This is a genomic window from Stenotrophomonas sp. STEN054, from assembly GCF_056854535.1.
Genome location: NZ_JBXFWG010000004.1, coordinates 1 through 115,343, shown reverse-complemented (window position 1 = coordinate 115,343; position 115,343 = coordinate 1). Strand labels below are relative to the sequence as shown.

The window sequence follows — 115,343 nt, the reverse complement described above, 5'->3', positions numbered from 1 at the left end:
CCGGCCACTCTCTCGGCGGCGGCATGGCCTCCGCAGCTTCCGCCGTCACCGGCGCACGCGCCACCACGTTCAACGCCGCTGGCCTGCATCCGGCAACCCCGTCGCGGTACGCCAAGGACAACGGCCTGCCGACCTTCGATACGCAGCAGACGGTGCACACCTACCAGACCACCGGTGAAGTGCTGAACGATGTGCAGAACGGCATGCACCGGCTCAGCGAGCAGCAGCGCCGCGGCTACGGCTTGCTGGCCAACGAGCTGGGCATGGTGCTGAAGGACCCGGTCATGCAGAAGGTCGTCGGCGAGAAGCTGCGCGAGATGCTGCCGCCGGGCGCGCAGACCTCTGCAGCACAGTTCATCGAACAACTGGCGACCCAACCGGGTCAGCAGGCGCTGCGCGATGTTCCGCTTGCGGCTGGGCGCCTCGAGCTGCTGCTCGAGGCCAGGACGCGCGATGCGCAGGGCGCGCTGATCGATCGCCCGCACACGGCCGCACCCAGCCAGGTCGCAGAACTCGCCGGGCCCATCTCCACTGTGCTGCATTCCACAGCCGCCGGCATGCACATCGGCCGACGGGTAGGCGAGCAGGTCGAAAAAGCCGGCGCTGCCACTGCCCATGTGCTGGACAGAACCGGCGACGGCGCCGAGCGCGTGCTGAAGACCGAAGGCATGGCCATCGGTCAGGTAGTGAACATGGGTTCGGCCAGCCTGCAGGTAAGCACGCGCGCGGCCAGCACGGTGATCGCCTCGGGGCGCGAACTGACCGGCAGCATCGAAGCCACCGCACACCGGGTGCACTCGCAGGCCGGTGCCGGTGGCCTGTCCGCACTGTCTTGGGTGGCTGGCCACATCGGCATGGACAAGGTGGCCGACAAGCTGACCAGGCAGGCCGAGACCGTTCGCGACCAGGGTGAGCAACATGCCCAGGACGCGAAAACGCAGGCCCATGCCGACGCCGCGGGCGTCCGCGCGACGGGCGAGCGCGTGGCCGCCGCCATCAACCACGATGGGCAATGGGTGGCGGGCAAGCTGCAGAACGGGTTTGCCACGGCGGGCGCGCATGTGGATCGCGGCTATGACTTCATGGCGTCCCACGTGAAAGGCATCACGGCCACGGCGCCGGTTGCCCTGGCCACCGTGGGCGGTGCAACCGCGGGCCTCGGAACAGCGGCTGCCACGCACGTGCCGACCGGCAATCTGCCGCAGGACATCGTGAAGCTGCACAACCTGGACCAGTCCGCACGCGTGGTTCGCGGCATCGGCGCGGCTTTCAGCGAGGCGACGGCCCGCCATGGCATGGACCCGACCGTCATTCCCAGCCTGGACGCCGCGCTGATCAAGCAGGAAGCCGCCGCGCGCACGCTGATCGAGCAGCAGCCGAGCATCACGCCTGCCGCTGACGGCCGGCAGGCGGGCCGCACCACGGAGCCCCGGAAACCGGCGATCGGCATCGATCATCCTGCCCACGCCGGCAACCCCCTGTTCCTTGGCGCCCAGGCCGGCGTCCACGCTCTGGACCGCGTCCACAACCGGGTGCCCGACCTGCAGAGCGACCAGCTGGCCGGCGCGTTGGCGGCCCAGGCCAAGCGTGAAGGGCTGGAGACCATCTCCCACGTGGTCCTCAGCGACGACCGCGCACGCGCCTTTGCCGTCGATACCGCCGACCTCAACGCCCCGCAGCGCCGCCATGCCCATGTCGAGGTGGCCCAGGGCATGGCCCAGCCGCTGGCCGTGAGCACCGCCCAGGTCGACGCCCTCAACGCTGGCCGCGCTGCCGCCTTGGACGCCGGGCTGGCCCAGCAGCAGGTGCAGGAGTCGCAGGAGCAGGCGCGACGCATGGGGTAGTAGGGCGGGGTTTCCCTCCCGGCGAAGCTGCGTTACAGTCATCGGGTGTCCAGCCTGACGACCCCGCATACCCTTTCTTCCGCACGCCGTTGGTGGCGATGGTGGCCCGTTGCCGTCGTCCGCCCCCATAACGCTGTGTCCCGGAAGGAAAGTCGTCTTGAATTCGCTCGCTCAGTTTCAGCAGCAGGCCGCTGAAGGCCACACCCATATTCCCGTCGTCCGTGAAGTGCTGTCCGACCTGGACACGCCGCTTTCGGTCTATCTGAAGCTCGCCGACGGCCCCAATACCTACCTGTTTGAATCCGTCGAAGGCGGCGAGCGCTTTGGTCGTTACTCGATCATCGGCCTGCCGGCACGTCGCGTGTATGCCTTCCACGGCCATACCCTGACCGTGCGTGAAGACGGCCAGGTGGTGGAAACCCGCGAAGTGGCCGACCCGTTCGCCGAGGTCGAGGCGCTGCGCAGCGCCCACTCGGTGCCGAAGCTGGAAGGCCTGCCGGGCTTCACCGGTGGCCTGGTCGGCTGGTTCGGTTTCGAGTGCATCGGCTACATCGAGCCGCGCCTGGCCCCGCCGGCCGGCCGCGACGAGCTGGGCACGCCGGACATCCTGCTGCTGGATTCCAACGAACTGGCCGTGTTCGACAACCTCAAGGGCCGGCTGTACCTGATCGTGCATGCCGACCCGCGTGTCGAGGGGGCGTTCGACCAGGCCCAGGCCCGCCTGGATGCGCTGACCGCCAAGCTGCGTGCGCCGGGTGCGGGCTATCCTGCGCCGCTGACCAGCGACGTGCTGGACGAATCCGATTTCATTTCCGGCTTCACCCGCGAAGGCTTCGTCGATGCGGTCCAGCGCAGCAAGGAGTACATCCGCGCCGGCGACATCTTCCAGGTGGTGCTGAGCCAGCGCCTGAGCGTGCCGTTCAAGGCGCGCCCGGTGGATGTGTACCGCGCGCTGCGTGCGCTGAACCCGTCGCCGTACATGTATTTCCTCGATGTCGGCGACCTGCAGGTGGTCGGTTCCTCGCCGGAAATCCTGGTGCGTCTTCAGGACGGTGAAGTGACCGTGCGCCCGATCGCCGGCACCCGCCCGCGTGGCGCCACGCCGGAGCTGGACCAGGCACTGGAAGCCGAGCTGCTGGCCGATCCCAAGGAACGCGCCGAGCACCTGATGCTGATCGACCTCGGCCGCAACGATGCCGGCCGCGTGTCGAAGGCCGGCACCGTGGAAGTGGGCGAGCAGTTCGTGATCGAGCGCTACAGCCACGTCATGCACATCGTCAGCGAAGTGACCGGGCAGCTGCAGCCGGGCCTGAGCTACGCCGACGTGCTGCGCGCCACGTTCCCGGCCGGCACGGTCAGCGGCGCGCCGAAGATCCGCGCGCTGGAAGTCATCCGCGAGCTGGAGCCGATCAAGCGCAATGTCTACGCCGGCAGCATCGGCTACATCGGCTGGCACGGCGATGCCGATACCGCCATCGCCATCCGCACCGCCGTCATCAAGGATGGCCGCCTCTACGTGCAGGCCGGCGCCGGCATCGTGTACGACTCGGACCCGGACAAGGAATGGGACGAGACGATGAACAAGGGCCGCGCGCTGTTCCGCGCCGTCGCCCAGGCCGCCAAGGGCCTGTAAGCCTTCCCGTGCCGTGGCCTGCGCCGCAGCACCATCCGCTGTTCCCGTTCAAGACAAGGAGTACCGCATGAAGCTGCTGAGCGCATTGCTGTGGTCGTCGCTGCTGGCCACGATGGCCCCGTCTGCATGGGCGCAGGCCAACACCCTTCCCTCGCAGCCGCATCTGCTGGTGAAGGGGCAGGGCACCCGCACGGTGATGCCCGACCGGTTTGGCCTGCACTTGAGCCTTGAAGAGACCGACATGGATGCCGATGCCGCGCGCCGCCGCGTGCAGGACAATGTTGCCCGCGTGCTGGCGCTGTTCAAGCAGAACAAGGCGGTGGAGGGTAGCGTGCGTGCGGACAACCTGCGCATCGGTCCAGCAACGCGCTATGAGCAGGGCCGCCAGGTCTTCATCGGCACCCGCGTGTCGCGCCAGCTGCGTGCCAGCTTCGCCAGCGTGGAGGCGATGCAGGACGTGCTGGGCGCGCTGAAGGCCAACGAGAACGTACAGGTCAGCAGCATGGCCCCGACGTACTCGGGTGAAGTGGCGCTGCGCCGCGAGCTCAAGGGTGAGGCGGTGGCCCAGACCCGCGACTCCGCGCAGGGCCTGGCCAAGGCCTATGGAACCCAGGTGCGCGGCCTGTACAGCATCTCCGATGTGGCACCGAACTTTGCCTACGGCATTCAGGCCGGGCAGTGGCCGCAGTCCGGTGAGAGTGACGTGGTCGATGTTCCCGAACCGCGCGCGAACGATATCACCGTCACCGGCAGTGCCGCAGCGCCTGGTACGCGCGAATCCATCGAAGCCGGCCCCATCACCTACACCGAAAACGTGTACGCCATTTTCCTGATAAGCGACGGAACCTGACCATGTTGTGGATGATCGACAACTACGACAGCTTCACCTACAACCTCGTGCAGTACCTGCAGACGCTGGGCGCCGAGGTCAAGGTGGTGCGCAACGATGCGATGAGCGTGGACGAGATCGCCGCGCAGAAACCCGAGCGCATCGTCATCTCGCCCGGCCCGTGCACGCCCAACGAAGCGGGCGTGTCGCTGGAGCTGATCCAGCGCCTCGGCCCGACCACGCCCATCCTCGGCGTCTGCCTGGGCCACCAGGGCATCGGCCAGGTCTACGGCGGCACGGTCATCCGCGCCGGCAACATCATGCACGGCAAGACCTCGCCCATCCGCCATGAAGGCAAGGGCGTGTTCGCCGGCCTGCCGGACCGTTACCAGGCCACCCGCTACCACTCGCTGGTGGTGGACAAGCACAGCCTGCCCGACGCGCTGGAAGTGACCGCCTGGACCGAGAACGAGGACGGCTCGATCGAAGAGATCATGGGCCTGCGCCATCGCCAGTTCCCGGTGGAAGGCGTGCAGTTCCACCCCGAATCCATCCTCACCGAACACGGCCACGCGCTGCTGCGCAATTTCCTGCAGCGCCCGGCGGCCTGATCCAAGGAGCATTCCCATGAGCTTCTCCCCCCAGGAAGCCCTGCAACGCACCATCGAGCACCGCGAAATCTTCTTCGACGAAATGGTCGACCTGATGCGGCAGATCATGCGCGGCGACGTTTCGCCGATGATGACCGCCGCCATCCTCACCGGCCTGCGGGTGAAGAAGGAGACCATCGACGAGATCGCCGCGGCGGCCACGGTCATGCGCGAGTTCGCGCTGGCGGTCCCTGTGGCCGATACCACCCACCTGGTCGACATCGTCGGCACCGGTGGCGATGGCTCGCACACCTTCAACATCTCCACCTGCGCGATGTTCGTCGCCGCCGCCGCCGGTGCGCGCGTGGCCAAGCATGGCAACCGCAGCGTGTCGTCCAAGTCCGGCAGTGCCGATGCAGTGGAAGCGCTGGGCGCGGCCATCGAGCTGCAGCCGGCGCAGGTGGCCGCCGCGATCGAACAGACCGGCATCGGCTTCATGTTCGCGCCGATCCATCATCCGTCGATGAAGGTCGTCGCGCCGGTCCGCCGCGAGATGGGCGTGCGCACCATCTTCAACATCCTCGGCCCGCTGACCAACCCGGCCAGCGCACCGTCGGTGCTGATGGGCGTGTTCCATCCCGATCTGGTGGGCATCCAGGCGCGCGTGCTGCGCGAACTGGGCACCGAGCGCGCCATGGTGGTCTGGGGCCGCGACAACATGGATGAGATCTCGCTGGGTGCCGGCACCCTGGTGGGCGAGCTGCGCGACGGCAAGGTGCGCGAGTACGAGATCCACCCGGAAGACTTCGGCATCGCCATGTCGGCCAGCCGCAACCTGCGCGTGGACAGCCCGGAGCAGTCCATCCAGATGCTGCGCGCGGTGCTGGACAACACCCCGGGCCCGGCGCTGGACATCGTCGCCCTGAACGCCGGCGCGGCCCTGTACGTGGCCGGCGTGGCCAGCGACATCGGCGACGGCCTGGCCCGCGCCCGCGCCGCCATCGCCAACGGCAGCGCCCGCCAGCGCCTGCAGCAGTACGTTGATACCACCCGCGCGCTGGTTGCCTGAGCGCGCGGTTCAGCCTGACCCATCCGATGGCCGATAATGGCCGTCCTCACCGCCCCCGCATTGAACCGACGACGATGAGCGACATCCTGCAGACGATCCTGGCCCGCAAGGCCGAAGAAGTGGCCCAGCGCCGCGCCCAGCGCCCGCTGGAGGCGCTGCAGGCCGCCCTGGTCAGTGCCCCGCCGGTCCGTGGCTTCGTGCGCGCCCTGCAGGCGTCCGTGGCCAACGGCGACCCGGCGGTCATCGCCGAGGTGAAGAAGGCCAGCCCGTCCAAGGGCGTCATCCGCCCGGACTTCCGCCCGGCCGACATCGCCGTCAGCTACGAGTTCGGCGGCGCCAGCTGCCTGTCGGTGCTGACCGACGTCGATTTCTTCCAGGGCGCCGACGCCTACCTGCAGCAGGCCCGCGAGGCCTGCACGCTGCCGGTGCTGCGCAAGGACTTCGTGATCGACGCCTACCAGGTGTACGAGGCGCGCGTGCTGGGCGCTGACTGCATCCTGCTGATCGTCGCCGCGCTGGACGACACCCAGCTGGCCACCCTGTCCGAACTGGCCCTGTCGCTGGGCATGGACGTGCTGGTGGAAGTGCATGACATCGACGAACTGGAGCGCGCGCTGCAGGTGCCGGCGCCGATGATCGGCATCAACAACCGCAATCTGCGCACCTTCGAGGTCTCGCTGCAGACCACGCTGGACATGCAGAACGCCGTGCCGCGCGACCGCCTGCTGGTGACCGAAAGCGGCATCCTCGGCCCGCAGGACGTGGCCCTGATGCGCGACGCTGGCATCCATGCCTTCCTGGTCGGCGAGGCCTTCATGCGCGTGGAAGAGCCGGGCGAGGGCCTGCGTCAGCTATTCTTCGCGGCATGACAACGCACTATCCAACGCCGCGCGAGGATGCGCCGCTGGTGGTCTTCGACTTCGACCACACCCTCTACGACGGCGATTCGGGCACCCACCTGTTCGCCTCGCTGATCAAGCGCAATCCCCTGCGCATGCTGGCCGCGCTGCTGGTGACGCCGATTGCCGGGCCGATGGTGGCGATGCTGCCGACCCGGCGTGCCGGTATTTCGGTCTATGTGTGGATCGGCAGCTTCGGCCTGCACCGCGCGCGTGACTTCAACAAGGTCATCGATGCCTACGTGCTGCGCAACGAGGCGCAGATGCGCGCCAAGCTGCTGCCGCAGGCGCTGGAGGTGTTCGCCGCGCACCGGGCCAAGGGCGACCGCGTGGTGGTCGCCACCGGCGCACCGCCGGAGCTGGCGCGCGCCATCCTCGGCTTCGTGGCCCACCAGGACGTGCCGGTGATCGGCACCGAGGTCGGCCCGCGCCTGGGCGGGGTCGGTCCGACCCGTCACTGCCACAACGAAGAAAAGATGCGCATGCTGCGCGAGCGCGGCTATGGGCAGATCGACATCGCCTATTCCGACAGCACCGCCGACCTGCCGCTGCTGCTGGCGGCAAAGGCCCCGGTGGTGGTGAACCCGAAGCCGGGCAAGGTCGCGTTCTTCCGCAGCGTGCTGCCGGCCGGCACCCGCATCCTCAACTGGGGTTGCGTTGACCGCGGCGGCGAGAAGTCGTAGCACGGGGTCAGATCCCCGAAGGGGCTCTGACCCCATCGCACGATGACGGATCCGCCGGGCATGGCCCGGCGCTACCGATGCGGCGAGGGGTAGCGTCGGGCCATGCCCTGCGAACGTGAAACGCTCAGCGCGCCAGGTACCCGCTCAGCGCATGGCCGATCTGGAACAGGCTGATGGCCAGCACCAGCACGCCCACCGCCACCAGCACCCAGCGCTCCTTCAGCCGCTTCACCAGCAGCGCCGCCACCGGTGCGGCCATCATGCCGCCGATCAGCAGGCCAGCCACGATCTGCAGGTGATGCAGGCCCATCGACATCAGGAAGGTGGCTGATACCGTCAGCGTGACCACGAACTCGGACGCGTTCACCGTGCCGATGGTGGTGCGTGCCGGGCCGCCGCGGGCGAGCAGGGTGGAGGTCGCCACCGGGCCCCAGCCACCGCCGCCGCTGGCATCGAGGAAGCCGGCGACGAAGCCCAGCACGGGCACCCGCTTGACCTCGCCCTTGGGCATCAGCCGACCGGCGGCGCGGGCCAGGATGATGATGGCCAGCACCAGCAGGTAGAGATAGATGAGCGGGCGTATGACCTCGCCCGGCAGCTGGGTCAGCCCGTAGGCGCCCACCGCACCGCCCACCGCGCCGGGAATGGCGAGGCGGAAGAACAGGCGTTTATCGACATTGCCGGCGACCAGATGCGACACACCCGAGGCGCCGGTGGTGAACACTTCCGCGGTGTGGATGGCCGCACTCGCCTGCGCCGGCGGGATGCCCATCGCCAGCATCACCGACGATGACACCAGGCCGAAGGCCATGCCCAGCGCGCCGTCGACCAGCTGTGCGCCGAGGCCGATGAGGATGAACCACCAGAATTCGCTGCTCAGTTCCATGCACCGAGCCTAGCGGATGCGCGTGTGCGGGGCGTGCGATGGCAGGTCGCACGTCCGCGGAGCCGCCGGGCGATGCCGGCGGACACGCATCGATCAACGCGTGCCGTACAGCACCACGGTCTTGCCGCGGGCATGCAGCAGGCCGTCGGTCTGCAGCTTCTTCAGCACGCGGCCGGCCATTTCACGTGAGCAGCCGACCAGGCGTGCCAGTTCCTGGCGCGAGACGCGCAGCTGGCTGCCCTGCGGGTGGCTCATCGATTCCGGCTCCTGGGCCAGATCGTGCAGGGTGCGCACGATGCGGTCGGTCACGTCCAGGAACGCCAGGCGGCTGGCCTTGCGGCTGGTGTCGAGCAGGCGCTTGGAGATCTGCTGGCCCAACGCGTACAGCAGGCGCGGGGCGTCGGCCGAGAGCGGGCCCAGGAACAGCTGGTGCAGGCGCTCGTAGCTGATTTCGGCCAGTTCACAGGCGGTGCGCGTGCGCAGGATGACCTCGCGGCGGTCCGACTCCACGAACAGGCCCATCTCACCGACGAACTCGCCTGCGCCGAAATAGCCCAGCACCAGCTCACGGTCGTCATCTTCCTCGGCCATGATCGAAACCGAGCCGCTGATGACGTAATACAGGGTCCCCGCCGGGTCTCCAGGGCGGAAGACGTCAGTCCGGGTGGGGTACCGCCGCCTGTGGCTGTGAGCCAGGAAGCGGTCGATTGTGGCGATGTCCAAGGCCAATGGGCTGCTAGCTAGGCGCACGGTTGACACGATAGGGGCGCTCCCTCTGCGCATGAACGGATTCACAGGATCGATGGCGGAGCTTAACCAGCGCTCCTGTTAAGGGCAAATAGTGTGCCAGAGTCGTGAGCTCTTCACGTTCCCCCCGGGGACACTTTGCCCCATAATTCACTCTTTCCCTTCTTACACAGGAATCGACCGCCGTGGTCAAGCCGTTGCCTCGCCTGAGGCTGCAGGGTTTCAACAACCTCACCAAGGCGCTGAGCTTCAACATCTATGACGTGTGTTACGCGCGCACCGAAGAGGAGCGTCAGCGTTACATTGAATACATCGATGAAGAGTACAACGCCGACAGGCTGACTCAAATCTTGACCGATGTCGCCGAGATCATCGGTGCGAACATCCTGAACGTGGCCCGCCAGGACTACGATCCGCAGGGTGCCTCGGTGACGATCCTGATCTCCGAAGAGCCGGTGATCGACAAGAAGCAGGCCGGCAAGGAGCTGATCTCCGATGCCGTGGTCGCGCACATGGACAAGAGCCACATCACTGTCCACACCTACCCGGAGACCCATCCGCAGGAAGGTATCGCGACGTTCCGCGCTGACATCGACGTGGCCACCTGTGGCGTCATTTCGCCACTGAAGGCCCTGAACTACCTGATCGAGAGCCTGGAATCGGACATCGTGATCATGGACTACCGCGTCCGTGGCTTCACTCGCGATGTGAAGGGCAAGAAGCACTACATCGATCACAAGATCAACTCGATCCAGAACTTCCTGGCCAAGAACATCAAGTCGCGTTACGAGATGTTCGACGTCAACGTCTACCAGGAAAACATCTTCCACACGAAGATGCACCTGAAGGACTTCGACCTGGACCAGTACCTGTTCGAGGAAAAGGCCAAGAACCTGTCGTTCAAGGAACGCATGAAGATCGAAGCGCTGCTCAAGCGCGAGATCGAAGAGCTGTTCCACGGCCGCAACCTGTCCGAGTAAGACCCGTGTGCGATGCCCTCGGCATCGCCACCCAGGCGGGACGACCCGCCCCGTGGAACGCGCTTTTTGCGCAGTTTCCAGTTCCACGGTGATGTACCGACCCACGGCCCGGTGTGAAAACACCGGGCCGTTTTGTTTTTCTTCAACAAGGTGAGGAGCCCCCACTCATGCCCTGGATCTACCTGCTGCTGGCCGGCCTGTTCGAAATCGCCTTCGCGCTCGGAATGAAGTACTCCGAAGGCTTCAGCAAGCCGCTGCCCACCGTCGCCACCGTAGTGGCGGCGCTGATCAGCCTGTTCCTGATGAGCCAGGCGATGAAGTCCATCCCGGTCGGCACGGCCTACGCCATCTGGACCGGTATCGGCGCCATGGGCGTGGCGGTGCTGGGCATCTTCCTGTTCAACGACAGCGCCTCGCCGGCGCGCCTGGCCTGCGTGGCCCTGATCGTGGCAGGCGTGATCGGCCTGAAGCTGGTCTCGCCCAACTGATCAGTCGAGCAGGCTCGACTCTACCGTCTGGTAGCGCCGGGCCATGCCCGGCGGGCTTACAGCCGGTAAGCGATGTGCTTCATCACCTTCGACGCCAGCGCCATCGCGCCCGGGATCGGGAACGGCAGGCGGCGGGCGCCGGCCTGTTCGGCGTGCTCCGCGTGGCGGGCCTCGTCTTCCTTCATGACCCGGATGACCGCGCGGCTGCGCAGGTCGCCCGACGGCAGGTCGACCAGGTGCTCGTCCAGATGCGCTTCCACCTGGCGCTCGGTTTCGACCACGAAGCCCAGGTTCCAGCCGTCGCCGCGCAGACCGGCCAGGGTGCCGATGGTGTAGCTGCCGGCATACCAGAGCGGGTTGAACAGGCTGGGGCGGCTGTCCAGCTCGCCCAGCCGGGTGGCGCACCAGGCCAGGTGGTCGGTCTCCTCCTGGGCCGCTTCCAGCAGGTGCTCGCGGGTGGACGGGTCGCGGGCGACCGCGGCCTGGCCGAAGTACAGGCCCTGGGCGCAGACCTCGCCGACGTGGTTGATCCGCATCAGGCCGGCTGCGTGGCGGCGCTGCGCCGTGTCCATGCCCGGCTCATCGGTACCGGCGGCCGGGTAGGGGCGCGATGCCGGCGGATTGCCGAACACTGTGTCCAGGGCGCGCTGCGCCTCGGTCAGCAGGTGGTCCAGCGGGGTGGTCTGGCGGAGCACGGTCATGGCGGCATGGGTGGGGCGGGGGACCCCCGATTCTCGCCCGGCCCTGGCCCCCTGCCAACCCGGTACAGGGTCTGGCTTGCACCCGGCCTCCGGGGTGAGTACAATCCCGCCTCTTACGTTTCACCTTTTCACAACGCGCGGCAGAGTTCCGGCGAGCCTTTCGCCGCAATGAGCCCGACCTAACCTAGAGTTCTTCATGAGCACTTTCACTGCCAAGAACGAGACCGTCCAGCGCGACTGGTACCTCGTCGACGCCGAGGGCAAGACCCTGGGCCGTCTCGCCACCGAGCTGGCCCGCCGTCTGCGTGGCAAGCACAAGCCGGTCTACACCCCCCACGTTGATACTGGCGACTATCTGGTCGTCATCAATGCAGAAAAGATTGTCGTCACCGGCAAGAAGCTGCAGGACAAGATGTATCACCGTTTCACCGGTTACATCGGCAACCTGAAGACCGAGTCCCTGGCTCAGGCGCTGGAGCGTCACCCGGAGCGCGTCATTGAGACCGCCGTCAAGGGCATGCTGCCGAAGGGCCCGCTGGGTCGCCAGATGTACCGCAAGCTCAAGGTCTACGCCGGCACTGAGCATCCGCACGCCGCACAGCAGCCGCAGGTTCTGGATATCTAATCATGGCTATCACTCAAAACTACGGCACTGGCCGCCGCAAGTCCTCCACCGCTCGCGTGTTCCTGCGCAAGGGTTCGGGCAACATCACCGTCAATGGTCGTCCGCTGGACGAGTTCTTCGGTCGTGAGACCGCGCGCATGATCGTGCGCCAGCCGCTCGAGCTGACCAAGAACACCGAAAGCTTCGACATCCTGGTCACCGCCGCTGGCGGCGGCACCACCGGCCAGGCCGGTGCTATCCGTCTGGGCATCGCCCGTGCTCTGGTCGAGTACGACGAGACCCTGAAGTCCGAGCTGCGCAAGGCCGGCTTCATGACCCGTGACGCCCGTGAAGTCGAGCGTAAGAAGGTCGGTCTGCACAAGGCCCGCCGCGCCACCCAGTTCTCCAAGCGCTGATCCACTGCGCCCAGAACTACAAAAAGCCCGGCCTTTGGCCGGGCTTTTTGCGTTACGGGCTTGCGGACAGGCATTTCACCTTGTCCCCGCGCCGTTGGCGCGCCCCCTTCAACAAGAAGGGGGCTTTTCTCCAGAAGCGCAATGGTGGCCTGGAGGTCGGGTGCCAAGGGTGGAGTGCGTGACCAGGTTGCTGGCCAGCGGCCGGCACTACCCGTGGTGGTGGTCTTTCTGCAGAGGAGCCCCCTTGATGTTCAAGGGCGCGCGCCGACGGGCGCGGGGCCAAGGTGGAATGCGCGACCAAATTAAAAAAGAAAAGGCCCGATCTTTCGATCGGGCCTTTTCTTTTTTAATTTGGCTGCCCCTGATGGATTCGAACCACCGATGCCTGAGTCAGAGTCAGGTGCCTTACCGCTTGGCTAAGGGGCAATGTAACGTGGAACTATTTTCTCACTTTTCACGCTGAAAAACAACTTGATTTTCAGTGTGGTGGCTATGGGTGGACTCGAACCACCGACCCCAGCATTATGAGTGCTGTGCTCTAACCGGCTGAGCTACATAGCCTTGGTGAGCCCGCTATTCTGCTCATGTGTATCGGGCCTGTCAACACTTTTGTGCCGAGCTTGTGGGCCGACAGACGGCATGGGATAGTCCCGCACAGTAGATTTTCTTAGGAGTCCGCATCGTGATCGATCCGGACGGCTATCGACCGAACGTCGGCATCGTGCTGATGCGGCAGGACGGGCAGGTGTTCTGGGCACGACGCGTGCGCCGGGATGGCTGGCAGTTCCCGCAGGGTGGCATGAACACCGACGAGACTCCGGTCGAGGCCATGTATCGTGAATTGCAGGAAGAGACCGGCCTGCTGCCCGAGCACGTAGAAGTGCTGGGGGCGACACCGGGCTGGCTGCGTTACAAGCTGCCGGCCCGGGCCATCCGCCGTAACGAGCGGCAGGTCTGCATCGGCCAGAAGCAGGTCTGGTTCCTGCTGCGCCTCACCGGCGATGAATCGCATGTGCAGCTGGACCATACCGACTCGCCCGAGTTCGACAACTGGCGCTGGGTTGACTTCTGGTACCCGGTCGAGCATGTGGTGATGTTCAAGCGTGGGGTCTATGCGCGTGCGTTGCGCCACCTGGCGCCTCTGGCGCGCGGCGTGGCCGGGCAGGGCGTGACCGCCATGCCCAAGACCGCGGCCGAGGCCTGGATGCCGGGCAATACCGCAGGCCACGATCGCCCGCGGAAGCGTCCGCGGGCCAAGGGTTACTGGCCTCGCAAGGCGCAGGGTGACGGGCCATCGAGCTGAGCGGATGAACGGTGGTGAGAATGGTTCAGCTCTATGATTGACAACCATTCTCGTTTCCATTGGAATGAGCACCAGGCCGCTTCTGGCCTGTCAGCCCGGTTCCTGCCTGTGTACGTCTGCATCTGCAACGGAGTCACCGACCACCAGATCCGCGAGGCCGCCAGCCATGGCGTCACCACGGTGGGCGAGCTGACCATGCGTACCGGCTGCGGCGCCACCTGCGGTTCCTGCCTGGACATGGCTGGCGATCTGCTGGCCAAGGCGCTGGCCACCCACGACCTGCCACTGCCCGTTCTCGGCCTGCAGGCTGCCTGACCCGTACCCCGCGGCGCTTTCACGCCGCGCTGCTGACGTTCCGCCGCTGACGTTCCGCCGCTGGCGCACAGGCCAATGCGCACGATTCGCGTTCCTTCACGCGCGCCGTCAAAGCGATACAGTGCCTGCGTTTTCAGCGTGCAGGAGCATTCCCATGAAGGGCGACGCCAAGGTCATCGAATTCCTCAACAAGGTCCTCTTCAACGAGCTGACCGCGATCAACCAGTACTTCCTGCACGCCAAGATGTTCAAGAACTGGGGCATCAAGGAACTGGCCGAGTACGAGTACAAGGAATCGATCCATGCGATGAAGCGCGCCGACGCGCTGTCCGATCGCATCCTGTTCCTCGAAGGCCTGCCGAACTTCCAGGCGCTGGGCAAGCTGCGCATCGGCGAGAACCCGCCGGAGATGCTGCAGTGTGACCTCTCGCTGGAGCAGGACGCCGTGGCGGTGCTGCGCAACGCCGTGGCGCATGCCGACTCGGTGGGCGACTACGTGAGCCGTTCCTTGTTCACCAGCATCCTCGATGCCGAGGAAGAGCATATCGACTGGCTTGAAACCCAGCTGGATCTGGTCGAGCGCATCGGCGAGCCGAAGTACCTGCTGAGCAAGCTGGAAGACTGATCCAGCGACGCGGGTAGAGTCGAGCTTGCTCAACTGCCTTTCCCACAGCAGTCGAGCATGGCTCGACTCTACAAGAACGTAGTCGAGCAAGCTCGACGCTACCGCTCCTGGGCCAGGTAGCCGGTCAGCGCCACGCGTGCGCGGGCGAACTCGGCCACCAGCAGCGCCACCGCCACCGCGGGGCGCTGCAGGCTGCCCGCACGGGCTTCGTGCTCGATGCGCCGGGCCACGGCCGACAGTGACAGTGCGCCGACATTGGCGCTGGATGATTTGAGGGTGTGCGACAGCGCCTGCAGGCGCTCGATGTCGTTGGCCTGTGCTGCCTGCTGCAGGGCCTGCACGAGTGCTGGGGCATCCTCGAGGAACACGGCGACGATCTGCAGTGCGGCCGGGCCGATCACCTCCTGCAGTTCCTCGAGCACGCTGCGGTCTAGCACCGGCTGCGGCGGCGTGTCCGCGTCGGGCGCGGGAGGCGGCGTCGAGCCAGCTTCCAGTCGAGCATGGCTCGACTCCACAAGCGCAGGCGCTTGGCCCCAGCGCTGCAGCAGCGCATGCAGGGTTTCGCGGCTGATCGGCTTGGACAGGTAATCATCCATGCCGGCCTGCAGGCAGCGCTCGCGGTCGCCGGCCATGGCGTTGGCGGTCATGGCGATGATCGGCAGCCGCGCGCGGCCCTGAGCCGCTTCCTCGCTGCGCCACTGGCGGGTGGCGGCATAGCCATCCAGTACCGGCATCTGGCAATCCATCAGCACCACGTCGATGCCGCCCTGGCGCAGCGCCAGCAGGGCCTGCTCGCCGTCTGCGGCATTGCGCACGTCGCACTGGAAGACCCGCAGCAGCTGTTCGGCCACCATGCGGTTGACCGCGTTGTCCTCCACCAGCAGCACGCGCAGATCCAATGGCGGCAGCGTGGCCGGTGCCTGGTCGCACTCGGCGGTGGCCAGCAGGGCCGCCGGTCGCACGCGGGCGGTGGGCGCGGCCAGCACGGCATGCAGGTGCGCGTCGTTGAAACTGGCCGACAGCTGCTGCTGGCGGGCCTGTGCGGGGGCGGGCTCGTCCTGCAGCCACAGCACCTGCAGCGTGTCGTCCGCACCGCGCTCGGCCAGCGTACGCAGCAGCGTCGCTTCGCCGCCACGGCGCTGGCGGGCGTCCACCAGCAGCCACGCCGGGCTCGGCTGGCCCGGGCGTGCGGCAGCGCGCAGGCGCTCCAGCAGGACATCGCGCTCGGCCAGCACCTGCACCGGCAGGCCGTGGTGGGCGGCGATGCGCTCCACGCGCGCCTGCAGCGCCACATCGGCACTGTGCAGCAGCAGCGGCGACGGCGCGCGTGCCAGCGCCGGCAGGTCGCCGGGGATCTTCAGCAGTGGAATCTCGAACCAGAACGTGGCGCCCTGGCCGGGCCTGGACTGCACGCCGATCTGGCCGTGCATCAGGTCGATGATGCGCTTGCAGATGGCCAAGCCCAGGCCGGTGCCGCCGTAAAGGCGGGTGGTCGATGCATCGGCCTGGCTGAAGGACTGGAACAGCCGTGACTGCAGGGTGGCGTCAATGCCGATGCCGGTGTCGACCACTTCAAACCGCAGCTGGTGCTGGGCCGGGCCTTCGCCCAGGCGCTGCACGCGCAGCTGCACCTGGCCGCGCGCAGTGAACTTGATCGCATTGGCCAGCAGGTTGGTCAGTACCTGGCGCAGGCGCACCGGGTCGCCACGCACCGGCAGGCGCACGGCCGGGTCCAGCTGCAGGCCGATCACCAGGCCCTTCGATTCGGCGGCACGCTGCAGCAGCTGCACCACGCCGTCCAGCAGCTCGCGCAGGTTGAAGCTGGTGATCTCCAGTTCCAGGGCCTGCGCTTCCAGGCGCGAGTAATCGAGGATGTCATCGACGATGCGCAGCAGCTGCTGCGAGCTGACCGATGCGGTGGCCAGCATCTGCCGCTGGTCCTCGCCCAGCGGCCCGCGTGCGACCAGCTCCAGCATCGGCAGGATGCCGTTGAGCGGCGTGCGGATCTCGTGGCTCATGGTGGCCAGGAACTCGCCCTTGGCCAGCGCGGCCGCCTCGGCGGCCTGCTTGGCCTGCAGCAGCTGCTGTTCCAGCTGGCCCTGGCGCTCGGTGGTACGGCGCAGCTGGTCGCGCTCGCTGGTCAGCACGGTGCGTTCCCGCTGCAGGGCCGCCAGCGCCTGGCCGCGTTGGCGCAGGCGCAGGCCAAGCGCCAGCGCCACGCCGGTGGCCAGCACCAGAGCTGCCAGCAGCGCGACCGTCAGCGGCACTCAGAGCACCGCGTTGTGGAAGTCGAAGTTCAGGTCGCTGCCCGCCGACTGCACCATGTTGCCCTGGATGTAGTCCACGCCGCCGACCCACATCGCCGCCGCTGCCTGCGGATCCTCGATCTGCTGGCCGATGATCTGCAGGCCTGCGGCATGCGCGCGATCGATCGCCCGACGCAGTTCCTCGCGGGTGCCCGGATTGGAGTGGCTGCTGGAGAAGCGCGCGGCCATGCGCACGAACGACAGCGGCAGCTGGGTGAGCAGGGCATCGGCTTCGCTGCCCGGCTCGAACTGGCTCAGGCAGAAGCGCACGCCGGCACTGGTCATGCGCTGGCAGAACTGCTGCAGCGGCACGGTGTGGATGAGCGCGTCGGGCAGGCGCACGTCGATCACCAGTGCAGTGCCGGGCAGGTCGCGCTGCTGCAGCGATTCCAGCAGCCAGTCGGCGAACGCATCGCGCTGCAGCGTGCGCAGCGACTGCGACACGAACAGGTTCAGCGGCTGGGTCGCGTGGCGGTACAGATCGAGCAGGCCCATCGCGTGTTCCAGCACCTGCTGGTCCAGATCGGCGATGCGGCCCGCGGCTTCGGCGGCCGGAATGACCTGGCCGGCGGTGAGCACGGTGCCATCGGCCTGACGCAGGCGCAGCAGCAGCTGGTACTGTGCGGTATCGCCACCTGCCACGGCCACGATCGGCTGGTAGGCCAGTTCCAGCTGGCCTTCCAGCAGGGCCAGGTGTTCCTGCTCGGTCACCGCCTGGCGATGCACGTGGCCGGCGACGCCGGCGGTCAGCAGGCGGGCCTGCAGGGTGGTGCGTTCGATGGCTTCCAGCGCGCTGTTGGCATCCTCGAAGCCCGGCGACAGCGGTGCATAGCCGACCACGCCGCGCAGGTGCACCGATTCATCGTCGCGGATGACGAAGGCACGCGCGGACAGCTGCTCGCGCAGTGCGGCGGCGATGCCCTCCAGGCTTTCCTCGTCGGCACCGCGGGCCAGCAGCAGGAAGCTGTTGTCGTTCAGGCGTGCCAGCAGGTGCGGGTGGCCGGCTTCGGCCAGGCGCTGGCCGGCCTGCACCATCAGCCGCTCGAAGGCGGCATAGCCATAGCGCTCGCGCAGGCCCAGCGCACTGGAGATCTCCACGAAGAACACGCCGCCACGGTCGCGCTGCTCCAGCGCCGTACTGAGCTGCTGCAGCACGTGGTGGCGGGTCGGCAGGCCGGTTTCCGGGTTGCTGGTGGCCGGTGCGCCGCTGGCGCCGGGCAGGGTGGCGGCCTGCGCGCGGGCGCGGCGGATGCGGTTGGCCACGGCCGCGATCAGGTGGCGCGGGCGGATCGGCTTGCTCAGGTAATCATCGGCGCCGCTGTCGAGCACTTCGAACTGGCGCTCCGGGTCCGGGTCGCCGCTGAGGAAGACGATCGGCAGCAGCTGCATGCCCGGCTGCTGGCGGATCATCGCGGTCAGGCGCATGCCATCCAGGCCCGGCAGGTGCAGGTCCATCAGGATCAGGTCGGGGCGCAGTTCGCGCATGGCCTGCTGCACGCCATCGGCATCGGAGAGCACCTCGGCCTGCATGCCGGCACCGTGCAGCACGCTCTGCGCGAACAGGGCCTGGGCACGGTCGTCTTCGACGATCAGCACGCGGTACGGCGCGTCGGAGGCAGCGGGTGCATCGTTGCCGTTGCCTGCGTCCATCGGCGCGGAGGGCAGCGGCGGCGGCGTGCCCAGGCCGACCGCATCGGCCGGTGCGGAGGAGACCGCGACAAGCGTGGGCGCAGCGGCGGGCGAGGTGTCTGCCCAGCGCTGCCAATGATCGGCCGGTGGGGTTTCAGCGCGTCCGGGGCGTGCGCTCGCGGGGGATTCATTTGCGGACATCACAGCTCCTCGTGTTCGCCGCCATTATGCGCCAAGCCCGGCATTCAACCGGTGCGCGGCTGGCCTGGCGCGGCCGTACCGCCAGCGCGTGCAAGCCATCGCACGCCCTTCCACAAGGTGCGCCAGACGAGCCACACCATCAGGGCGCCGGCCAGGCTGCAGGCCAGCACCACGACCAGGGCGATCCAGGGATGGGCCAGTGCCAGCGCCAGGCCGCCAACCACCACGGTGTCCTCGGCGACCGAGGCGACCCAGTTGCTGGCCGGTTCCGGCGAGGTATTGAGCAGGGCGCGGGTGCCGGCCTTCAGGCCGTGGCTGGCCAGGGCGACGCCGGCGCCGGCCAGCAGGGTGCCGGTGCCCAGCTGGCCATCAGGCGAGAGCGTGGCGGCGGCCAGGAAGGCGCCGGCCGGTACCCGTGCCAGGGTATGGATGAGATCCCAGATGGAATCGACGCCGGGGATCTTGTCGGCGAAGAATTCGGCAATGGCCAGCGCGGCCGAGGTGCCCAGCACCCACCACGATTCGGTGGCCTGCAGGGCCGGGGGCAGGTCGACCCAGCCGAGCAGGCCGGCCAGGCCAACGCCGAACACGGTGAGGTAGACGCGGATGCCGGCCAGCCAGGCCAGCAGGATGCCGATCACGAACAGGTGGGCTTCGGTCATGGCGGGGGCTCCGGCGACGGAACTGTGCGGGGTGCCACACTATCGACGATGACGTGGCTGAACACCACCGGCCGCTGGCGGCCGGCACCGGGGAAAGCCCCCGTTCCTGTCATACACTAACCCGTCGTTTGCTACACGGGCCGTGCTGGTGTCGCCATTGCGAGTCCACGGAGACTACCCATGAACAACCGCCCCCCCATGCGCGTACAGGTCCGGCTGCCCGGTGCGAAGCCGCCGCCGCGCGACCGTCGCCGCCTGCTGGTCATCGGCGGCATCTGGCTGCTCAGCCTGGTGCTGGCGGTGCTGGGCGGCTGCTGGCTGGGCGCGCCGCGCGATGCCCAGGGGCAGCGCCTGCAGGCCGCTGAGAAGCGCGCCGATATCCTGCAGACGCAGTTGACCGAGCTGCGCCAGAAGCAGGCCACGCTGGAAGCCTCCGACCGCATCAGCCGCGCCGCCAACACCGAGGTGCAGTCCTCCCTGGCCGAGCGCGATGAAGAGATTGCCGGCCTGCGCGCCGACGTGGCCTTCTATGAGCGCTTGGTCGGCTCGACCAGCCAGCGCAAGGGCCTGAACACCCATTCGATCGAGTTCAGCGCCGAATCGGCCGGCACCTGGCAGTACGCCGTGGTGCTGACCCAGAACCTCAACCGCGGGGCCATCAGCCAAGGGCAGATGCGCTTCACCGTGGAAGGCGTGAAGAACGGCAAGCTGGCCACGATCAGCTGGGATGAGCTGCACCAGCGCAGCAAGGTGCCGGGACAGGATTACTCGTTCCGGTACTTCCAGCAGCTCACCGGCAGTGTGATGCTGCCGACGGACTTCACTCCGCAACGGGTGAGGGTGACACTGGGGAGTGGTGCAGGGGGCACCACGCAGGTATTCGACTGGAAACAGGCCGGCGCACCGGCCAGCAAAGGGGAGTAGGCAGATGTTCGGAAACAGCAAATCCAGCCGTGATGGCCAGTTGGTGGTGGATGCCCTGATCGGCAACCAGGTGGTGATCCGCGGTGATGTGGAATTCAGTGGTGGCCTGTATGTGGAAGGCCGCATCCATGGCAAGGTGATCGCCCAGGAAGGCGCCAGCGGCGCAACCCTGACCCTGGCCGAGCATGGCGTCATCGAGGGCGAGATCCGCGCCCATGTGGTGGTCATCAGCGGCCGTCTGGACGGTGACGTTCACGCCACCGAAAAGGTGGAGCTGTCCCCGAGCGCGCGGGTGAACGGCAACGTCCATTACCAGGTGGTGGAAATGAATGCGGGCGCCCAGCTGAATGGACGCCTGATCCACGCCAGCAGCCCGGTTGCGGCCCTGCCGGCGCCGGAAGGCAAGGGCGAAGCGGCTGAGGGCAAGGGCGGCACCGCCGCGCGCCGCAAGCTGGCCGAGGCGATGGCTTGAAAGCCGTCCCCGGCGCCCCCATGCTGAGGCCATGAGCACCCTAGTTTCCCTGCCCGGCGCCACGCCGGCCGCCGCTCCCGACTACCAGTCGCTGGAGCGGCCGCTGAATTTCACCGAATCGGCCGCAGCCAAGGTGAAGGAACTGATCCAGGACGAGGGCAACCCCGACCTGTCTTTGCGCGTGTACATCGAAGGCGGTGGCTGTTCCGGGTTCCAGTACGGGTTCGAGTTCGACGAGAACCGCGCCGAGGACGACCTGGCGGTGCAGACCAGCGGGGTCACCCTGCTGGTCGACCCGCTCAGCCTGCAGTACCTGATGGGCGCCGAGGTGGATTACACCGAGAGCCTGACCGGTGCGCAGTTCGTGATCCGCAACCCGAACGCGAAGACCACCTGCGGCTGCGGCAGCAGCTTCAGCATGTAATGCCGGGCGCGGGGCCGATGCCCTGCGCCACCGTTGTGCGCAACGCCGACTGATTGCGCACATCCTCGACCTTGCCACCTGCGACAATTGGCGGCAGGCTTGTCGGATGCCCAATACTCCTTCGCCGCTTTCCGGTTTCGCCTTCGTGGCAGAGCCGCTCGAGCGCGCCGATGCCCTGCGCGATGATGCCGATGCCCTGGCACGCCTGTGGCCGGATGCGCGCATTCTTGTCCTGGACCAGGACGGCACCGCCTTCACCGGTGAGGACGACCAGCCGGTCGCGCTGACCGGCGCCGACATCGGCGGTGGCCCCGGTTCGGCCATCTTCCTCGGCCTGCGCGCAGGCCAGGCCTGGTTCTCGGTCGAAGCAGCCAACGTCACCCAGAACGCACCGCGCCGGCTCGACCTGCGCCAGGCGGCACTGCTGTGGAGCGTGGCCGACGCCACCGCCTTCAGCTATGCCCGTGGCATGTCCTACTGGCATTCGCGCACCCGCTTCTGCGGCGTGTGCGGCGGCGCGGTGACCTTCGCGCGCGGCGGCTTCGTCGGCCGCTGCGCGCAGTGCGCCACCGAGCACTACCCGCGCGTCGACCCGGCGGTGATCGTGGCCGTGGAAAACCAGGGCCGCCTGCTGCTGGGCCGGCAGTCCAACTGGGCGCCGCGCCGCTATTCGGTGCTGGCCGGCTTCGTCGAACCCGGCGAGACCTTCGAGCAGACCGTCGCGCGCGAGGTGCATGAGGAGAGCAAGGTGCGGGTGAAGTCCTGCCAGTACCTGGGCTCGCAGCCGTGGCCGTTCCCCGGCGCGTTGATGGTGGGTTTCCGCGCGCAGGCGCAGGACGACGTGCCGACCGTCGATGGCGAGCTGGAAGATGCACGCTGGTTCACCGCCGAGGAGGTGGGGGCGGCGCTGGCGCGTGATGTCGAAGACGATGGTGAAGGCATCCGCCTGTCGCCGCCGATCTCGATCTCGCGCGGCCTGATCGAACACTGGTACCGGCAGCAGCAGGGCTGATTGCCAGGGCTGTACCGGGGCGCGCCGCTGGCAGCATTGCCGCCACCTGAACACGCGCCGGGTTACAGTCGGGTTCACCGCTGAACGCGCCGCTTCGACAGGTAAGGTAGCGGCGCAGAACGCTTGTTTGTCGGGAGACCTGCCATGTTCACCACCCTGGTCGCCGTGCTGGTGGCGCTGGCCCTGGGCCACGTTGCCCCGGCCGCTGCCGCCTCGCTGCGCCGTTTCGACGGCTTCCGGCGCTGGCTGGGCTGGTTGGACAAGCATGGCGGACGGGCATGGCAGGGAGCGGCCGGGGTGGCGCTGGCGATCGTGCCGCCGCTGCTGCTGATGGCCCTGCTGGCCTGGCTGCTGCGCGGGGTGTTGTTTGGCCTGCCCGCCCTGCTGCTGGGCGTGGCGGTACTGGCCTGGTGCTGGGGGCCGCGCGACCTGGACCGCGATATCGAAGCGATCATCGACGCCGATGATGCGGCCAGCCGCCAGGCCGCGGTGCGCCACCTGCAGGCCGCCGGTGGCAGCCTGCGCGAGGACGTGCCCTCGCTGGTCGAGGCGACCGTCCTCAACGCACTGCGGCGCTGGTTCGCGGTGCTGTTCTGGTTCCTGCTGCTGGGCCCGGTCGGTGCCCTCGGCTATCGCCTGCTGGCGCTGATGGCGGAGAGCCCGATGCGCGCGCGGGTACCGGTGGAGCCGCTGGCGCTGGCGCAGCGCCTGCTGGCGTGGATCGAATGGCCGGTGGCGCAGCTGATGGCGTTCTCGATGGCCCTGGTCGGCAACTTTGATACGGCGTGGAAGGCGTGGCGCCAGGCCCATGGCGAGCGCCTGGCCGCAGGCATCGGCTTTCTTGGCGCAGTGGCGCGGGCCAGCGTGAATGCCGAGCTGCGCGAAGAGGCGCATGACTACACCGACGCCGGCCTGCTGCCTGTGTGGCAGCGGCTGCCCGACCTGCGCGACGCGATGAGCCTGGTATGGCGGATGCTGCTGTTGTGGTTGGCAGTGCTTGCGCTGCTGGTGATTGCCGGCTGGGTGACGTAGATCCACGCCATGCGTGGATGCGTTTCGTGCATGACGTCAGTAGATCCACGCCATGCGTGGATGCCTTCTGCGTGGATGGGGTCAGAGCCCTTTGCTGCGCAGAGGGATCCGACCCCGGGTCTTCCGGCCGGTTCAACCGGCCAAGCGCAGGGCAGGCGACTGACAGTCGACTCCACCTACACCGGTGCCAGCGCGTTGAACGGCGCCCACGGCAGGTTGCGCAGCAACGCATACCCCGGCAGCAGCCACAGCCAGAATATTGGATTGGCCAGCACGCGCATGAGCGGGTCGAGCACCTTGGGGCGCACGCCGGCGATGTGCAGCAGCATCATGAACAGAAGGGGGAGTGCGATGACCAGCAGTGGGTTCATCGCCATCGCGCCGGGCAGGTCAAAGTGGACCAGCGAATACAGGCAGCGCGTGCTGCCGCAGCCGGGGCAGTAAAAGCCGGTCAGCGCGTACAGCGGACAGCTCGGCAACGGGTTGCCGGCGACGTACGGGTTGACGTGGCGCAGGACCACGGCAGCACCGGCAGCCAGTGCGGACGCGGCCAGCAGCGGCGCCCAGCGGGCCAGGCGTGATTGAACGGGGGCGATCGACATGCGGGGGCGGGATCCGGCATTGCGCCGGATCCCATGCGCTGCATCAGTAGCCGCTGTTGCTCATGGCGCCAATGCCGCCCATGACAACGAAGAACAGCACATACAGAACGACCATGATCAGCCAGGCAATGGCCGACCAGATCGCCCACTTCTTGGCCTTGTCCGACGATTCCTGGGCACCGGCGACGTCACCGGCGGCCAGCTTGCCGTTGACCTGTGCGGCGTAGACGATCGACACGATGCCGACCGGCAGGCAGCAGAGCAGGGTGGACAGGATGGCCCAGACCAGATTGTTCGGGATGTAGGGGGTGGTGGTATTCATGGTGCGAATGCCTCGTTGGGTGGTGGTGGTAGTGGTGAATCAATGTTCGGAAAGGGAGCCCAGCACGGCGAGACCGCCGAACAGCCCAAGCCACAACAGGAACAGGACCGGCAGGGCGACAGCCGAAGCCACCGCCCACCAGCCCGCCTTGCGCGATGCCGCGTAGGCCCCCGGCAGATCATCGGCGGCGCGCAGACCGTCGACCTGGGAGGCATACACGATCGACACCACGCCCAGCGGCAGGCAGCAGAACAGCGTCGTCAGAATCGCCCAGACCAGATGGTTGGGGATGTAGACCGGGCGGCTGAGTGATGGTGGTTGATTCAAAGCAAGACTCCATTCCTTGGCGGTTGGGCTGCAGTGTGCAGACCTGACCTCACCCCTTTGGCTGCGTAATCTACCGCAAGCGACGCCGTATGTATGCGTTTACATGCCCGCCGCGCCTGGGTTGGCGGCGCATGCCAGCCCGCCCGGTCGCCGTGCAGTTCAGCGCCGCCAGGCTCACGCGTGGTCGCCACGCAGGGCGCGCACCTGGCCTTCCAGGGTCGCGGCGTCGGTGCTGTGGCCGTCCACGGGCGAGGCGGCCACCACCTGCACCGTGGCGCGGAAACGCCGCGGCACACGCATGCGACCCAGGCGCGTGTCGCGCCGGCTCCACATGCTCGACCACATGCCACGCAGCGCCATCGGCACCACCGGCACCGGGCGCCGTTCCAGGATCTTCTCAACGCCGGATTTGAACGGCGCCATCGTGCCGTCCCTGGTCAGCGCACCTTCGGGGAAGATGCAGACCAGTTCGCCTTCGGCCAACGCTGCATCGATCTCATCGAACGCGCGCTGCATCAGCGCGGGATCTTCGCGCGCGCCGGCAATGGGAATGGCCTTGGCGGTGCGGAAGATCCAGCTCAGTACCGGGATGTTGAAGATCCTGTAGTACATGACGAAACGCACCGGGCGCGGGATCGTCGCCGACAGGATCAGTGCATCCATGTAGCTGACGTGGTTGCAGACCAGCAGCGCGGCGCCTTCGTCGGGCACGTTGGCTTCGATGCCGTGCGGGCGCAGGCGGTACAGCGTGCGCACCATCACCCAGCTGAGGAAGCGCATCAGGAATTCGGGGACGATGGTGAAGATGTAGATCGCCACGATGGCATTGGCGATGGCCAAGGCCAGGAACTGCTGCGGGATGGACCAGTGCAGCAACTGGTGCGCGGCCAGCGACAGCAGTGCTGCAGCGACGATGAAGCCGGAGTTCTGGATGTTCAGCGCGGCGAACACACGCGACATCTGTGCCTTCGGCGTGCGGCTCTGGATCAGCGCGAACAGCGGCACCACGAACACGCCGGTGAACAGGCCGATGCCGATCAGGTCAATAACGATGCGCACGCTGCCCGGCTGCTGCAGGAAGGCCAGCACGCCCAGGTTCTGCACGGTTGCCTCGCCGGTGCGGGCGAAGTACAGGTCCAGCAGGAAGGCGGTCATGCCGAAAGCGCCCAGCGGCACCAGGCCGATTTCCACCGTACGCGCCGACAGCTTCTCGCACAGCAGCGAGCCGACGCCGGTGCCGACGGAGAACAGCGCCAGCGCGAACAGGTACAGCTTGGGCTCGCCGCCGAGGTTGACCAGCGCGTAGTTGGGCAGCTGCGAGGTCAGCACGGTGCCGACGAACCAGAACCAGGACACGCCGAGGATGGCGTTGCGCACCGCCTTCTGCTGCCGCGCCATGCGCAGCACCACCAGCGACTCGGGCAGCGGGTTCCAGTTGATCTTCAGGTCCGGATCGCCGGCATCGACGCGCGGGATCATCCGCGCGGCGAGGTTGCCGCAGATCGCCAGCGCGATGACCGCCGTTGCCGCCACGACCGGGCCGTGGCTGCCAGCCAGCAGGAACACCGAACCGCCAATGATCATGCCGGACAGGATCGAGATCGAGGTGCCCATTTCGACCAGGCCGTTGCCGCCGGTCAGTTCCTCCGGCTTCAGCACCGAGGGCAGCACCGAGTACTTGACCGGCCCGAACAGGGTCGACTGCATGCCGGTACAGAACAGCGCCACCAGCAGGAAGGGCAGGTTCTCGGTGATGAAGCCGATGGCCGCCAGTGACATGATCACGATCTCCATGGTGGTGGTGATCACGATCAGGCGCGATTTTTCCAGTTTGTCGGCGATCTGCCCGGCCAGGGCCGAGAACAGGAAATACGGCAGGATGAAGATGGCCGGCGCCAGCGTGGTGTACAGCGAGCGCTGCTCGTCCGATACGCCCAGGTAGAACAACAGGCCGATGATGGCCTGCCGGTACACGTTGTCGTTGAAGGCGCCCAGCGCCTGCACGATGAAAAACGGCAGGAAGCGGCGCTGGCGGAGCAGGGCGAACTGGCTGTGACCGGACATGGAATCTCCTTGACCGGCGCAGCCTAGCATTCCTGCCTGTCAGGCAGGGATGCGGCCGGTGCGGACCGTTGCTCCGCACGCCCCATCAGGTCAACGTCGCCACCGCCTGGTTCGCCGCCGCACGCACCTTCGGCAGCAGCCGCAGCACCAGCGCCATCTGCGTGCGGATCAGCTGCAGCTTCGGCGGCATCGCTTCTTCAATCTGTTCCAGCTCGGCGGCCACCGCGCGGTCGGCATCGTTGTCTTCCTCGCTCACCGGCTGCCGCGCGGTCAGGGCGGTGGCCAACTGCTGCAGGGCCTTGCGCACGCGTTCACCGGCGGCCAGGGCCAGCGGGTCGCCCGCGTAGCTGTCCACCTGGTCGCGGTGCGCGCCCAGCGCCGACAGATGGCCAAGCAACGTGTTGGACAGGGCCAGGAAGTGGAAGCCGGCATCGAGGTTGCGGCGTACGTGGCCGGGCTCGCGCAGCATGTTCGACAGCGCCGTGGACAGCGCCGCGTCGGCGTTGTGCATGTCGCGGCGGGCGATGCGGTAAGCGAGGTCGTCGCGCATGCCGCTGCGGTACTGGCCCAGCACCGAATCGAGGTAGCGCGAGGCGGTATCCAGCACGCGGGCCAGCACCAGGTGCAGCTGCCGGCCCTGCCAGTCGGGCAGGATCAGGAACGCGGCGGCCGCGGCGATGGCACAGCCCAGTACCGTGTCGACCATGCGCGGCACGATCAGCACGAAGCCATCGCCGATCAGGTTGAAGCAGGTCAGCGCCATCACCGTGATCGCCGCCGAGGCCACCAGGTAGCGGTCGGTGCGGTTGTAGAAGAACAGCAGCGCCGACAGCAGGGCGATCAGCAGCTGCACGTGCAGGCGCGGGAACAGCTGCAGCAGCGCCCAGGTCAGCACCAGGCCGGCGAGGGTGCCGACCACGCGCTGGGCCAGGCGCTGGCGGGTGGCACCGAAGTTGGGCCGGCACACGAAAACGATGGTCAGCAGCACCCACGAGCCGTGCTGCGCGTCGAACAGGCGGATGGCGAGGAAGCCGGCGACCAGCGCCACCGCCATGCGCAGGCCGTGGCGGAACAGCACCGAGCCCGGCGTGAGCTGCTGGCGGATGCGCACGCCCATTTCGCGCAGGGTATGCGGGTTGCTGTCGCGCAGGCGGGTATCGACGTTGTCCAGGCTGGCCTCGGAACGCTCGGCATCGAGCAGGCGGCGCTCGATGCTGCGCAGGTTGTGCACCAGCAGGTCGAGCGAGCCGAGCAGGCGCTGCCACTGCGGGCGCTGCTGGTCGCGCAGGTAGGCCAGCGCATCGGCCAGGTCACGGCCGGCCTGCTGGTTGCTTTCGCCATACACGAACGGACGGCGCAGGCGGATCGCCTCGCCCAGGCGCGCGCATGCCTGGCCCTGCAGGTCGAGCAGGCGCTGGCAGCGGTACAGCACGTCGCTGTGGAAGAACGCATCGACCAGCGCGCCGTAGGGATAGTGCGAGGAGCTGGCGCGTTCGTGGAAATCCTGCGCCATGTAGTACAGGCGCAGGTACAGGCCGGAATTGACGCCCGGCCGGCCGGAGCGGCCGAAGCGGGCGAGGATCGCGGCCTTGGCTTCGTTCAACGCGCCGACCACGCGCCGGTTCTGTTCGGCCAGGTCCAGCTGGCGGCGCTGCAGGTCGGCTTCGCGCACCGGCTCGAACAGGGTGGCCTTCAGCTGCAGGTAGCGGCCCAGTTCCACATACAGGCGGGCCACCCGTTCGCGCACCGGGCGGTTGGCGAACAGTGCCGTCCACAGGATCGACAGCAGGCCGTACCAGACCGCGCCGATCAGCAGGTGGCTGGCCGCTTCCACGGCGCGGGTCAGGTCGCCGGCGCCGCCGTGCTGCTCCAGGCCGATCATGGTGTAAATGGCCAGGGTCACCGTGGCCTGGGCGATGGACGCGTAACGCTCGCCCAGCGCACCCAGCAGGGTCAGGCAGAACGTGGACAGTGCCAGTGCGCCGATGAACACCCACGGCAGCGGGAACAGCCAGATGACCGAGGCGGCGGCGATGCAGAAGCACAGCAGCGACAGCAGCACCGCCTTGGTCCGGCCCCACCAGTTGTCATCGGTCTCGGCGATGGCGCTGGCGATGATGCCGAGGAACACGCCGGGCAGCGCCGGCAGCGCGTCCAGGTGCCAGCACGCGCCCAGCGCGGTGGTCAGGGCGATGAAGACACGCAGGCCATAGCTGGCCTTTTCGTGGGCCCACAGGCGGCTGAAGCGGGATTCGCGGGTGGACATGCAGGCTCGGGGGGCGGGATGCCCCCCATTATTGCGGTGTGGGCGTGAAATGGGGGGCCGATGTGCGGACCCACGCAATCGGGTAGCGCCGCGCCATGCGCGGCGGAGAAGCAGAACCGCCGGGCATGGCCCGGCGCTACCGAAGCCGCCTCCGCATCACGCGCGCTGCGCGCGCTTCAGCAGTTTCGCTTCGCGCCTGCGTGCGCGGCGAGCCCGCCAGCGTTCGGCCAGGCACGAGAAGATCACGTACAGCGCCGGGGTGCTAAGCAGGGTCAGGCTCTGCGAGAACAGCAGGCCGCCGATCATCGCGATGCCCAGCGGACGGCGCAGCTCCGAGCCCTCGCCGAGGCCGATCGCCAGCGGCACCGCCGCCAGGATCGCCACCATCGTGGTCATCATGATCGGGCGGAAGCGCACGATGCTGGCCTCGCGCGCGGCCTCGCGCGGCGCCATGCCGTGCTCGCGCTGCGCCACCAGAGCGAAGTCGATCATCATGATCGCGTTCTTCTTGACGATGCCGATCAGCAGCACCAGCGCGATCATCGAGATGACCGACAGTTCGGTGTTGGTACCGAACAGCGCCAGCAGCGCGCCCACGCCGGCGGCCGGCAGGGTCGACAGGATCGTCACCGGGTGGATCAGGCTTTCGTACAGCATGCCCAGCACCAGGTACACGGTCAGGATCGCCGCCATCACCAGGATCAGCATGTCACTGGGGTCGGAACTGAAGCCGAAGCCCGCATCGTCGGCCAGGCGGATGTCGCCCGGCATGCGCATGCCTGCCACCGTCGAATCGATGATCGCCTTGGCCTCGCCGGCGCTGACGCCGGGAGCGAGGTTGTAGCTCAGGTCCATCGTCGTGTACTGGTTTTCATGGGTGATCTGCGACGGCGCCAGCCCCGGGGCCTGGCGGGCCACCGCGGTGATCGGCACCATTTCGCCGCTGCGTGCCTTCACGTACACCTCGTCCAGTGCCGCCGGCGTGGCGGTCTGCGACGGCAGCGCGTTGACCACCACGCTGTACTGGTTGATGTCCGAGTAGATCGTGGAGATCTGGCGCTGGCCGAAGGCCCCGTACAGCGCGCCGTCGATGGCACCCACGCTGATGCCCAGGCGCGCGGCCTTGGCGCGGTCGATCTCGATGTTCTGGCGCAGGCCGGCGTTGTCGACATCGGTGCCGACGTCACGCAGCTTCGGGTTCTTCTTCAGCGCGGCCTGCAGCTTGGGCAGCCATTCCTGCAGCGCGGCCAGGTCGTTGCCCTGCAGCGAGATGCGGTACTGCGCGCCCTGGCTGTTGCCGCCACCGTCGTTGCTGGGCAGGTCCTGGATGGCGCGCAGGCGCAGCTGCAGGTCGGGGTAGCGGTCGGCCTTGGCACTCAGGCGGGCCAGCGCATGCGCGGTGGTCTCGCGGCGGCCATCCTTGCGCGATTTCAGCTCTACGTTGAACTGCGCGCTGGAGCCCTGGCGGCCGCTGCCCAGGCGCACGCCAACGGTCTTCACCGCCGGGTCGGCCATCAGCATGTCGGTGATGCGGCGCTGGCGGGCCACCATGTCCTCGAAGGATACCGTGGCGCTGGAGTTGGCGCGGCCCCAGATCAGGCCGGTATCCTGCGGCGGGAACGCGCCCTTCTTCACCGCACCGAACAGGAAGACGGTGACGCCGATCAGGATCAGCGGGGTGAGCGAGAGCAGCAGCGCATGGCGCAGCGAGAAATCCAGGAACACCGTGTAGATGCGCAGCATGCGGTCATGCCCGGCATCGAGCCAGCGGCCGAAGCGCGACGGTGCGGCGGTGTGGTCATGCGCGCTGAGGAAGCGGCTGCACAGCGCCGGGGTCAGGGTCAGCGAGACGATCATCGAGACCACGATGGCCGCCACCAGGGTGACGGTGAACTCGCGGAAGAACGCGCCCATCATGCCGCTGGCGAACAACAGCGGAATGAACACCGCCACCAGCGAGGCGGTGATCGAGACGATGGTGAAGCCGATCTCGCGCGCACCGGTGAAGGCCGCCTGCATGCGCGGCATGCCTTCGTCGAGGTGGCGCATGATGTTCTCGATCACCACGATGGCATCGTCCACCACGAAACCAATCGCGATCACCAGCGCCAGCAGGCTCAGGTTGTTGAGGGTGAAGCCCAGCGCGTACATCACCAGCGCGGCGCCGGCCAGCGACAGCGGCACGGTCACCGCGGCGATAAGCGTAGGCGCCAGCCGGCGCAGGAACAGCGCCATCGTCAGCACCACCATCGCCAGGCTGATCAGCAGGGTGATCTGCACCTCATGCAGCGACGAACGGATGGTCGGCGTACGATCGAAGTACGGCGTCATCGTGGTGCCGGGCTGCAGGTAGTCGCGCAGGCCGGGAATCTGCGCCTTCACCCGGTCGACGGTCTCGACGATGTTGGCGCCGGCGCGGGTGAACACGTACATCACCACGGCCGGTTTGTGGTTGAACCACGCGGCCTGGTAGGCATCCTGCTGGCCGTCGTAGACGTTGGCGATGTCCTTCAGGCGGATCACCCGGCCATCGCCCTGGGTCTTGACCACCAGCTCGGCGAAATCGGCGGCGCGAGCCACCGAATCGTTGGCGATGATCGCCGTGGTGGTGTTGCCATCGCTGAGGAAGCCGGTGGGCGAGGTCACGTTGGCCGCGCGCACGGCATTGCGCAGGTCATCGGCAGTGAGGCCGAGGGCGTTCATCTGGCGCAGGTTGACGTCCACGCGCACGGCCGGCGTCGAGGCACCGGCGATGTCCACCGAGGCCACGCCGCTGATCTGGCGGATGCGCTGGGCAAGCAGCGAGTCGGCGACGTTGTACAGCTCGTCGGCGGACTGCGTCTGCGAGGTCAGGGCGATGGCGATGACCGGGTCGTCGTTCGGGTTCGCCTTCTGGTACATCGGCGAACCCAGCCCCGAGGGCAGGTCGGCCTGTGCCGAATTGATCGCGGTCTGCACGTCCAGCGCGGCCGAATCGATGTTGCGGTCGGACTGGAAGATCATGAACACCAGCGAGCTGCCTTCCGAGCTCGACGAGCGCATGCGGTCGATGCCCGGCAGCTGGCCGAGGTGGCGTTCCAGCGGTGCGGTCACCGTGGACGCCATGGTCGCCGCATCCGCGCCGGCCTGGTTGGCATGCACGAAGATCACCGGGATCTCGATGTTCGGCAGTGCCGACACGCCCAGCCGCAGATAGCAGATCACGCCGATCATGAACAGGCCGACGGCCAGCAGCGCGGTGCCGATCGGGCGGCGGATGAAGGGGCCGGACAGGTTCATCGTGCGGCCCCCCGCAGCAGCGGGGCGTGGATCATGCCTGCGGCTCCTGCAGCGTGCCGTCGCGCAGGGCGCGCTGCTCGCGGCGGCGGGCCATCCACTCCGAGAAGCGTTCCATGTACAAGTAGATCACCGGCGTGGTGTACAGCGTGACCAGCTGCGAGAGCAGCAGGCCGCCGACGATGGCGATGCCCAGCGGACGGCGCAGCTCCGAACCGATGCCGGTGCCCAGCGCCAGCGGCAGCGCGCCGAGCATGGCCGCGGCGGTGGTCATCATGATCGGGCGGAAGCGCAGCAGGCAGGCGCGGCGGATCGCTTCATGCGCGTTGGCACCGGCACGGCGCGCCTCGATGGCGAAGTCCACCATCATGATGCCGTTCTTCTTGACGATGCCGATGAGCAGCACGATGCCGACGATGCCGTCCACCGACAGGCTCAGGCCGCACACCATCAGCGCCAGCAGCGCACCGACACCGGCCGGCGGCAGGGTCGAGATGATGGTGATCGGGTGGATGTAGCTCTCGTACAGCACGCCCAGCACGATGTAGATGACCACCAGCGAGGCCAGCAGCAGCCACACCACGTCGGTCTGGCTGCCGGTGAATTCGGCCGCCTTGCCGATGAACTCGGCATGCAGGTGGGCCGGCATGTCCAGGCTGTCCTTGGTCTCTTCGATGGCCTTGACCGCATCGGACAGCGAATAGCCCGGGGCGATGTTGAAGGAAACCGTCACCGCCGGCAGCTGCTGCTGGTGGCTGACCACCAGCGGCGCGCTGGTGACCTTGCTGTCGGCCAGCGCCGACAGCGGGATGATGTTGCCTGCACCGACGGTGATGCCGGTGTTCTGCGCGCCGATGCCGGTGGCGGTGGACGAGTTGGACGAGGTGACCTGGCCGAAGCTGGTGGCGTTGGTGCCGGTCAGTGCGCCGGCACCGTTGGAGGCCACGGCCAGCTGTTCCATCAGCGCGGTGCTGGTGCGGAACTCCGGTGCCACTTCCAGCACCACGCGGTACTGGTTGAGCTCGGTGAAGATGGTCGAGATCTGGCGCTGGCCGAACGCATCGTAGAGCGTGTCATCGATGGTCTGCATCGGCACGCCCAGCACGCTGGCCTTGTCGCGGTCGATGTTCAGCTCCAGGGCGCGGCCCTGGTTGGACAGGTTGTTGTCGACGTCGGCCAGTTCCGGGCGTTTGCGCAGCGCCTCGGTCAGGCGCGTGGCCTGGGTGGCCACGGTGGCCGAATCCACGTCGGACAGCGAGTACTGGTACTCGGTGGCGGCCACGCGGGTATCCAGCGTCACGTCCTGCACCGGCTTCAGGTACAGCGCCACGCCGGGGATGCCGGCCACGGCCTTCTGCAGGCGCGGCAGGATCTCATCCAGGCCGTCACGCTCGCCGCGTTCCTTCAGCACGATCGACAGCTGGCCCTGGTTGAGCGTGGGGTTCATGCTGCCGGCGCCGATGAAGGCCGACACGCCGGTCACGTCCGGGTCCTGGCGCAGCGCTTCGGCCACCTGCCTGGTGCGCTGCTCCATCTGCGGGAAGGCGATGTTCTGGTCGGCCTGGACGACGCCGGTGATCAGGCCGGTGTCCTGTTCGGGCAGCAGGCCCTTGGGAATCAGCACGTACAGCAGCACGGTCAACACCAAGGCGCCGCCGGCCACGGCCAGGGTCAGGCGCTGGTGGTCCAGCACCCAGTCCAGGCTGCGCTCGTACAGGCCCACGGTGCGCGTCCACAGGTTCTGCCTGCCGGCCGCCGCTGCGCGCTCATGCGCGTCCTCGCCCTCGGGCAGGGCGTCGGGCTTGAGCAGGTAGGCGCACATCATCGGGGTCAGCGTCAGCGAGATCAGCATCGACAGCACGACCGCGATGCTCAGCACCCAGGCGAACTCATGGAACAGGCGGCCGGTGACGCCGGGCATCAGCAGCAGCGGCAGGAACACCGCCACCAGCGACACGGTCAGCGACAGCACGGTGAAGCCGATCTGGCGCGCACCGATCTCGGCCGCCTCCTTGCCACTCTTGCCCTGCTCGATGTAGCGGACGATGTTCTCGATCATCACGATTGCATCGTCGACCACGAAGCCGGTGGCCACCACCAGCGCCATCAGCGAGAGGTTGTCCAGCGACATGCCGGCGAAGGCCATCACCGCGAAGGTGCCAGCCAGTGACAGAGGCACCGCCACCGACGGAATGATGGTGGCCCAGAACCGCCGCAGGAACACGAAGATGACCGCCACCACCAGGCCGATGGTGAGGATCAGGGTGAACTGCACTTCATGCACCGAGGCGCGGATGGTCTCGGTGCGGTCGTTGAAGACTTCCAGGTGCACGTCGGCCGGCAGCACGCCCTGCAGCTGCGGCAGGATCGCGCGGATGCGCTCGACGGTCTGCACGATGTTGGCGCCCGGCTGGCGGCGCACTTCCAGCAGCACGGCCGGCTTGCCGTTGGCCCAGGCGGCAAGCTGGTCGTTCTCCACGCCATCGACCACGTCGGCCACGTCGGACAACCGCACCGGTCGGCCGTTCTTGTAGCTGATGATGGTGTCGCGGTATTCGGCGGCGCTGGCCAGCTGGTCGTTGGTACCGATGCTGTAGGACTGGGTCTTGCCGTTCAACGAACCCTTGGGCGCATTGACGTTGGCCTGGGTGAGCGCGCTGCGCAGCTCCTCCATGGTCAGGCCCATGTTCGACAGCTGCGCCGGGTTGACCTGGATGCGCACGGCCGGGCGCACGTTGCCGGCGATCGACACCAGGCCCACGCCCTGCACCTGCGACAGGCGCTGGGCGAGGATCGAGTCGGCGTAGTTGTTGACGTCACGCAGCGGACGCGTGTCCGAGGTCAGCTTCAGTGTGACGATGGCCGCGTCGGCCGGGTTCACCCGGTTGTAGACCGGCTGGTACGGCAGCGAGGAGGGCAGGGTGGCCTGGCGGATCGCCGCCTGCACGTCCTGCGCGGCGATGTCGATGTCGCGGTCCATCGAGAACTGCAGGATGATCGTCGACAACCCGGCCGAGGAATCGGAGGTCATCAGTTCCAGCCCGGAGATCTGCCCGAACTGGCGCTCCAGCGGCGTGGTCACCAGCGAAGCCATGGTGGTCGCGTTTGCACCCGGGTACTGGGTGGTGACCACCAGGCTGGGTGCATCGATTTCCGGCAGCGCCGACACCGGCAGCTTGCGGTAACCGAGGATGCCCAGCAGCAACAGACCCGCCATCAACAGCGAGGTAGCGATGGGACGGCGGATGAAGATCGTCGAAAAGCCCACGGACTGATCCTTGCTGGCGCTTCAATGGCAGCGCCGGCTGCGAGGCCGGCGCGAAAGGAAAGGGTGGCCTGCGCTCAGCGCGGGCCACCACCACGACGGCCACCGCCGCCACTCTTCTGTTCGGCGGCCTTCAGTTCGGCCTCGGTCGGCGCGGCCGGGGTCTCACCCGGCTTCAGCGCGGTCACCTTGCTGCCCGGCTTCAGGCGGAACTGGCCTTCGCTGACCACGCGCTCGCCGCCCTTCAGGCCTTCGGCGATCTGCACCTGGCTGTCGCCCACTTCCACGCCGCTGCGGACCGTCTGCATCTTCACCGTGTTGTCGGCCTGCACGAGATAGACGTACTCGCCGTCCGGGCCACGCAGCACCGCTTGGGTGGGGATGACCACGCCGCCGCCGATCGTGCGCAGCTGCATGCGCACGTTGACGAACTGGCCCGGCCACAGGCCGTTGTCGGTGTTGTCGAAGATCGCGCGGGCCTTGAAGGTGCCGCTGTCGGCGCTGATCAGGTTGTCGACCACGTCCAGCTTGCCGTCACCGGACAGCACGTGCGAGTCGGCGCGGTCCAGCGCTGCCACCGGCACGGCACCGGCGTTCTGCGCCTGGCGTACGTCGCCGAGCTGGCGCTCGGGCAGGTTGAACAGCACGTGGATCGGATGGATCTGGGTAAGGGTGACCAGCGCGGTACCGGCGCTGACCACGTTGCCGGCGTCGACCGCGCGGATGCCGGCGATGCCCGAGATCGGCGCGGTGATGCGGGTGTACTGCAGCTGTACCTGTGCGGCACGCGCGCTGGCTTCGTTGGCGGCCACCGCGCTTTCGTACTGTGCCACTTGATTTCGCTGTGTATCCAGATCGGTCTTGGCGACGAACTGGCGGTACTCCGGCGCGTTGGAGCGCTGGTAGTTGGAACGGGCGGTGGCCAGCAGCGCTTCGTTCTGGCGCTTGGCGGCCACGGCCTGGTCGTAGCTGGCCTGGGCGCTGCGCGGGTCGATCTGTGCCAGCAGGTCACCCTGCTTCACTTCCTGGCCCTCGCGAAAATTGATGCTCATCAGCTGGCCGCCGACCTGCGGGCTGACCGTGACGGTGTTCATCGCAGTGACCGTGCCCAGCGCGCTGGCATACACCGGCACGTCCTGGCGCGTCGCATCGACCACGGTCACCGGCACCGGGCCGGCATCGGGATCCTCACCGCCCTGGCGCGCGCCTGCGGCCTGGCCACCGGCCTTGTCCTTGCCGCCACCGAGGACGCGTACGCCCACCACCGCCAGCACCAGCACTGCCACGACCAGCAGCACGATCTTCCAAACACGTGACATTCAAGGACTCCAAGAGGGCTGGACGGGGCGGACCCCGGGTGGCAATGCGCAAAGCATACCTGCGGCCCGCTACGTTTCCTGCATGACGTATGGGACGGGCGCTAAGACCGGGCGCGGCGGAGGAGGTTCCCGTGGGGGCGGTGTTGGCCTACATTCAGGTGCAGACCCCTTCCGTGGAGACCCCCCGATGCGCCGTTCCCTGCTGCTGTCCGCCCTGCTGCTGGCCCTGCCGGCCCTTGCCCACGCCCAGCAGGGCGAGCGCCCGGAGGTGACCGCCGCCGCGCAGCGCCTGCAGGCCCAGGTCGTGGAGTGGCGGCGTGACTTCCACGCGCATCCGGAACTGTCCAACCGGGAGGAGCGTACCTCGGCCGAGGTCGCCAAGCGCCTGCGCGCGATGGGCCTGAAGCCGAAGACCGGCATTGCCCACCACGGCGTGGTGGCGATCATCGAAGGCGGCAAGCCGGGCCCGAAGATCGCCCTGCGCGCGGACATGGATGCGTTGCCGGTGACCGAGCAGACCGGCCTGCCGTTTGCGTCCAAGGCCACCGCGCAGTACCGCGGGCAGACCGTGGGCGTGATGCATGCCTGCGGCCACGATGCGCACACCGCCACCCTGCTCGGCGTGGCGCAGGCGCTGGTGGCGATGAAGAAGGACCTGCCGGGCCAGGTGATGCTGATCTTCCAGCCCTCCGAAGAGGGCGCACCGCCGCCGGAAGAGGGCGGTGCCGCGCTGATGCTGAAGGAAGGGCTGTTTGCCGACTTCAAGCCGGAGGCGGTGTTCGGCCTGCATGTGTTCTCCAGCGTTCAGGCGGGCCAGATCGCGGTGCGTGGCGGCCCGCTGATGGCGGCGTCGGATCGTTTCGGCATCAAGGTGACCGGCCGCCAGACCCATGGCTCGGCGCCGTGGAACGGCGTGGACCCGATCGTGGCCACCGCCGACCTGATCGGTACCGCACAGACCATCGTCAGTCGCCGCACCAACCTGTCCAAGCAGCCGGCGGTGCTGACTTTCGGCGCGATCAACGGTGGCATCCGCTACAACATCATCCCCGACGAAGTGGAGATGGTCGGCACCATCCGCACCTTCGACGAGGGCATGCGTCAGCAGATCTTCGCCGACCTGCGCAACGTAGCCGAGCACACCGCGGCCGCGCACGGGGCCAAGGCGGTGACCGACATCTACGAGTCGGAAGGCAACCCGGCGACGGTGAACGACCCGGCGCTGACCGCGAAGATGCTGCCGAGCCTGCAGGCGGTGGTGGGCAAGGACAACGTGTACGAGCCGCCGCTGCAGATGGGCGCGGAGGATTTCTCGCTGTACGCGAAGGAAGTGCCGGGCATGTTCTTCTTCGTCGGTTCGACCAGCGTGGGCATCGACCCGGCGACGGCGCCGGCGAATCATTCGCCGAAGTTCCTGCTGGATGAGAAGGCGCTGGATGTCGGGTTCCGGGCGTTGATGCAGGTGAGCCTGGATTACTTGAACGGCGCCGGCTGAGGTATTCCGGCAGGGCTTGCAGCCCTGCACCCGCAGAATCAACGGCAACGGCCGAAGCAACAGCAACAGCGGGCTATCCGTGGGATGGCGGGGTGGGTCCGGTTGAGGGGGACGCCGTAAACCCGTCCATGGGGGCTTGGTCGCGGCATCCATGCCGCTCACACCCCCTCAACCGGACCCACCCCGCCTTCGACAGACTTCCGCGATCTGTCGGAACGGCCTTCTGCTTTGGTGGGTGCCGACCGTTGGTCGGCACGGCAGGCGTCATGAACGTCTGAAGGATCGGCTTTTGATTTTGATTTTCCTGATCTTTCCCGGGGTGGCGCGGGAGACTGTCCGTGGCCCGGGGGGGGGGGGGTTGGGTGGGGGGGGGGGCCCGAGAGGCCCGGGCCCCCCCCCCAAAGACGCGCATGAACGCGCACACCCCCCCCCCACCCCACCCCCCCCCGGCCAATCCCGAGATCCTGCCCACCACCACCACGGAGGGGCTCCGCCGTTGGCCGACCCGGCCGAAGGCCCGCTTTTCGCGCGATACAATAAGCAGCATGAACACCCCCCAGGACTCCAGCCTCGGTCGCGAGGTCAGTTACCCGTCGCAGTACGATCCCGGCCTGCTGTTTCCCATCCCCCGCATCAGCGCCCGCGCCGAGATCGGCCTCGATGACGCCGCGCTGCCGTTCGTCGGCCACGACCGCTGGCACGCGTTCGAACTGAGCTGGCTCGACCCGCGCGGCAAGCCGCAGGTGGCCGTGGCCACCGTGCAGGTGCCGTGCACCTCGCCGCGGCTGATCGAATCGAAGTCGTTCAAGCTGTACCTGAACTCCCTCAACAGTGCCCGCATCGACAGCGCCGAGGCGCTGCGCGAGCGCCTGGTGGCCGATCTGTCGGCCTGCGCGGGTGCGCCGGTGCAGGTGCAGTTCGGCTTGCCGCCGCTGGTCGAGGCGCCGCTGGGCGAATCGATCGATGGCCTGGACGTGGGGATCGACTGCTACGGCCCGCCGCAGGCGGATTACCTCGCTGCCGATGCCGGCGAGGTGGTGGAGGAGACCCTGGTCTCGTCCCTGCTGAAATCCAACTGCCCGGTTACCGGCCAGCCGGACTGGGCCACCGTCAGCGTCCGCTACCGTGGCCCGAAGATCGACCGCGCCGGCCTGCTGCGCTATCTGGTCAGCTACCGCGAGCATGCCGAGTTCCACGAGCAGTGCGTGGAGCGCATCTTCAGCGAGGTGTCCGCGCGCTGCCAGCCGCTGTGGCTGGAAGTGGAGGCGCGCTACACCCGCCGCGGCGGCCTGGACATCAATCCCTGGCGCGCCAGCCACGGCATCGCCGGCCCGGCCGCGACCTTCCGCGAGCTGCGCCAGTGACCGCCGCAGGCGGTTAAGGGGAATGCCGGCCGCTGGCCGGCAAGCGCAGCGGGCACCCGCCACCCCGATTGTTCAGCCGCCCACCCGGGCGGCTTCACATCTGCACCATCCCCATTTAACAACCTCCATGTCACCGTGCCATCCACGTAGTCATGCAGACGGGAGTGTGTGGATGAGCACCGAGAAGAAAGCCGATTTTTCCGGCGTCACTTCCAGCGTCGACAGCACCGCCGAGCTGGTACCCAAGGCGGACTTCTCCGGCGTCACGTCATCGGTGGACAGCACCGCCGACGTGGTCAGCGTCGGCACGTACACCGTGCAGAAGGGCGATTCGCTGTCGAAGATCGCCAAACTTCACCTGGGCGATGCCAACGCCTGGAAGAAGATCTTCGAGGCCAACCGCGACGTCCTCGACGACCCGGACAAGATTTTCCCGGGCCAGACCCTGAAGCTGCCGCCGAAATAAGCCGGCCCGCGCCCACGGGCGCACCAAGGCCGTCCGATAATCCCTGGGAGGAATACCCGAATGATCAAGACCAGCCCGCTCCAGACCGCCCTCATCGCCGCCCTGCTGGGCAGCGTTGCCCTGGTCGGTTGCAAGAAGAAAGAAGAGTCCGCCGACAACAACGCCGCCCCGGCCGCGACCACCCCGGCTGAGCCGGCACCGGCGCCGATGACCGGCGCGCCGCCGCCGATGGCGGAAGCGGCTCCGGTCGCCGTATCGACCGTCACCGTGGGCAAGACCGCTGCCGCTGACAAGTCGGTGGCTCAGGCCGCGCTGTTCGCGCCGAAGGACGATGTGATTGTGTCGGTGCGCACCGATGCTGCTGCAAACAATGTCACCGTAGGTGCCAAGCTGACCTTCCAGGACGGCCAGGTGGCCGGCGAGCAGAACGCTACGCTGAATGCCTCGGGTGCCGAGACGACCAACATCACGTTCAAGAACGCCAATGGCTGGCCGGCGGGCAAGTACCGCGCAGAAGTCATGGTTGATGGCAAGGCGGCGGGAATGCCGCAGGAGTTCGAGGTCAAGTAAGTCCCGCCGACTCTCTCCCGGTTGGACTCACGATGGACGCAGCCGCGAGGCTGCGTCTTTTTTGTTTGTGGCTCCAGGAGAAGCTCCATCCACGCATGGCGTGGATCTACTGGCGCGCGTGGCCGACATGGTTGCATCCGACACCACGCGGCTCGATCACAGCGTTGCCGTGGTGCAGTACCGCAGCGTATGGCATGGCTTTGCCCCGCGCGGCTGAAAACGCGACAATGCAGGGGTTTCCCCATCGCGCGCCCACCCTCACGGCGGCGGGGAAAGTGACACGGTTGCACGTGGCACGGCGCCTGCGCCGGCCTTCCCCTGAGAACTGCTACAGAGTCCAAGTCCCCCATGTCCAAGATCCTCTACACGCTGACCGACGAAGCACCGTTCCTGGCTACCCAGTCGCTGCTGCCGATCGTCGACGCCTACACCGCCACCGCTGCCATCGTGGTGGAAACCCGTGACATCTCGCTGTCCGGCCGCATCCTGTCGCAGTTCCCGGAACTGCTCAGCGACGCGCAGAAGGTCAGCGACGACCTGGCCGAGCTGGGCCAGCTGGCGACGACCCCTGACGCCAACATCATCAAGCTGCCGAACATCTCCGCTTCGGTGCCGCAGCTGAAGGCCGCCATCAAGGAACTGCAGGACCAGGGCTACCCGCTGCCGGCTTACCCGGAAACCCCGGCCGACGACCAGCAGCGCGACTACAAGGCGCGCTATGACAAGGTCAAGGGCAGCGCAGTGAACCCGGTGCTGCGCGAAGGCAACTCCGACCGCCGTGCACCGCTGTCGGTGAAGAACTACGCGCGCAAGCATCCGCACCGCATGGGCGCCTGGGCGTCGGATTCGAAGTCGCACGTCGCGCACATGGCCGCCGGCGATTTCTACGGCAGCGAAAAGTCGGCCACCCTGGCCAATGCCGGTTCGCTGAAGATCACCTTCCATGGCAAGGACGGCAGCGCTGTCGTGCTGAAGGAAAAGACCGCGGTCAAGGCCGGCGAGATCGTCGATGCCGCGGTGATGAGCCGCAAGGCACTGGCGGCCTTCATCGGTGAGCAGATCGCCGATGCCAAGGCCCAGGGCGTGCTGTTCTCGCTGCACCTGAAGGCGACCATGATGAAGGTCTCCGACCCGATCATGTTCGGCGTGGCCGTCAACGAGTTCTACAAGGACGTGCTGGCCAAGCACGCCGACGTGCTGAAGCAGGCCGGTTTCGATGCCAACAACGGCATCGGTGACCTGGCCGCACGCCTGCCGTCGCTGCCGGAAGCCACCCGCGCCGCGATCGAAGCCGACCTGGCCGCCGAGTACGCACAGCGTCCGGGCGTGGCGATGGTCAACTCGGACAAGGGCATCACCAACCTGCACGTGCCGAGCGACGTCATCGTCGACGCCTCGATGCCGGCGATGATCCGCGACTCCGGCAAGATGTGGAATGCCGAAGGCAAGCTACAGGACACCAAGGCCGTCATCCCCGACCGCTGCTACGCCGGCGTGTACCAGGCCGTCATCGACGACTGCAAGGCCAACGGTGCCTTCAACCCGGCCACCATGGGCTCGGTGCCGAACGTCGGCCTGATGGCGCAGAAGGCTGAAGAGTACGGCTCGCACGACAAGACCTTCCAGATCGCCGCCGACGGCGTGGTCAAGGTCACCGACGAGGCCGGCACCGTGGTGTTCGAGCACGCCGTGGAAGCCGGTGACATCTGGCGCATGTGCCAGACCAAGGACGCGCCGATCCAGGACTGGGTCAAGCTGGCCGTCGAACGCGCCCGCCTGAGCAGCACCCCGGCCGTGTTCTGGCTGGATGCCGGCCGCGCCCACGACGCGCAGGTCATCGCCAAGGTCGAGCAGTACCTGAAGGACCACGACACCAACGGCCTGGACATCCGCATCCTGCCGCCGGTGGAGGCGACCGCCTTCTCGCTGGACCGCATCCGCAAGGGTGAGGACACCATCTCGGTGACCGGCAACGTGCTGCGCGACTACCTCACCGACCTGTTCCCGATCATGGAACTGGGCACCAGCGCCAAGATGCTGTCGATCGTGCCGCTGATGGCCGGTGGCGGCCTGTTCGAGACCGGCGCCGGTGGTTCGGCCCCGAAGCACGTGCAGCAGTTCGTCGAAGAGGATTACCTGCGCTGGGATTCGCTGGGTGAATTCCTGGCTCTGGCCGCGTCGCTGGAACACCTGGGCAACCGCTACGACAACGCCGCCGCCCGCGTGCTGGCCAAGGCGCTTGACGAAGCCAACGGCCAGTTCCTGGACAACGACAAGTCGCCCTCGCGCAAGCTGGGCGGTATCGACAACCGCGGCAGCCACTTCTACATCGCGCTGTACTGGGCCCAGGCCCTGGCCGCGCAGGATGAAGACGCCGCACTGAAGGCCCGCTTCGCTCCGCTGGCCAAGGCACTGACCGACAACGAGCAGACCATCGTTGACGAGCTGGCCGCAGTGCAGGGCAAGGCCGTGGACATCGGTGGCTACTATCGTCCGGACGTGGCCAAGGCCAGCAAGGCCATGCGCCCGAGCGCGACCTTCAACACCGCGCTGGAGCAGCTGCGCGGCTGATCGATCGCCCCCAGGAAGTGAAATCGAAACCCGCGCTACGGCGCGGGTTTCTTTTTGCCTGTGCGGGCTTGTGTAGAGCCGAGCCATGTTCGGCTGCCTCGACGCTAGGAAAGGGCGCAAGCAGAAGCAGCCGAGCATGGGCTCGGCTCTACACAAGCTCCCCCACGCCGGCGTATGGTGGATGCCCGTCTCCCTGCCGAGCCGTGCATGTCCCAGCCTGACATCGCCGTCGACCTGGCACCGCGCATCGCCGTGGCCATCCGCGATGGCTTCGAGGACTACCACGCGCGCTTCGCGGCGATCACCGGGCGGGCGCGGCGGCGCTTCGAGCAGCGCGACTGGGCCGCTGCACGGCAGGATGCGGTCGCGCGCATCGCCCTGTACGACCTGTGCATCGCCGAGCGGATGGATGCGCTGCGGCGCATGGCCGGCGATGCCATCGGCGTGCGCGCGCTGTGGCTGCAGGTGCACGCGCACTACAACGCGCTGCTGCAGGGTTCGATCGACGCCGAACTGTACAAGACCTTCTACAACACCCTGGCGCGGCGCCTGTTCGCCACCCGCGGGGTCGACCCGGCGCTGGAATTCATCGCCTTCGACATCGAACCCTCCGATGCGATCACCCACCCGGTGGCTCGCCACACCTACGCGGTATCGCCCACGCGCCCGGTGGAGGCCCTGCAGCGGGTGCTGGCCGACTGCCGCTTCGACGTGCCTTACGTTCACCAGCTGCGCTGCGCTGCGGCGATCGCCATCCGCCTGCAGGATGACCTCGCCCATTGGGGCGAGACGCCGGTGCGCAGCATCGAGCTGCTCGATACCGTCTTCTACCGCGAGCGCCGCGCCTACCTGGTCGGCCGCGTGTTCGGCGAACACCGCTTCTCGCCCTGCATCATCGCCCTGGTCAACGACGAGCATGGCCTGCGCGCCGATGCGGTGCTGACCCGGCGCCGCGATGTCGCCCACCTGTTCGGTGTCTCGCGCAGCTATTTCCAGGCCAACCTGGCCACCGTCGGCGATGCCGTGGTGTTCCTGCGCAGCCTGCTGCCGGGCAAGCCGATCGACGAGATCTACACCGTGCTCGGCCGCGCCAAGCAGGGCAAGACAGAGCGCTACCGCACCTTCTTCCGCCACTTCAACGAACACCCGCACGAACAGCTGGTGCATGCCGAGGGCACGCCGGGCATGGTCATGGCGGTGTTCACCCTGCCCAGCTATCCGCTGGTGTTCAAGCTGATCCGCGACCGCTTCGCCTGGCCCAAGGCGATGTCGCGCCAGCAGGTGGAAGAGAAGTACGCGCTGGTGTTCAACCTGGACCGCGTCGGCCGCCTGCTCGATGCCCAGCCCTACCGCCACCTGCGCTTCCCGCGCGCGCGCTTCGCCCCGGCGGTGCTGGACGAGCTGCTGCAGCAGTGTGCGCAGAGCGTGCGCGTGCAGGGCGACGAGATCGAGATCGCTCTGTGCTACGTGCAGCGTCGCTTCCGCCCATTGAACCTGTACCTGCGCGAGCAGGGCGCGCCGGCCGTGCGCGCGGCCGTGCTGGACTACGCGCAGGCGATCACCGACATGGCCCGCAACAACATCTTTCCCGGCGACATGCTGCCGAAGAACTTCGGTGTGTCGCGCCACGGTCGCGCCGTGTTCTACGACTACGACGAGCTGTGCCTGGTCAGTGATTGCGTATTCCGCGAGTGGCCGCAGCCGCGTACGCCGGAAGAGGCACTTGCCGACGAACCCTGGTTCCATGTGGGGCCGCGTGACGTTTTTCCCGAGCGCTTCGGTCCGTTCATGGGCCTGCCGGCGCAGGAGCTGGCGGCGGTGCGTGAACACTACCGACACCTGTTCGATCCCGCCTGGTGGCAGGGCCTGCAGGCCCGCTTTGCCAGCGCCGACTACCCTGACACGCCGCCGTATGCGGCCGGCCATCGGCTGGCGTGATCAGCCATGCCGTAACGCATCGCGCGGCGACCTGCGGTAGGCTTCGTACCTCGAACACAAGGAGTGAGTGTGATGCGATCTTCCCTTTTCCTGGCCCTGACCCTGGCCCTCGGTGGCGGCGCGGCCTGCATCGGCACCGCCGATGCGCAGAGCATGCGCGAGGTGCGCAAGCAGATGGAGGCCAGCATGACACTGAACGGTGTCATCAACATTGGCCGCGAAGGCCAGGTCGAAGACTTCCAGCTGGACCGCCGTGACAAGGTGTCTGCCGACGTGGCGGGCATGGTCGAGGGTTCGGTAAAGGGGTGGCGCTTCGAACCGGTGCTGGTCGATGGCCAGCCGGTGCGGGCTCGCACCGAAGTCCGCCTGCGCCTGCTGGCTGACAGTCTCACCGACGCCACGATGCAGATCCGCATCGCCGATGCGAACTTCGGTCCGGTCCAGGATGAGAACAAGCTGTCCAGCGACGATGTCACGGCACTGAAAATGCGCCCGCCGGCCTACCCCGAAAGGGCGTACGCGATCGGCGGCCAGGGTGAGGTGACGCTGCTGGTGAAGGTCGGGCGTGATGGCAAGGTGGCCGATGTGATCGCCGAGCGCACCAACCTGAGGGTGGTTGCACCCGAACGCCAGATGCAGATGCTCCGCGATGTGCTGGCCAAGGCCAGCGTCAGTACCGCTCGCAGCTGGACGTTCAATCCGCCAACCACTGGCGAGGACAAGGACAACCCGTTCTGGACGGTGCGGATACCCGTCAACTTTGCCCTCAGCCGCGGAGAAGAGCGCTATGGCCGCTGGACGGCTTACATTCCGGGCCCGCGCCAGCAGGCCCCTTGGAAGACCGGCGAAGACGAAAAGGCCACCGGTACCGACCTGCTGCCCGAAGGCGGCGTCTACATGGTCGGCCGCAACGACGGTCCGCGCCTGCTGACGCCGCTGGGCTGACCGGCGCGGCCACAGCGCCAGGCATCGCCTGGCGCGCCCGCGCACGGATCAATCCGCGTGCGGGTAGACCACCACGCGGTTGCGGCCCTGTTCCTTGGCCAGGTACAGGGCCTTGTCGGCCAGCCGCAGCGCCTGTTCCACGTCGGCATGGAACGTGGGGAAATGGGCCACGCCCAGCGACACGGTGATGCTGCCGACCGGCGCGAACGGCTGCCCGGCAATCGCCTGGCGCAGGCGCTCGGCGGTCTGCTGGGCCGCCACCACGCTGACGCCCGGCAGCAGCACCAGGAATTCCTCGCCACCGGCACGGCACAGCACGTCGGTCTCGCGCGAATGGCGGCGCATCTGCTCGGCGATGTGGGCGATGGCGGCATCGCCGACGTCATGGCCGTGCCCGTCGTTGATTGCCTTGAAGCGGTCGATGTCCAGTGCCACGATTGCGAACGGCACGCCCTGCGCCTGCAGCATCTCCAGCGCGTTCTGCAGGCCGCGGCGGTTCAGCAGCCCGGTCATCGGGTCGGTCCGGCTGGCGCGGTTGAGCGTGCCGATGCGGTCCTGCAGCGCGTTGAAGCTGTACAGCACCGCCTGCTTCAGCTGCGCCACTTCGAAGTACCACGCGCGGATGCCGGTGACATGGTCGATCGCGTTGCCGGTGTCTTCGCCTTCCTGCACGTTGCGCGCCAGCTGCCACAGCGGCATCGAGATGCGCCTGGCAGACCACCAGGTGATCAGCAGCGAGAGCACGCCCAGCGGGATCGCGTTCCAGATGACCGAGGTCATCAACCGCGACAGCGGCTGCAGGGTCGCTTCGGTCGGGCGCTGGGCGATGATGCCCCAGCCGGTGGCCGGCACCGGCGCATAGCCGGACAGCTGTGCGACGCCATGGTTGTTGACCAGCTGCTGGCTGCCGGAGTGCCCGCGCATCACCGCCTTCACCGCCGGGTTGTCCAGCGCGTAGGTGCCCACTTCCTTCGGATTGTTGTGGTAGATGATGCGGCCGTTGTGGTCGACCACGTACAGGTAGGAACCATCGCGGTAATAGTGCTTGCCCAGCAACGTATGCAGCGCGCTGCGCTGGCGCAGGTACAGGGTGCCGCTGACGTAGCCCAGGTAGGCGCCCTGGCGGTCGAAGATCGGGTGCGACAGCGAGATCAGCAGCTTGCCCGTCGCCGACTGGTAGGGATCGCTGACCAGCGGCTGGCGACGCGCCAGCGCCTGGTTGTTGCCGAAGCTCTTCAGCACTTCGCCCTGCAGCTGCAGGGTCTGCGGCGAGGTGGCGATGACCAGGCCGCTGGCATTGACCACCAGCGACGAGTTGAAGCTGCTGGACTGCAGCTGCAGGCGGCTGGCTTCGCCCTGGGCGTGGCCGGCATCCAGGCCGCTTTCGCCGAGCCGGGTGGCGGCGTAGGCCAGCTGCTGCTGCGCGGAGAGCAGGAAGGTCTGCGTCGTATCGGCCAGCTTGCTGGTGTAGACGCGGTTGGCTTCCAATGTGTTGCTCACCAGCTGGTCGCGCTGCACGCGGTAGCTGGCCAGCAGCGTGTTGCCGAGGGCGATGAGCGTACTCAGCAGGGCCAGACCAAGAATCAGCTTGCCCAGGTTGAGGCGGTTGGAGATCGGTGGCATGCGGCGACTGCGCCCACTGCTGCGGCAGCGCAGCCGGGCACGAACGGTGGGAGAACCGCCATTATGGACACATTCGCCTGCCCCGGGGAAAGTACGGTGACCCGGTGTCAGCGTTGCAGGCGTCGCCGCAGCGTATCGCGCACGCGCTCGGCGCCGGCTGCATCGAGCGGCGCCAGCACGCCCTGCGCATCCGGCGGCACGTGCGCGGCAGTGTGCGCACCGGCGTCGAAGACATAGTGGTCAAGCATCGTGCGCCAGTGCGCGCGCTGTTCCGGCGGCAGGTCGCGCAGGGCGAGGATGGCCAGCATCAGCGCGTTCATCGGTGAATCCATCCAGGCCGGCACCGGTCTCCACCAGCTGTTGACCAGCACGTTGAACGCTTCCAGGCCCTCCATGTGGTGCCACCACAGCGAGGGAATGAACACCGCGTCGCCGGGCTCCAGCTCCGCCACCTGGGCCTGTGCCCACGCCTGCGCGAAGCGCGGGAAGCGCTGGAGGTCCGGTGCATGGAAATCGACCAGGCTGATCGCCTGGCCAGCCGGGGTGAAGTCCAGCGGCCCGACGTACAGGTTGTCGATCTGTTCCGGGGCGAACAGGGTGACGCGGCGGCGGCCGGCCGCCACGCAGGCCAGGTTGTCCGGCACGTCCTGGTGGGCGGCGATGCGCGAGCGGTTGCCGATCCAGATGCTGGCCAGCGGATCGGCCACGCCGAGGCGCAGCGGATTGGCCTGGCTGAAACCCGGCAGGAAGCTGTCCAGCGTGGTCGAAGCCACATAGATGGACGGCGGCGCGGGATCGCTGGCGTACTTCAGCAGCGTGGCCAGCACCACCTTCAGCGGAATCTGCTCGCGGCGGAAATTGAAGCCGCTCATGTCTTCGTTGTAGAACAGCCGGCCCCGCGTGTCGGGTGCGGCGGTGGTCGCCGTCACCGGCATCTGCCCATGGTCGAAGCTGGCCAGGTGGGCCACCGCCTCGGCGGCGGATCGGCGCGCGGCCATCACCAGCGGCCAGTGCGCCACCAGCCCACGGATCACCTTCGGCGTGGTCCAGGTGGTCAGCTGCACAGGCAGCTGCGCCGGGTCCAGGCCGTGGATCTCTTCGATGGGGCAGGGCGGAGGCATGCGCGGGTGTCCAGGGCAGAGTGGAGCCGAGCGTGGGCTCGGCTCTACAGAATTGCACGGGCCGATGACTGCCCCGTAGAGCCGAGCCCATGCCCGGCCCCACGGTACTGCAGCCGGTCAGAACTTGTAACGCACGCCGAACATGTAGCGCGGGCCGGTCTGGGTGGCGTAGCGCAGCATGTTGGTGTGGCGAGCGTAGGTGCGCATGGTCTCGTCGGTCAGGTTGATCGCTTCCAGGCTCAGCGTCAGCTGCTCGCTCACCGCATAGCTGATGTTCAGATCGAGCTGGCCGTAGGCGGCGGTGTAGTTCGGGTTCGGGCCCTGGCCACCGATGCCGTTGAGGAACTTGTCACGCCAGTTGTAGGCCGCACGGATCTGCCACGAATTCTTGTCATAGAACGCGACCACGTTGGCCGAATCGCTCAGGCCGATCATCGGGTACTGGTCACCCAGGCTGAGGTTGTTGAAGGTCAGCCCCGACTTCACCTTGGTGTAGTTGGCGGCCAGGCCGAAACCGGATCGGCCGAACAGGTGCTGCACCGCCACTTCCCAGCCATCGAGGTGGTCCGAGCGCTGGTTGGCGGGCAGAGTGATGTCGAACCCGGCAATCGGGTCGCCCGGCTGGCCGACGATACTGCCGGTCTGCTGGCCGGCCGAGTTGACGCCCGTGGAGGTCACGCCCGGATCGCCAGCGTGGTTGGTGAAGATGTAGTTGCGGATGCATACCGTGTCGGTGGTCACGCAGCCTGATGCCAGCGCCTCGTTCCAGTAGGCGCCACCGACCGGCGTATGCAGGCTGCCGGCGTTCTCGCGCGCGATGGTGTTGCTGATGAAGTTCTTGATGTTCTTGCGGAAGAAGCCCACCGAAGCGTAGCTGGCCTCGCCGTAGTACCACTCCAGCGACAGGTCGAAATTGTCCGACAGCAACGGCTCCAGTGCCGGATTGCCGCGCGAGCCGGTGCCGCCCTGGGTGCGCACGATGTTATCCAGGCGCTGGCCACTTTCGATCTGCGTCCAGCCAGGCCGACCTAGGCTGCGGCTGTAGCTGCCGCGCAGGGCGAGCGACTCGCTGAAGTCGAGCTTCAGGTCGACGTTGGGCAGCAGATAGTCGTACTTGCCTTTGCCGCCGACGAATGCACCTTCGTCGGCATAGGTGATGTTGAATTCGTTGAGCGAGTTCCAGCTGATCGAGGTCGGCACCCTGACCAGCGCCAGCGATTCAACTTCAGTCTGCTCGTAGCGCACGCCGGCCGCGACGTGCAGCGGCATGTTCCAGTCGAACGTGGTGCGGTACTGCAGATAGGCGCTCTTGGAGGTCTCTTTCGTGCGGATATCCTCGGAGTACTCGGTAGGGGCCAGATAGCAGGTGGGGCAGGCTGGCTCCGCTCCGTTGGCGACCTGCGCGGCGCGGTCGCGCAGGCGGTCGAAGTCGAACACCAGGAACTGACCGGTCAGCCGGGGATCGTTGTGGCCGGAGAACGCCTTGAAGTACTTGCCCATGTCATCGGCGTACCAGATGCTGTCGTCGTAGTCTGCCGGTGTGCCCACGCCGCCCCAGCTGTCGCGCTGCTCGATGGCAGCCGCCGAGCGGTTGTCGACCTGGGTGTGGCCCACGCCGAAATCCAGTGCCGAGTAGTCGGCAAAACGGAACACGCCCTTGGCCTGGAACTGCTCCACCTCCGACTTGTTGTAACTGTTCTGGAACACCGAGCCGGTCACCAGGGCGTCCGATGCCTGCACGCCACCGGGCGGAAGGGCGATGTTGATGATGGGCAGCTCGCCGCTGTAATCCACGGTGGTCTTGCCGCGCACGTAGGCAGCTACGCCCAGCACACCGGCGGAGCCGTAAGGGCCATCCGGCTGGGATTCAGCACTGGCGCGGTGGTAGTCGAATGACAGATCCAGTGCGTCGTTGACCTCCCACTCCACATTGAAACCCACCGATTCCATGCTGTTCTTCGTGGCCAGCTTCATGCCGCCCATGGCGACATCGCCGTTGACCACGTCTTCGCTATAGACGATCGGCGCGGCCACGGGGCCGTTGGTCCAGGTGCTGTCACCCGGGCCGTAGTTGAACCACACCGAAAGCTCGCTGCGCTGTTGCTGCACCTTGTTTTCCACGTAGGTGTAATCGAGCGTGGTGGTCACGTTGTCCACCGGCTTCCATTGCAGGGTCGCCTGCCCGTTGGTGCGCTGGCGCTGCACAGCGTTGACGTTGTAGGCGGTGTTCTGCGGCCGGCCGTAGATATCGTTCGGACCGGGACGGTTGCTGATGCGGTCCGAGTAGCCTTGGCCCGGCTGGGGCAAGGCCCGCCAGTCGGAAGTGTCATTGCCGCGCAGGGTGGCCCAGCCTTCGGCCACAGTGGCTTGGTTGAACCCCGAGTCACGCTCCTGGTGGCTGCCACTGAGCGCTACACCGAAGCGCCCATCGGCATAGGTCTGGCTGAAGATGCCTGACAGCTCACCGGTGATGTTGGACCCCTGCATCGTGCGTGGCACATTGTCGTTGGAGGTATCGTGCACCGCCTTCATGCCCAGGCTGATGACCGGTGCCGCTTCCAGGGGGCGCATTGTCTTGATGTTGATCGTTGCGCCAATGCCGCCGGTCGGATTGTCTGCGCGGGTGGTCTTGTACACCTCCACCGCCGAGATCGATTCGGAGGCGATGTTGGCGAAGTCGAACGAGCGCGATCCGTTCAGGCCGCCACCGCCGTTGCCCAGGTTGGACGCCGGCATCTGCCGACCATTCAACAGCACCAGGTTGTAGTCGGGGCCGATGCCGCGCACGGTTACCTTCGAGCCTTCGCCGCTGGAGGTGCGGTCGATCGACACGCCGCTGATGCGCTGCAGCGACTCTGCCAGATTGGTATCGGGGAACTTGCCGATGTCCTCGGCGACGATGCCATCGACCACGCCCTGGCTGTCACGCTTGAGGTTCATCGACGACTGCAGGCTGCCGCGGATACCGGTGACCTGCACCGTATCGAGCGTGGCCGGGTCGGGTGTTTCGCCGGCAGGTGCGTCCTGCGCCCAGGCTGGTGCAGCAAGCGCTGCGAGCAGCGCGGAAGTGAGCATCGTCTTGCGAGGTACTGCCTTGTACGTCTTCATGGAAGCTCCCTCCCCAGGGAATTCGGTGGTGTCGTTGCGGCGTTGTCCCGATCGCGGGTTACTGCATGTGGCCGGATTGGAACGACGGTTGACAGCGTTGTCAACAAACTGCCATCAAGTGCACCTGATCGGCGCTGGGGTGGGTCGCCATGTAAACGTTGCCATGAATGCGCTCAGGCTGATGAATTCCCTTTGTCGGCGGTATTTGCAGCGGTTTTCCAGCAATGACAGCGCTGCCAATGGAGCGGCGGAATTGTGTTGTGCGGTGCAGAACAAAACTGCGCGGATGCTGTTGTGCACAGGCGGAACGCAGCAGCTGTTGTGTACTGACAGCGCTGGACAAATGGAGCACGCACCGGATGTCGTGCATGTCCGCTTGATGGCTTGAATCAATGACCGGGAGGACAGGTTCTGGACATGGCAACGAGCGCCCGCGGACAACGCGTGTACGGTGCTGGGCACGCACGGACATTTCATCGCGCACGGCGAAGCGGCGGCCGCCCGCGTGTGCCTGGATGCGAGGAAAACCGCAACGGACGCGTCGGTCCGCTGCGGCAGGGAGCGTCAGCGCCGGCGCGGTGCCGCGGTCGATTCGCGATCCAGCACCGCGTGCTCGACGGTGATCATGCGTCCGGCCGTCTCGGCGCGGATGTGCTCGATCAGCTGCTCGGTCGCCAGCCGGCCCATGTGCGCGGTCGGCTGGCGCACCGTGGTCAGCGCGGGATAGATGTGGCCGGCGATCGGCGTGTCGTCGAAGCCGCACACCGACAGGTCGCGCGGCACGCGCAGGCCACGTTCGCCCGCCACGCGGTACACCGCAGCGGCCATGTCGTCGTTGGCGGCGAAGATCGCCGTCGGCGGGTCATCCAGCTCGAGCAGGGTGTTGGCGGCGTCCACCCCGGACTCGAACGAGAACTGGCCGCTGACCACCAGTTCCGGGTCGTAGGCGATGCCCGCCTCGCGCAGCGCCTGGCGGTAACCGGCGTGGCGCCACTGGCAGGCGCCGTGCGCGCGCGGGCCCTTGATGTGGCCGATGCGGCGATGGCCCTGCGCGACGAGGTGGCCGATCAGTTCGACCACGGCGGTGGTTTCATCCATGCGCACGCCGATGCGGCCTTCCGGGTGGCGTGGCGCGATGCAGGCGAAGGGGATGTCCTGTTCTTCCAGGTACGACAGCACCACCTCGTCGTCGGTCAGCGGCGGGATCAGCACCACGCCATCCGGGCGCGAATTCTCGAACAGCGCGGCCAGGTCGGGCAGGGTGCGGCGGCCGGTGCCGACCGGGCCCAGGATCAGGTTGTAGTGCTGCGCATGGCAGGCTTCCAGCATGCCGCTCTGGATTTCCATCAGGTAGTTGCGTGACGGATTGTTGTAGACCAGCGCCAGTGCATACGAGCGCTGCCCGGCCAGGCTGCGCGCCGACAGGTTGGGCTTGTAGCCCAGCCGCGCCACCGCCGCCAGCACGCGTTCGCGGGTCTGCTCGCGCACGTTCGGCTCATGGTTGAGCACGCGCGACACGGTCTTGATCGAAACCCCTGCAACGGCGGCGACATCCTCGATTCGACTGCGCATGATGCGATGGTTCCTCCTGGAAGGCGGCGGGCACGCGGCGATGGTAGTGCGTGCTGGCCCGGTCGGTGTTGCCGAAGCAGGCGGATGTTGCCACGACATGAGGGGCGCTGGCACGTCCCGATTTCGTGTCGCGATGCAGCACCCACGCATTGCGCTGGCGTGTCGATGATGCGCCAGGCCCCGTGGTTGCGGGACGGCCGGCACGTTGCCCGCGAACAACGATTGACAGCAGCGGGATCGCCTTATATGACAGCGCTGTCAGGAGCGGTGCGCAAGCGCCCATGCCGGCGTGCGGTCGCAGACACGCGTGCCAGGAACTTCATCCACGGAGGTAGAGCCCAGTGAATCGCCCCACCCAGACCCTTCTTGCCAGCTGCCTGCTGGCCGCCCTTGCCGCGCCCGTCGGTGCCGCACCGGCCAGCGGTGAACGCCTGCAGGACTGGCCGCGCGTGCACAGCGCGATCACCACCGACGCGCAGATCGAAAGCCGCGTGCAGCAGATCCTTTCGCAGATGACGTTGGCGCAGAAGATCGGGCAGATGACCCAGGCCGAGATCAAGACGATCACGCCCGAGCAGGTGCGCCGCTACTACATCGGTTCGGTGCTCAACGGCGGTGGCTCGTGGCCGGGCATGGACAAGCACGCCAGCGTGCAGGACTGGCTGAAGCTGGCGGACGCCTACCACGCCGCCTCGCTGGCCACCGATGCGAAGACGCCGGTTCCGGTGATCTGGGGCACCGATGCGGTGCATGGCCACAACAACGTGCTGGGCGCGACCCTGTTCCCGCACAACATCGGCCTGGGCGCGGCCGGTGATCCGGAGTTGATCGAACGCATCGGCGAAGCCACCGCGCGATCGGTGCGCGCCACCGGCATCGGCTGGGTATTCGCGCCCACCCTGGCCGTCGCGCACGATCCGCGCTGGGGCCGCACCTACGAAAGTTATTCGTCCGATCCGGCGGTGATCCGCAGCTTCGCCCATGCCTACGTCAAGGGCGCGCAAGGCGCGTTCAAGGATGACGGCAACGTGGTCACCACCGCCAAGCACTACCTCGGCGACGGCGCCACCGACAGCGGCCGCGACCAGGGCGAGGCGCTGGTCGACAAGGCGACGATGGTCAACGTGCATGCGCAGGGCTACTACGGCGCGCTGGCCGAAGGCGCGCAGACGGTGATGGCCTCGTTCAACAGCTGGAACGATCGTGCCGCCGGCGTCGACTACGGCAAGATGCACGGCAGCAAGGCGCTGCTGACCGACGCGCTGAAGGACAAGATGGGCTTCGACGGCTTCGTCGTCTCCGACTGGAACGGCATCGCCCAGGTACCCGGCTGCCGCAACGACAGCTGTGCACAGGCAATCAACGCCGGCATCGACATGGTGATGGTGCCCGACGACTGGAAGGCCTTCATCGACAACACCACCGCGCAGGTGCAGAAGCGCGAGATCCCGATGGCGCGCATCGACGATGCGGTGACGCGCATCCTGCGGGTGAAGCTGCGCGCCGGCCTGTTCGAGCACAAGCCGTCGGACAGCCGCTACGCCGGCGATGCCACGGCCGTGCAGCACCGCGAACTGGCGCGCCGTGCGGTGCGCGAATCGCTGGTGCTGCTGAAGAACGACACCAAGATCCTGCCGCTGCGCCGCGACACGCGCGTGCTGGTGGTCGGCAAGGGCGCCGACAACATCGGTGACCAGTCCGGTGGCTGGTCGCTGACCTGGCAGGGCACCGAGAACAAGAATGCCGATTTCCCCAACGCCGATTCGGTGCTGGGCGCGCTGCGTGCTGAACTCGGCGCGGACAAGGTCAGCTTCAGTGCCGATGGCCAGGGCGTTGACCCGAAGGCGTTCGACGTGGTGCTGGCGGTGATCGGCGAGACGCCGTATGCGGAAACCAACGGTGACATCCTCGCCTCGGACACCGTGAGCCACAGCCGTGCCTACCCGCAGGACCTGGCCGCGCTGAAGGCCGCGGCTGCGACCGGCAAGCCTGTGGTGACGGTCTACATGTCCGGCCGCCCGATGTACACCAACGACCTGCTCAACCTGTCCAGCGCGTTCGTGGCCGCCTGGCTGCCGGGCACTGAAGGCAAGGGCGTGACCGACGTGCTGGTGGCCGGCAAGGGTGGCAAGCCCGCGCACGACTTCCGCGGCCGCCTCAGCTTCCCGTGGCCGGGCGCGCCGTGCCCGGCACCGATCGACCAGCCCGATGCGAAGAAGCCGTCGCTGTTCGCGCTGGGTTATGGCCTGAGCTACGCCAAGGGCGGCAAGGTCGCCAGGCTCGACGAGGCCGATCCGGACAGCTGCGGCGAAGTGACCGTGCTGCCGATCTTCAACCGCGCCGACACGCCGCCGTTCGCTTTGCACGTGGCGGCCGCGGGTGCGACCCAGCCGCTGGGCAGCGACCTCAACGCCACCCTGCGCTGGCCGACCGCCAAGCCGGTGGTGCAGGTGCGCACCGTGCAGGTGAATACCCAGCAGGACGCCAGGGAAGTGACCTGGCTGGCCCCGGCGCAGCTGATCGCGCGCAGCACCTCGCGCCGCAACCTGGGCGCCCTGGCGCGCAGCAATGGTGCGCTGCAGTTCGACGTGAAGCTGGTGAAGCGCCCGGCCTCGCCGGTGAAGGTGACCATGCAGTGCGGCAGTGGCTGCGAGGGCGGGGTGGACATCGCTCCGCTGCTGGGCAGGCTGTCGCCCGGGCAGAAGCAGACGGTGACCGTGCCGCTGGCGTGCTTCGCCAGGCAGGGTGTTGCCCTGGGCGCGGTGGAAGCGCCGTTCGTAGTGACCGCCGACACGCCGTTCGCGGCGGCCTTCACCCAGGTCAAGCTGACCGCCAACATGGCTGATGCCAAAGGCGCTGTGACCTGCCCATAAGCCCCGCGGTAGCGCCGGGCCATGCCCGGCGTTGCCCGTGATCGCGCGCGGGAATGCATTCCGCCGGGCAAGGCCCGGCGCTACCGGTGGGTCGATGCTGCCGGGCCATGCCCGGCGGACGCAGTAGATCCACGCCATGCGTGGATGAGCCATCCCGAAGGCAAAAAAAGCCCCGCAGTGCGGGGCTTTCTTCTTATCGCTTCATGGAACCGAAGAACTCGTCGTTGGACTTGGTGTTCTTCATCTTGTCCAGCAGGAATTCCATCGCGGCCATTTCATCCATCGGATGCAGCAGCTTGCGCAGGATCCAGATCTTCTGCAGCAGTTCCGGTTCGATCAGCAGGTCTTCGCGGCGGGTGCCCGAACGGTTGATGTCGATGGCCGGGAACACGCGCTTTTCAGCGATGCGACGGCTCAGGTGCACTTCGCTGTTGCCGGTGCCCTTGAACTCTTCGTAGATCACCTCGTCCATCTTCGAGCCGGTGTCGACCAGCGCGGTGGCGATGATGGTCAGGCTGCCGCCTTCTTCCACATTGCGCGCGGCACCGAAGAAGCGCTTCGGGCGGTGCAGGGCGTTGGCGTCCACACCACCGGTCAGCACCTTGCCCGAGCTCGGCACTACGTTGTTGTAGGCGCGGGCCAGGCGGGTGATGGAGTCCAGCAGGATCACCACGTCCTTCTTGTGCTCGACCAGGCGCTTGGCGCGCTCGATGACCATTTCGGCCACCTGCACGTGGCGCGCGGCCGGCTCGTCGAAGGTCGAGCTGATGACTTCGCCGCGCACGGTGCGCTGCATTTCGGTCACTTCTTCCGGGCGCTCGTCGATCAGCAGCACGATCAGGTGCACGTCCGGGTGGTTGGTGGTGATGGCCGTGGCCACCTGCTGCATCATCATCGTCTTGCCGGCCTTCGGCTGGGAAACGATGAGCGAGCGCTGGCCCTTGCCCTGCGGCGCCATCAGGTCGAGGATGCGGCCGGTGATGTCTTCCGACGAACCGTTGCCGCGCTCCAGGGTGAAGCGGCGGCGCGGGAACAGCGGGGTCAGGTTCTCGAACAGCACCTTGTTCTTCGACGCTTCGATCGGCTCACCGTTGATGGTGTCGACGATGTTCAGCGCGAAGTAGCGCTCGCCGTCCTTCGGGAAGCGGATGCGGCCGGAGATGTGGTCGCCGGTGCGCAGGTTGAAGCGGCGGATCTGGCTGGGCGAGATGTAGGTGTCGTCCGGGCCGGCCAGGTAGCTGGCCTCGGCCGCGCGCAGGAAGCCGAAGCCGTCGGGCAGGATTTCCAGCACGCCGTCGGCGGCGACACCGTCACCGTGGCGGGTCAGCACCTTCAGCAGGGCGAAGATGACGTCCTGCTTGCGGGCGCGGGCGACGCCTTCGGAGATCTGCAGCTGCTCGGCGATTTCCAGCAGCTTCTGCGCCGGCATGCGCTTGAGGTCGCTCAGCGAGTACACCGGGAAGCCTTCCGGCACGTTGGCGTGCGGGCGCGGCACGAACACCTGCTGCTCGCCGCCGTCCTGCGGCATGCCGTCATCGCGGCCACGGCCACCACGGTCGCGGTCGCGACGGTTGCGGAAGCGGTCGCGGCGGTTGCCCTGGCCCTGCTGGCCGTTCTGGCCACCCTGGTTGTAGGGGTTGTTGTTCTGGCCCTGGCCCTGGTTCTGGCCACCGCCCTGGTGGTTCTGCTGACGCTGGCCGGATTCGCGACCTTCGCCACCTTCACCGCCGCCGGGGGCAGGGGCTTCAGCGGCAGGCGCGCTCGGCGCGGGGGCGGCTGCGGCCGGTGCCGGCGCTTCGGGCGCGGCTGCCAGCGGCAGGGTCGGCTGCGCGGGGGCAGCGCTGGTTTCGGCGGCGGCCGGAGCGGCTGCCTTGCTCACGCGGGGCTTGCGCACGCGCTTTTCGGCGGGCGCATCGGCGCTGCCGGTTTCGGGAGTGTTATCGGACAAGAGCGTTATTCCTCGCTTGAAGGTGCGAGCGCCCGGCTGGGGCGGCGAACGTTGGGAATGGGTCTGGAAGAAACTGCGTCCAGAGGGTGCGGCACGCGAACGCGGCCGGATATGCCGACACTATCATCGGCCAGCGGCGCCGTGCAAGGGTCACCGGGAACGGCATTCATGTGGGCGCGGGGCGCCCAGCGGCAGCCGCGGTCAGCGGCTGCCGTGGAACAGCGGGATCAGGCCAGGGCCTTGTCCAGCAGGCCGGCCAGCTGGGCCTTGCCCACCGCACCGATCTGCTCGCCGACCTTTTCGCCGTCCTTGAAGACGACCAGGTACGGGATCGAACGCACGTGGTACTTGGCGGCCAGCGCACGGTTGTTGTCGACGTTGACCTTGGCGATCTTGGCGCGGCCCTGGTAGGCGTCGGCCAGTTCGTCCAGCGCGGGGGCGATCATCTTGCAGGGGCCACACCACTCGGCCCAGAAATCGACCAGCACCGGTTCCTTGGAATTCAGCACGGCGCTATCAAAGTCGGCATCGCCGACGTGTACAACCTTGTCGCTCATCTTGGTTTCTCGTCTTGGATTGCACCCGGCCAGGCCGGAGGTGGGTGAACTGGGCCATGCCCGGTGGCGCGACCCTCGTCGTTGCCTCGCGGCGGTCTGCCGCGGTGCGTTCGGCGGGATGCCTGGACGCTCACGGCCGGCAGTGTACCCCTATCGCGCGGCGGGGACAGTTGCTGGCTGGAACCCAGCGTATCGTGATCGGGTGCCAGCCCGGTATGTGTCGGATTTCACTGCCTTCGAGAACATGGGGGTGGCACAGGGGCAGGGCCAGTGGCCCTGGCGGGGCCGTTCAAGTGGCGTGTGGCTCGGTGAAGGGCGGGTAGGGGCCCGGCGTCTCCCGGTTCGGTGAGACAGGTGGTTCCGGTTTGCCGGCCGGAGTGCGTTAAACTGGGGCATTGTGCGGCGCGCGGACCAGGTGGTCCCAGCCTGCCAACCCGCCGCAGGGGACGCAGTTTGCGACGGTTCCCCTAGACGCTGAAGTGCCAGCCGCCCCGTGGGCCGGCGGCCATACCAAGACGGACACATGAGCGACAAACCGCTGACCGATTTGACCTTTTCCTCCTTCGATCTGCATCCGGCCCTGCAGGCTGGTCTTGAAGGAGCCGGATTCACCCGCTGCACCCCGATCCAGGCGCTGACCCTGCCGGTCGCGCTGCCCGGCGGTGACGTGGCCGGCCAGGCGCAGACCGGCACCGGCAAGACCCTGGCCTTCCTGGTCGCTGTCGTGAACCGCCTGCTGACGCGTCCGGCGCTGGCCGACCGCAAGCCGGAAGATCCACGCGCGCTGATCCTGGCCCCGACCCGCGAACTGGCCATCCAGATCCACAAGGATGCGGTCAAGTTCGGTTCCGACCTGGGCCTGCGTTTCGCCCTGGTCTACGGCGGCGTTGATTACGACAAGCAGCGCGAACTGCTGCAGCAGGGCGTGGACGTCATCATCGCCACCCCGGGCCGCCTGATCGACTACGTGAAGCAGCACAAGGTGGTCTCGCTGCACGCCTGCGAGATCTGCGTGCTGGACGAAGCCGACCGCATGTTCGACCTCGGCTTCATCAAGGACATCCGCTTCCTGCTGCGCCGCATGCCGGAGCGCACCACCCGCCAGACCCTGCTGTTCAGCGCCACCCTCAGCCACCGCGTGCTGGAGCTGGCCTACGAGCACATGAACGAGCCGCAGAAGCTGGTGGTCGAGGCCGAGACCATCACCGCCGCGCGCGTGCGCCAGCGCATCTACTTCCCGGCCGATGACGAGAAGATCCCGCTGCTGCTGGGCCTGCTGTCGCGCAGCGAAGGCGCGCGCACCATGGTCTTCGTCAACACCAAGGTGTTCGTCGAGCGCGTGGCGCGTTCGCTGGAAAAGGCCGGCTACCGCGTCGGCGTGCTCTCCGGCGACGTGCCGCAGAAGAAGCGCGAGAGCCTGCTCAACCGCTTCCAGAAGGGCCAGCTGGAAATCCTGGTGGCCACCGACGTGGCCGCCCGCGGCCTGCACATCGACGGCATCAAGTACGTCTACAACTACGACCTGCCGTTCGACGCCGAAGATTACGTGCACCGCATCGGCCGTACCGCGCGCCTGGGCGAAGAGGGTGATGCGATCAGCTTCGCCTGCGAGCGCTACGCGATGGGCCTGCCGGACATCGAGGCGTACATCGAGCAGAAGATTCCGTCCGAGCCGGTCACCAAGGAACTGATGACCCCGCTGCCGCGCCCGGAGCGCCCGGCCCCGGCCGAAGGCGAGGAAGGCGACGACAATGAAAGCGTCGGCCAGATCTTCCGCGAAGCGCGCGAGGCCCGCGCCGCCGAGGAAGAGCGTCGTGGCGGTGGCCGCAGTGGCGGCCGTTCCGGCAGCGGCAGTGGTGGCCGTGGGGGGCGCGACGGTGAGCGCAGCGGCGAACGCCGTCCGCGTGGCCCGCGCAAGCCGCGCGTGGAAGGCGAGCAGGCTGCTCCCGCGCCGGTCGCCGGTGCCGAAGGCGCCGCTGCCCAGGCCCCGCGTCCGCCGCGCCCGCCGCGTGCCGAAGGCGCGCCGGAAGGTGCCGCCGATGGCGAGCACAAGACGCGCAAGCGTCGTCGTCGTCGCCACGGCCGTCCGGTCGAAGGTGCCGAGGGCGCGCAGAACACCGCCGGCAATGGCACCGGCCCGGTCACCCCGGTGCAGGTGGTGGCCAAGCCGGTGCGTACGGCCGCCGACACCGGTGATTCGTTCCTGACCCGCATCGGCCGCAAGATCCGCCGGATGCTGTCGGGCAACTGATCGGCGCTGCCGATCAGCGGGTAGCACCCGACCGTTGGTCGGGTGACCTTGACCGGTGTGCCGACCAACGGTCGGCACCCACCAAAGCGACCGGTAGCGCCCGACCGTGGGTCGGGCGGCTTTGAGGGTGTGCGAAAAATCCACCGGGCATGGCCCGGCGCTACCGATCCGTCGCGCGGCTCCTGCATAATCGGGGCATGAGTGTCCTGCGCTTCGACAATGTCAGCAAACAGTACGCCGGTGGCCACGAAGCCCTGACCGATGTCAGCTTCGAAGTAGCCCCCGGCGAAATGCTGTTCGTCACCGGCCATTCCGGGGCGGGCAAAAGCACCCTGCTCAAGTTGATCCACCTGGACGAGCGGCCCAGCCGCGGCGCCGTGGTGTTCGACGAGCGAAACCTGCTGAAGGTGCGCGGCGGCGACATTCCGCGCCACCGGCGCGCGGTCGGTGCGGTCTACCAGGACCACCGCCTGCTGATGGACCGCTCCATCGCCGAGAACGTGGCCCTGCCGCTGATCCTGCGCGGCACCCGCCGCGGCGACATCGCCAAGCGCGTGCGCTCGGTGCTGGAACGCATGGGCCTGGGCCACCGTGAGAAGGCGCTGCCCTCGCAGCTGTCGGCCGGTGAGCAGCAGCGCGTGGGCATCGCCCGCGCGATCGTGGGCGAACCCAAGCTGCTGGTGGCCGACGAGCCGACCGGCAACCTCGACCCGACCCTGGCGGCGGAGATCATGGCCCTGTTCGCCGAGCTGCCCTCGCGCGGCACCAGCGTGCTGGTGGTCAGCCATGACCTGCCGCTGCTGCGCCGCATGCGCAAGCGCGTGCTGATCCTCGACCATGGCCGGCTGGCGGACGACATCTCGCCGCAGGACCTGGCGGAGTAACGCATGGGCAAGAACGAAAACAGCGAAGCCGCCGCACCGTCGCGCCTGGGCGTGTGGTTCCACCACCACGCGCACAGCGTGGTGTTCAGCCTGGGCCGCGCCTGCCGCAAGCCCTGGGCGACCCTGTTGACGGTGATGGTCATGGCGCTGGCGCTGGCCCTGCCGCTGGGCCTGTCCATTGCCCTGGACAACCTCAAGCAGTTCGCCGGCAGCGTGCAGCAGTCGCGCGATATCAATGTGTTCCTGAAGGCCAACGTCGATGGCCCGGGCGCGCTGCGCCTGGCCGGCGAGCTGCGCGACCGCCAGGACGTGGCCAACGTGACCGTGCGCACGCCCGAACAGGGCCTGCAGGAACTGCGTGATGCCGGCCTCGGCGAGGCCATCGACGCACTCAACGACAACCCGCTGCCGTCGCTGCTGGTGGTCACCCCCGGCCAGGGCCAGGATGACGCGCGCCTGGCGCGCTCGCTGGAAAGCCTGTCCGGTGCCGACCTGGTGCAGCACGATGCCCTGTGGCGGCAGCGCCTGGATGCCTGGCTGGCCTTCGGTGCGCGCCTGGTGCAGGTGCTGTCCGCGCTGCTCGGCGCCGGTGCCGCGCTGGTGGTGGGCAACACCGTGCGCCTGGACATCCAGGCCCGCCGCGAGGAAATCGGCGTGCTGCAGCTGCTGGGTGCCAGCGATGGCTTCATCCGCCGCCCGTTCCTGTATCTGGGCGCCTGGTACGGCCTGGGCGCCGGTGCGGTCGCGCTGGCCCTGATCGGCGTAGCCGGCACCGCCCTGCGCACGCCGCTGGCCGATCTGTCGCGCAGCTACGGCAGCCCGTTCGTGCTGCATGGCCTGGACCTGCTGCACGGCAGCCTGGTGCTGCTGGGCACGCTGCTGCTGGGCTGGCTGGGTGCCTGGCTGGTGACCGGCCACTTCCTCCGCCAGACCCGCCCCACCGACACCTGAGACCGGCATGCGACCGCAAGCGTTGAAGCACCTTGAAGGGCCCGCGACGCGGGTGATGGTGGTCGATGGTTCCAAGCTGGTGCGCAAGCTGATCGCCGACGTGCTGCAGCGTGACCTGCCGGGCGTTGAAGTCATTGGCTGCGACAGCATCGAGGAAGCACAGCAGGTGCTGGCACAGGGGCCGGTGGATCTGGTGACCACCTCGCTGACCCTGCGCGATGGCGACGGCCTGGCGCTGGCCAAGAGCGTGCGCGAAGCCGCCGGCCAGGCCTATGTGCCGGTCATCGTGGTCTCCGGCGATGCGCAGCAGCACCTGGAACAGCGCCGCTTCACCGAGTACGTCACCGATTATTTCGACAAGGCGCTGGGCCACGAGGCGCTGGCGACCTTCATCCGCGGCTACGTGCAGCCGCAGACCATTCCCGGCGCCACCATCCTGTATGTCGAGGACAGCCGGGTGGTGGCCGAAGCAACCAAGCGCATGCTCGAGCGTCAGCAGCTGAACGTGCTGCACGTGGTCAGCGCCGAGGAAGCCTTCACCCTGCTCACCGCCGAATCGCTGGGCCGCAGCCGCCACCGCATCGATCTTGTGCTGACCGACGTCACTCTGAAGGGTGAGTTGAGCGGCCGCGACGTGGTGCAGCGCGTGCGCGTGGATTTCGGCTACGGCAAGCGCCGCCTGCCGGTGCTGGTGATGACCGGCGATGGCAACCCGCACAACCAGACCGGGCTGCTGCAGGCCGGTGCCAACGATCTGGTGCTCAAGCCGATCGAGGAGCGCCTGCTGGTGACCAAGGTACTGTTTCAGCTGAGGCTGGCACGTTTGAACGATGGACCCCTGTTGCAATAGAAGTGGCGCGATGATGGATGACGTAGTGGAGACCCCGACGATCCAGCTGGAACCGAGCTGGAAGCAGCACGTCGGTGATTACCTGTTGCAGCCGCAGATGCGCGAGCTGTCCGCCTTCCTGCGCCAGCGCAAGGCCGCCGGTGCGGCGGTATTTCCGCCGGGCCCGCAGATCTTCGCCGCGTTCGATGCCACGCCGTTCGAGCAGGTGAAGGTGGTGATCCTCGGCCAGGATCCGTACCACGGCCGCGGCCAGGCCCATGGCCTGAGCTTCTCGGTGGCCCCGGGCGTGCCAGTACCGCCGTCGCTGCTGAATATCTACAAGGAAATCGAAGCCGACCTCGATATCGCCCGGCCCGACCACGGTTGCCTGGTGCCCTGGGCGCAGCGCGGCGTGCTGCTGCTCAACGCCGTGCTGACGGTGGAGGAAGGCCAGGCCGGCGCCCACCAGGGACGCGGATGGGAAGGATTCACCGATCACGTGGTGGACGTGCTCAACCGCGAGCGCGACGGCCTGGTGTTCATGCTCTGGGGCGCGTACGCGCAGAAGAAGGGCAAGGTGATCGACACCCGTCGCCATCGCGTGCTGAAGTCGCCGCACCCCTCGCCGTTGTCGGCGCACCGGGGCTTTCTCGGCTGCCGCCACTTTTCGATGGCCAACGAGTACCTGCAGCGCCAGGGCAAGGCGCCGATCGACTGGTCACTGCCGCCGCGCGCCGAACCCTGACGGCGCGCGGGCGAGGCCTTACTCGGTCAGCATTTCGATGATGGCGTGGGCGACCTGGCGCTTGCGCGGTGGCAACCGCCGCAGCAGGGTCAGGATCGCGTTTTCCTGCGGGCTGCGCGCCGCATCCACCACTGCGGTCTCCGGTGGACACAGTTCGCCATCGTCGGGACGACCGGGGCCACGACCGGTGGCCACCCACTCGAAGTGGACCTGCGTCACAACCGCGAGCTTCGAGAGATGTTGGACGCTGGGAACGGTGCCGCCCTCACGTTCCCACTGTGCCACGGCGCTGCGGCGGACCCCGCAATGCAACGCCAACTGCGTCTGAGAAAGGCCAGCCGTTAGTCGGGCCCGCCGGATTCTGTCGCACATCGACTGCATTTTTCACCCCCTCTCCATGTTCGGTAAGCGCTGCTTCCTTGACAGCAATACTTTTTCTGCGTGTACAGAATTGCTGTCCCTGTCTGCATTTCAAGAGGCCTGCGCGTCGTTCCTGTGCGCCAGCAAGCGCCTCTTCCCCCCGATTTCACGCCGTCTTGTTTGACGGCCTTTCGTTGCCTCGCATTAATCGCACCGAACCGGAAATGAACGCAGTCCCACGCGGGGAGCGACACCGGCGGAGCGATTACTCCAGGACGACGCGCTGATCACGTCGTCACGGCGTGCCTCTGCCAAAAATCGGCGGAGAACGATGCATGGTTAATGTGAAGGGCGTGAAAGCATCGTCGTTGCGCTGGCAGGCGCTGGTGATGCTGGTGGTCCTGGCAGTCCTCTCCTGCCTGGGCCGCGCACAGGCCCAGTCCGCCTGCACCGCCGGCGCCTGCGTCAGCGCCGGGCCGCGCCTGGTCTCGGTCGATTCCACCCAGAGCCCGCTCCTCAACCTGCTGTTCAGCGCGCTGCTGCCGGGCACCAGCCTCAATCTCAGCGTCGCCGACTGGAACAGCCTGGCGGGCGCCAACGTCAATCTGAATGCACTGCTGACCCAGCTCAATGGCGGTGTCACCGTCAGCGACCCCAGCCAGGTGCTCAACACCAACATCAGCCTGGGCCAGCTGCGTGCGGCGATGGTGCAGGTGCTACAGGCCGACGGCCAGACCGCTGCGGCCAACGTGCTGAACGCGCTGCCGCTGGGCGTGGCCGGAACCTCTGGCAGCATCCGCTTGGCCGACATCCTGCAGGTCGCGCTGCCGACCGGTTCGCTGGCTACGGTGCGCCTGAACGTGCTCGACCTGCTGACGGGCGGCGTGCAGCTCTACAACTTCCGCAACGTGCTGACCACGCCGACGCCGATCACGGTGAACACCGCGGCACTCGGTCTGAACGGCGTGGCCAACGTGCGCCTGTGGGCGCAGGTGATCGAGCCGCCGAGCTACAACTGCGGCACGGTGGGCGCGGCATTCCACAGCGCGGCCATCCGCATCAAGCTCGACCTGGACCTGGTGCAGGGCCTGAACACCGGCACCCTCACCGCCGCGTTGAACGGGCTCAACCTGCTGGGAGTCTCGCTGTCCAACACCAGCATCAGCGCCGACGTGCTGCACCTGCAGGTCTACGCCGATGTCGCACGCGCCGAAGGTTCGATCTCGGCGGTGAACCTGGTCGGCAACGCAGTGACCCTGCAGGCGCGCCCGGGCCTGGTCAACCTGTATGTCGGCCAGATCAGCGACGCTACCTTCTTCAACCGCAGTACGGTACTGACCGACACCGCCCTCACCGCCGCTACGCTGACCAATCTGAGCGTGAAGGTCCGGGTGAGCGCCACCGTGCTGGGTGCGCTCGTCCCGGTGGCCGACATCACCATTCCCATCGCGGTAAGCATCCGCGGTTACGCCACCGCGACACCGGGACTGCAGAGCGCCAGTTTCACCGGGCCCTATCCACAGACACGCACGCTCACCGCCGGCACGGTCAGCGCGGCCACGCTGGTCTCCACGCTGGTCAATTCGCTCAACATCCAGCTCACCAGCGGCAATCCGCAGGTGACCCTGCTGGGCTCGTTGCCGCTGCCGTTGCCGGTGGCCGACCTGGTCAACGGCATCGTCAACGCGCTGCTGACGCCGGTACGCACGCAGGTCAATGCAGTGGTGACACCCGTGCTGACCGCGGTGCTGGGCGGCGTGGTCGACAATCTTCTGGGCCTGCTCGGCATCCGTATCGGCCAGGCGGTATTCACCGTGGAAGGTGTAACCCAGGCCTGCGCCGCCACCCTGCAGCTGGTGAAGGACCTGCAGCCGACCAGCGATACCGGCCGCTTCAACCTGTCCATCACCTACAACGGCAACACGGTGGGCTCGGCCAGCAACGTCGGCAACAACGGTGCCACGGGGGCGATCATCACCGTACCCGGCGGCAGCTATGCACTGGCCGAAACGGCGGCAGCCGGCACCACGCTGACCCGCTATGCCAGCACCTGGCAGTGCATCGACCAGAACAACACCGTGGTCTCGTCCGGCAGCGGCGGCAGTTTCACCCTGCAGGCGCCGGCGATGACCGCCACCGCCACCACCCTGGTGTGCCGCATCACCAACCGGACGCGGCAGGCCGACCTGTCGATCACCAAGAGCGATGGCAGCGGCACCTATACGCCGGGTGGCACGGCGACCTACACGCTGCAGGTGGTCAACAACGGGCCCGATGCGGTGACCAATGCGACGGTCACCGACACCCTGCCCAACGGCACCACCCTGCGTGGCGCCTGGACCTGCAGCGCGACCAGCGGCAGCACCTGCGCGGCGGCCAGTGGCGGCGCGGTGGGCGGCGATGCAGTGAACGTGGGCGTGAACCTGGTCAACGGTGGCCAGGCAACGATCAGCGTGCCAGTGAGCTTCAGCAACAACCCGGGCGCCTACTAGCGCGCGGTGCAGTGCAGTGCGCGCGGGGAATGCCCTGCGCGTGGGAAGGACAGGACCACCGATGCCGGATGCCTGCAGCAGGCGACGGCGTGCATTCGAGGACGGACGCATGGCAGCAGTGGGCAGGCAGGGCAGGGCAGGCAGGGCATCGGCCGGCATCGCGCATGCCATGGCCGTGCTGGCGTTGCTGCTGCCGCCGCCGCTGCTGGCGCAGAGCTACCCGAACCCGCTGAACAACACCGCCACGGTGACCGCACCGACCGACGTGGCCGACCCGACGCCGGGCAACAACAGCGCCACCGATACCAATGCACTGGCGTTGCAGGCGCAGCTGAGCGTGAGCAAGAGCCTGGTCAGCGCCAGCCCCGTGGCCGCAGGTGGCCCGGTGCAGTACCGCATCCAGGTGAACAACGCAGGGCCGTCGGCGGCCAGTGGCGTCGGCGTGGTCGATACGGTGTCCTCGCTGCTGACCAACGTGACCTGGACCTGCCAGGCGACCACGACCGCGTCGTCCTGTGCGCAGCCCAGTGGCAGCGGCAATGCGGTGAACGTGCTGGTCAACGTGGGCGTGGGTGACAGCGTGGTGCTGCTGGTGAACGGCACGGCGCCGGCCGCGACCCCGGCCACGGTGCCGGCCAACAGCGTGTCGCTGGTGCTGCCGTCGGGCACCACCGACCCGACCCCGGGCGACAACACCGCTACCACCCCGGCCGTGCCGGTGCAGGCCAATGCGCTGGTCGCGGCCAACGACAGCTTTGCCACGCCCATTTCCTCCACCATCGGCGGCAGCACGCCGACGGTGCTGGGCAACGACACCCTGAACGGCCAGCCGGTGGTCGGCGGCAACCTGATCATCTCGCTGCAGAACGCGCCGGCGGGCTTTACCATCAACAGCGACGGCGTCATCGCGGTGCCGGCCGGTGCGGCGTCGGGGGCGACGTCGATCGGCTACCAGATCTGCGAGAACGCCTCGCCGACCAACTGCGCCACTGCCACGGCCAGCCTGGTCATCGCACCCACAGCCGTGGCCGACAGCTTCAACGTGCAGGCGGGCACCCCATCGCTGACCGGCAACCTGGCCGCCAACGACAACGCGCCGGCTGGCGCCACCTACAGCCAGACCGGTACGCCGGTTGCGGGCGCCACCATCAGCAGCACCGGCACGCTGACCTACGCACCGGCCGGCAACATCACCCAGCCCGTGCAGATCAACTACCAGGTGTGCCTGCCTGCGCCGAATGCCAGCGTCTGCTCGACGTCGATCGCATCGGTGGTGGTGGGTGCCAACGTGCTGGTCGCCAACGACGACACCTTCGCCACGCCGCTGCCGCCGGGTGCAGGCGGTACCACGCTTACGGTGCTCGGCAACGACACCTTCGACAACGTCCCGGTCAGCCAGGCGCAGGTGACGCTGAGCCTGGTCGGCGCGCCCAGCGGCTTCTCGATCAACCCCAACGGCACCATCGTCGTGCCGGCCACGGCGGCGGCTGGCCCGCTGTCGCTGCTGTACCGGATGTGCGACAACGCCGCGCCGACCAACTGCGCCACGGCCACCGCCAACCTGGTGGTCAGCCCCGATGCGGTGGACGATGCGGTGAGCACCCCGGGCGGTGGTCGACCGGTGACCGGCACCCTGGCCGGCAACGACAACTTTGCCAGCGGCTCGGTCTTCACGCTGGGCGCCCAGGCCACCCGCGGCACGGCCGTGGTCAACGCCGATGGCACCTTCACCTACACCCCGGCCAACGCCAATACCGGGCCGGACACCTTCACCTACCAGCTGTGCCTGCCGGCACCGAACGGCACCGTCTGCGATACCGCAACGGTGACCGTGACCGTGGCCGTCAACCAGCTGGCGGCGGCCGACGATCTGTTCGCCACGCCGCTGCAGCCGGGGACCACCACTGCCATCAGCCTGCTCGGCAACGACACCCTCAACGGCACGGCGGTGATACCGGCGGGCGTCAGCCTGGCACTGAACGGCGCACCGGCCAGCATCACCGCCAACGCCGCTGGCCAGCTGCAGGTGGCGGCCGGCGCAGCGTCGGGCGCTTTCAACTTCACCTACCAGATCTGCGAACTGCCGGGCGCGACCAACTGCGCCACCGCCAACGTGCAGCTGATCATCGCCCCCGATGCGGTGGACGACAGTTTTGCCGCGACCGCGGGCGTCGCGCTGGGCGGCAGCGTGGCCGGCAACGACAACGTGCCGGCGGGCTCGCAGTTCAGCCTGCTGGCCGGTGCCGCGCACGGTGCGGTCAGCGTCAATGCCGACGGCAGCTTCAGCTACACCGCGCAGGGCACGTACGCGGGCGCGGACAGCTTCCGCTACCAGGTCTGCCTGCCGGCGCCCAATGGCGGCGTCTGCGATGCCGCTACGGTGACGGTGAACGTGGCCGTCGCCGCCGTCGTGGCCGGTAATGACGACTTCACCGCTGCGCCGGTGCCCGGCACCGGTGGCACCACGGCCAGCGTGCTGGCCAACGACACCCTCAACGGTGTGGCGATCGACCCGGCGCAGGCCACTCTGTCGCTGATCAATGCCCCGCCGGCCGGCTTCACGCTGGCCCCCACCGGCGAACTGCAGGTGCCGGGCGGTGCTCCCGCCGGCCCGCTGAGCCTGACCTACCAGCTGTGCCAGGCCGGCACCAGCAACTGCGCCACCGCCACCATCGCCGTGGTGATCGCGCCGCAGGCCGTGGCGGACAGCTTCACCACCCAGGTCGGGCGTGCGGTCAGCGGCAACGTGTCGGTGAACGACCGCGTCGCCGCCGGCAGCACCTACGCGGTCACGGGTACTGCGCCGCAGGGGCTGGTGTTCAACGCCGATGGCAGCTTCACCTACACCCCGCCGGCGCAGTTCACCGGCACCACGACCTTCACCTACCAGGCCTGCCTGGCGGCGCCGTATACCACCGTCTGCAGCACCGCCACGGCAACCCTCAACGTCAATGCCGGCACCCTGGTCGCCAACGACGACGATTTCCGCGGCAGCCTGCTGAATCCCGCCACCGGTGGCACCACCATCAGCGTGCTGGCCAACGACACCATCAACGGTGCGATTCCGCCGGCGCCGGCCGAAGTGATCCTGAGCCTGCTGGGCGCGCCCAGCGGCTACGTGCTCAACCCCAACGGCACCATCTCGGTGCCCGGCGGCGCGGCCGCGGGTGCGGTCAACTTCGCTTACCGCATGTGCGAGGCCGCGCTGCCGACCAACTGCGATGACGGTGCGGTGCAGCTGCTGCTGGCGCCGGTGGCGGTGAACGACAACGTCAGCACCACGGTGGGCGTGCCGGTCAGCGGCAATGTCGCCAGCAATGACAACGTCCCGGCCGGTGCCACCTTCAGCGTCACCGGTAGCGCACCGGCGGGCCTGGTGCTGGCCGCTGGCGGTGCATTCACCTACACGCCGCCGGCCGGCACCCAGGGCGTGGTCACCTTCGCCTACCAGGCCTGCCTGCCAGCACCCAACGACACGGTGTGCGCGGGCGCGACGGTCACCGTCAACGTCAACGCCGGCACCCTGGTGGCCGCTGATGATGACTTCCGTGCAACCCCGATCGGTGCCGGTGGTGGCAGCACGTTGTCGGTGCTGCTCAATGACAGCCTCAACGGTACCCAGCCGCCGGCATCGGCCGATGTTCTGCTGAGCCTGGTCGGCGCGCCGTCGGGCTTCACCCTGGATGCCAGCGGGGTGTTGAACGTCGATGCGGGCGTGCCGTCGGGCGCGCTGACGCTGACCTACCAGCTGTGCGAAACCGCGCTGCCGAGCAACTGCGATTCGGCGCAGATCCGCCTGGTGGTCGCGCCCACGGCCGTGGCCGACGTGTTCTCCACGCCGGCCGCGCAGCTGCTGTCGGGCAGCGTGGCCAGCAATGACAATGCGCCGGTGGGCGCAGTGTTCACGGTGTCGGGCACCACGCCGGACGGCCTGCAGCTGGGCCGCGACGGCACCTTCCAGTACACGCCGCCGGCCGGTTTTACCGGGCCGGTGAGCTTCAGCTACCAGGCCTGCCTGCCGGCACCGGATGGCGCGCTGTGCAGCACGGCCGGGGCGACCATCAACGTCAACGCCGGCACCCTGATGGCGATGGACGACGACTTCAGCGCGACGCCGCTGGCCCCGGGCGCGAGCAGCAGCACCAGCGTGCTGGTCAACGACAGCCTCAATGGCAGCGTGCCGCCGCCGGCCGGTAGCGTCACCCTGACCCTGGTGGGTGCCCCGTCGGGCTATGCGCTTACCAACGCAGGACTGCTGCAGGTGCCCGCCAGCGCCGCCGCCGGTGCCACGGTGCTGAACTACCAGATCTGCGAAACCGCCGCGCCCAGCAACTGCGCCAGTGCGAGCATCCGCCTGGTGGTGACGCCGTCGGCGCAGAACGACAGCTATTCCACCGCCGCCGGCCAGCCGTTGAACGGCAGCGTCGGTGACAATGACAACGTGCCGGCCGGTGCCGTGTTCACCGTCGTCGGCGCCACGCCGGCCGGCCTCAGCTTCGGCGGTGGCGGCAGCTTCACCTACCTGCCGCCGGTCAACGTGGTCAGCCCGGTCACCTTCACCTACCAGGCCTGCCTGCCGGCGCCGAACACCACGCTGTGCGCCACCGCCACGGCCAGCATCAACATCACCGTCGGCAGCTTGGCCGCCAATGACGACAACTTCAGCGCTGCGCCGATCAATCCGGTCACCGGTGGCAGCACGCCGTCGGTACTGCTCAATGATGCGCTGAACGGCAGCACCCCGCCGGCCGCGGCCGATGTGCTGCTGAGCCTGACCGGTGCACCGGCCGGCATCAGCCTCAACCCGGATGGCACGGTGACGGTTGCCGCGGGCGTGCCGGCGGGTGGCCGAACGCTGACCTACCAGCTGTGCGAAGCGGCGGCGCCGGGCAACTGCGCCAACGCCACGCTGCGCCTGGTGGTGGCACCGTCGGCCATCGACGATGCGCTGTCCACGCCGGCGGGGCAGGCACTGACCAGTTCGGTGGCCAGCAACGACAACGTCGGCAGCAGTGCGCAGTTCACCGTAGTCGGTACCGCGCCGGCCGGGTTGTCGTTCAATGCCGATGGCAGCTTCGTCTACACCCCGGCGGCCGGCTTCAGTGGCGCGGTCACCTTCAGCTACCAGGTGTGCCTGGCAGCGCCCGACAACGGCATCTGCGCCCAGGCCACGGCCACCCTCAACGTCAACAGCGGCACTCTGGTCGCGGTGGATGACACCATCACCGCACCGGTCGCCGCTGGCAGTGCCACGTCCAGCGTGCTGGGCAACGACACGCTGAACGGTACGACGCCGGCCGCGACCGACGTGGTGCTCAGCCTGGTCGGTGCGCCGTCCGGTTTCTCGATCGCCGCCGATGGCACGATCGCCGTGGCCACCGGCACGGCCGCGGGCGCGGTCTCGCTGACCTACCAGGTCTGCGAAGCAGCTGCCACGACCAACTGCGCCACCGCCAACGTGGCCCTGGTGGTCGCACCGGCACCGGCCAATGATGCGTTTGCCGTGCAGGCGGGCCTGTCGGTCACTGCCAACGTGGCGACCAACGACGGCATGCCGGTGGGCTCGATCTTCACCCTGCAGGGCACGCCGCCGGCCGGCGTGACCTTCAACGCCGATGGCAGCTTCACCTATGCGCCGCCGGCCGGTACTACCAGCCCCACCAGCTTCGTCTACCAGGCCTGCCTGCCTGCGCCGAACACCACCGTGTGCGGGACCGCGACGGTGACGTTGAACATCAACAACGGCGCACTGCTGGCCAACAACGACAGCTTCGGTGCGATCGCGCCGGGCGGCACCACGGCCAGCGTGCTGGCCAACGACACCCTCAATGGCGTCAGTCCGCCGGCGTCGGCCAACGTGGCGCTGTCACTGGTGGGCGCACCGGCTGGCTTCAGCATCAACCCCACCGGCACCGTGTCGGTTCCGACCGATGCGGCCAGTGGCGCCACCACGCTCACCTACCAGGTGTGCGAGACGGCGGCGGCCAACAACTGCGCCACCGCCAGCATCGCCCTGGTGGTGCGGCCGACGCCGGTGAACGACACCATCAGCGTGCAGGCCGGCCAGGCCAACACCGGCAATGTCGCCGGCAATGACGCCATGCCCGCCGGTTCCACCTGGAACGTGCCGTCGCCGCCGCAGGGCCTGGTGTTCAACGGCAATGGCAGCTTCACCTACACGCCGCCGGCCGGCACCCTCGGCCCGGTCACCTTCAGCTACCAGGCGTGCCTGCCCGCGCCGGATGCCGCGGTGTGCGGCACCGCCACCGCCACGCTCACCATCGCGGTCAGTGCCATCGTCGCCAACGACGATGCCTTCGCCGCGCCGCTGACCGCTGGTTCGGTGACGCCCAGCGTGCTCGCCAATGACGTGCTCAACGGCGTGACCCCGCCGCCGTCGGCCGCCGTGCAGCTGCTGCTGGTGGCGCCGCCGGCCGGCTTCGTCATCAACAACGATGGCAGCGTGCAGATTCCGGCCAGTGCCGTGGCCGGTGCCACCACGTTGACCTACCAGCTGTGCGAGACCGCGTCGCCGACCAACTGCGCCACTGCGGCCATCACCTTCGTGGTGACCCCGGCGCCGCAGGCCGATGCCTTCGCCGTGCAGGCCGGTGCCAGCCTGACCGGTGCAAGCGTGGCTACCAACGACAACCTGCCGGCCGGCTCCAGCTGGGCAGTGCAGGGCACCCCGCCGGCCGGGCTGGCGTTCAACGCCGATGGCAGCTTCAGCTACACGCCGCCGGTGGGCACCACCGGTGCGGTCACCTTCACCTACCAGGCCTGCCTGCCAGCACCCAACAACACGGTGTGCGGTACCGCCACGGCGACCCTCAACGTCAACACGGGCACCCTGGTTGCAGCGGACGACAGCTTCAGCGGCATCGCGGCCGGTGGCACCACCGCCAGCGTGCTGGCCAATGACAGCCTCAACGGCACCACGCCGCCGGCACCGGCCAGCGTGCAGCTCAGCCTGGTCGGCGCCCCGGCCGGCTTTGCCATCAACCCCGACGGCACCCTCGTGGTGCCGGGCGGCGTGCTCTCCGGCGCGACCACGTTGACCTACCAGATCTGCGAAACCGCCGTGCCCGGCAACTGCGATACCGCCACCGTGGCCCTGGTCATCGCGCCGTCGCCACAGGCCGATGCGTATTCGCTGCAGGCCGCAGGCACGATCAGCAACGGCAACGTGGCCGCCAACGACAACCTGCCGACCGGTTCGCAGTTCTCGGTGCAGGGCACCGTGCCCAACGGCCTGGACTTCAACACCGATGGCAGCTTCACCTACACCGCGCCGGCCAATACCCCCAGCCCGGTGACCTTCACCTACCAGGCCTGCCTGCCCGCGCCGAATGCAGCGCTGTGCGGTACCGCCACGGTGACGCTCAACATCAACAACGGCAACCTGATTGCGGTCGATGACAGCTTCACCCTCGCGCCGGGTGGCAGCGCTGCGACCAGCGTGCTGGGCAACGATTCGCTCAACGGCGTCTCGCCGCCTGCCGCCGGCACGGTGCTGGTCAGCCTGGTCGGCGCTCCGGCCGGCTTCGTGCTCGCTGCCGATGGCGTGCTGACCGTGCCTGCCGGCATCGTGTCCGGCCCGCTGACCCTGACCTACCAAGCCTGCGAAGCCGCGGTGAGCGGCAACTGCGACACCGCCAGCATCGCGCTGGTGGTCCTGCCGGCACCGCAGGCCGATGTGTTCAGCGTGCAGGCCGGGCAGGTGCTGTCGGCCAGCGTGGCCGGCAACGACAACATGCCGGCCGGTTCCAATTGGACCGTACAGGGCGCCACGCCAGCCGGCCTGGTGTTCAACACCGATGGCAGCTTCAGCTACACGCCGCCGACCGGCGTCACCGGCGCGGTCACCTTCCTCTACCAGGTCTGCCTGGCGGCACCGAATGCCACGGACTGCGCCACCGCGCAGGCCACGCTGAACGTCAGCAACGGCACCCTGCTGGCCGGTGACGACACGCTGGCCGGCATTGCCCCGGGCGGTACCTCTGCTGCCAGCGTGCTGGCCAACGATTCGCTCAACGGCGTCAGCCCGCCGCCGCCGGGCGACGTGGTGCTGAGCCTGGTCGGTGCACCGGCCGCGTTCACCCTCAACCCGAACGGCACCATCACCGCCGGCAGCGGTGCGATGTCCGGCCCGACCTCGCTGACCTACCAGATCTGCGAAGCGGTGGCGCCGGGCAACTGCGCCACTGCCAGCGTAACCGTGGTGGTCAACCCGGCGCCGCAGGACGATGCCGCCGCCGTGCAGGTGGGGCAGAGCCTCAGCGCCAGCGTGGCCGGCAACGACAACATGCCGGCCGGTTCCAGCTGGAGCCTGCCGGGCACGCCGCCGGCCGGTTTCAGCTTCAACTCCGATGGCAGCTACACCTATGCGCCGCCGGCCGGAACCAGCGGTCCGGTGGTGGTGGCCTACCAGGTCTGCCTGCCGGCGCCCAATGCCAACCTGTGTGGCACCGCCACGCTCACCCTCAACATCAATAACGGCGCGCTGGTCGCCGCCGATGACACCCTGACCGGTGTCGCCGCCGGCACCACCTCCAGCGCCAGCGTGCTGGCCAACGACTCGCTCAATGGCAACTCGCCGCCGGCCGGTTCCTCGGTGGTGCTGAGCCTGGTCGGCGCGCCGGCCGGCTACGCGATCACCGCGCAGGGCACGATCAGCGTGCCGTCCACTGCGGTCTCCGGTCCGGTCACCCTGACCTACCAGATCTGCGAAGCCGCAGCGGCCAACAACTGCGATACCGCCAACGCCACCGTGGTGGTCAGCCCATCGCCGCAGCCGGATGCCTTCGCCGTGCAGGTTGGGCAGACGCTCTCGGCCGGCGTGGCCGGCAACGACAACGTGCCGCCGGGCGCGCTGTACAGCGTGCAGGGCACCGCGCCGGATGGCCTGGTGATGACCGCCACCGGTGCCTTCACCTACACGCCGCCGCCGGGCCGGCTGGGCGTGGTCACCTTTGACTACCAGGTCTGCCTGCCTGCGCCGAATGCGGCGGTCTGTGGCGTCACCACCGCCACGATCACCATCAACAACGGCACCCTGGTCGCCGGCGACGAGAGCTTCAGCAACATCGCGCCGGGTAGCACCGTGGGCACCAGCGTGCTGGCCAACGATTCGCTCAACGGCGTGTCGCCACCGGCGGCCGGTACGGTGACGCTGGCCCTGGTCGGTGCACCGGCCGGCTTCTCGATCAGCGCCGATGGCCTGATCACCGTGGCTACCGGCGTGCAGTCCGGTGCGACCACGCTGACCTACCGCATCTGCGAGGTGGCCTCGCCGGCCAACTGCGACACCGCCAGCGTGCTGGTGGTGGTCAGCCCGGCGCCGCAGCCGGATGCCTTTGCCGTGCAGGCCGGGCAGACGCTGGCCGGCAGCGTGGCCGGCAACGACAACATGCCGGTGGGTTCGAGCTGGAGCGTGCAGGGCACGGCACCGGCCGGGCTGACCTTCAACACTGATGGCAGCTTCACCTATGCACCGCCGGCCGGCACCACCGGTCCGATCACGGTGACCTACCAGGCCTGCCTGCCGGCACCGAATGCGGCGTTGTGCGGCTCCACCACCTTCAGCCTCAACATCAACAACGGCGACCTGGTGGCTGGCGATGACGTCATCACCGGCGTGGTTGCCGGTGGCGCGTCGGCGGCCAGCGTGCTCGCCAATGACCGCCTCAACGGCGCCAGCCCGGCCCCGGCGGCCGGGGTGCGGCTGTCGCTGGTGGGCGCGCCGGCCGGCTTCACCCTGAACCCGGATGGCACGATCACCGTCGGCAGCGGCGTGCTGGCCGGTTCCACCACGCTGACCTACCAGCTGTGTGAAGCGGCGGCGGCCAACAACTGCGACACCGCCAGCGTGACCATCGTGGTGACCCCGACGCCGCAGGCCGATGCCTTCTCGGCGCAGGCCGGGCAGCAGCTGGCCAACAGCGTGGCCGGCAACGACAGCATGCCGGCCGGTTCGAGCTGGAGCGTGCAGGGCACCACGCCCACCGGCCTGGTGTTCAACGCCGATGGCAGCTTCACCTATACGCCGCCGGTCGGCACCCTCGGTTCGGTCAGCTTCACCTACCAGGCCTGCCTGCCGGCGCCGAACGGCAGCGTCTGCGGCACCGCCACGGTCACCCTCAACGTCAACACCGGCACCCTGGTGGCCGGCGATGACAGCTTCAGCAACATCGCCCCGGGCACGGCCACGCCCAGCGTGCTGGCCAACGATTCGCTCAACGGCGTGACGCCGCCGCCGGCCGCCTCGGTGTCGCTGAGCCTGGTGGGTGCGCCCACCGGCTTCACCATCAACCCGGATGGCACGATCAGCGTCGGCAGCGGCGTGGTGTCGGGCAGCACCACGCTGACCTACCAGATCTGCGAAGTGGCGGCCTCCAGCAACTGCGCCACCGCCAGCGTCAACGTGGTGGTGAGCCCGGCGCCGCAGGCCGATGCCTTCAGCGTGCAGGCGGGGCAGTCGGTGAACAACAACGTGGCCGGCAACGACAACATGCCGGCTGGTTCGACCTGGAGCGTGCAGGGCGCGACGCCGGCGGGCCTGGTGTTCAATGGCGATGGCAGCTTCAGCTACACGCCGCCGGCGGGCACCACCGGCCCGGTGACCTTCACCTACCAGACCTGCCTGCCGGCACCGAATGCAGCGCTGTGTGGCACCGCCACGGTCACCCTCAACGTCAACAGCGGCACCCTGGTGGCCGGCAACGACAGCTTCACCGGCATCGCGCCCGGCGGTGCCACGCCCAGCGTGCTGGCCAACGATTCGCTCAATAGCGTGTCGCCACCGGCTGCTGGCAGCGTCACCGTCAGCCTGGTCGGTGCGCCGGCCGGCTTCACCATCGCTGCCGACGGTACGATCAGCATCGGCACCGGCGTCACCTCCGGCACCACCACGCTGACCTATCAGGTCTGCGAAGTGGCGGCCTCGAGCAACTGCGCCACCGCCACGGTGAACCTGGTGGTCAGCCCGGCACCGCAGGCCGACGCCTTCAGCGTGCAGGCCGGCCAGGTGCTGTCCAACACAGTGGCGGGCAACGACAACCTGCCGACCGGCGCCAGCTTCAGCGTGCAGGGCACGACCCCGCCGGGCCTGGTGTTCAACACCGATGGCAGCTTCACCTATACGCCGCCGGCCGGTACCACTGGCGTGGTCGACTTCACCTACCAGGCCTGCCTGCCCGCACCGAATGAGGCGCTGTGCAACACCGCCACGGTCAGCTTCAACATCGGCACCGGCACCCTGCTGGCGGGCAACGACAGCTTCAGCGGCATCGCCCCGGGCGGTACCACGCCCAGCGTGCTGGCGAACGATTCGCTCAATGGCGTGTCGCCGCCGGCGGCCGGGACGGTCACCCTGGGCCTGGTCGGCGCCCCGGCCGGTTTCGCGATCAATGCCGACGGCACGATCAGCATCGGCGGTGGTGTCACCTCGGGTGCCACCACGCTGACCTACCGCATCTGCGAGGCGGCCTCGCCCAGCAACTGCGCCACCGCCACGGTGGCCGTGGTGGTCAGCCCCGTGCCGCAGGCCGATGCCTTCAGTGTGGCGGCCGGGCAGACGCTGTCGAACTCGGTGGCCGGCAACGACAACCTGCCGGCCGGCTCCAGCTGGAGCGTGCAGGGCGCCACGCCGGCGGGCCTGGTGTTCAACACTGATGGCAGCTTCACCTACACGCCGCCGGTCGGCACCACCGGAGCGGTCACCTTCATCTACCAGGCCTGCCTGCCGGCACCGGATGCGGCGCTGTGCGGCACCGCCACGGTCACCCTCAACGTCAACACCGGCACCCTGGTGGCGGGCGATGACAGCTTCACCGGCATCGCTCCGGGCGGCACCACGCCCAGCGTGCTCGGCAACGACTCGCTCAATGGCGTCACCCCGCCGCCGGCGAACACGGTGACCCTGGGCCTGGTCGGCGCACCGGCCGGCATCAGCATCAACCCCGATGGCACGATCAGCATCGGCAGCGGCGTGCCGTCCGGCCCGACCAGCATCACCTACCAGGTGTGTGAAGTGGCCGCGCCCAGCAACTGCGCCAACGCGACGGTGAGCGTGGTGGTCAGCCCGGCGCCACAGCCGGATGCCTTCAGCGTGCGTGCGGGCCAGGTGCTGTCGAACACAGTGGCCGGCAACGACAACATGCCGGCCGGTTCGACCTGGAGCGTGCAGGGCGCAACGCCGCCGGGCCTGGTGTTCAACGCCGATGGCAGCTTCACCTACACCCCGCCGGCCGGCACCCTCGGCGCGGTCACCTTCACCTATCAGGTGTGCCTGCCGGCGCCCAATGCCGCGCAGTGCGGCACCGCGTCGGTCACCCTCAACGTCAACACCGGCACCCTGGTGGCGGGCGATGACAGCTTCAGCGGCATCGCCCCGGGCGGTACCACGCCCAGCGTGCTGGCCAATGATTCGCTCAACGGCGCCTCGCCGCCGGCGGCCGCTACCGTCACCCTGACCCTGGTCGGCGCACCGGCCGGTTTCGGCATCAACCCGGATGGCACGATCAGCATCGGTACCGGCGTCACGTCCGGGCCGACCACGGTCACCTACCAGGTCTGCGAAGTGGCCGCGCCCGGCAACTGCGCCACCGCCAGTGTGACCGTGGTGGTCAGCCCCGCGCCGCAGCCGGATACCTTCAGCGTGCAGGCCGGGCAGACCCTGGCCAACAGCGTGGCTGGCAACGACAACATGCCGGCGGGTTCGGTGTGGAGCGTGCAGGGCGCGACCCCGGCCGGCCTGCTGTTCAACGCCGATGGCAGCTTCACCTACACCCCGCCGGTGGGCACCAGCGGGCCGGTCAGCTTCACCTACCAAGTCTGCCTGCCGGCGCCGAACGCGGCCCTGTGCAGCACGGCCACCGTCACCTTCAACGTGGGCGGCGCGGCCAACGTGGTGCTGGCGGTGAACGATGACTTCAGCAGCACCCCGGTCGATCCGTCGGTGGGTGGCACCATCGCCCGCTCGGTGCTGGACAACGACAGCTTCAACAACGTCTCGCCGCCGCCGGTCGGCAGTGTGGTAGCCAGCCTGACCGGCAGCACGCCGGGCTACACCATGAACAACCAGGGCCAGATCATGGTGGCCCCGGGCGTGCAGGCCGGGCAGGTGCAGCTGGCCTACCAGCTGTGCGAGAACGGCGTGCCGGCCAACTGCACCACCGCCATCGCCACCGTGCTGGTGCAGGGCCCGGTGGGCGCGCTGCTGGCGGTGGACGACACGGGTGGCCCGGTCGGGCCGGAAGGCCGCACCCGCCTGCTCAACGTGTTCGCCAACGACACCTTCAACAGTGCCGCGCTGGATCCGGCCCAGGTCAACTTCGTGCCGGTGGGCACCAACGCACTGACCTTCAGCACCGATGGCTGGGTGGATGTGGCCGCCGGCCTGGCACCGGGCAGCTACAGCACCACCTACACGCTGTGCCTGGTCAGCCAGCCCACCGTCTGCGACGTCGGCACCGTCACCGTGACCGTCATCGCTGCCGAGCCGGGCGTGGTGGCCGAGGATGACCGGATCGACATGCCGCAGAACGGCGTGGTCGAGATCGACGTGCTCGGCAACGACCGCGTGGATGGTACGCCGGTGGATCCGGCCACCGTCACCGTCACCATCACCGCACCGCCGCCGTATGGCGATGCGACGGTGCTGCCGAACAAGCGCATCCGCTTCGCGGTGCTGGCCAACTTTGCCGGTATCCAGAGCCTGGATTACCAGGTCTGCGATGTCGCCGATCCATCGATGTGTGCCAGCGCATCGGTGACCATCACCGTCGAGCCCAACGTGCTGACCCTGGCCGACGATGCGGTGACTGCCGAGACCAGCGGCCCGCTGCTGATCAACGTGCTGGCCAACGACAGCACCCGCACGGCACCGCTGGACCCGGCCTCGCTGCAGGTGGCTGCCGCGCCAGCCCACGGCACCGTGCAGTGCGCCAACGGGGTGTGCACCTACACGCCGGCCGCGGGCTTCAGCGGCACCGACAGCTTCCGCTACCGCGTCTGCGACCTGAGCGTGCCGACCCCGCTGTGCGCCGAAGCCAACGTGGCGGTGACGGTGGCCGGCCAGCAGGCCGTGCTGCGCCTGACCAAGGTGGCGGCCAAGCGCACGGCGCAGATCGGCGACCTGGTGCGCTACACGGTCACCATCGACAACGTGGGCGAGGTCGATGCCAACGGCGCCACGCTGCTGGATACGCTGCCGCCGGGCTTCACCTTCGTCAGCGGTGGCTTCGCGGTGCAGGATGCCGACAACGACGCACGCACCAGCGGCGTGCAGCCGCTGCGCATCGACGGCATCGACGTGCCGGTGGGCGAGCGCGCCACGGTGGTCTACTACCTGCGCGTAGGCGCGGGTACCGGCACCGGCGTGCACACCAACCGCATCACCGCCATCGACGGGCAGAACCGCAGCATCGCCAACGTGGCCACGGCCGACGTCGATGTCAGCGTCGATCCGCTGCTGGATGAAAGCCTGATCGTCGGCAGCGTGTTCGACGACCGCAACGGCAACGGCATCCAGGACGATGGCGAGCGTGGTATCCCCGGCGTACGCGTGGCGGCTGTGGAAGGCCTGGTGATGGAAACCGATGCCTTCGGTCGCTACCACCTGGTTGGCATTCCGGGCGGCGAAGCACGCGGCCGCAACTTCATCCTCAAGGTCGATCCGTCGACGCTGCCGGCCGGCGCGCGCTTCACCACGCCCAACCCGCTGGTACGGCGCATCACTCCCGGCCTGCCAGTCCGCTTCGACTTCGGTGTGCGCATGCCGGACGGTGCCCTGAGCAGCGAAAGCGCGCCCGCCGCCGCCGTGCCGCGTCCGGCGCGGGTGGAACTCGGCCAGGCACTGTTCGCCAGCGGCAGCGCTACGCTGGCAGCCGACCGCGCGGGCGTGCTGGACAAGGCCGCCCAGGCACTGGTGGCGCGTGGCGGGGGCCGCGTGCTGCTGGTCGCTGCGGCGGGCGAGGAAGCCCTGGCCGGGCAGCGCGCGCAGACGGTGCGCGATGCACTGGCCAGCCGCCTGCCGGCCGACATCGCCGCCGCCACACGCATCGAAGTGCACGGCAGCGATGGCCGCGTGCTGCAGCGGCTGGCGATCGAGCCGCCCGGCGGGCTGTCACCGTCGGCCGGTACCCGCAGCGGGGAGGGGCGCTGAGATGAAGACCAACCACCGGAGTCCTGCCCTGATCGTGCGCGCCCTGCTTCCCCATGCGATGTACTGGAGCGTGTTCGCCCTGCTGCTGGCCACTCCCCCGGTGCTGGCCCAGCAGAGCGTGCCGGTACCGGTCAACGATGTGCGCTGCGAGGGTAACACCTGCCGCAGCAATGTCGGTGAGCTGCTGCGGATCGGTGATGACGCCGACGCGCCGCTGCTGCCCCTGCCAGGCCACAGTGGTCCGTCGGCCACCGGCAGCGTGCCGCTGGCACCGGCGGTCACCCCCGACGTGTCCGCGCGTGGCGGCCAGTTCATGGCCGAGCTGCCCAACGGTGGCGTGGTCTGGGCCACCGAAGATCCGAGCATGGTGCCGCCCAGCCTGAGCGTGCAGGCCGCGGCCACCGTGCCGTTCGAGAACGGGCGGGTGATCCGCCCGCTGCGCTTCCACAGCTACAACAACTACGCCTCCTTCATCGACAAGCTGGAAGTCACCCTGTACCGCGGCACCGACACCGACCTGGTGACGCCGCTGGCGCGCATCGAGCTGCCGTCCGACTACGTGGGCGATGCCGAATGGGATGGCAGCGTGCCGGAGCAGTTCAAGCTGCGTACCGGTGATGAACTGATCTACGTGGCGCGCGCGTACGGCGCCGGCGGTGCGTTCGATGAAACGCAGATCCAGCGCATCCAGCTGGTCACGCCGGCCGACTTCGACCGGGGCCTGCAGGTGACCCGAGACAACGTGCAGAAGACCCTGGGCCAGGCGCTGGATGGGGCCAACGCGCAGGACCTGCAGGTCAGCAACAGCATCTACGGGCAGAGCATGCTGCGCCTGCAGAACATTCCCATCCACGGCTCGCGCGTGCGCCTGTACGGCCGCAACCTGGAGCCGAACAGCCGCGTGCGCATCAACGGCCAGGATTTCCCGGTCGACCTGGAGCAGAAGTTCGCCGCCGAGTTCCTCGAGCCGGTCGGCCAGCACCGCTATGACGTGCGGGTGGAATCGCGCGATGCGCCGTTGGCGCAGCGCCAGCTGGACGTGGACGTGACCGGCCGCTACCTGTTCCTGGTCGCCATCGCCGATGTCACGCTGTCGAAGAACAGTGCCAGCGGCAACGTGCAGCCGCTGGCTGCCGATGACCGCGACACCGACGGCTTCCTCAGCGAAGGCCGGCTGGCGTTCTACCTGAAGGGCAAGATGCGCGGCAAATATCTGGTGACCGCGCAGGCGGACACCCAGGACCGCGAGCTGAAGTACCTGTTCCGCGATTTCAGCCGTGCCGATGCGCAGGACGTGTTCCGCCGCCTCGACCCGGACCTGTACTACCCGGTGTACGGCGACGATTCCACCACCTACCGCGACGTTGATACGCAGGGCCGCCTGTACCTGCGCGTGGACTGGGACCAGAGCCAGGCCCTGTGGGGCAATTTCGCCACCGGCATCACCGGCACCGAGTACGGCCAGTACGTGCGTTCGCTGTACGGCGGCGCGTTGAACTGGCGCTCGCTGTCGGCCACGCCTCTGGGTGAAGCGCGTTCGCAGCTGAAGGTATTCGGTTCGGAGGCGCAGTCGGCGCCGGGCCACAGCGAATTCCTCGGCACCGGCGGCAGCCTGTACTACCTGCGCCATACCGACCTGCTGCCGGGCTCGGAACAGGTGGTGCTGGAAGTGCGCGACCGCACCACCGGCCGCACCGAAACCCGCGCCACCCTGCAGGAAGGCGTGGACTACGAGATCGACGACCTGCAGGGCCGGCTGATCCTGACCCGGCCGCTGGCACAGCTGACCCGCGAGAACGTGCGCAGCATCACCCGCGACATGCCGCTGGACGGCTATGACCAGCTGCTGCTGGTGGACTACGAATACGTGCCGCTGGGCTTCGGCAGCAATGACGTGACCTACGGTGCGCGCGGCCGCCAGTGGATCGGCGACCACGTGGCGGTGGGCGGCACCTGGGTGGAAGAAAACCGCAGCGGCGAGAACTACAGCCTGAAGGGTGCCGACCTGACCCTGCAGGCCGGCCGCGGTACCTACCTGAAGATGGAACAGACCCGCACCGATGCCACCGCAGCGCCGGTGTTCTATTCGGACAACGGCGGCCTCAGCTTCATCCGCCGCAACCCGTATGAAGGCCGCCGTTCGGGCAAGGCATCGGCAGTGGAAGCGCGCGCCAACCTGCGCGAGCTCGGCTGGACCACGCAGGACTGGAGCCTGGGCGCGTGGTGGCGCGACGTCGACGCCGGCTTCTCGGTGGCACGCCAGGATACCGGCCTGCCGATCCAGGAATACGGCGCGGAGTTCCTTGGCTACCTTACCGATGATTTCAGCCTGTACGGCCGCCACACCCGCGCCGAGCAGGGCGAACTGGCGCTGGAGCAGAGCCAGCTGACCGCCGAATGGCGGCTGGGCAACGACGGCCAGCTGACCGGCGAACTGCGCCGGGTGCGCGAGGAGCAGGCGCTGCAGGATGTCTCCGCGCTGCTGGCGGCGATCGGTTACCGCCAGCGCTTCGGGTCCTCGTGGGAGCTGTACGGCACCGGCCAGGTGACTTTGGACGATGACGGCGGTGCCTACGAGAGGAACGACCTGCTGACGCTGGGTGCGCGCTACCTGTTCGGCGACCGCAGCAGCGTGGGTGCCGAGCTGAGTGGCGGCAGCCGCGGCCACGGCGGCAAGGTCGATGCCGAATACCGCATGGCGCCCGACCACAGCCTGTACGGCAGCTACAGCTACAGCACCGACCGCACCGGCACCGATCCGCTGTTCGACAGCGGCCTGCAGAGCGGCTGGACGGTCGGCCAGCGATGGCGCCTGAGCAACCAGGTGAACGTCTACAACGAGAGCCAGTACCTGAAGGACCGCCGCCAGGACAGCGCGGGCCTGGTGCACACCTTCGGCATGGATTTCTACCCGGCGCAGGGCTGGAACCTTGGCTTCACCCTGATGGACGGCGAGCTGGAATCCACGGTGGGCCGCATCAACCGCCGTGCGTACAGCGTCAGCGGTGGCCGCACCGATGCGGTGGCGCAGTGGAGCAGCAAACTGGAGTACCGCCGCGACAGCGGTGCCGAACAGCGCGAGCAGTGGGTGACCACCAACCGGCTGCTTTACAAGCTCAACGAAGACTGGCGCTTCGCCCTGCGCGCGAACTACGCCGACACCCAGGACCGGATCAATCCGGTGGCCGATGCCAAGCTGGTGGAAACCAATGTCGGCTTCGCCTGGCGCCCGCACGACAACACGCGCTGGGCCGGCTTCGGCAAGTTCACCTACCTTTATGACGTGGCCTCTCTGGGCCAGGAAGGCGGCAACCTGTACGACCAACGTTCACAGGTGCTGTCGCTGGAGGGCATCCGCCAGATCGGCGAGCGCTGGGAAATGGCTGCCAAGCTGGCCTCGCGCTGGGGCGACTACCGCACCGGCCGCGGTGAGGGCGCCTGGCTGGACAGCCGCGCCGACTTCGCCGCCCTGCAGCTGCGCTACCGCCTGTTCGCGGAGTGGGAAGGGCTGGCCGAGCACCGCTGGCTGAAGGTGCGCGAGGGCGGCGTGCGCAAGGGCTGGCTGCTGGGCGTGGACCGGCGGGTGGGCGAGAACTTCAAGGTCGGCGTGGGCTACAACTTCACCGAGTTCAGCGACGACATGACCGAGCTGAGGTACGACCAGAAGGGCTTCTTCCTGAACTTGGCCGGTTACTACTGAGGCCGCCCGAGGGCGGCCATGCGGCCTTGGGCTGAACGACCGGCAACATTGCCGGGCTGAATGGGGTGGCGCCGTGGGATTTTGCGGCCCAAAACGACCATTCATGCACCTTATTCTCTTCAAGTGATTGATTTGGAAGGTGTTCTTCCATGGTCGAGCCTGCTCGCCATTGTCATCAATTCGCGATAGGGTAGGGATGTTGAATCGCCCAGTGTTCTGTTCGCGGAACACTGGAACTTCCTCCCGCTTTAGCAGTCCAAAAGCCGGACTGCTAAGATGAGCCCTATGAGCCAGAACACCTCTACTGCCCTTGTGGCAAACAATCTCCCGATTCCCAGTGCGCTCGGTTCGCTGGACGCCTACATCGGTGCCGTGCACCAGATTCCGGTGCTGTCGGTCGATGACGAACAGGACCTGGCCCGTCGTTTCCGCGACGGTGACGATCTGGACGCCGCACGTGAGCTGGTGCATTCGCACCTGCGCTTCGTGGTGCACGTGGCCCGCGGTTACAACGGCTACGGTCTTGCGCTGGGCGACCTGATCCAGGAAGGCAACATCGGCCTGATGAAGGCGGTCAAGCGCTTCGACCCCGACATGGGCGTGCGCCTGGTGTCCTTCGCCGTGCATTGGATCCGTGCCGAAATGCACGAGTTCATCCTCAAGAACTGGCGCATCGTCAAGGTCGCCACGACCAAGGCGCAGCGCAAGCTGTTCTTCAACCTGCGCAGGTCGAAGACGCGCCTGGGCTGGATGAACGCGGCCGAAGTCAGCGCCGTCGCCAAGGATCTGAACGTGTCCGAGCGCGAGGTCATGGAAATGGAATCGCGCCTGTCCGGTCGCGATATCGGTTTCGATGCGCCGACCGACGAAGACAATGATCATGCGCCGCCGTCGCCGGCTGCGTTCCTGGTGTCCGACGATGAAGATCCGTCGATGGCTTACGAGCGCGAGGACAGCGAAGACAACCAGATGCAGCTGCTGCGCGAAGGCCTGGCCGAGCTGGATGCCCGCTCGCGCGACATCATCCGCCGCCGCTGGCTGGATGCCGACAGCAAGGTGACGCTGCAGGAACTGGCTGATGAGTACGGGGTGTCTGCCGAGCGCATCCGCCAGGTTGAAGCGAACGCGCTGAAGAAGATGAAGGCGCTGTTCACTGCGTAAGCGGGAGGCGTTGGAATGAGGAAAGGCCCGGCAATGCCGGGCCTTTCTGTTTGTGGGGCTCATCCACGCATGGCGTGGATCTACTGACGCCGGGCGAGCCTCAGCCCTCGCGTGCGATCGCGCGCCAGCCGATGTCGGTGCGGTGGAACTCGTTGGCCCAGGTCACCTTGGCCACGCCGGCATAGGCACTGGCCTGCGCGTCGCGCACGCTGTCGCCCAGCGCGGCCACGCACAGCACGCGGCCGCCGGCGCTGAGCACCTGGCCCTCTGCATCCAGCGTGGTGCCAGCATGGAACACCTTGGCATTGGCGGGCACGTCGTCCAGGCCGGAGATCACCTCACCGGTGATCGGCGCTTCCGGATAAGGCTTGGCGGCCAGCACGACGCCCAGCGATGGGCGCGGATCCCACTGCGCGTCCAGCTGGTCCAGGCGGCCATCGATGGCCGCTTCCACCAGGTCCACCAGGTCTGACTGCAGGCGCAGCATCACCGGCTGGGTTTCCGGGTCGCCGAAGCGCACGTTGAACTCGATTACCTTCGGCGCGCCGCTGGCATCGATCATCAGGCCGGCATAGAGGAAGCCGGTGAACGGGATGCCGTCGGCGATCATGCCCTGCACGGTCGGGTTCACCACCTCGCGCATCACCCGCGCGTGCACCTCCGGCGTCACCACCGGCGCGGGCGAGTAGGCGCCCATGCCACCGGTGTTCGGGCCGGTGTCGCCGTCGCCGACGCGCTTGTGGTCCTGCGAGGTGGCCATCGGCAGCGCGTGCACGCCGTCGACCATCGAAATGAAGCTGGCTTCCTCACCATCGAGGAATTCCTCGATGACCACGCGCGCGCCGGCATCGCCGAAGGCGTTGCCCGAGAGCATGTCACGTACCGCGTCCTCGGCCTCGGCCTGGGTCATCGCCACGATCACGCCCTTGCCGGCGGCCAGGCCATCTGCCTTGACCACGATCGGTGCGCCCTTCTCGCGGATGTAGGCCAGCGCAGCGTCCACCTCGGTGTGCACGGCGTAGAAGGCGGTGGGGATGTTGTGGCGGGCCAGGAAATCCTTGGCGTAGGCCTTGCTGCCTTCCAGCTGCGCGGCGGCGGCGGTCGGCCCGAAGATGCGCAGGCCGGCGGCGCGGAAGCGGTCGACCACGCCGGCCACCAGCGGCACTTCCGGGCCGACCACGGTCAGCGCCACGCCTTCGGCCTGGGCCAGCGCCAGCAGGCCGTCGATGTCGGTCACCTTCACCGCTACGTTGCGGCACTTGTCTTCGTTGGCCGTGCCGGCATTGCCGGGCGCCACGATCACTTCGGTGACACGGGAGGACTGGGCCAGCTTCCATGCCAGGGCGTGTTCGCGGCCGCCAGAGCCGATGACAAGTACGTTCATCAAGAGATTCCAGATTGCGTGGGAAGGGAGGGGCGATGTCCCCGGCGGCGCGCGTGGTTCACTCGCAGCCCTCGCGTTGCAGCGCGTCGGGGAAGGAATAGGTCCAGGACTTCGGGTCCAGGGTGAAGCGGTGCGTGCGGCGCACGTTGCTGCCGCCACAGCTGCTGCCGGTTTCCTCGATCAGCAGCGGCCAGACGCGCGCGCTGCGGTTGCTGTCGTCCATGCGCAGCTGGAAGTCGATATCGAACATGCGGGTGCGGCAGTCTGCGGCCTGCTCGGCGTCGTCGCAGTCGTAGGCCGCCGCGTTGTCGATGTGGCTGCGAAGGCTGCCTGCATCCACCAGCCCGTTCGGGCCGGGCAGGATGAAACCCTGCGACTGCAGCGAATAGCCCTGGCCGTACCAGCCGCTGACGCTGCGGAAGCCGTAGAAGTCGCTGCCGAAGCGCAGGATCTCGACGCTGCCCGGACGGCCGCTGCTTCCATAGGTGCCGCCGGTCAGCTCGGCCGCTACTTCGAAGCCGTCGCCGCTGGGACGCAGCACGTAGTAATCGATGGTGCCCGGGTCGGCATGGCCGGCGTCGACCACTTCGCCGCACACCGCCAGCAGCTGCTGCCAGCTGTCACCACTGACCACCGGCTGTTCGGCGCAGACCGCCCAGTCGACCGGGCGGGTGTCGCCGTCCTGCGTCCAGTTGCCGCGCCAGCCGTCGGACAGCCGCGCGTCCTTGCCGTAACGCGCGGTCAGGAAGGCCTGCAGGCGCGCGGTGCGGCTGACATGCCCGGCCGCTGCGGTGCTGGCTGCGGCCGGTGCCTCTGCCTGCGGGGCCGGGGCGGGTGCCGGCTCGGTGGCCGGCTTGCAGCCGGCCAGCAGGGCCGCGCCCATCAAGGCGGGCAGAATCAGGGGCTTGATCGAGACTGCGGACATCCGTGTCGCTCCAGGATCAGTGGCGGAAGTGGCGAACGCCGGTGAACACCATGGCCAGGCCATGTTCGTCGGCGGCGGCGATCACTTCGGCATCGCGCATCGAACCGCCCGGCTGGATGACGGCCTTGATGCCGGCGGCCGCTGCCGCGTCGATGCCATCGCGGAACGGGAAGAACGCATCGGAGGCCATCACCGACCCTTCCACCACCAGATTCGCGTCGGCCGCCTTGATGCCGGCGATGCGCGCGGAGTAGACGCGGCTCATCTGGCCGGCGCCGACGCCGATCGTGCGGTTGTCCTTGGCGTAGACGATCGCGTTGGACTTCACGAACTTGGCCACGTTCCAGGCGAACAGCAGGTCGGTGAACTGCTTGTCGGTCGGCGCGACCTTGCTGACCACCTTCAGTTCGTCGCGGGTCATGCCGCGGTTGTCCGACGACTGCAGCAGCAGGCCCGAGCCCACACGCTTGCTGTCGAAGTTGTTCAGGCCATCACCGTGCGGGATGCGCAGCACGCGCACGTTGGCCTTCTTCTGCGCGTATTCCAGCGCGGCCGGCTCGTAATCCGGGGCGATCAGCACTTCGACGAACTGGCGGTCGAGGATGACCTTCGCAGTGGCCGCGTCCAGCGGCTTGTTGAAGGCGATGATGCCGCCGAAGGCGCTGGTCGGGTCGGTAGCGTAGGCCAGCTCGTAGGCATCGCCGTTGCCGGCACCGACGGCCACGCCGCACGGGTTGGCGTGCTTGACGATGACGCAGGCCGGTGCATCGAACTGACGCACGCATTCCCAGGCCGCATCGGCATCGGCCAGGTTGTTGTAGCTCAGTTCCTTGCCCTGCAGCTGCTGGAACGTGGCCAGCGTGCCCGGCACCGGGTACAGGTCGCGGTAGAACGCGCCGCTCTGGTGCGGGTTCTCGCCGTAGCGCAGGTCCATCACCTTCACGAAGGTGGAGTTCATCTGCGCCGGGTACTCGGCACGCGCCGGCACGGCGGCATCGGTGGCGGTGACCGCCGACAGGTAGTTGCTGATGGCCGCATCGTACTGGGCGACGCGGTTGAACGCGGCCACCGCGAAGGCGAAGCGGGTGCCTGCGCTCAGCTGGCCATCGTTGGCGTCCAGCGAGGCCAGCAGTTCGGCGTACTGCGTCGGGTCGGTGGCCACCGCCACGCGGGCGAAGTTCTTGGCCGCCGAGCGCAGCATGGCCGGGCCGCCGATGTCGATGTTCTCCACCGCGTCGGCCAGGGTGCAGTCGGCCTTGGCGGTGACCGATTCGAACGGGTACAGGTTCAGTACCAGCAGGTCGATGGCGCCGATGCCGTGCTCAGCCATCACCGCGTCATCCAGGCCCGAACGGCCGAGCAGGCCGCCGTGCACCATCGGGTGCAGGGTCTTGACCCGGCCGTCCATCATTTCCGGGAAGCCGGTGACGTCGGCCACGTCCTTCACGGCCAGGCCCGCATCGCGGATCGCCTTGGCGGTGCCGCCGGTGGACAGCAGCTCGACGCCGCGGGCGGCCAGCGCGGTGGCCAGCTCGACCAGGCCGGTCTTGTCGGAAACGGAAAGGAGGGCCCGACGGACGGGCAACAGATCAGCAGTCATGGGGACAGGGCAATCGGCAGCGGAGCGGGGCCGATATTGTAGTTCGTGGGGGGCGGTGGCGGGCGCTGCCGGCGCGCTTTGCTGGCCCCGGCAGGGGAAAACGGCCTGCATCGGCATGCCGGGCTGAACACGCCATGGGGTAGGCTATGCCGGAACTGCCAAGGATCAGCGGGTTCAGATCGTGTCGATCTATGCTTTGAAAGGACGTTTCCAGGACCTCTTGCGTCCGGCCGTGCGCGGGCTCTACCGCCTCGGCATCACCGCCAACACGGTGACCGTGGCTGCCGCTGTGGTCTCGCTGCTGGTGGCCGCCGCCGTTTGGTGCTGTGCGCCTGCGCAGCCGCTGCTGTACCTGCTGCTGCCGTTGTGGATGCTGCTGCGCATGGCCCTCAACGCCGTGGACGGCATGCTGGCCCGCGAGTTCGGCCAGCAGTCGAAGCTGGGCGCCTACCTGAACGAGTTGTGCGATGTGATCGCCGACGCCGCGCTGTACCTGGCCCTGCTCAGCGTGCCGGGCGTGCGGCCGGAGGCACTGTGGCTGCTGGCCTGGACCGCGGCGCTGAGCGAATACGCCGGCGTACTGGGGCTGATGGTCGGTGCCAGCCGCCGCTATGACGGCCCGATGGGCAAGAGCGACCGCGCGTTCGTGATCGGGGCGCTGGGCCTGCTCCTGGCCTTCGGGTGGGTGGGCGCGATGACGGTCACTGGCGTGGCTGCGGCCATGGCCGCACTGTGCGTGCTGACGATGACCAACCGCATCCGCCGCGGGCTGCAGGAAGCGGCGATTCCGCCGCAGTAATCAACGACAAACAACAAGACTACACGCCTTATCAATCTGGAGATTGCATGCGTCAGGCGCAGGAACGGGAATTCCACAGCTTCGACCAGGTACCGCTGTTCTACCGGTACTGGGCGAGCATCACGACCACCACGCCGGCCAAGGCCATCGTGCTGCTGCATCGCGGCCACGAGCATTCCGGCCGGGTCACCCACCTGGTCGATGAACTGGACCTGCCCGATACCGCGTTCTTCGCCTGGGATGCGCGCGGCAACGGCCGTTCGCCGGGTGCCCGCGGCGATGCGCCGGGCTTCCCGGCGCTGGTGCGCGACCTGGACAGCTTCATCGCCCACATCGGTGCCGAGCACGGCATCGCGGTGGAGGACATCGTGGTGATCGCGCAGAGCGTGGGCGCCGTGGTGGCCGCCACCTGGGTGCACGATTACGCGCCGCGACTGCGCGCGCTGGTCATGGCTTCGCCGGCGTTTAAGGTGAAGCTGTACGTGCCATTCGCGCGCGCTGGCCTGACCCTGATGCAGAAGCTGCGCGGCAACTTCTTCGTCAACAGCTACGTCAAGCCGCAGTGGCTGACCCACGATCCGGCGCGGGTGGAAAGCTACCGCACCGACCCGCTGATCACCCGGCCGATCTCGGTGCGCGTGCTGCTGGGCCTGTACGAGGCTGCCGACCGCATCGTCGCCGATGCGCAGGCGATCAGCGTGCCGGTGCAGCTGCTGGTGTCCGGTTCGGATTTCGTCGTGCACCGTGGCCCGCAGGACCACTTCTACGAGCACCTGTCCAGCCCGATCAAGGAACGCGTGCACCTGCCGGGCTTCTTCCACGACACCCTCGGCGAGCGTGACCGCGCGTCAGCGTTGGCGCGCATCCGCAGCTTCATCCAGGCGCGCTTCGCCGAGCCGCTGCGCGAACTGTCGCGGCGCGATGCGCATCGCCATGGGCCGACCTTCGAAGAATCGGAAATCCTGGCCTGGCCGCCGGAGCGAAACAGCCTGGCCGACCTGCGCTGGCGCGTGGTGCGTGGCGGCCTGCGCGTCGGCGGCACGCTTTCGGAAGGCATCGCGCTGGGCCTGCAGACCGGTTTCGATTCGGGCAGCACGCTGGACTACATCTACCGCGACGAAGCGCGCGGCAAGGGCCCGCTGGGCCGCATGGTCGACCGCAACTATCTCGATGCGATCGGCTGGCGTGGCATCCGCATCCGTGGCCAGCACCTGCAGGAACTGCTGCGCGACGCTGCCCAGCGCCTGCGCGGGCAGGGCACGCCGGTGCGCGTGCTGGACGTTGCGGCCGGCCACGGCCGCTACGTGCTGGAGGCGCTGGGCCAGGGCGAACAGCGTGCCGAGCGCATCGTGCTGCGTGATTTCAGCGATCTGAACGTGACTCAGGGCCAGGCCTTGATCGACCGCCTCGGTGCGTCCGACATCGCCCACTTCGAGCAGGGCGATGCGTTCGACCCGGTACAGCTGGCGCAGGTCGACCCGGCGCCGACGCTGGCGGTGGTGTCGGGCCTGTACGAACTGTTCCCCGACAACGATGCGGTGCTGCGTTCGCTGCAGGGCATCGCCGCAACCGTGCCGGTCGGCGGCTACCTGGCCTATACCGGCCAGCCATGGCACCCGCAGCTGGAATTCATCGCCCGCGCGCTGACCAGCCACCGCGGTGGTGCGGCGTGGGTGATGCGCCGTCGTACCCAGCAGGAAATGGATGAGCTGGTGCGCCTGGCCGGGTTCGAGAAGGTGGCGCAGCGCATCGACGCGTTCGGCATCTTCACCGTGTCGCTGGCACGCCGGACCGCGTGATGGCAACGCTGGCTGCCACCCCGCTGGCCGCGGCGGGGCGTCCCTGGCGGCGCGCCCTGCTGTGGCTGGTACTGCTGGGCCCATTCTTCTTCGCCAGCTATGGCTTCGCCAACTGGATGGCCGGGCGCCACGCCGTGCTGCCGGTGATGGCATTCGCCTGGGAATCGCATATCCCGTTCGTGCCATGGACGATCGTGCCGTACTGGTCGATCGACCTGTTCTACGCGATCTCGTTCTTCCTGTGCCGGCAGCGCCTCGAGCTGGACCGGCATGCGCTGCGCCTGTTCAGCGCGCAACTGATCGCGGTGGCCTGCTTCCTGCTGTGGCCGCTGCGCTTCAGTTTTGAACGACCAGAAATCGGCGGCGTGTTCGGCTGGCTGTTCGATGTGCTGCTGGGTTTCGACAAGCCGTTCAACCAGGCGCCGTCGCTGCACATCGTGCTGCTGATCGTGCTGTGGGTGAAGTACGCGCAGTACCTGCATGGCGCGTGGCGCTGGCTGCTGCATGCGTGGGCGCTGTTGATCGGCGTCTCGGTGCTGACCACCTTCCAGCACCACTTCATCGATGTGCCCACCGGACTGCTGGCTGGTTGGCTGTGCGTGTGGCTGTGGCCAGAGCAGGGCACGCCGCCGCTGCGGGCGTGGCGCACGGCGCGCGATCCAAAGCGCTGGCGCCTGGCCTCGTTCTATCTGCTGGGCGCCGCGGTTCTGCTGGTGCCGGTGGTGGTGCTGGGGGGCGCGACGCTGTGGCTGCTGTGGCCGGTGGTGTCGCTGCTGCTGGTGGCGCTGGCCTATGCCGGGTTGGGCACGGCGGTGTTCCAGAAGCGCGCCGATGGGCGACTGACCATGGCCGCGCGCTGGCTGCTGGCACCGTACCTGGCCGCGGCCTGGATCAATTCGCGGCTGTGGACGCGCACTGTGCCGCAGCCAGTGGAAGTGGCCGGTGGCGTGTGGCTGGGCCGCATTCCCTGCGCCGCGCTGCCAGCGCCGTTGCGCGGTGTGGTCGATGCCTGCGCCGAGCTGTCCTGCACGGCGCCGGGTGCGGCCTATGCCAGCGTGCCGATGCTGGATTTGGTGGTGCCCACGCCGGCGCAGCTGGCCGAGGCCGCCGATGCCATCGAAGCCCTGCGTGCGCAGGGGCCGCTGCTGGTGTGCTGCGCACTGGGCTATTCGCGCAGTGCGGCCAGCGTCGCGACCTGGCTGCTGCGTACCGGCCGGGTATGCACCGTCGCCGAAGCGGTAGCGCGGGTGCGTGCCGCACGGCCGTCCATCGTCCTGCATGACGTTCATCTACAGGCCATCGCGGCCGCCACCACACGGGAGAGCAACGCATGAGTACCGCTGCCGATCTGCCGATGATGCACCTGCTGCTGCGCCAGGGCCGGCTGCCCGCCGCGCTGTCAGCGGGCCTGCTGCTGGTAGCGCTGCTGATGCTGGGCATCGAGCCCGGCCTGGCGATGTTCGCCGCCGGCCTGCTGCTGCTGAGCGTGGCCGTGGGCGTGGTGCAGGCGTATTACGCGGTGCGCGTGCAGCTGGATGCCAGCCTGCTGCAGCAGCTGCTGCGGGAAGGCCTGCAGGGCGATGCCGCCGCCGAGCGCGTGGACGCGGCGCTGCACACCGCCGGCCTGCGCCGCCGCGATGCGCAGGCGCCGGTGCGCGGCTGGGACGTACGCTGGATCGGCATGCGCCGCCTGCTGGTGCGCCAGTATGTGGCCACGCTGCTGCAGTTTGCGGTGATGCTGCTGGCCGTGCTGTGGCCGCAGACCTGAGCGGAGATAACGATGTTTGCTGAGCTGATCGCCCGCGCCTGCAGTGGCGCGATCCATGTGGTGACCGGTGCGCGCGCGCTGTGGATCGGCTGTGCGCCATCCAGCGAGCACCGCGTGTACTACGGCAACCATGCCAGCCATGGTGACTTCGTGCTGATCTGGTCGTCGATGCCGGCGGCGCTGCGTCGCCAGGTGCGGCCCGTCGCCGCCGCCGAGTACTGGCAGGGCGATGCGCTGCGCAGTTACCTGATCGATGCGGTGTTCAACGGCGTGCTGGTCGAGCGCGACGCCGCGCGGCGCCAGCAGGATCCACTGCAGGGGCTGCGCGATGCGGTGGACGAGGGATGTTCGTTGATCCTGTTCCCGGAAGGCACGCGCAACATCGGCGAGGAACCACTGCTGCCGTTCAAGAGTGGCATCTATCATCTGGCGCGGCAGCGCCCGGAACTGGAGTTCGTACCGGTGTGGATCGACAACCTGAAGCGGGTGATGCCCAAGGGGCGTTTCCTGCCACTGCCGCTGCTGTGCACGGCGACTTTCGGCACGCCGCTGCGCCTGCAGGCCGATGAGGACAAGGCCGCGTTCCTCGCGCGCAGTCGCCAGGCGCTGCTGGACCTGGCACCGAACGGAGGCCGCGCATGAGTTTCCTGCTGGATGTATCCGGCGACCTGGCCACGCAGAGCGTGGGCCAGCAGACCGGCCTGCTGTTTGCCGGTGTCGGCGCGGTGCTGGTGCTGGCCACGCTGGTATCGGAGACGCTGCGCTGGCGCCAGCGCGAGAACCCCAGCGCGGTCATCGCCAACCTGGTTTCGCGCATCCGCGCGTGGTGGGTGATGGCCATCGTGGTGGGCGCTGCGCTGCTGTTCGGCCGCGCCGGGGTCATCGTGCTGTTCGCGATCATCTCGCTGTTCGCGCTGCGCGAGTTCATCACGCTGGCGCCCACGCGCTCGGGCGATTACTACGCGCTGCTGGCTGCGTTCTACATCGTGCTGCCATGGCAGTACTACCTGGTGTGGATCGACTGGTACGGCATGTACACGCTGCTGATTCCGGTCTACGCGTTCCTGTTCCTGCCGATCCTGTCGACCATCGGTGGCGACACCACCCACTACCTGGAACGCACGGCCAAGGTGCAGTGGGGGCTGATGATCTGCGTGTTCTGCATCTCGCACGTGCCGCTGCTGCTGAACCTGCACGTGCCCGGCCACGATCCCTCGCGCAACGTGCTGCTGTTCGCCTTCCTGGTGATCGTGGTGCAGTCCTCGGACGTGCTGCAGTACATCTGGGGCAAGCTGCTGGGCAAGCGCCTGATCGCCCCGAAGCTGTCGCCGTCGAAGACGGTGGAAGGCTTCGTCGGCGGCGTACTCAGTGCCAGCGCGCTGGGTGCGGCGCTGTGGTGGATCACCCCGTTCACGCCGCTGCAGGCGTTCGGCCTGTCGCTGCTGATCAACCTGATGGGATTCTGGGGTGGCCTGGTCATGTCGGCGATCAAGCGCGACCGCGGCATCAAGGACTGGGGCCACATGATCGAGGGCCATGGCGGCATGCTCGACCGGCTGGATTCGGTGTGCTTCGCCGCGCCGGTGTTCTTCCATGTGGTGCGGTATTACTGGAAGGCCGGCGGGGTGGGGTGATTTCGCCGGGTTTTCATCCACGCATGGCGTGGATCTACGGGCATACATCGGTAGCGCCGGGCCATGCCCGGCGGGCCGCGCTTACGCGCTGATGCCGTATTCCTTCAGCTTCTTGCGCAGCGTGGCGCGGTGGATGCCCAGCATCGCCGCGGCGCGGCTCTGGTTGCCTTCGCAGTGGTTGAGCACTTCCACGAACAGCGGAATCTCCATCTCGCGCAGCACGATCTCGTAGACATCGTCCGCGTCGCAGCCATCGAGGTCACGCAGGTAGCGGCGCACGGACTGGGCGACGTGTTCACGCAGCGGTGGCCGGGCAGCGCCACGACTGTTGTCAGGACGAGAAAGGACAGCGTTCAAGGGGGTTCCCGATTCGGTGGCCCGTGCGCGCGGAGCGCGCGGCCGGACGAGGTGGTGGCGGCCAGTCTAGCGCGAGCGTGCCCGACCTGCCACGGCTGGACTCCTTCGTCCCGCTCAGAGGAACTCGAAGGTGAATGCGACCGTGGAGGCCGCAGGCTCCTGTACGCGGAAGGCGATGCGCGCGCTCTGCCCCGGTTCCAGCAGGGCCGCGCCGGGGTTCTCGCCCAGGTACTGCGCGGGCGGGAACACGCCGGTGCCGATCACCCGGCCATCAGCATCGGCCAGTGACAGGCGCAGGTCGGGCCATGCCTGTGCCCAGCGCGCATCGTTGCGGATGCTGGCCTGGACCTGCAGCACACCGGCCTGCCCGGGCAGCGGACGGATCTCGCGACTGGTCATGGTCAATGCGGTCGGTTCGCGCCATGCCGGCAGACTGCAGCGCAGGACACCGCACAGCGCACTGATCCACGGGCGGTGCGCGGCATCAGCAGCCAGTCGCGCACGATCGGCCAGCACGCTCTGCAGCACCAGCAGCAATGCCAGCACGGCCACCAGGGCCCAGTGCCAGCGCGGCGTCGGCAGGGCACGCGGGCGGGCGCCGAGGAAACTGGGCGCATCGCTGGCCGGTGCGACCGATGCCGGCGTGTCGATGCGCGAGGACGTTTCAATGACAGTGTCATCGGACCGTCGCGTCTGCGGCGGTGGCGGTGTGTCCACCACCGGTTCGGCCGGCAGTTCCAACGGTGCCGTCTGATCGACGGTGGCATCCGTCGTGTTGCCAGCGGGTTCCTGCGCCTGCCCGGTGTCGGGCGGCGCATCGGTTCCCGGCGCGGAACGCAGGAAGGTGGCAAGCGGACGACGCGGCGGGTTCGGCTCGGACATGCTCAGGGCGCGGGCTCGGATCCAGCGGTCATTCAACCACGATCAGGCGCGGCGTACGCCGGTGATGCGCATCCAGTCGCCGTCCTGGGTGGCCTGCAGCTCGTCGAACCATGCTGCGTAACGCTGCAGCAGTTCGCCTTCCTGGCCATGCAGGATGCCCGACAGGGCGATGCAGCCACCGGCAGCGACGCGCGCGGCCAGCAGTTCGGCCAGTGCATCAAGTGCCGAGGCGAGGATGTTGGCGACCACGATCGGGTAGGTGGCCACCGGTTCGTCCTGCGGCAGATACACGTGCATGCGGGCCTGCTCGCCATTGCGCTCGGCGTTGTCGGCGGTGGCGATCAGCGCCTGCGGATCGTTGTCCACGCCGATCGCTTCGCCTGCACCCAGCTTCAGCGCGGCCAGGGCGAGGATGCCCGAGCCGCAGCCGAAGTCGAGCACGCGCTGGCCCTGCAGCAGGCCATCCACGGCCAGCTGGTCCAGCCAGCGCAGGCACAGCGCGGTGGTCGGGTGGGTGCCCGAACCGAAGGCCAGACCCGGGTCCAGGCGCACCACGGCGGCGTCGGCGGCCTGCGCCGCCTCGGGCAGTTCATGGTTCCACGGCACGATCCAGGTGCGGCTGCCGAAATCCATCGGCTGGAACTGGTCGAGCCAGGCGCGTTCCCAGTCTTCGTCCTCGACCGCGCGGAAGCTGCCGCCGGTCCAGTCCAGCTCCGGGTCGAACGCTTCCAGCGCGGCCAGCAGCAACAGCGCGTTGCTGTCGGCCGGGAACAGCGCGCTCAGCACCAGGGTGTCCCACAGCGGGGTCTCGCCCACGCCCGGCTCGAGGATGGCCTGCTCGTTGCTGGTGTCGGCCTCGGCATCGAGCAGGGTCACCGCCAGCGCGCCCACGTCCTCCAGCGCGTTTTCATAGCGGGGCTGGGTGGCTTCGGTGCAGCGCAGGGTCAGTTCCAGGAACGGCATGGCGTGGGGGCAATCGCGGGAAAGGGGGCCATGCTAGACCATCCAGCCGTCTCCGTATCCCCTGAGATGCGGGCCGGGGCTGAACGAGGCCGATTCAGACAGGCCTCACGGGCCTTGCTAAACTTGGCGCTTTCCTGCCCGACGTGCCGTAACCGACCGCCGATGGCTCTCGCCCCGACCCTGAAAACCTGGTTGCTCGTGCTGCCGGCCGTGGCCGTGCTGGGCGTGGCCGGTTATCGGGCCAGTGGCCATGGGCGCGCGGAGCAGGTGGACGTGGGTGCGCCCATGGCGGTGTCCGCCGCCAGCGTGCAGGACGCGCTGGAACCGGTGATGCCTGAAGCGCTGGCCCGCCGCCTGGCCGGCTTCGAGCGCAGCAGCGCGCTGCCTTCGGGCCTGCCGCTGGACATCCGCGCCGACATCGAAGGCGAGACCGATCTGTTCGCCTACGCACAGCGCCTGAAGGCGCAGGCCGAGCAGGGCAATCATGAGGCGCGCTGGATGCTCAGCCGGGTCTACGACTACTGCGCGCAGTATGCGGTCGATCCCGGTGGCTACCGCCTGGACAACAACGTGCTGGCCGGCCTCGGCCTGAGCGCGGCGCCGGCGATGGTGCAGGCGCGCGAGCGCGTGGCGCAGCGCTGCGGTGGTTTCGTGCCGGGCGACAAGCTGGGCCCTTCGCTGGTGTTCAACGAACGCCGGCGTGCGGCCCTGCAGGGCAACCTGGCCGCCGAAGCCGCGCTGTTCGCCGAGGGTGAGCCGCTGCACAGCAATGACCAGTACCGCCGCGACCTGGTGGAGCGCGTGCGTACCTCGCGCGACCCGGAGGCCTACATGGCGCTGGCGCCGGGCATGGGTGTGCGCGCTGCCGGCGACAAGGCGCTGGCCAACATGGTGGCCGGCGAACAGCTCAGTGAGATGGCGTGGCGGGTGGCTGCCTGCCAGCTCGGTCTACCGTGTGGGGCCGACAGTGTGCTGATGAACAGTTACTGCGCGAACGGAGGGATCTGTTCGCAGGATGGTACGCAGGATTTCCAGGATTTCGTGTATGACGCTGCTGTATCGCGGCAAGGTGCGGGGAAGATGAACGAATGGATCAAGCAATTGATTGGAAAGAGGAACGGGCAATGAACTACCGTCGATTCCTGCACGGGGCCAAGTTCTGGTTCTGGGTGGCGTTGTTTGTCGCGTATTCGGCCGGCGCGGTTGGCCTGCTGATGATCGACACCTACGAGGATCGCTACCGGCATCTTTCCAAGGTTGAGCTGACCTCGGTGAAGGCGCAGGAAGACGTGCGCCGCGCCGGTGCCAGCCAGGTGGCTGCGGTGTACCGCGCGCAGAGTGGCGCGCCGTTCGCTGCGTTGCCGGCGGGCAGTACCTTCCAGGTGGTCTGGCCCGATGGCTCGACCGAAACCATGGTGATCGTCGACCCGACCTCGCCCAACGGCGTGCGCCCGCTGGCCGAGACGCAGATTCCGGCCGAAGTCGCTGAGAAGCGCTGACCCGCGTGGGGTAGCGCCGGGCCACGCCCGGCGGTGATGCCCGGCGGCACCGGAAGACGCAAAAAAGGGCGGGGAAATCCCCGCCCTTTTCGTGTCCAGCATCTGCCGCCGATCAGGTCAACGCGATCGGCTTGTTCTTGCGTTCGGCCAGGCGCTTTTCCAGGTAGTGGATGTTCTGCCCACCGGCCTGGAAGCCCTTGTCGCGCATGATGCGCTGCTGCAGGGCCACATTGGTCTTGATGCCGTCCACCACCATCTCGCTCAGCGCCACGCGCATGCGGGCGATGGCGGTCTCGCGGTCCGGGCCGTGCACGATCAGTTTGCCGATCATCGAGTCGTAGTTCGACGGCACGCGGTAGCCACTGTAGATGTGGGTGTCCACGCGCACGCCGGGGCCGCCCGGCGGATGGAAGCCGGTGATGGTGCCCGGGCTCGGCACGAAGGTTTCAGCATCTTCGGCGTTGATGCGGCACTCGATGGCATGGCCGCTGAGCACCACGTCGCTCTGCTTGATCGACAACTTCTGGCCTGCAGCGATCTTCAGCTGCTCGGCCACCAGGTCGATGCCGGTGACCATTTCGGTGACCGGGTGCTCCACCTGGATGCGGGTGTTCATTTCGATGAAGTAGAAGCGGCCGTCTTCGTACAGGAACTCGAAGGTGCCGGCGCCGCGGTAGCCGATGCGCACGCAGGCTTCGGTGCAGACCTTGCCGATCTCTTCGCGCTGTTCGGCGCTGATGCCCGGTGCCGGTGCTTCTTCCACTACCTTCTGGTGGCGGCGCTGCATTGAGCAATCGCGCTCACCCAGGTGGATGGCGTTGCCCTGGCCGTCGGCCAGCACCTGGATCTCCACGTGGCGCGGGTTCTCCAGGAACTTCTCCATGTAGACCTCGCCATTGCCGAACGCGGCCTTGGCCTCGCTCTTGGTGGTTTCGATCGAGGTCTTCAGCGAGGCTTCGGCGTGCACCACGCGCATGCCGCGGCCACCGCCGCCACCGGCCGCCTTGATGATGACCGGGTAGCCGATCTCACGGGCGATCTTGGTGTTGGCAACGATGTCCTCGCCCAGCGGGCCGCCCGAGCCGGGCACGCACGGCACGCCGGCGGACTTCATGGCGCGGATGGCTTCGACCTTGTCACCCATCATGCGGATGGTGTCGGCCTTGGGGCCGATGAAGATGAAGCCGGACTCCTCCACGCGCTCGGCGAAGTCGGCGTTCTCCGACAGGAAGCCGTAGCCCGGGTGGATGGCCTGGGCGTCGGTGACTTCCGCCGCGGCGATCAGCGCCGGGATGTTGAGGTAGCTCTGCGGCGACGGTGCCGGGCCGATGCAGACCGACTCGTCGGCCATGGCCACGTGCTTGAGGTTGCGGTCGACCGTGGAGTGCACGGCCACCGTGCGGATGCCCAGGGTGTGGCACGCGCGCAGGATGCGCAGCGCGATCTCCCCTCGGTTGGCAATGACGACTTTGTCGAGCATGGCGTGCCCCTCAGCCGATCACGAACAGCGGCTGGTCGAACTCCACCGGCTGGCCGTTCTCGCCCAGGATGGCGACGATGGTGCCGGACTTGTCGGCTTCGATCGGGTTGAACATCTTCATCGCTTCGATGATCGCCAGGGTCTCGCCTTCCTTGACCTGCTGGCCAACGGTGACGAAGGCCGGCTTGTCCGGAGCGGCCGACGCGTAGAAGGTGCCGACCATCGGCGAGCGCAGCACGTGGCCTTCCGGCAGGGCCGGGCCCGGCTTGGCGGTGCCGCCGGTGGAGGCTTCGGTCGGCGACTGCATCGGCATGGCCTGCGCAGCCGGGGCAGCCGGAGCGGCGTACACCGGGGCCGGCATCGGTGCGGCATAGCCGGCCACCGGGGCGCGCGACAGGCGCACGGACTCTTCGCCTTCCTTGATTTCGATTTCAGCCAGGTTCGACTCTTCCAGCAGGTCGATCAGCTTCTTGATTTTGCGCAGATCCATGAGGGCCTCTTTGGTTTCTATCTAGGTGAGGTAGAGCGCCGGCTGGCGCCCGGGTCGACAATCAGGTGGCGGACACCCGCAGCAGCGCCGCGTCCATCGCGTAGCGGTAGCTGTCGGCGCCGAAGCCACACACCACGCCCACCGCCTTGTCGCTGAAATAGCTGTGCTGGCGGAACGGTTCGCGGGTGTGCGGGTTGGACAGGTGGATCTCGATGAACGGCACGGCCACCGCCGCCAGCGCATCGCGCAGGGCAACCGAGGTGTGGGTGAAGGCGGCCGGGTTGATCAGGATGAACGTGGTACCGTCGGTGCGCGCGGCCTGCACGCGGTCCACCAGCACGTGTTCGGCGTTGGACTGCAGGCTTTCCAGCGCATGCCCGGCCACAGCGGCCTGGGCGGCCAGCGCCTGGTCGATGTCGGCCAGCGTGGTGTGCCCATAGACCTCCGGCTCGCGGGTGCCGAGCAGGTTGAGGTTGGGGCCATGCAGGACCAGCAGCTTCGCCATGGAGTCCGATCAACGGGAAAGGGCGGCAGTCTGGCGGAACCTGCGGATGCTGTCCAGTTCGGCGAAATTGCAGGTGTTTAAAGCAATCGTTTGAAAATCGTGGAAGCGCTTGCGGCCGTATGGGTGGCGCCGGATCAAGGCCCGCTGAACGCCGTGGCGGCGGGGATGCCCGCACGAAGGCCGACGATGGCGTAGATCCACGTCCCGCGTGGATGACCACGTCCAGTAGATCCACGCCATGCGTGGATGACCGCGCCCCGTAGATCCCCGTCATGCGTGGATGACCGCCGCCGGACTTAGGTCTCGAGCCGTCGGCACCACGTTCGGGAACACCTCTTCCAGCGCCTCGGTCTCGCCGGGTTTCGGCGCCGGCCAGTTGTAGGCGTCCACCGGCTGCGCGCGGTTCACCCACAGCGCGTAATGCAGATGGTCGGCACGGCCATCGCCGGTATTGGGGTGGATGAGGATGGTCAGGCCCAGGCTGCTGAGCGGCAGCCACGGCACCCGCACCGGCAGCAGGTCGTTGCTGAAGCCGAAGTAGAACGACGGCGTGACATGCGGGCCGCGCAGTTCCAGGTTCCAGTTGCCCAGTTCCACCGCGAAGCGTTCGTCCGCCCAGCGCCGCAGCAGGGCCGCCTTCTGGTGGCTGTCTTCGTCGAGAGATGTGGGCGTGGTAGCTCTTGATATCGGTATAGGCACGCGGCCGGCTGGGCACCGGTGATTCGCCCGGGCGCACGCTGGCCGGGCGCGGCGTCGCTTCGGCTGCCGTATCCTGGCCCCAGGGGCTGCGGCCCTGCGCCGGCGGCGGCACGATCGCGCGGAAGCCGGGTCGGCCGGGTTCGATGGTGTTGGACGCGCTGGCAGCGGCATGGCCGCGCCAGCGTCCTGGTGACGGAGCCGACACGCTCGGCGATGGTGGCCGCGCCGTCCAATAAGCACAGGGCATCAGGTGATGCCGCGCCGCTGCCACCACGTTGAGTCGTGCCCGCGGTCGGGCTAGGGTGGCCGGGCCATGCACCGGACCTTCGCCATGACCGCTGTTGACCCCGGGACCGCGCGCCGGCGCGCCGCCTTCCGCCAACTGCACGCCCAGGGCTGCTTCGTGCTGCCCAACCCGTGGGACGTGGGCAGTGCGCGCTATCTGCAGCGGCAGGGGTTCCAGGCGCTGGCCACCACCAGTGCCGGCTGCGCGTGGAGCGAGGGCCGGCCCGATGGTGCCGTTTCGCTGGAAGCCACGCTGGAACACCTGCGGCTGATGGCGGACGCGACGTCGCTGCCGTTGAACGCGGATTTCGGCGATGGTTTCGGTGCGACGGCGGACGAGGTCGGCGCAGCGGTCACCGCCGCCTTGGATACCGGCATCGCCGCGCTGTCCATTGAAGATGCCAGCGGCGTGGCGGGGGCGCCGCTACGGCCGCTTGAGCAAGCTGTGCAGCGCCTGGCCGCCGCGCGTGCGGCCATTGATCGTGCCGGTGCCGACGTCCTGCTGGTGGCGCGTGCCGAGAACTTCTTCGTCGGCGTGCCCGATCTGGACGACACCCTGCAACGACTGCGCGCCTACGCCGCGGCCGGCGCCGACGTGCTGTACGCACCGGGCATCACCACCCGTGAGCAGATCACGGCGGTGGTTGCGGCGGCAGGACCGAAGCCGGTGAACCTGCTGGTCGGTGGGCCCACGCCGCTCACCTTGCAGGACATCGCCGCGCTGGGCGTGCGCCGGGTCAGCCTGGGTGGGGCCCTGGCGCGCGCGGCATGGGGTGGGCTGATGCAGGCCACCGATCCGATCCTGCGCGACGGCCGTTTCGATGGCCTGCAGCGGGCCGCCGCGGGCGCGGCATTGAACGACCTGTTCCGCTGATACGACGACATCACGCAGTAGATCCACGCCATGCGCGGATGGACACGGGCCAATAGGCTGCATCAGTAGATCCACGCCATGCGTGGATGCTTACCCGCGATCGGGGTCGCAGCCCTTCGTTGAACGAAGGGATCCGATCCCGGCTGCCCAGCAATTCCTCAGAACCGCGCGGTCAGGCCGACGAAGAACGTACGCGCGCCGCCGTCGTAGTTGTTGCCTTCGTCGATCGTGGACACATCGCCCAGGTTCTGCACGCCCGCGCGCAGGGTCAGGTTTTCGCTCACGTCATAGCCGGTCACCAGATCCACCGTCGTGTAGGCCTTGGCGAACGTCGCGCTGGTGGAGGACACCAGCTGCTTGCCGATGTGCTGTGCGCTCAGGTTCAGCGACCAGGCATCGGTCACGTCCCAGTTCAACGAGGTGTTGCCGGTGATCTTCGGCACCACCAGCAGGCTCGCGCCAGTGGTGCGGTTGTTCGATTCCAGCATGCGCGTGACGTTGGTGGTCCAGCTGACACGCTCGTGCAGCGGCACGGTCACGCTGGCTTCGATGCCACGCGTGCGGGCCTTCTGCACGTTCTGCGCCACGGTCCACCAGAAACCGTTGACGAAGCTGGTGGTCTGGCCGGAGATCTCGCGCAGCGGAACCTGCTGGATCTTGTCGTCGAAGTCGGTCAGGAAGTAGGTCGCCGATGCGGACCAGCCGTTCTTGTCGTAGCCCAGCCCCAGCTCGTAGTTGGTGCTGGTTTCCGGTTCCAGGTTCGGGTTGCCGGCCATGTAGCAGCCGGTGGTGCCATCGGCGCTCACCGAGCGGTTGGTCCAGCCTTCGGCGGTCAATGCCGTGCAGCCGTTGCCGCCGGACTGGGTCGCCGCGCCGGCCGTACCCTGCTTCAGGTTCGGCGCCTTGAAGCCCTGCGACACGCCACCGCGCACGGTCCATGCATCGCCCGGATGCCACACGCCGTAGATGCGCGGGCTCAGGTTGTCATCGTAGTTGTCGGTATTGTCCCAGCGCAGGCCCACGGTCAGCACGAAACGCTCGTGCAGGGTGATGTGGTCCTCGGCGAACAACGCCCACGAATCGGCTTCGCTCACTGGGCTGATGCGGCCGCTGCCGGTCCAGGTCACCGGCACGGTGCCGATCGTGTCCGGGTTCTCCAGTTCCTCGCGCCTCCACTGCGCGCCCACGTTCAGGCTCTGCTCGAAGCCCCAGTGGAAGCCGTGGTTGAAGGCGGTGTCGAACACCGTCTCCTTGGAGTGGGTGCCCAGCACGCTGCCCTTGTCGTTGTAGTCGTTCTGCACGAGCGTGCTCTTGGACGTGGTGGTGTCGCCGTAGCGGCCGTCATGGCTGACGACGTAGCCGGTCTGCACCAGCTTGGACAGGCCCCAGGCATACACATCACCGGCACCGGTGTTGCGCTGCTCGCCGCGCGAACCTTCCAGGGTCAGCGCGTGGTCGTCGTTGAGGCGCCACTGGAACTGCAGGTTGGCGTTCTGCGCCTTGTTGCCGGGCGTTTGCCGCGCACCGGTGTCGGACGTGTGGTCGGTGACGTTGGCACCGATGCGCACGCCGAGGTTCTCGGTCAGCGGGCCACTGAACAGCGCGCCCATCTGCGTGGTGTCGCCGCGCGTGTCCGAGTCGGGCATGCTGTGGTTGAGGGTGACCGAGCCACCCCAGTGGTCGCGGATCTTGTGGGTGATGATGTTGATCACGCCGCCCATCGCATCCGAGCCGTACAGCGAGGACATCGGGCCGCGCACTACTTCGATGCGCTCGATCATGTCCGGCGACAGCCAGTTCAGATCCTGCGGACCGAGGTCGTCGCGGTAGTTCACGCCGGAGGAATTGCCCTGGCGGCGGCCGTCGATGAGGATCAGCGTGTACTGCTCGGGCAGGCCGCGCAGGCGGATCTTCGACTGCGCACCGGACAGCGCATAGCCGCCGGTCACGCCCGGCACGGTGCTCAGCAGCTGGCCGATGCTGGTGACCGGCTTGCGCTCGATCTCCTCGCGGGTGATGACGCTGATGCTGGCCGGCGCATCCTTGATCCATTGCTGGGCGCCGGTGGCGGTGACTACCACGGTGTCCATCTGCTTGGTCGACGAAGCGTCGGCGGCGGCATCAGCGTGGGCGGTGCTGGCCAGCGCAAAACCAATCGCGGCGGTCAGCGCGGCAACGGAACGACGGGATTTCAGAACGGCATGCGACATCGCGCAGTACTCCTGTTGAGGGTCCACTGGCGATGGCTGGGACGTCGGTGTGTGGGGATTTCAGAATTCTTTAACAATCGTATCACGAATCATTCGCATTTGAGGTCTGGTGACATATACATGTCCGCCTGGGCCGCAGCCCAGGGAGGGCCAGCGCGCCGAAATCAGCGTCCTGCGGAGCGTACTGGTGGAATTCCTGCTGATAGTTACCATTGGTAACTAATGAATCAGCAGGTCTTTCCCATGCGCAGCCTGATCGTCGTCGCCCATCCCGATTCCGCTTCGCTTACCCATGCCGTTGCCGCGCGCATCGGCCAGTCCATCACCGATGCCGATGCGCGCAACAGCGTGACCCTGGCCGATCTCGCCGCCGAGGGTTTTGATCCCCGCTTCAATGCCGCCGACATCGGCCTGTTCAAGCAGGGCGCGGCGGTGCCGGCCGACGTGGCCGCCGAGCATGCGCGGCTGGATGCCGCCGATACGCTGGTGCTGGTCTATCCGCTGTACTGGTGGTCGTTCCCCGCGCTGCTGAAGGGCTGGATCGACCGGGTGTTCACCCAGGGCTGGGCCTACGCAGACGGTGCCGACGGCAAGGTGGAAAAGAAGCTGCAGCGGCTGCAGGTGCATCTGGTCGGCATCGGCGGCGCGGGCGCGGAGATGATCGAACGCCGCGGTTACGGTGCGGCAATGAAGACACAGATCGACATGGGCATCTTCGATTACTGCGGTGCCACCGTGCACTCGTCCACGCTGCTGCTCGATGCCGACAGTGGCCAGGCCGCGGTGCATCTGCAGACCGCCACCGACATCGGCCGTACCATAGGCACACCTGTCTGATGATGTAGAGCCGCTGCATGTCCACCGCCGCTACGCCCACCCGTCGCCGGATGTCACGCGGACAGCGTGGCCGCCAGCTGCTGGACGTGGCCTGGACGCTGGTGGGCGGCGAGGGCACCGATGCGCTCAGCCTGGGGCGCCTGGCCGAGGCGGCCGGCGTGACCAAGCCGGTGGCCTACGATCACTTCATCACCCGCAATGGCCTGCTGGCCGCGTTGTATGCGGACTACGACCAGCGCCAGACCGCCGTGTTCGATGCGCGCATCGGCGCGGCACCTGCGCGGCTGCACGAGCGTGCTCAGGCCATCGCGTCGGGCTACATCGACTGCGTGCTCTCGCAGGGCAGCGACATCCAGGCGATCCTCGCTGCGTTGGCAGGTTCGCCCGAGCTGCGCGACGTACGCCACCGCTACCAGCAGGGTTTCGTCGAGCAGTGTGCGCAGTGGCTTGGTCCGTTCGCGGCCGACGGCGCCGTGCCCGTGGCCGGGCGCTGGGCAATTCTCGGTGCCGCCGAGGCGCTGTCCGAAGCGGTGGCTGCCGGCGCGCTGCAGCAGCCGGATGCGGAAGCAGAACTGCAACGACTGATCGTCGAGACCGTCAGCCGCGCGCGCTGATCGCCGCGTCGCCCTGCAGCTGCGCGAAACCGTCCTGCAGACATTGCTGCACCCATGCGTTCCGCGATTCCCGCGTGGGCGCGCCGAGGGTGATGTTGATCAGCCGGTGCGTCGCCTCTTCGCTGTCGCGGCACGCAGTCGCCGCCAGGCAGAAGCCCGCCGCTCGGGTATAGCCGGTCTTCAGCCCATCGATGCCATCCGAGCCCAGCAGCGTGTTCTGGTTGTCCTTGCAGAACGTACCGTGGCTGAAGTGGCGCTGCGCGGTGATAGCCAGCACCTGCGGATGATCGGCCAGCAGCCGCGCGGCAAGCATCGCCATGTCATGCGCGGTCGACACATGGCCCGGCGTGGTGATGCCCGAGACGGAAACAAAGTGCGTATCGCGCAGGCCCATGCGTGCAGCGGTCTCATTCATGCGCTGTACGAAGGCAGCCTCCGAACCCGCCAAGTGGCGGGCCAGCGCCAACGCGGCATCGTTGCCGGACACCACCATCAGGCCTTCCAGCAGGTGGCCAAGGGTGACGGTCTCGCCCGGCATCAGGCCCATCCGCGTTTCATCGGCGGCCACCGCGTGCACGTCGCGCGCATCGGTCACGGTGCTGTCCGTCCACGCGTGCCCCCCGCGCGCGATGGCCTCATAGGCCACATGCGCGGTCATCAGCTTGGTCAGCGAGGCGGGCGCACGCGGCAGCCTGGCATCGTGCTGCTGCAGGATGTGCAGCGTGGCCGCATCCACGGTGATCGAAGAAAGCGCCGATATCGGCGAAGCAGGCAATGACATCACCAACAAGATATCGCGGAGCGAGCAGGGCGAAAAGCCGCACGAATCTGCAACATTGCAATGATATAACGTGCCGCTGTTGGCGGTGTCGCCGCCTTTCGTACTGCAGGAATCTCCATGACCCGACCCCTCGCGCGACGCTGGCTGTGCCCGTTGATCCTGGCTGCGCTTGCCGCGCTCACCGCCTGCCAGCCCAATGCGCGTCCCGATGCGCATGCGGCCACCGCGACCACCGCCGAAGCGCGTCCGCACAACGTCATCGTGATGATCAACGACGGCGCCGGTTGGGGTACCTGGGATGCGGCGGCCTACTGGCAGTACGGCAGCCGCGAAGGCGCACCGTATGCGGGTTTCCCGCAGCGCCTGGCCGTCACCACGTTCCCGCTCAACGCCAGTGGCCAGCCCACCCGCGATGATTCGCAGCGCATCGGCTATGACCCCGTGCAGGCCTGGGACATCACCGGGGTGCCGGCGCCCGACCTGCCGTTCGTCGCCTACCAGTATCTGGCCGCGGTCGCCACCGACAGCGCTGCCGCCGGTACCGCGTTGTCGTCCGGCATGAAGACATACAACAACGCCATCAACGACAACAACGATGGCCAGCCGGTGGAGTTCAATACCCTGCGCGCCAAGGCGCTGGGCATGGCCACCGGCGTGGTCACCTCGGTGCCGTTCCCGCACGCCACGCCAGCGGCGTTCGCGGCGCAGAACGAATCGCGCAACAGCTACCATCAGATCGCCCACCAGATGCTGGCCCAGGGCCACATGGATCTGGTGACGGGCACCGGCGGCCCCGGCTACAGCGTCGACGGCACGCCCTGCGTGGACAGCATGGACAAGGTCGCCGCCGAAGGCTGCCAGAACCCATGGGAATGGGTGTCGCAGCAGGATTGGCAGCAGCTGGAAGCGGGCACGCCGATTGCCGGCAATCCGTCCGGTGCGTGGCGCCTGATCCGCAGCAAGGACGACTTCGCCGCGCTGGCGGACGGCCGCCTGCCGGCCGACTGCCCGCTGATCGGTCTACCGCGCGTGGCCAACACCCTGCAGCAGGCGCGCCAGCTGCCGGTGGTCGGGCGCGATGCCGCCACGCCGTCGGGGGTGAAGAAGATCGACAGCGTGCCGGACCTGGCGACGATGACCCGTGGCGCGCTGCGCTTCCTGCAGCAGCGTTCGCCCAAGGGCCTGTTCCTGATGGTTGAAGGTGGCGCCACCGACTGGGCCGCGCACACCAGCGCCTGCGGCACCGAGTGGCACTACGGTGCCTGCACCGACCAGCCGCAGTACGGCCGCCTGATCGAGGAAACCGCCGAGTTCAACGATGCGGTGTCGGCAGTGGTGGCGTGGATCGAGCAGAACGGCGGCTGGGAACGCAACCTGCTGATCGTCACTACCGACCACGACAACAGCATGCCGATGGGCCCGGACGCGCAGAAGGTGGCCTTCGAGCCGGTGCGCAACAACGGCCGCGGGAAGTTGCCGGGCATGAGCTTCCGCCCCACCGGCAACCACTCCAACGGCCTGGTGCCGCTGTGGGCCAAGGGCAACGGTGCCGAACTGCTGGGTCAGCGCGTGCGCGGGGTCGATGCCGGCTACCGCAAGCACGTGCGCTGGAACGACGGCAGCTACATCGACAACACCGACGTGGCCAAGGCCGTGCAGGACGCCCTGCAGCGCTGACCGCCCCCTGTAGAGCCGAGCCCATGCTCGGCTGCTCTCCGCTATCGGTAGAGCCGAGCCCATGCTCGGCTGCTCTCCGCTATCGGTAGAGCCGAGCCCATGCTCGGCTGCCTTGTGCCCTTTGTAGAGTCGAGCTTGCTCGACTGCTTCTCGGGCCTCAGTCGAGCAAGCTCGACTCTACCCGGCTGTCGCCTGCCACCGCTGCAGCCATCCGGCTATTGCCGGGTTCAGCCGCGCATCGTCCGGCAGCCGCACGCCAAAGCCCTCCTGCAGCACCTGCCGGACATCGGCCACATCGCGCAGCGCACGCTTCTCCGGCGCTTGCCCCGGGCGGTATTCGGTGTAGTTGCCACTGCCCATCGTGCGCCGCCCCTCCGGCCACGTCAGCGAAGCACGCAGTTCCCCGGGGAAACTCGAGTGCGGGTGCGTGCACACATACCAGTTGCCCACCTCGTTGTCGGCCGCCGCCGGCGACGTCAGGTCGAACCGGTACAGCGACCGCCAGTCGTCACCGCTGCAGGCCGCCAGCAGGTAATCGCCATCATCCAGGCGCTGCAGCCGGTAGCGTTCATGCGGCGTGTCCTGCGCGGCTGTTTCCTGCAGCCGCAGCGGCACGGTCGGGGTCAGGCTGCCGAAGCCGGTATCCACCAGCCAGTCCTCGCCGGCCAGTCGCACCCGGATCAACAGGTGGGTACGTGGTGTCAGTTCGCCTTCGGCGGCCGACAGCAGCACGCGCGCGCTCAGTGCATGGGCATCGAAGCCCAGCGCCTGCAGCAGCACGAGGAAGGCGCCATTGAGCTCGAAGCAGTAGCCCCCGCGCTGCGCGTCCAGCAGCTTGCGCTGCACGCTGTCCAGGTCGATCGGCACCGCATCGCGCAGCAGGCAGGTGAGGGTCTCGAACGGCACATGGGCATTGTGGCGCTGCTGCAGCAGGGTCAGCCCGGCCAGGGTGGCCGGCGGCGCGGCCGGCAGCTGCAGTCGCTGCAGGTAACGGGGGATATCGAGCGTGGTCATGACGGCACCAGGCGGGGCAGGGAAACCTACTGTGCAACCGCAAGCGGGGTTGAGGTCAAGGGCAGTGGCCGATGTCATCGCCCCGTCGCCTGCGGCCGGTACAAAGACCGCAAGTGCCCCCGGTGGCAGTTCTCGAAAATAGCTCCAAAGTTCCGCAGATCCGGGCCGATACAGATGCGTCCTTTTGCCTGGAGTCTGTCATGTCGACCGCGGTTGTTCGCCTCCGGTCCCTGCGCACCCACTTCGATGGGCTGCGCTCGGCGTTTCCTGGCCTGTTGCGCTGGCTGCAGCCGCACCGGCTCAGCGTGGCCGACAAGCTGAAGGCCACCTTGTGGGTCTGCGGCCTTGGCCTGGTGGCCATTGCCGGCGTATACGCCTGGACCGGCCACGCCAGCGCACAGGCGGCCCGCACCCAGGCCAGCTACCAGCACGGCAGCGATCTGGCGGCGGCGCTGGCCACCCGCGTGGCGGAAGCACGGCGCCTGCAGACACAGTATGCGCGCAGCTTCGATGATGCCGACCGCAGCCAGCTGCTGGCCACCCAGCAGGAGCTGAAGCAGGATCTGCAGGCGTTGCGCGCGATGCCGATGGATGCCGGCCGGCGCAAGGCGCTGCAGTCGCTGGCCGAAGCGGTCGACGGCTTTTCGCAGGGCATCGCCGCGCTGTTCGAGCGCGTGGATGAGATGGGCCGCGGCGACGCGGGCCTGGCCGCGCAGCTGCAGCAGGCTGCCGACACGCTGCAGGCGAACGTGACCGCGCTGCAGCGTCCGGTGCTGGAACTGCATGTGCAGAAGATGCGCCGGCAGGAGGCGTTGCTGCTGCTCGATGGCGACTCCACCCATGCCGACCGCGCCAGCGAAGAGAAGCTGCCCTTCGATCTGGCCCTGGCAGGGGTGCCGACCGAGGCGCAGGAAAGCCTGCGCACCGACATGGATGCCTACCAGGCCGCGCTGCTGGGCTACACCGCCGCTCGCGTCGGCCTGGATGTCGAAGCCCAGTCGCTGCTGGATACCGCTGCCAGCGTGGCGCCGGCACTGGCCGCCTTCCAGAAGGCCCAGGTGCAGGCGCTGGCCCAGGCACAGGCGAGCCAGCAGGCCAGTGCACGCACCATGAGCGTGCTGTTCGCTGCGACGCTCGTGCTGGTGGCTGGTGTGCTGATCACCAGCCTGGGGCTGGTGCTGCGTGCAGTACGCCGTCCGATCCAGGACACCCTGCGTTTCGCCAGCGACATTGCCGATGATCGCCTCGACACCACCTTGCGCGTGCACAACGCCAACGATGAGATCGGCCAGTTGGCGCAGCGCCTGATCAACATGCAGCAGCGCCTGCGCGCGCGCATCGAGGAGGAACGCGCGGTGGCGCGTGGCAACACCCGCGTGCGCCAGGCGCTGGACAGCGCACAGACCGGGCTGATGGTGATCGATGCGGAAGGGCAGGTGGCCTACGCCAATCCTGCCCTGCGGCAGCTGCTGGGCATGCCGGCCGACGCACTGGTTGGCAGCGATGCCGTGCGCCTGCACCCGGCGATGACCAGCCTGGCCGGCGTGCGTCGCCGCGAGGAACGCGAGATCAATCATCTCGGCGTCCGCTACCAGCTGATCGCCAACGCGATCGTCGATGAGAGCCATTTCCTCGGCGTAGCGGTGGAATGGCGCAGCCGCGCGCTGGAAACCCTGCTGGAAACCGAAGTGGCCGCGCTGGTCGATGCGGCCGCGCACGGTGAACTGCAGGGCCGCATCGCGCTGGAAGGCAAGCAGGGCTTCGTGCGCACGCTGTCCACCAGCATCAACCATCTGTTGGCCACCTTCGAAACCAACCTGGGCGACCTGCAGGCGCTGCTGGCGGCACTGGCCCGCGGCGACCTGAGCGTGCGCATGGAGGGCGACCTGCAGGGCGTGTTCGCGCGCATGCGCGACGATGCCAACGCCACCGTCGGCCAGCTCGGTCACATCGTCACCCGCATCCAGCAGGCTACGTCGCGGCTGGATGTGGGCGTGGGTGAGATCGTCGCCGGCCACCATGACCTCTCGCAGCGTACCGAGCAGCAGGCGGCCAACCTGGAAGAGACCGCCGCGTCGATGCACGAACTAACCGACACCGTTGGCCGCAACGCCGATGCCGCCGGCCGTGCCGATGCGCTGGTGCAGGGTGCGGCGACGGTGGCCGCGCGTGGCGGCCAGGCCGTGGGCCAGGTGGTGGCGACCATGCATGGCATCAGCGAAGCCTCGCGCCGCATCGGCGACATCACCCAGCTGATCGACGGCATCGCCTTCCAGACCAACATCCTGGCGCTGAACGCTGCCGTGGAAGCCGCGCGTGCCGGCGAGCAGGGCCGCAGCTTCGCCGTGGTGGCGTCCGAAGTGCGCTTGCTGGCCCAGCGGAGCGCCGAGGCGGCCAAGCAGATCAAGGAGCTGATCGAGGATTCAGTCACCCGCGTCGGCCAGGGCAATGTGCAGGCCGAACAGGCCGGCACCACCATGGGCGAGATCGTCGGCAGCGTGCAGCAGCTGGCCGAACTGCTCACCGGCATCCGCAGTGCATCGCAGGACCAGCACGCCGGCATCGCGCAGGTGAACCAGACCATCGTGCAGATGGAATCGAGCACGCAGCGCAATGCCAGCCTGGTGGAGGAAGCCGGCGCATCGACCGCGCACATGCAGGCCCAGGTGCAGGCCCTGGCCGAAGCGGTGTCGGCGTTCCGCCTGCAGCCGGAGCGGCGCCCGCGCGTGGCCGCGTGATGGCCTGATCGCCTTCGCCCGGGGCGCGCCGGCCGCCCCCGGCGGGGACGAGAGGGGGGTGGGCGGCCCCCGCACCCCGCCGCCGCCCCCAGAAACCCCCGGCGCCCGGCCCCCCGACGGCCGC

At 68.0% G+C, this 115,343-nt stretch carries 83 protein-coding genes, 2 tRNA genes and 1 pseudogene (1 of these 86 running past the window's edge); 49 read left to right on the top strand and 37 right to left on the bottom strand.

The annotated features are described in order from the left end of the window. From AC1VXD_RS02705 to AC1VXD_RS02675, 7 genes are all read left to right on the top strand, one after another. Positions 1 to 1,844, top strand: partial view of a Tle-like phospholipase domain-containing protein gene (locus AC1VXD_RS02705; RefSeq protein WP_482990713.1) — the 3' portion only. 538 nt of this gene lie to the left of the window's left edge; only the last 1,844 of its 2,382 coding nucleotides appear in the window; the start codon falls outside the window, past its left edge; it ends in the stop codon at positions 1,842 to 1,844. 157 nt (positions 1,845 to 2,001) lie between these two features. Beyond that, positions 2,002 to 3,477, top strand: a complete 1,476-nt coding sequence (gene trpE, locus AC1VXD_RS02700) for an anthranilate synthase component I (protein ID WP_482990712.1) — start codon at positions 2,002 to 2,004, stop codon at positions 3,475 to 3,477. A gap of 67 nt (positions 3,478 to 3,544) precedes the next feature. Continuing rightward, positions 3,545 to 4,327 (top strand): SIMPL domain-containing protein, encoded by a 783-nt coding sequence (locus AC1VXD_RS02695; protein WP_482990711.1) that lies wholly within the window; start codon positions 3,545 to 3,547, stop codon positions 4,325 to 4,327. 2 nt (positions 4,328 to 4,329) lie between these two features. After that, positions 4,330 to 4,917 carry an anthranilate synthase component II gene (locus tag AC1VXD_RS02690; protein ID WP_049448425.1) on the top strand — a complete coding sequence of 196 codons (588 nt, stop codon included), beginning with the start codon at positions 4,330 to 4,332 and terminating at the stop codon, positions 4,915 to 4,917. A gap of 16 nt (positions 4,918 to 4,933) precedes the next feature. After that, entirely contained in the window at positions 4,934 to 5,965 is a 1,032-nt protein-coding gene (gene trpD / locus AC1VXD_RS02685; RefSeq protein ID WP_200752376.1) for an anthranilate phosphoribosyltransferase, read from the top strand. Positions 5,966 to 6,039: 74 nt separating this feature from the next. Next, the gene (trpC, locus tag AC1VXD_RS02680) at positions 6,040 to 6,834 is read left to right on the top strand and encodes an indole-3-glycerol phosphate synthase TrpC (protein WP_482990710.1); all 795 of its coding nucleotides are present in this window, start codon (positions 6,040 to 6,042) and stop codon (positions 6,832 to 6,834) included. After that, a complete protein-coding gene (locus AC1VXD_RS02675) occupies positions 6,831 to 7,547 on the top strand; it encodes a haloacid dehalogenase-like hydrolase (RefSeq protein WP_482990709.1) in 717 nt (238 codons plus the stop codon). Before trpC ends, AC1VXD_RS02675 begins: the two co-directional genes overlap by 4 nt. Positions 7,548 to 7,671: 124 nt before the next feature. Here the strand turns inward: AC1VXD_RS02675 and AC1VXD_RS02670 are convergent, their stop codons facing one another. Both AC1VXD_RS02670 and crp read right to left on the bottom strand, forming a co-directional pair. Next, positions 7,672 to 8,433 (bottom strand): sulfite exporter TauE/SafE family protein, encoded by a 762-nt coding sequence (locus AC1VXD_RS02670; RefSeq protein WP_482990708.1) that lies wholly within the window; start codon positions 8,431 to 8,433, stop codon positions 7,672 to 7,674. 93 nt (positions 8,434 to 8,526) lie between these two features. Then, complete coding sequence (gene crp / locus AC1VXD_RS02665) at positions 8,527 to 9,216, bottom strand: cAMP-activated global transcriptional regulator CRP (RefSeq protein WP_079225401.1); 690 nt, start codon at positions 9,214 to 9,216, stop codon at positions 8,527 to 8,529. Positions 9,217 to 9,365: 149 nt separating this feature from the next. On the opposite strand from crp, the gene speD reads away from it, so the two are divergent. Together speD and sugE are read left to right on the top strand one after the other, a co-directional pair. Beyond that, positions 9,366 to 10,160: an adenosylmethionine decarboxylase gene (speD, locus tag AC1VXD_RS02660; protein ID WP_006473908.1), complete on the top strand. Its 795-nt coding sequence runs from the start codon at positions 9,366 to 9,368 to the stop codon at positions 10,158 to 10,160. A 167-nt stretch (positions 10,161 to 10,327) separates the two neighbouring features. After that, entirely contained in the window at positions 10,328 to 10,648 is a 321-nt protein-coding gene (gene sugE, locus AC1VXD_RS02655; RefSeq protein ID WP_482990707.1) for a quaternary ammonium compound efflux SMR transporter SugE, read from the top strand. 56 nt (positions 10,649 to 10,704) lie between these two features. Here sugE and coq7 read toward each other — a convergent pair whose 3' ends face one another. Next, positions 10,705 to 11,349: a 2-polyprenyl-3-methyl-6-methoxy-1,4-benzoquinone monooxygenase gene (gene coq7 / locus AC1VXD_RS02650; RefSeq protein ID WP_482990706.1), complete on the bottom strand. Its 645-nt coding sequence runs from the start codon at positions 11,347 to 11,349 to the stop codon at positions 10,705 to 10,707. A gap of 196 nt (positions 11,350 to 11,545) precedes the next feature. Here coq7 and rplM point away from each other — a divergent pair, with 196 nt between their 5' ends. Then, positions 11,546 to 11,974 carry a 50S ribosomal protein L13 gene (gene rplM, locus AC1VXD_RS02645; protein WP_150455520.1) on the top strand — a complete coding sequence of 143 codons (429 nt, stop codon included), beginning with the start codon at positions 11,546 to 11,548 and terminating at the stop codon, positions 11,972 to 11,974. A 2-nt stretch (positions 11,975 to 11,976) separates the two neighbouring features. Further along, the gene (gene rpsI, locus AC1VXD_RS02640) at positions 11,977 to 12,369 is read left to right on the top strand and encodes a 30S ribosomal protein S9 (protein WP_005411311.1); all 393 of its coding nucleotides are present in this window, start codon (positions 11,977 to 11,979) and stop codon (positions 12,367 to 12,369) included. 352 nt (positions 12,370 to 12,721) lie between these two features. Here rpsI and AC1VXD_RS02635 read toward each other — a convergent pair. Then, positions 12,722 to 12,795 (bottom strand) — tRNA-Gln (locus AC1VXD_RS02635). Positions 12,796 to 12,853: 58 nt separating this feature from the next. Then, a tRNA-Met gene (locus tag AC1VXD_RS02630) sits at positions 12,854 to 12,930 on the bottom strand. Between the two features lie 121 nt (positions 12,931 to 13,051). Here AC1VXD_RS02630 and AC1VXD_RS02625 point away from each other — a divergent pair. From AC1VXD_RS02625 to bfr, 3 genes are all read left to right on the top strand, one after another. Further along, positions 13,052 to 13,672 carry an RNA pyrophosphohydrolase gene (locus AC1VXD_RS02625; protein ID WP_482990705.1) on the top strand — a complete coding sequence of 207 codons (621 nt, stop codon included), beginning with the start codon at positions 13,052 to 13,054 and terminating at the stop codon, positions 13,670 to 13,672. Positions 13,673 to 13,780: 108 nt separating this feature from the next. Further along, positions 13,781 to 13,987: a (2Fe-2S)-binding protein gene (locus tag AC1VXD_RS02620; protein ID WP_079223871.1), complete on the top strand. Its 207-nt coding sequence runs from the start codon at positions 13,781 to 13,783 to the stop codon at positions 13,985 to 13,987. 154 nt (positions 13,988 to 14,141) lie between these two features. Further along, a complete protein-coding gene (gene bfr / locus AC1VXD_RS02615; RefSeq protein WP_324810885.1) occupies positions 14,142 to 14,612 on the top strand; it encodes a bacterioferritin in 471 nt (156 codons plus the stop codon). A gap of 98 nt (positions 14,613 to 14,710) precedes the next feature. On the opposite strand, the gene AC1VXD_RS02610 is transcribed toward bfr, so the two are convergent. The 3 genes from AC1VXD_RS02610 to AC1VXD_RS02600 are packed head-to-tail and all read right to left on the bottom strand — an operon-like array spanning position 14,711 to position 19,410. After that, on the bottom strand, positions 14,711 to 16,879 hold the full coding sequence (locus tag AC1VXD_RS02610; RefSeq protein WP_482990704.1) for a hybrid sensor histidine kinase/response regulator: 2,169 nt from the start codon (positions 16,877 to 16,879) through the stop codon (positions 14,711 to 14,713). Continuing rightward, positions 16,880 to 18,748, bottom strand: coding sequence for an EAL domain-containing protein (locus tag AC1VXD_RS02605; RefSeq protein WP_482990703.1), 1,869 nt, complete (start codon positions 18,746 to 18,748; stop codon positions 16,880 to 16,882). A gap of 44 nt (positions 18,749 to 18,792) precedes the next feature. Then, positions 18,793 to 19,410, bottom strand: a complete 618-nt coding sequence (locus AC1VXD_RS02600; protein ID WP_482990702.1) for a DUF4126 domain-containing protein — start codon at positions 19,408 to 19,410, stop codon at positions 18,793 to 18,795. A 180-nt stretch (positions 19,411 to 19,590) separates the two neighbouring features. On the opposite strand from AC1VXD_RS02600, the gene AC1VXD_RS02595 reads away from it, so the two are divergent. The 5 genes from AC1VXD_RS02595 (at position 19,591) to ampE (ending at position 23,274) form a co-directional block, all read left to right on the top strand. Beyond that, a complete protein-coding gene (locus AC1VXD_RS02595; protein WP_482990701.1) occupies positions 19,591 to 20,334 on the top strand; it encodes a DUF6776 family protein in 744 nt (247 codons plus the stop codon). Between the two features lie 4 nt (positions 20,335 to 20,338). Next, positions 20,339 to 20,806: a bactofilin family protein gene (locus AC1VXD_RS02590; RefSeq protein ID WP_482990700.1), complete on the top strand. Its 468-nt coding sequence runs from the start codon at positions 20,339 to 20,341 to the stop codon at positions 20,804 to 20,806. Between the two features lie 31 nt (positions 20,807 to 20,837). After that, positions 20,838 to 21,230 carry an iron-sulfur cluster insertion protein ErpA gene (erpA, locus tag AC1VXD_RS02585; RefSeq protein WP_079223859.1) on the top strand — a complete coding sequence of 131 codons (393 nt, stop codon included), beginning with the start codon at positions 20,838 to 20,840 and terminating at the stop codon, positions 21,228 to 21,230. 106 nt (positions 21,231 to 21,336) lie between these two features. Next, complete coding sequence (nudC, locus tag AC1VXD_RS02580; protein WP_482990699.1) at positions 21,337 to 22,242, top strand: NAD(+) diphosphatase; 906 nt, start codon at positions 21,337 to 21,339, stop codon at positions 22,240 to 22,242. Between the two features lie 144 nt (positions 22,243 to 22,386). After that, positions 22,387 to 23,274 (top strand): regulatory signaling modulator protein AmpE, encoded by an 888-nt coding sequence (gene ampE, locus AC1VXD_RS02575; protein WP_482990698.1) that lies wholly within the window; start codon positions 22,387 to 22,389, stop codon positions 23,272 to 23,274. Positions 23,275 to 23,450: 176 nt separating this feature from the next. On the opposite strand, the gene AC1VXD_RS02570 is transcribed toward ampE, so the two are convergent. From AC1VXD_RS02570 to AC1VXD_RS02535, 8 genes are all read right to left on the bottom strand, one after another. Further along, positions 23,451 to 23,876 carry a DUF2752 domain-containing protein gene (locus AC1VXD_RS02570; RefSeq protein ID WP_482990697.1) on the bottom strand — a complete coding sequence of 142 codons (426 nt, stop codon included), beginning with the start codon at positions 23,874 to 23,876 and terminating at the stop codon, positions 23,451 to 23,453. 43 nt (positions 23,877 to 23,919) lie between these two features. Continuing rightward, positions 23,920 to 24,198, bottom strand: a complete 279-nt coding sequence (locus tag AC1VXD_RS02565) for a CD225/dispanin family protein (RefSeq protein ID WP_482990696.1) — start codon at positions 24,196 to 24,198, stop codon at positions 23,920 to 23,922. 39 nt (positions 24,199 to 24,237) lie between these two features. Further along, entirely contained in the window at positions 24,238 to 24,525 is a 288-nt protein-coding gene (locus AC1VXD_RS02560) for a CD225/dispanin family protein (protein WP_482990695.1), read from the bottom strand. Positions 24,526 to 24,699: 174 nt separating this feature from the next. Further along, positions 24,700 to 26,589 carry an MFS transporter gene (locus tag AC1VXD_RS02555; RefSeq protein ID WP_482990694.1) on the bottom strand — a complete coding sequence of 630 codons (1,890 nt, stop codon included), beginning with the start codon at positions 26,587 to 26,589 and terminating at the stop codon, positions 24,700 to 24,702. Between the two features lie 85 nt (positions 26,590 to 26,674). Further along, entirely contained in the window at positions 26,675 to 28,855 is a 2,181-nt protein-coding gene (gene yccS / locus AC1VXD_RS02550) for a YccS family putative transporter (protein ID WP_482990693.1), read from the bottom strand. A 156-nt stretch (positions 28,856 to 29,011) separates the two neighbouring features. Continuing rightward, entirely contained in the window at positions 29,012 to 32,134 is a 3,123-nt protein-coding gene (locus AC1VXD_RS02545) for an efflux RND transporter permease subunit (protein ID WP_482990692.1), read from the bottom strand. Between the two features lie 31 nt (positions 32,135 to 32,165). Next, entirely contained in the window at positions 32,166 to 35,399 is a 3,234-nt protein-coding gene (locus AC1VXD_RS02540) for an efflux RND transporter permease subunit (RefSeq protein WP_482990691.1), read from the bottom strand. A 74-nt stretch (positions 35,400 to 35,473) separates the two neighbouring features. Continuing rightward, the gene (locus AC1VXD_RS02535) at positions 35,474 to 36,715 is read right to left on the bottom strand and encodes an efflux RND transporter periplasmic adaptor subunit (protein ID WP_482990690.1); all 1,242 of its coding nucleotides are present in this window, start codon (positions 36,713 to 36,715) and stop codon (positions 35,474 to 35,476) included. Positions 36,716 to 36,902: 187 nt separating this feature from the next. On the opposite strand from AC1VXD_RS02535, the gene AC1VXD_RS02530 reads away from it, so the two are divergent. The 7 genes from AC1VXD_RS02530 to AC1VXD_RS02500 all read left to right on the top strand — a co-directional run bounded on the left by AC1VXD_RS02530 (position 36,903) and on the right by AC1VXD_RS02500 (position 46,064). Further along, complete coding sequence (locus AC1VXD_RS02530; RefSeq protein ID WP_482990689.1) at positions 36,903 to 38,210, top strand: M20 family metallopeptidase; 1,308 nt, start codon at positions 36,903 to 36,905, stop codon at positions 38,208 to 38,210. 545 nt (positions 38,211 to 38,755) lie between these two features. Further along, the gene (gene queF / locus AC1VXD_RS02525; RefSeq protein WP_482990688.1) at positions 38,756 to 39,574 is read left to right on the top strand and encodes an NADPH-dependent 7-cyano-7-deazaguanine reductase QueF; all 819 of its coding nucleotides are present in this window, start codon (positions 38,756 to 38,758) and stop codon (positions 39,572 to 39,574) included. A gap of 172 nt (positions 39,575 to 39,746) precedes the next feature. Beyond that, on the top strand, positions 39,747 to 40,040 hold the full coding sequence (locus AC1VXD_RS02520) for a LysM peptidoglycan-binding domain-containing protein (protein WP_482990687.1): 294 nt from the start codon (positions 39,747 to 39,749) through the stop codon (positions 40,038 to 40,040). 60 nt (positions 40,041 to 40,100) lie between these two features. Then, a complete protein-coding gene (locus tag AC1VXD_RS02515) occupies positions 40,101 to 40,610 on the top strand; it encodes a hypothetical protein (RefSeq protein ID WP_482990686.1) in 510 nt (169 codons plus the stop codon). Positions 40,611 to 40,958: 348 nt separating this feature from the next. Beyond that, complete coding sequence (locus AC1VXD_RS02510; RefSeq protein ID WP_482990685.1) at positions 40,959 to 43,181, top strand: NADP-dependent isocitrate dehydrogenase; 2,223 nt, start codon at positions 40,959 to 40,961, stop codon at positions 43,179 to 43,181. 207 nt (positions 43,182 to 43,388) lie between these two features. After that, complete coding sequence (gene aceK, locus AC1VXD_RS02505) at positions 43,389 to 45,119, top strand: bifunctional isocitrate dehydrogenase kinase/phosphatase (protein ID WP_482990684.1); 1,731 nt, start codon at positions 43,389 to 43,391, stop codon at positions 45,117 to 45,119. A gap of 72 nt (positions 45,120 to 45,191) precedes the next feature. Continuing rightward, complete coding sequence (locus tag AC1VXD_RS02500) at positions 45,192 to 46,064, top strand: energy transducer TonB (RefSeq protein WP_482990683.1); 873 nt, start codon at positions 45,192 to 45,194, stop codon at positions 46,062 to 46,064. 48 nt (positions 46,065 to 46,112) lie between these two features. Here AC1VXD_RS02500 and AC1VXD_RS02495 read toward each other — a convergent pair whose 3' ends face one another. The 5 genes from AC1VXD_RS02495 to AC1VXD_RS02475 all read right to left on the bottom strand — a co-directional run bounded on the left by AC1VXD_RS02495 (position 46,113) and on the right by AC1VXD_RS02475 (position 53,488). Beyond that, positions 46,113 to 47,687, bottom strand: coding sequence for a sensor domain-containing diguanylate cyclase (locus AC1VXD_RS02495; RefSeq protein WP_482990682.1), 1,575 nt, complete (start codon positions 47,685 to 47,687; stop codon positions 46,113 to 46,115). A gap of 107 nt (positions 47,688 to 47,794) precedes the next feature. After that, on the bottom strand, positions 47,795 to 48,808 hold the full coding sequence (locus tag AC1VXD_RS02490; protein WP_482990681.1) for a cupin-like domain-containing protein: 1,014 nt from the start codon (positions 48,806 to 48,808) through the stop codon (positions 47,795 to 47,797). Positions 48,809 to 48,925: 117 nt separating this feature from the next. After that, on the bottom strand, positions 48,926 to 51,916 hold the full coding sequence (locus tag AC1VXD_RS02485; protein ID WP_482990680.1) for a TonB-dependent receptor: 2,991 nt from the start codon (positions 51,914 to 51,916) through the stop codon (positions 48,926 to 48,928). A gap of 100 nt (positions 51,917 to 52,016) precedes the next feature. Beyond that, positions 52,017 to 52,286 (bottom strand): hypothetical protein, encoded by a 270-nt coding sequence (locus AC1VXD_RS02480; RefSeq protein WP_482990679.1) that lies wholly within the window; start codon positions 52,284 to 52,286, stop codon positions 52,017 to 52,019. A gap of 194 nt (positions 52,287 to 52,480) precedes the next feature. Further along, a complete protein-coding gene (locus tag AC1VXD_RS02475; protein WP_482990678.1) occupies positions 52,481 to 53,488 on the bottom strand; it encodes a LacI family DNA-binding transcriptional regulator in 1,008 nt (335 codons plus the stop codon). Between the two features lie 341 nt (positions 53,489 to 53,829). Here AC1VXD_RS02475 and AC1VXD_RS02470 point away from each other — a divergent pair, with 341 nt between their 5' ends. Next, positions 53,830 to 56,361 (top strand): glycoside hydrolase family 3 protein, encoded by a 2,532-nt coding sequence (locus AC1VXD_RS02470; protein WP_482990677.1) that lies wholly within the window; start codon positions 53,830 to 53,832, stop codon positions 56,359 to 56,361. Between the two features lie 193 nt (positions 56,362 to 56,554). Here AC1VXD_RS02470 and rho read toward each other — a convergent pair whose 3' ends face one another. Both rho and trxA read right to left on the bottom strand, forming a co-directional pair. Then, complete coding sequence (rho, locus tag AC1VXD_RS02465; protein ID WP_482990676.1) at positions 56,555 to 58,309, bottom strand: transcription termination factor Rho; 1,755 nt, start codon at positions 58,307 to 58,309, stop codon at positions 56,555 to 56,557. Positions 58,310 to 58,536: 227 nt separating this feature from the next. Then, positions 58,537 to 58,866, bottom strand: a complete 330-nt coding sequence (gene trxA, locus AC1VXD_RS02460; protein WP_025878607.1) for a thioredoxin — start codon at positions 58,864 to 58,866, stop codon at positions 58,537 to 58,539. A gap of 523 nt (positions 58,867 to 59,389) precedes the next feature. Between trxA and rhlB the strand changes: the two genes are divergently transcribed. The 5 genes from rhlB (at position 59,390) to ung (ending at position 64,526) form a co-directional block, all read left to right on the top strand. Then, positions 59,390 to 61,117: an ATP-dependent RNA helicase RhlB gene (rhlB, locus tag AC1VXD_RS02455; RefSeq protein WP_482990675.1), complete on the top strand. Its 1,728-nt coding sequence runs from the start codon at positions 59,390 to 59,392 to the stop codon at positions 61,115 to 61,117. A 197-nt stretch (positions 61,118 to 61,314) separates the two neighbouring features. Next, a complete protein-coding gene (gene ftsE / locus AC1VXD_RS02450) occupies positions 61,315 to 62,001 on the top strand; it encodes a cell division ATP-binding protein FtsE (RefSeq protein ID WP_079223801.1) in 687 nt (228 codons plus the stop codon). 3 nt (positions 62,002 to 62,004) lie between these two features. Then, the gene (ftsX, locus tag AC1VXD_RS02445) at positions 62,005 to 62,952 is read left to right on the top strand and encodes a permease-like cell division protein FtsX (protein WP_482990674.1); all 948 of its coding nucleotides are present in this window, start codon (positions 62,005 to 62,007) and stop codon (positions 62,950 to 62,952) included. A 7-nt stretch (positions 62,953 to 62,959) separates the two neighbouring features. Next, the gene (locus AC1VXD_RS02440; protein WP_482990673.1) at positions 62,960 to 63,802 is read left to right on the top strand and encodes a response regulator; all 843 of its coding nucleotides are present in this window, start codon (positions 62,960 to 62,962) and stop codon (positions 63,800 to 63,802) included. Between the two features lie 10 nt (positions 63,803 to 63,812). Continuing rightward, positions 63,813 to 64,526, top strand: coding sequence for a uracil-DNA glycosylase (ung, locus tag AC1VXD_RS02435; RefSeq protein WP_482990672.1), 714 nt, complete (start codon positions 63,813 to 63,815; stop codon positions 64,524 to 64,526). An 18-nt stretch (positions 64,527 to 64,544) separates the two neighbouring features. Here the strand turns inward: ung and AC1VXD_RS02430 are convergent, their stop codons facing one another. After that, positions 64,545 to 64,898 (bottom strand): helix-turn-helix domain-containing protein, encoded by a 354-nt coding sequence (locus tag AC1VXD_RS02430; RefSeq protein ID WP_482990671.1) that lies wholly within the window; start codon positions 64,896 to 64,898, stop codon positions 64,545 to 64,547. A 323-nt stretch (positions 64,899 to 65,221) separates the two neighbouring features. On the opposite strand from AC1VXD_RS02430, the gene AC1VXD_RS02425 reads away from it, so the two are divergent. The 4 genes from AC1VXD_RS02425 to rpoH all read left to right on the top strand — a co-directional run bounded on the left by AC1VXD_RS02425 (position 65,222) and on the right by rpoH (position 87,405). Next, positions 65,222 to 67,378 (top strand): hypothetical protein, encoded by a 2,157-nt coding sequence (locus tag AC1VXD_RS02425; RefSeq protein WP_482990670.1) that lies wholly within the window; start codon positions 65,222 to 65,224, stop codon positions 67,376 to 67,378. A 109-nt stretch (positions 67,379 to 67,487) separates the two neighbouring features. Then, complete coding sequence (locus tag AC1VXD_RS02420; protein WP_482990669.1) at positions 67,488 to 82,544, top strand: Ig-like domain-containing protein; 15,057 nt, start codon at positions 67,488 to 67,490, stop codon at positions 82,542 to 82,544. Position 82,545: 1 nt separating this feature from the next. After that, positions 82,546 to 86,244 carry a TonB-dependent receptor gene (locus AC1VXD_RS02415; RefSeq protein WP_482990668.1) on the top strand — a complete coding sequence of 1,233 codons (3,699 nt, stop codon included), beginning with the start codon at positions 82,546 to 82,548 and terminating at the stop codon, positions 86,242 to 86,244. A 285-nt stretch (positions 86,245 to 86,529) separates the two neighbouring features. Continuing rightward, the gene (gene rpoH / locus AC1VXD_RS02410; RefSeq protein ID WP_482990667.1) at positions 86,530 to 87,405 is read left to right on the top strand and encodes an RNA polymerase sigma factor RpoH; all 876 of its coding nucleotides are present in this window, start codon (positions 86,530 to 86,532) and stop codon (positions 87,403 to 87,405) included. A 100-nt stretch (positions 87,406 to 87,505) separates the two neighbouring features. Here the strand turns inward: rpoH and purD are convergent, their stop codons facing one another. The 3 genes from purD to purH are packed head-to-tail and all read right to left on the bottom strand — an operon-like array spanning position 87,506 to position 91,314. Further along, on the bottom strand, positions 87,506 to 88,789 hold the full coding sequence (gene purD / locus AC1VXD_RS02405; RefSeq protein ID WP_482990666.1) for a phosphoribosylamine--glycine ligase: 1,284 nt from the start codon (positions 88,787 to 88,789) through the stop codon (positions 87,506 to 87,508). A gap of 58 nt (positions 88,790 to 88,847) precedes the next feature. After that, positions 88,848 to 89,714 (bottom strand): hypothetical protein, encoded by an 867-nt coding sequence (locus AC1VXD_RS02400; RefSeq protein ID WP_482990665.1) that lies wholly within the window; start codon positions 89,712 to 89,714, stop codon positions 88,848 to 88,850. A gap of 16 nt (positions 89,715 to 89,730) precedes the next feature. Then, a complete protein-coding gene (gene purH / locus AC1VXD_RS02395; protein ID WP_482990664.1) occupies positions 89,731 to 91,314 on the bottom strand; it encodes a bifunctional phosphoribosylaminoimidazolecarboxamide formyltransferase/IMP cyclohydrolase in 1,584 nt (527 codons plus the stop codon). Between the two features lie 181 nt (positions 91,315 to 91,495). Here purH and AC1VXD_RS02390 point away from each other — a divergent pair, with 181 nt between their 5' ends. From AC1VXD_RS02390 to AC1VXD_RS02365, 6 genes are read left to right on the top strand one after another with little or no spacing between them, the layout of a single operon-like run. Further along, positions 91,496 to 92,113, top strand: coding sequence for a CDP-alcohol phosphatidyltransferase family protein (locus AC1VXD_RS02390; RefSeq protein ID WP_482990663.1), 618 nt, complete (start codon positions 91,496 to 91,498; stop codon positions 92,111 to 92,113). Positions 92,114 to 92,160: 47 nt separating this feature from the next. Continuing rightward, positions 92,161 to 93,912, top strand: a complete 1,752-nt coding sequence (locus AC1VXD_RS02385; protein ID WP_482990662.1) for a bifunctional alpha/beta hydrolase/class I SAM-dependent methyltransferase — start codon at positions 92,161 to 92,163, stop codon at positions 93,910 to 93,912. Next, on the top strand, positions 93,912 to 95,246 hold the full coding sequence (locus tag AC1VXD_RS02380; RefSeq protein WP_482990661.1) for a phosphatase PAP2/dual specificity phosphatase family protein: 1,335 nt from the start codon (positions 93,912 to 93,914) through the stop codon (positions 95,244 to 95,246). The genes AC1VXD_RS02385 and AC1VXD_RS02380 overlap by 1 nt, the downstream gene beginning before the upstream one ends. Then, the gene (locus AC1VXD_RS02375) at positions 95,243 to 95,680 is read left to right on the top strand and encodes a hypothetical protein (RefSeq protein ID WP_482990660.1); all 438 of its coding nucleotides are present in this window, start codon (positions 95,243 to 95,245) and stop codon (positions 95,678 to 95,680) included. The genes AC1VXD_RS02380 and AC1VXD_RS02375 overlap by 4 nt, the downstream gene beginning before the upstream one ends. Before the next feature lie 12 nt (positions 95,681 to 95,692). Next, positions 95,693 to 96,322: a lysophospholipid acyltransferase family protein gene (locus AC1VXD_RS02370; protein WP_482990659.1), complete on the top strand. Its 630-nt coding sequence runs from the start codon at positions 95,693 to 95,695 to the stop codon at positions 96,320 to 96,322. Continuing rightward, complete coding sequence (locus tag AC1VXD_RS02365) at positions 96,319 to 97,314, top strand: phosphatidate cytidylyltransferase (protein WP_482990658.1); 996 nt, start codon at positions 96,319 to 96,321, stop codon at positions 97,312 to 97,314. Before AC1VXD_RS02370 ends, AC1VXD_RS02365 begins: the two co-directional genes overlap by 4 nt. A gap of 81 nt (positions 97,315 to 97,395) precedes the next feature. On the opposite strand, the gene fis is transcribed toward AC1VXD_RS02365, so the two are convergent. The 3 genes from fis to prmA form a co-directional block, all read right to left on the bottom strand. Then, entirely contained in the window at positions 97,396 to 97,671 is a 276-nt protein-coding gene (gene fis / locus AC1VXD_RS02360) for a DNA-binding transcriptional regulator Fis (protein ID WP_006397198.1), read from the bottom strand. Between the two features lie 114 nt (positions 97,672 to 97,785). Further along, positions 97,786 to 98,553, bottom strand: coding sequence for a DUF3426 domain-containing protein (locus AC1VXD_RS02355; RefSeq protein ID WP_482990657.1), 768 nt, complete (start codon positions 98,551 to 98,553; stop codon positions 97,786 to 97,788). Positions 98,554 to 98,595: 42 nt separating this feature from the next. Then, positions 98,596 to 99,516 (bottom strand): 50S ribosomal protein L11 methyltransferase, encoded by a 921-nt coding sequence (gene prmA / locus AC1VXD_RS02350; protein WP_482990656.1) that lies wholly within the window; start codon positions 99,514 to 99,516, stop codon positions 98,596 to 98,598. Between the two features lie 162 nt (positions 99,517 to 99,678). On the opposite strand from prmA, the gene AC1VXD_RS02345 reads away from it, so the two are divergent. Both AC1VXD_RS02345 and AC1VXD_RS02340 read left to right on the top strand, forming a co-directional pair. Beyond that, positions 99,679 to 100,644, top strand: coding sequence for a hypothetical protein (locus AC1VXD_RS02345; protein ID WP_482990655.1), 966 nt, complete (start codon positions 99,679 to 99,681; stop codon positions 100,642 to 100,644). Next, a complete protein-coding gene (locus AC1VXD_RS02340) occupies positions 100,641 to 101,015 on the top strand; it encodes a hypothetical protein (RefSeq protein ID WP_482990654.1) in 375 nt (124 codons plus the stop codon). Before AC1VXD_RS02345 ends, AC1VXD_RS02340 begins: the two co-directional genes overlap by 4 nt. Before the next feature lie 112 nt (positions 101,016 to 101,127). On the opposite strand, the gene accC is transcribed toward AC1VXD_RS02340, so the two are convergent. The 4 genes and pseudogenes from accC to AC1VXD_RS02320 form a co-directional block, all read right to left on the bottom strand. Beyond that, positions 101,128 to 102,495 carry an acetyl-CoA carboxylase biotin carboxylase subunit gene (gene accC, locus AC1VXD_RS02335; protein ID WP_482990653.1) on the bottom strand — a complete coding sequence of 456 codons (1,368 nt, stop codon included), beginning with the start codon at positions 102,493 to 102,495 and terminating at the stop codon, positions 101,128 to 101,130. 10 nt (positions 102,496 to 102,505) lie between these two features. Then, positions 102,506 to 102,985, bottom strand: coding sequence for an acetyl-CoA carboxylase biotin carboxyl carrier protein (gene accB, locus AC1VXD_RS02330; RefSeq protein WP_079223759.1), 480 nt, complete (start codon positions 102,983 to 102,985; stop codon positions 102,506 to 102,508). A 61-nt stretch (positions 102,986 to 103,046) separates the two neighbouring features. Beyond that, positions 103,047 to 103,490 carry a type II 3-dehydroquinate dehydratase gene (gene aroQ / locus AC1VXD_RS02325; RefSeq protein WP_482990652.1) on the bottom strand — a complete coding sequence of 148 codons (444 nt, stop codon included), beginning with the start codon at positions 103,488 to 103,490 and terminating at the stop codon, positions 103,047 to 103,049. 270 nt (positions 103,491 to 103,760) lie between these two features. Further along, a pseudogene (locus AC1VXD_RS02320) lies at positions 103,761 to 104,508 on the bottom strand (DOPA 4,5-dioxygenase family protein). Between the two features lie 12 nt (positions 104,509 to 104,520). Between AC1VXD_RS02320 and AC1VXD_RS02315 the strand changes: the two are divergent. Continuing rightward, positions 104,521 to 105,348: an isocitrate lyase/PEP mutase family protein gene (locus AC1VXD_RS02315; protein WP_482990651.1), complete on the top strand. Its 828-nt coding sequence runs from the start codon at positions 104,521 to 104,523 to the stop codon at positions 105,346 to 105,348. 158 nt (positions 105,349 to 105,506) lie between these two features. On the opposite strand, the gene AC1VXD_RS02310 is transcribed toward AC1VXD_RS02315, so the two are convergent. Further along, positions 105,507 to 107,558, bottom strand: a complete 2,052-nt coding sequence (locus tag AC1VXD_RS02310; protein ID WP_482990650.1) for a TonB-dependent receptor domain-containing protein — start codon at positions 107,556 to 107,558, stop codon at positions 105,507 to 105,509. Between the two features lie 243 nt (positions 107,559 to 107,801). Between AC1VXD_RS02310 and AC1VXD_RS02305 the strand changes: the two genes are divergently transcribed. Both AC1VXD_RS02305 and AC1VXD_RS02300 read left to right on the top strand, forming a co-directional pair. After that, a complete protein-coding gene (locus AC1VXD_RS02305) occupies positions 107,802 to 108,395 on the top strand; it encodes an NAD(P)H-dependent oxidoreductase (protein WP_482990649.1) in 594 nt (197 codons plus the stop codon). Between the two features lie 17 nt (positions 108,396 to 108,412). Beyond that, positions 108,413 to 109,009, top strand: a complete 597-nt coding sequence (locus tag AC1VXD_RS02300) for a TetR/AcrR family transcriptional regulator (protein WP_482990648.1) — start codon at positions 108,413 to 108,415, stop codon at positions 109,007 to 109,009. Here AC1VXD_RS02300 and AC1VXD_RS02295 read toward each other — a convergent pair. After that, positions 108,993 to 109,790: a D-alanyl-D-alanine carboxypeptidase family protein gene (locus AC1VXD_RS02295; RefSeq protein ID WP_482990647.1), complete on the bottom strand. Its 798-nt coding sequence runs from the start codon at positions 109,788 to 109,790 to the stop codon at positions 108,993 to 108,995. The two genes, AC1VXD_RS02300 and AC1VXD_RS02295, sit on opposite strands and share 17 nt — an antisense overlap. A 117-nt stretch (positions 109,791 to 109,907) precedes the next feature. Here AC1VXD_RS02295 and AC1VXD_RS02290 point away from each other — a divergent pair, with 117 nt between their 5' ends. Then, positions 109,908 to 111,467, top strand: coding sequence for an alkaline phosphatase (locus tag AC1VXD_RS02290; RefSeq protein ID WP_482990646.1), 1,560 nt, complete (start codon positions 109,908 to 109,910; stop codon positions 111,465 to 111,467). Positions 111,468 to 111,644: 177 nt separating this feature from the next. Here the strand turns inward: AC1VXD_RS02290 and AC1VXD_RS02285 are convergent, their stop codons facing one another. Continuing rightward, positions 111,645 to 112,481 carry an arylamine N-acetyltransferase family protein gene (locus AC1VXD_RS02285; protein ID WP_482990645.1) on the bottom strand — a complete coding sequence of 279 codons (837 nt, stop codon included), beginning with the start codon at positions 112,479 to 112,481 and terminating at the stop codon, positions 111,645 to 111,647. A 200-nt stretch (positions 112,482 to 112,681) separates the two neighbouring features. On the opposite strand from AC1VXD_RS02285, the gene AC1VXD_RS02280 reads away from it, so the two are divergent. Beyond that, the gene (locus AC1VXD_RS02280) at positions 112,682 to 115,219 is read left to right on the top strand and encodes a methyl-accepting chemotaxis protein (RefSeq protein ID WP_482990644.1); all 2,538 of its coding nucleotides are present in this window, start codon (positions 112,682 to 112,684) and stop codon (positions 115,217 to 115,219) included. Positions 115,220 to 115,343 lie beyond the last annotated feature (124 nt).

What these genes read in the sequence shown, in the direction of transcription:
- AC1VXD_RS02695 (WP_482990711.1), top strand. Translation starts at nt 3,545, where the DNA reads ATGAAGCTGCTGAGCGCATTGCTGTGGTCGTCGCTGCTGGCCACGATG.
- AC1VXD_RS02690 (WP_049448425.1), top strand. Translation starts at nt 4,330, where the DNA reads ATGTTGTGGATGATCGACAACTACGACAGCTTCACCTACAACCTCGTG.
- trpD (WP_200752376.1), top strand. Translation starts at nt 4,934, where the DNA reads ATGAGCTTCTCCCCCCAGGAAGCCCTGCAACGCACCATCGAGCACCGC.
- trpC (WP_482990710.1), top strand. Translation starts at nt 6,040, where the DNA reads ATGAGCGACATCCTGCAGACGATCCTGGCCCGCAAGGCCGAAGAAGTG.
- AC1VXD_RS02675 (WP_482990709.1), top strand. Translation starts at nt 6,831, where the DNA reads ATGACAACGCACTATCCAACGCCGCGCGAGGATGCGCCGCTGGTGGTC.
- AC1VXD_RS02670 (WP_482990708.1), bottom strand. Translation starts at nt 8,433, where the DNA reads ATGGAACTGAGCAGCGAATTCTGGTGGTTCATCCTCATCGGCCTCGGC.
- crp (WP_079225401.1), bottom strand. Translation starts at nt 9,216, where the DNA reads ATGCGCAGAGGGAGCGCCCCTATCGTGTCAACCGTGCGCCTAGCTAGC.
- sugE (WP_482990707.1), top strand. Translation starts at nt 10,328, where the DNA reads ATGCCCTGGATCTACCTGCTGCTGGCCGGCCTGTTCGAAATCGCCTTC.
- coq7 (WP_482990706.1), bottom strand. Translation starts at nt 11,349, where the DNA reads ATGACCGTGCTCCGCCAGACCACCCCGCTGGACCACCTGCTGACCGAG.
- rplM (WP_150455520.1), top strand. Translation starts at nt 11,546, where the DNA reads ATGAGCACTTTCACTGCCAAGAACGAGACCGTCCAGCGCGACTGGTAC.
- rpsI (WP_005411311.1), top strand. Translation starts at nt 11,977, where the DNA reads ATGGCTATCACTCAAAACTACGGCACTGGCCGCCGCAAGTCCTCCACC.
- bfr (WP_324810885.1), top strand. Translation starts at nt 14,142, where the DNA reads ATGAAGGGCGACGCCAAGGTCATCGAATTCCTCAACAAGGTCCTCTTC.
- AC1VXD_RS02605 (WP_482990703.1), bottom strand. Translation starts at nt 18,748, where the DNA reads ATGTCCGCAAATGAATCCCCCGCGAGCGCACGCCCCGGACGCGCTGAA.
- AC1VXD_RS02600 (WP_482990702.1), bottom strand. Translation starts at nt 19,410, where the DNA reads ATGACCGAAGCCCACCTGTTCGTGATCGGCATCCTGCTGGCCTGGCTG.
- AC1VXD_RS02595 (WP_482990701.1), top strand. Translation starts at nt 19,591, where the DNA reads ATGAACAACCGCCCCCCCATGCGCGTACAGGTCCGGCTGCCCGGTGCG.
- AC1VXD_RS02590 (WP_482990700.1), top strand. Translation starts at nt 20,339, where the DNA reads ATGTTCGGAAACAGCAAATCCAGCCGTGATGGCCAGTTGGTGGTGGAT.
- erpA (WP_079223859.1), top strand. Translation starts at nt 20,838, where the DNA reads ATGAGCACCCTAGTTTCCCTGCCCGGCGCCACGCCGGCCGCCGCTCCC.
- nudC (WP_482990699.1), top strand. Translation starts at nt 21,337, where the DNA reads ATGCCCAATACTCCTTCGCCGCTTTCCGGTTTCGCCTTCGTGGCAGAG.
- ampE (WP_482990698.1), top strand. Translation starts at nt 22,387, where the DNA reads ATGTTCACCACCCTGGTCGCCGTGCTGGTGGCGCTGGCCCTGGGCCAC.
- AC1VXD_RS02570 (WP_482990697.1), bottom strand. Translation starts at nt 23,876, where the DNA reads ATGTCGATCGCCCCCGTTCAATCACGCCTGGCCCGCTGGGCGCCGCTG.
- AC1VXD_RS02565 (WP_482990696.1), bottom strand. Translation starts at nt 24,198, where the DNA reads ATGAATACCACCACCCCCTACATCCCGAACAATCTGGTCTGGGCCATC.
- AC1VXD_RS02555 (WP_482990694.1), bottom strand. Translation starts at nt 26,589, where the DNA reads ATGTCCGGTCACAGCCAGTTCGCCCTGCTCCGCCAGCGCCGCTTCCTG.
- yccS (WP_482990693.1), bottom strand. Translation starts at nt 28,855, where the DNA reads ATGTCCACCCGCGAATCCCGCTTCAGCCGCCTGTGGGCCCACGAAAAG.
- AC1VXD_RS02545 (WP_482990692.1), bottom strand. Translation starts at nt 32,134, where the DNA reads ATGAACCTGTCCGGCCCCTTCATCCGCCGCCCGATCGGCACCGCGCTG.
- AC1VXD_RS02535 (WP_482990690.1), bottom strand. Translation starts at nt 36,715, where the DNA reads ATGTCACGTGTTTGGAAGATCGTGCTGCTGGTCGTGGCAGTGCTGGTG.
- AC1VXD_RS02530 (WP_482990689.1), top strand. Translation starts at nt 36,903, where the DNA reads ATGCGCCGTTCCCTGCTGCTGTCCGCCCTGCTGCTGGCCCTGCCGGCC.
- queF (WP_482990688.1), top strand. Translation starts at nt 38,756, where the DNA reads ATGAACACCCCCCAGGACTCCAGCCTCGGTCGCGAGGTCAGTTACCCG.
- AC1VXD_RS02520 (WP_482990687.1), top strand. Translation starts at nt 39,747, where the DNA reads ATGAGCACCGAGAAGAAAGCCGATTTTTCCGGCGTCACTTCCAGCGTC.
- AC1VXD_RS02515 (WP_482990686.1), top strand. Translation starts at nt 40,101, where the DNA reads ATGATCAAGACCAGCCCGCTCCAGACCGCCCTCATCGCCGCCCTGCTG.
- AC1VXD_RS02510 (WP_482990685.1), top strand. Translation starts at nt 40,959, where the DNA reads ATGTCCAAGATCCTCTACACGCTGACCGACGAAGCACCGTTCCTGGCT.
- aceK (WP_482990684.1), top strand. Translation starts at nt 43,389, where the DNA reads ATGTCCCAGCCTGACATCGCCGTCGACCTGGCACCGCGCATCGCCGTG.
- AC1VXD_RS02500 (WP_482990683.1), top strand. Translation starts at nt 45,192, where the DNA reads ATGCGATCTTCCCTTTTCCTGGCCCTGACCCTGGCCCTCGGTGGCGGC.
- AC1VXD_RS02495 (WP_482990682.1), bottom strand. Translation starts at nt 47,687, where the DNA reads ATGCCACCGATCTCCAACCGCCTCAACCTGGGCAAGCTGATTCTTGGT.
- AC1VXD_RS02490 (WP_482990681.1), bottom strand. Translation starts at nt 48,808, where the DNA reads ATGCCTCCGCCCTGCCCCATCGAAGAGATCCACGGCCTGGACCCGGCG.
- AC1VXD_RS02485 (WP_482990680.1), bottom strand. Translation starts at nt 51,916, where the DNA reads ATGAAGACGTACAAGGCAGTACCTCGCAAGACGATGCTCACTTCCGCG.
- AC1VXD_RS02480 (WP_482990679.1), bottom strand. Translation starts at nt 52,286, where the DNA reads ATGCACGACATCCGGTGCGTGCTCCATTTGTCCAGCGCTGTCAGTACA.
- AC1VXD_RS02475 (WP_482990678.1), bottom strand. Translation starts at nt 53,488, where the DNA reads ATGCGCAGTCGAATCGAGGATGTCGCCGCCGTTGCAGGGGTTTCGATC.
- trxA (WP_025878607.1), bottom strand. Translation starts at nt 58,866, where the DNA reads ATGAGCGACAAGGTTGTACACGTCGGCGATGCCGACTTTGATAGCGCC.
- rhlB (WP_482990675.1), top strand. Translation starts at nt 59,390, where the DNA reads ATGAGCGACAAACCGCTGACCGATTTGACCTTTTCCTCCTTCGATCTG.
- ftsE (WP_079223801.1), top strand. Translation starts at nt 61,315, where the DNA reads ATGAGTGTCCTGCGCTTCGACAATGTCAGCAAACAGTACGCCGGTGGC.
- ftsX (WP_482990674.1), top strand. Translation starts at nt 62,005, where the DNA reads ATGGGCAAGAACGAAAACAGCGAAGCCGCCGCACCGTCGCGCCTGGGC.
- AC1VXD_RS02440 (WP_482990673.1), top strand. Translation starts at nt 62,960, where the DNA reads ATGCGACCGCAAGCGTTGAAGCACCTTGAAGGGCCCGCGACGCGGGTG.
- ung (WP_482990672.1), top strand. Translation starts at nt 63,813, where the DNA reads ATGATGGATGACGTAGTGGAGACCCCGACGATCCAGCTGGAACCGAGC.
- AC1VXD_RS02430 (WP_482990671.1), bottom strand. Translation starts at nt 64,898, where the DNA reads ATGTGCGACAGAATCCGGCGGGCCCGACTAACGGCTGGCCTTTCTCAG.
- AC1VXD_RS02425 (WP_482990670.1), top strand. Translation starts at nt 65,222, where the DNA reads ATGGTTAATGTGAAGGGCGTGAAAGCATCGTCGTTGCGCTGGCAGGCG.
- AC1VXD_RS02420 (WP_482990669.1), top strand. Translation starts at nt 67,488, where the DNA reads ATGGCAGCAGTGGGCAGGCAGGGCAGGGCAGGCAGGGCATCGGCCGGC.
- AC1VXD_RS02415 (WP_482990668.1), top strand. Translation starts at nt 82,546, where the DNA reads ATGAAGACCAACCACCGGAGTCCTGCCCTGATCGTGCGCGCCCTGCTT.
- rpoH (WP_482990667.1), top strand. Translation starts at nt 86,530, where the DNA reads ATGAGCCAGAACACCTCTACTGCCCTTGTGGCAAACAATCTCCCGATT.
- purD (WP_482990666.1), bottom strand. Translation starts at nt 88,789, where the DNA reads ATGAACGTACTTGTCATCGGCTCTGGCGGCCGCGAACACGCCCTGGCA.
- AC1VXD_RS02400 (WP_482990665.1), bottom strand. Translation starts at nt 89,714, where the DNA reads ATGTCCGCAGTCTCGATCAAGCCCCTGATTCTGCCCGCCTTGATGGGC.
- purH (WP_482990664.1), bottom strand. Translation starts at nt 91,314, where the DNA reads ATGACTGCTGATCTGTTGCCCGTCCGTCGGGCCCTCCTTTCCGTTTCC.
- AC1VXD_RS02385 (WP_482990662.1), top strand. Translation starts at nt 92,161, where the DNA reads ATGCGTCAGGCGCAGGAACGGGAATTCCACAGCTTCGACCAGGTACCG.
- AC1VXD_RS02380 (WP_482990661.1), top strand. Translation starts at nt 93,912, where the DNA reads ATGGCAACGCTGGCTGCCACCCCGCTGGCCGCGGCGGGGCGTCCCTGG.
- AC1VXD_RS02375 (WP_482990660.1), top strand. Translation starts at nt 95,243, where the DNA reads ATGAGTACCGCTGCCGATCTGCCGATGATGCACCTGCTGCTGCGCCAG.
- AC1VXD_RS02370 (WP_482990659.1), top strand. Translation starts at nt 95,693, where the DNA reads ATGTTTGCTGAGCTGATCGCCCGCGCCTGCAGTGGCGCGATCCATGTG.
- AC1VXD_RS02365 (WP_482990658.1), top strand. Translation starts at nt 96,319, where the DNA reads ATGAGTTTCCTGCTGGATGTATCCGGCGACCTGGCCACGCAGAGCGTG.
- AC1VXD_RS02355 (WP_482990657.1), bottom strand. Translation starts at nt 98,553, where the DNA reads ATGTCCGAGCCGAACCCGCCGCGTCGTCCGCTTGCCACCTTCCTGCGT.
- prmA (WP_482990656.1), bottom strand. Translation starts at nt 99,516, where the DNA reads ATGCCGTTCCTGGAACTGACCCTGCGCTGCACCGAAGCCACCCAGCCC.
- AC1VXD_RS02345 (WP_482990655.1), top strand. Translation starts at nt 99,679, where the DNA reads ATGGCTCTCGCCCCGACCCTGAAAACCTGGTTGCTCGTGCTGCCGGCC.
- AC1VXD_RS02340 (WP_482990654.1), top strand. Translation starts at nt 100,641, where the DNA reads ATGAACTACCGTCGATTCCTGCACGGGGCCAAGTTCTGGTTCTGGGTG.
- accC (WP_482990653.1), bottom strand. Translation starts at nt 102,495, where the DNA reads ATGCTCGACAAAGTCGTCATTGCCAACCGAGGGGAGATCGCGCTGCGC.
- accB (WP_079223759.1), bottom strand. Translation starts at nt 102,985, where the DNA reads ATGGATCTGCGCAAAATCAAGAAGCTGATCGACCTGCTGGAAGAGTCG.
- aroQ (WP_482990652.1), bottom strand. Translation starts at nt 103,490, where the DNA reads ATGGCGAAGCTGCTGGTCCTGCATGGCCCCAACCTCAACCTGCTCGGC.
- AC1VXD_RS02315 (WP_482990651.1), top strand. Translation starts at nt 104,521, where the DNA reads ATGACCGCTGTTGACCCCGGGACCGCGCGCCGGCGCGCCGCCTTCCGC.
- AC1VXD_RS02310 (WP_482990650.1), bottom strand. Translation starts at nt 107,558, where the DNA reads ATGTCGCATGCCGTTCTGAAATCCCGTCGTTCCGTTGCCGCGCTGACC.
- AC1VXD_RS02305 (WP_482990649.1), top strand. Translation starts at nt 107,802, where the DNA reads ATGCGCAGCCTGATCGTCGTCGCCCATCCCGATTCCGCTTCGCTTACC.
- AC1VXD_RS02300 (WP_482990648.1), top strand. Translation starts at nt 108,413, where the DNA reads ATGTCCACCGCCGCTACGCCCACCCGTCGCCGGATGTCACGCGGACAG.
- AC1VXD_RS02295 (WP_482990647.1), bottom strand. Translation starts at nt 109,790, where the DNA reads ATGTCATTGCCTGCTTCGCCGATATCGGCGCTTTCTTCGATCACCGTG.
- AC1VXD_RS02290 (WP_482990646.1), top strand. Translation starts at nt 109,908, where the DNA reads ATGACCCGACCCCTCGCGCGACGCTGGCTGTGCCCGTTGATCCTGGCT.
- AC1VXD_RS02285 (WP_482990645.1), bottom strand. Translation starts at nt 112,481, where the DNA reads ATGACCACGCTCGATATCCCCCGTTACCTGCAGCGACTGCAGCTGCCG.
- AC1VXD_RS02280 (WP_482990644.1), top strand. Translation starts at nt 112,682, where the DNA reads ATGTCGACCGCGGTTGTTCGCCTCCGGTCCCTGCGCACCCACTTCGAT.